Source organism: Priestia sp. TRM10 (genome assembly GCF_057808375.1).
Genome location: NZ_JBJZOT010000013.1, coordinates 691276 through 806618, shown reverse-complemented (window position 1 = coordinate 806618; position 115343 = coordinate 691276). Strand labels below are relative to the sequence as shown.

Sequence of the window (115343 nt, the reverse complement as noted above, 5' to 3'; positions counted from 1 at the left end):
AGGCTCCTGCTACCTCTTCAATCGGAACATCCGGATCCACTCGATGCTGATAATATAAATCAATAGCTTCTATTCTAAGGCGTTTTAACGAATCTTCTACCGCTTTCTTAATCTGTTCTGGCCGACTATTCATTCCAGCCTGTTTTCCATTTTGAATATGGAATCCAAACTTTGTAGCAATAGCAACTCTATTTCTAAAAGGCTGGAGAGCTTCTCCTACAAGCTCTTCGTTTGTATATGGTCCATATACTTCAGCAGTATCAAAGAAAGTAACACCTCGTTCAACAGCTTCTCGAATAACCGAAATCATTTCCTTTTTATCTGAAGGAGGTCCATATCCATAGCTCATCCCCATACAACCGAGTCCAATAGACGAAACTTCTAGACCACTATTTCCTAATGTACGCTTTCTCACGATTCATCTTCCTTTCTTCACTTATGGTTGTTACTTTGAACTTTCACACGATTTATTTGTTTTCGTATTCTTATTATGAAATAAACAAGGGAAAAACCGTTATCACATTTATCGCAAATATTTGCCTAATCCTCTCACAGCTATTTATACAATGAACAAATATACTTTATAATAAAGCTAGTAAGAATGAAGGAATAAGGAGAATGCTATGTTTGAACACGTATATAAACAAAATGATGAGCTTGCAAGAATTATTAAGCGTTATTCAAAGCAAGACGGTGTTTATCAGACCTCTATCCCATCACTATTTTTCATTAACGAATCCAATATTACTGAGCCGCTTCATGTTGTTTACAAGCCCTCTTTTTGCATTATTGTTCAAGGTGAAAAAGAAGTGCTTCTAGCACAAGAACGCTTTAAATACGGTCCTGCTGATTACCTTGTGTCATCTGTTGACTTACCTGTGACAGGGCAAGTTATAAAAGCTTCTTCACATGCTCCATATTTAGCTCTCAAACTTGAATTTACGCCAAATCAAATTTTAGATGTTTTGAACAGCTGCGAAAATCAAGTTCGACATAGGAAAGATCCAAAGCGAGCTTTATTTGTTAGTCAAACAGAACCATCTCTACTAGATGCGGTTACAAGGCTAGTTCGTCTATTAGACAGTCCAGAAGACATTCCAATGCTTGCCCCCCTATTCATGAAGGAAATTCTGTATAAGATCCTAAAAGGTGAGCATGGTACTACACTTGAACAAATCGCAATAGAAGGCAGTGACACTTACAAAATCAGAGATGTTATTGAACATATTATCCATCACTATGATGCCCCTCTGCGCATTCAAGATCTCGCTGAAAGAGCAAATATGAGCGTTTCGTCATTTCACCGTCATTTTAAAGAAGTCACAGCGATGAGTCCTATTCAGTTTCAAAAACAGTTGAGACTGCAAGAAGCCCGGCGCCTATTATTAGCAGAGTCATCAGATGCTGGTGAAGTAGCCTTCCGAGTCGGCTATGAAAGTCCCTCACAGTTCAGCCGGGAGTATTCTCGCATGTTTGGATTTCCACCAAGAGAAGATATGAAACGTATACGGGAAAGAAGTGCTCAAAAAATAAACGCATGAGTCTCCTATGCAATAAAGTCTTCCATCAAAGAACATTAGATCACTAAAAAAGCCTTACTTCCCGTTTTCATGGAAGTAAGGCTTTTCGTTTTCATGGAAGTAAGGCTTTTCGTTTTACATAGGAGAATACTATTTTCTATTATTTTATATCTCAGAATTATAGTTCTTAATATAGCTCAATATAGTTGTTCTCTTTCTAAAGAAGAAATGGAATTCTTTGTTTCTTAAATGATTTTCACTAGAAAAGTTAGCAATTTAAATATAAAACTCCATGTGTGTTTTATCTTCTTTATAATACTCTAAACGATCTTGTAAACTCCCTGTATGAAATTCAAATTTATGGCCATCAGGATCTGTAAAGTATATAGATTTTTTGTCTCTCTCGTCTCTTTCCCTCCCAGGTAAAATATTAACGTTATTTTTGATTAGTACCTTTTTAAAACCTTCAAATTCTTTGCCATTCACTGTAAACGCAATATGAGTATAAGAATGTTGAATTTCATTTCTTGGAATATCTTCCTCTGCATTTAAAGCTATCCATAAACCATTTAAATCGAAATAAGCTACCTTTCTTCCTTTAACAAGTAATTTAGCTTGAAGTACGTTTTTATAAAAGTTTATAGATGCTTCTAAATCTGAAACTGAAAAACAAATATGATTGATACTTAACACTTCTTATCCCCTCCCTTATAGTGGATATATTATACAATAGAAAACTAAAACATCTCCTCGCCCTACCCATGAATCTCACAAAGGTACGGATTGGCTGGTCAAAATATAAGCGTATAGTTTGGGGTACTTCTCTCTAGTTGTAGAAAGTTTTAAGTAGCACATTATTGGGCATGTTTATAAGGATAATGATATAGAAAAATAGATTATAACCATGAATATTAGATGACGTCTACTCCATTCAGAGAGTTAACCCTTCTCAACATTTACGTACTACAAATTCAGGATAAAATACCCTACATAAAAAAATCCCTCTTTCAATGTTTGAGAGAGGAAGTTTTTCATATATTACGCCTTCTAGTTTGATATAGTATATTCCCTTGGTAAGTAACTTCATACTAGCCCTATGACATTTTATACACTAATTAAGGTTCTTTTCCTTCCTAACAGTGTAATTTATCTTACAATTGTTACCTCCCCTTTATTAAAACCAATTTAAGATGATTAATGCATCATACGCCAATTCTTAGCCTTCATAAAGATAAAGAGAGAAAAAACCACTCCCATAGTAGAAAATCCAAATAATAAGTAGCGAACGGAAATACCTAATGTCATTAAAAAGGAAAACAACGTCTGAGAAATAGGGTTGAAGGCTGTTTGAGCTAAGAAAACAATCCCCATGACTCTTCCCATTATTTTTGAATCTGTGTGCTCTTGAATCATCACATCTGTTGGTATAAAGGTCATGAAGCCTAGGAAACCAATTAAACTTACCATTGGAATGAGGCCCCATATAGAAGGGATTTGACTGAACACACACATAAGAATGGCGCTTGTTATTAATGAATATAATGTTACCTTCCCACGATTTTTATGAAGGGTAACGATCAGTAAAATCACTGTAGCTACGAGAGAACCTATTGAAAAACCTGCCTCTAGAAAGCTTAAATGAAGAGCTGTCCCTCCCTCTTCTTTCGCTAATAGAGGTAAGCTTAGAAAAAGAGGTCCAAAAATGAAGAAATTAATGACAATGATAATTCCGATTCCTACTATATATAAGGGTGAAGCCCGAACGTAGTTATACCCTTCTTGAAGTTCTCTAAAAACTGTACTTTTTTCCCCAGTTGACAAAGGTTTTTCATCCTTAATTATAGAGGGAAAAACAAGTAATGAATAAATGAACATACTAATCATGCTTATGATAAAAGTAACAGAAAAGGAATAGTAGTTAATTAAAGCTCCCGCAAGAACTGGACCTATTAAAAAAACTAACTCTTGAGAACTATGGATCATTGTATTTGCGCCTTGAAGCTCCTTTTTCTCTACTAGCACTGGTATTAATGAAGACAAAGCAGGAAAAAATAGTCCATCCAAACAACCAAGTAGAAATGAAACAACTAAGAGGATAGAAAATGTAAGATTTCCATCAAGATAAGCATAAAGGAGAAACCCTATAAGAATGGTTTTGGCTATTCCTGTGCTAAAAAGAATTTTAGACTTTTGGATGCGATCAGCCATTACTCCTCCTACTATCATTGTGAACATACGTGGCAACGAGGCAACGGCTAAAAGAAGTCCCATATATTGCGGTTGTTTTAACTGATCAACTACATACCAAGATATAGTAAGGAGAAACATGGAATAACCTAATACTGAAAAAAGTTCAGCACCTAAAATAAACATAAATTTTTTATTTTTTGACAAAGTATACATTTAGAAATCTCCTTGTAGAAACACGTTATTTTCAGATTTTTTCACTTAAATAAAATAATTAAGTTAAGTTAACTAAACTATATTCATGTTATATTCCTTTTATTCTCCTGTCAATATTTAATTATTTAATCTATCATCCCTCTCTTATATGATTGTTCATGCTATATGTACTTACCGATTTTTTTAAGGTCAGCAAATTTTTTGATAGAATACCTTTCTCAATGCGTTCATGTTTAATTTTGATAAGTGGAAGCTAGTTCATGGTCCATTATAAAAAAAGCTAGACAATAACTGTCTAGCTCTTCTACTTTATCTTCTTTCAGCCGTCCGTCTGATTTCTCACATAACCTGACTATGTTGGTTATTGTAAAGGTTAGCATAAAATCCATCCTTCTCTAATAACTCTTCATGTGATCCCTGTTCCATAATCTTGCCGTCATTAATAACGAGAATAATATCTGCATCTTTAATTGTACTAAGTCGATGAGCAATTACAAAGCTTGTTCTTCCCTTCATTAGAGTTTTCATTGCTTCTTGAATATGAAGCTCTGTTCTTGTATCAACACTGCTTGTTGCCTCATCTAATATAAGGATAGAAGGATTCGCAAGCAGGGCTCGAGCAATTGTTAACAGCTGTCTTTGTCCTTGACTTAAATTACTTCCTTCCGCGCTTAGGGAGGTGTTATATCCATTAGGCAGCTTTCTTATAAAAGAATCTGCATTAGCAAGCCTTGCAGCGTCTTCTACTTCCTTGTCTGTTGCATCTAGACGACCATACCGAATATTTTCCAGGATCGTCCCAGAAAACACATAAGCATCTTGCAAGACAAGACCAATTTGTTTTCTTATCTCTTTCTTGTCTAATGTATACAGGTCTTTTCCATCGATTAAAATCTGTCCTGATTGAATATCATAAAAACGAGTTAATAGATTAATAATCGTTGTTTTCCCTGCCCCAGTTGGACCGACTAGAGCAATCTTTTGACCAGGTCTAGCGTGTAGCGACAGATTTTTTAATATGGCTACATCCTCATTGTAACTGAAATGCACATTGTTAAACTTAACGTCCCCTTTAAATTCTGAATGAGAGCCTGCATTACTTTCTTCCCCATCCTCAGACTTCATATCTAGTATTTCAAATACGCGTTCAGCTCCTGCAATAGCAGATTGAAGCATATTATATTGGTTAGCGAGCTGGTTAAGCGGCTGACTAAATTGATTGGAATAGTTAAGAAAACTAACAATAATACCAATTGTAATCATCTCGTGATAAGCAAAGATTCCACCGCTTACCGCAATAATTAAAAAACTGAAGTTGCGCATCGTATTCATAATAGGACCCATTGAGCCGGAAAGACTTTGAGCTTTAATTCCAACTGATCTTAGGTTCTCATTCATGTCTTGAAATTCTTCAATAAATCTATCTTCTCTTCCAAATCCTTTAACAACTCTTAATCCTGAAATACTCTCCTGCACAAACCCGTTCACTTCTCCTAAACTTTTTTGCTGCTCTGAAAAATAGCGACGCGTATATTTGGTAATTTTCTTTGTAATGAATACAATGATTGGCACAGTAAGCATTGTAACAAGTGTCATCGGGAGACTTAAACTAAGCATCATTACAATACTACCAACTAACATAAAGATGCTTGAAATAAGTTGAATGACCGTTTGATTCAGGGTATTCGACACATTTGTAATATCATTTGTTGTTCGGCTCATTAGTTCGCCATGTGTCTTCTGATCAAAAAATTTAACTGGCAATGCTTGATATTTCTCAAATAAATCTTGCCGCATTTCTCGTACTGTTTCTTGTGATAAACTTGCAGCCGTATATTGTTGAAGCCATGTAAATACTGCCCCAAGGACATAAATTCCTAATAAAACAAAACTCATTTTCACAAGTCCGTTCCATTGATGTGGAACAATATAGTTATCAATCATTTTCCCGATAAGATATGGACCGAGAAGCAGCAAAAGGGAAGTTATCGCAGTGTAGACGATAACTGACAACAAACTACGGCGTTGCTTTTTTAAATACTGCCATATTCTACGTAATGTTCCTTTTACATCCTTAGATTTTTCACCTTTAATTGTGCCTGGTCGCGGACCTTTACCAGACTGAAACCCCATTTGTGCTAGGTTAGTAACGTCTTTGGAACCCCCATGATTATTTGTGCTCATAAGACACCTCCCTTTCACCAAACTGAGAGCGATAAATATCTTGGTAAACCGTACAATTCTCTAATAGCTCTTGATGTGTACCGCTTCCTACAATCGTTCCCTCTTCCATTACGAGAATCTTTTCAGCATCTATACAAGATGAGATTCGCTGTGCAATGATGAATGTTATATTATCCTTTATTAATCCTTTTAAAGCATCGCGCAATTTTCTTTCTGTTTCAGAATCCAAAGCACTTGTACTATCATCCATAATTAAAATAGATGGCTTAATTAACAGTGTTCTAGCAATTGAAATACGCTGCTTTTGGCCTCCAGATAAATTAACACCTTTTTGGCCGACCTTTGTATCATAACCATGAGGTAGTTTGGAGATAAAATCATGTACTTGAGCGATTTTAGCAACCTCTATAATGTCTTCTTCTTTTGCATCTACTTTACCAAGTGAAATATTATCTCTTATAGATCCTGTGAATAAAAAGGAATCTTGAAGAACCATTCCAATATTGTGTCGAAGTTCTGCAAGCGGAATATTTCGAATATCTCTCCCATCGATAACAACAGAACCTGATGTCACATCATACAACCTTGGAATTAACTGCACAAGCGTTGATTTTCCAGCTCCTGTAGAGCCGATAATAGCCACAGTCTCTCCTCGAGAAGCCTCAAAGTTGATATCTCGTAATATTGAGTCCTCTCCTTTTTTGCTATTATTGTACGAAAAGTTTACATGTTTAAATGAGATATGTTCTCCTAGAAGTAAAGATCTTTTCTCACTTTTAGCGTCTACAATACTAGGTTCAGTAGACAAAACCTCCTGTATACGTTGAGCTGATACATTCGCACGAGACACGTCCATCAATCTACCGCTTACCATAATTAACGAAGAAAGAGCTTGGGCCACATAGTTAACAAAAGCAACTAAGTCTCCTACTTTAAAAGAGTCTCTCCAAACAAGAGGACCACTATATAAGAGAATGCCAACAAGACAAACGTTCATAATGAGCGTCATAATAGGAGAATTCAAGGCAATAAAACGTGAAGCTTTTATTGAGCTTTGCGTGTAATCTCTATTAACTTTTTGAAATCTATTTGTTTCATAACCTGAGCGTACAAAAGCTTTTACAACACGAATGCCTGCTAGGTTTTCTTGTATTCTCGTATTTACCATATCTAGTTTTTGTTGAACTTTTGAAAACAGCGGATAAGAAAAACGCATAAGGACAATCAGAACACCAATAAGAACAACAAGAGTCCCAAGCAAAATAAGACCAAGCCGAAGGTTCATCAATAACGCCATAATGACGCTACCAATGAGTAAACATGGTGCTCGAACAAGACCTTGAAGCGCAACTTGCACTAATGTTTGAACTTGCACAACATCATTTGTCATACGCGTAATTAAAGATCCTGATTTAAACTTATCTATATCCTGAAATGAGAAGGTTTGCACTTTCTTATACAAATCTGCTCGAATATCTCCCCCAATATTTTGCGACGCACGACTTGCAAAGATGTTACATCCGACCCCCATTATTAAGGAAAGCAATGCTACTAAAACCATGAGTATTCCTGTATGTTCGATAACATTGAAATCCCGCTCTACTACTCCATTGTTTACAATATAAGCGGCTAACTTTGGCTGTAGTAAATCAAAGAACACTTCAAACAACATAAAAAGAGGGCCGAGAATAACGAATTTCCAATAAGGTTTTATGTATCCTTTTAGTCCACTCATTTTCATTCGTCTCCTTGAGCTAGAATTTGTTTTTTCAATAAAATCATTATTTTTCTTCTTTCTCTGTTTTCTCTCTAGAGAGCTCTCTCTCCTCGGTTTCATGGAGCTCAAAATGTTTCATAAATTCATCAATAACTAACTCAATCGCTTTCAACTCACCAAGAATAACTTGCTTAATTTCTGCATATTCTGGTGAATCAAGCTGTTGTTTTAATGTTGTTCGTTTTATATGTAGTCTTTCTAAAAAATCTAATGCTCGACCTCTTCGAAATGTTTTAGCACCATGATGATGCCCTCTTTTATGACCTCCTCGATGCTTTTCACTTTTCATATGATCCTTAAAATCCTTCATTCATAAACACCCTTTCGTATACGTTTGTATACACTTTTTATATTTTCACTGTATACAAATGTATACGATTTGTCAAAAGAATTTTTTCTTATTTTCCAATCTGTTAACGCTCATTTGCTCATAGATTTTATGAACAAAAAGAACCCCACCTTGCATAAGGTAGGGATTGAATGACTACTTTCTTTATGTTAGATATTACAAAACTGCTGTCATTTCAATTTGCACTCTAAGTCCGTCTCTTAGTTTTTGAACAGTACTATGTCTTGCCGGACGATCATCTTCATTCGGAAACATCTTCAGCCACTCTACATTAACAATTTTCTTATATTCACGATCAGTTAATGAAACGCTTAGGTGAGCAATATCGTCGGTCGTTCCCCCAGCAAGCTCCATAATCTCTCTCATATAATGAAAAAGATTAGCTACCTCTTCTTCAATGCTTTCTGGCATTTTTCCTGTTTCTGGGTCAGAGCCAATGATTGCTGACGTATATACCATATTGCCTATCTTTACTGCCGTTGGTATTGGGTTTTGATGATTAGATCCTTTCACATGTAAAACTTGACGTTTTGCCATCTGTCCATTCGCCCCTTTTCAAAATTCACCAATTCTCTATCCATTTAATTCATTTGATTTTAGACATTTCTTTTTAAACTCATCTTCATCTTCATAATAAACAACCTGTTCTTTTTCAAGCGTTGGTCTAAGATTGTAGAAGTCTAAGCTTATTTCTCCCCGTGCAATTTTCTGCTTTGTTCCCTCTTCTTTTTGGAGACGTTGTTTTGATAACTCTAATGTAGACTGAAAATCTGCTTTTTTCACAACAACAACGCCATCCTCATCCGCCATGATCAAGTCGCCTGGATCAACAGAAGCTCCGGCACAAACAGTAGGTGCATTTACCCAACCACCTCTTGTCTTAGTCGTTCCTTGAGATAATACTGCTCTCGTCCAAACCGGAAAACCCAATTCACGAATTTGAGCTACATCTCGTATTCCTGAATCGATGATAACACCCTGAACCCCTCGTTTAATTAAGGCAGAAACAATTAATTCCCCAATCATACCTGCTACTCCCTCGCCTACAGTTGTAATAACGAGAACATCACCTGGTTTACAAACTTCAATTGCAGCATGAATCATTAAGTTATCTCCTGCATGACAAACAGCCGTTACTGCAGGGCCGCAGACTAGCGTTTTCTCTAAAATAGGCTTCAAACTATTATTCATAAGTCCAATCTTACCTTGTGCTTCATAAACAGTTGAAACATCAAGTTTCTTATATTTTTCAATAAGTGTTGCGTCAGGTCTTGTAATATTCTTTACAACGTATTTTTCCATTAGATGAATTCACCCCCAACATAAGGGAAGAAACGACTAAATGCTTCAGCATATTTATATTCATTATTTCCCGAACATCTGCGAGCATGATTCCCGCGTAGTTGTGCCTTTGCTCCATAATAATTAATTAAATGGTTCTGTGCTTTAAAGCAATTCATAGCTGCTTGCTTTTGCTCATACGTTTCAGTTATGTCAATAATCACTTCTGGTTTAAAATCACTAATTTCCGATTGGTGTGGTTCAAAACCAAAGATACTAGCTTGTTTTGTTCTTTCTGTTCCCTCTAATCTAACTCCATTCGAAGTTGATAAAACACTTGCATCAAATACAAATTTAGAGACTGTTTCATGATCAGGATTAAAGGCATCTCTAGGTCCGTGAGTTAATATATGATGAGGTTTTACTTCTCTAATTTTACGAACTAGGCGATCCATTCGCTCTGAATTGATTTCCATGTGATAGTCTTGATAATCCCAAATTTCAAAATTTTCAACCCCTAGGCATTTTGCGGCTGCTTCAATTTCTCCTTGTCGATGAGCTTTTACACCTTCCAACGTTTGTCCTTCAATATTCCAAAGATCGTTTGATTCTCCTCTTGCTCCATAACTTAAAATAACAAGCGATACGTTCGCTCCATGACTCACGTACTTAGCGATTGTACCGCCACCTCTCCACACAAAATCTGCAGCGTGTGCACTTACAACTAATAGATTCGTATTCTTATCAACCATTTTCCATCCCCCTAAATTCTTTGATTAAGTTCTAAAAAACGAATTTGATACTCAATATTGTTCAACAATTTTGTTTACACGTTTAGTATAGAATACGGTTTCATTCTTGTCAATATTCATTTTCAGTATAAGAAAAACGAAAGGGTTCGAAATAAGAGGACACTAGCCATCTATGTGATATTTGTGAGTAGTATAGGAGAGTTTTTTTATCCTTCTTTTAATGCTAGTAAAAACATAGAATTCGGAGTTTTACTATTATGGGATTAACATGAAGAATAACTAAAGAAAAAGTTGTGAGCGATCTTTCTAACGATTGTGAGGAATTAAGAATGACCCGTTCTTTATAAACGGCTATTCCTATAAAAACATACTAAATATTTTTTATAACGACTTCTGGATAATGGTTCTTATTCATCGCGTTATCCAAGGTGATAAATAGCTATTAATGATTTCAAAAGCAACTATTGTAATCATTATCATAAAAAAAAGTGAGGTTGCCCTCACTTTGAATTGAATTGAATCATAATAATAATGAAAAGTTCTCCTTGATTGTAGTACGAACATTTGCAATATGATCTGTTACTGCTTCTTGAGATAACTTTTCATCGCGAATTTTTAATGCTTCAAAAATTCTTTTGTGCTCTTGAAAAGAACTTTCATTTCTTCCTGGAATTAAAATTGTTCTAAAGTGATATCTTGATAATTGAGTTCTAATGACATTTAAAATTTTAACTGCTTGCGGATTTTTAGATGCCTGATATATAATTTGATGAAATTCTTTATTTAAATTAGAATACTCGTCAAACTGATTTTGTTTTAAGTATAAATACATCTGTTCCAATATTTCTTCCAGCTTCTCTAGTTCAATATCACTAATATTTTTTGTCGCTGTGCGGGTTACTAATCCCTCTAACACCTCACGAATTTCTAAATAATTTATCATCTCTTCCAAAGTAAATGACTTGATAAATGCCCCTTTGTTCTTTTCAATCTCTACTAAATTTTCTTGTTCTAGTTTTAATAAGGCTTTTTTAATTGTATTTCGGCTAACCCCAATGACTTCAGAAAGTTCAATTTCTGTTAATTTTTGGGATGGTCTATAACTCCCATCTAATATTTTTTCCTTTATAAATTGATAAGCGTTCTCCGTGGGTCTACTCATACATTAATCCCTCTTTACTTAATTTTATAATTGTATTATATCAACATTGTTGAACAATTCAAAACAATATTGTTGAACAATTAATCATAATATACTATTATTTTAACTTGATTAGTCCAATTGGTCGCAATGATAAAACATACTTTTGTCAGATCCACCATGATGAATAGTACTATTATCATCACAAGATGATGCTTTAGGCTTATCTTGTGAGTTCCTTTGCATCATCTAAAGACCACTGTTGCTTTTAATCACGTAATGAATAAAACACTATGTAAGTACTTTAGATACATTCTTATAAAAAAGAAAAGATGAAAAAACTTCGGCGATAACCCCCCTTCAGAAGAGACAGCTATTATAAAAAGAAGGATGATGATATAACATCATTTTACTGAGGAAGAAGGAGTCATTCTTCAAATAAATATTCACTATGAAGAGGAGAAAAATTTAAAACGGTTATAAGCGACTTTACTCTATCAAAAAATAAAATATTAGGAAATGACTATATAGCGAAACAAGTTGCGGGGGAATAGTCGTTATTCTTTTTATTGATATGTATTTCTTACAAAATCCCCAATACAATTGTTTAATAACTGTGTTGGGGATCATGACAGAATATTTTTGTATATTAAGTAAACATGAATCGTTATTTTGAATCATTAAAATTAACTTTTATATTCTCTTGATATGTCAAAGAGATACTAGTAGGTTTTTTCTTCACAAAGAACAGAAAGACACAAGCAAATACTCCAGGAAGGGCAAAAGTGATAAAGCATAAACTCGTAGAAATATTAAATGTGAGCAACATTCCACCTAAAGTAGGTCCAAGCATTCCACCTAATCTTCCAACACCGTTTGCTAAACCAATACCTGTAGAACGTACATCATTAGGATAATACTGTGATACAAAGGCGTTTAACAGGCTTTGAGCTCCCATTGTACAAAGCCCTGTAATACTTACTAAAGAATAAAGAAAAAAAGTGTTACCTTTTATGCCAAGCAATGCAAGACACAATGCTCCAAGCACGTACATCCCCATTAATAATTTCTTAGAACCTTTTCGGTCTGCAATGATACCTAATAAAATGGTTCCTACTAGTGCCCCACCGTTTAAGGTAATAGCAAAACTCAAACTCGACAAAAGAGGATAACCAGATTGTTCCATTAATTTAGGTAACCAAGTATTTAGTCCATAAATCATTAATAAACTCATAAAATATACCGCACAAAAAAGGAAAGTGCTTAGTGCAAGTTTATTCTTGAATAATTTTGAAATAAACATACCTGTACTTCCACTCTCTGCATCTCTCACATCATTGTATTCACTTTTAAGTTTTTCTTTATAGCTTTTATCTATTTTATGAAACGTCTTTTCAATCACATCTAACTTTTCATTTCGAGTAAGAAAATGAATCGATTCTGGTAGAACTTTGTTCATTAAAGGAATTACAAACAATGGAATAATGGAAAACCACAAAACAGAACGCCAGCCAATAGAAGGCATAAACAACACAGTAACAGCTGGTGCTAACATCCCTCCGACTTGATTTCCACAAAGCACTAGAGTAATAGCTTTATTTCGTTGCTCTTTAGGAATATATTCAGTCAAAATTGTTATAACTGTAGGTAAAGCCCCGCCAAATCCAATCCCAGCAAGAAATCTACACCATGAGAACCAGACAGGATCATTTGCAAATCCAGATAATGTTGTAAAGCCACTAAAAAAGATGACAGATACAATTAAAAGTTTTTTTCTTCCGAATCGATCTGCTAACATACTTAGGATGATAGAACCGAACATCATCCCAAACAAACCATAACTTCCAATGATACCTGCTTGTATAGTTGATAAGGACCATTCCTTGATTAAAACAGGTACGACAGATCCGTAAACAACTAAATCATAACCTTCAAATGAAATGATAAACAAACACCAAAATACCAAACAATAATGAAAGCGCTTAAATTTACTTTCATCAAGAAACCTTTGCAGAGCATGCACGTTCATAAATATTCTCCTCCGCTATTATATTTTGATAAATCTACGGGTTATCATATACCGTGTTTCGAACTCAAAATTTGACAACGCTTACAGATTTGAGTTCGAAACACTTCTAAATATTTATCTATTTACTACTGGTGTACCATACGTATGGAATGTAGAGACGGTTTTATTTCCCCATGCTTGTCCTTTTGCTCGATCTTCTTCTGTCCAAGTAATTGGTTCCCAATCTGGGGCTGTAATATAGTATCCACCTGTGCATATCTCGATTCTTGTTCCACCTGGTTCATATACATATGTGGCAAAGGTTTGTTGTATAGCATGCTTACTTGGAGCAAATTCTATAAACACCCCATTCTCTAAGAAAATATCAGCCGCTCTCAAAACCGCTTCACGACTTTCTAAATTAAACGTAAGATGATGTAATCTTCCTTTCTCTCCTGTACTATCTAGGGTGTAAGCAATTTCATATGCTTTGTTAGTAAGATGCAGCCAAGCTCCAGCCTGTTCCCCATTATTAAGAACAATTTGTTCACTTAATTTACAGCCTACTTCATTACGCATGAATGTACTATTTTTATCTATATTTGAAGCAAGCAAGTTAATATGATCAAGTTGCTTCACCCCTACCCCTCGAGCAGTATACTTTTGAGGTTGATTCTTTAATGATGGTTTTAAATGAGCGGGCGGAACATATTTTTCTGTTTCATAATATATTTCCATTACATGACCATCTGGGTCAGTGAAACGATAACTCTTGCCATGGCCAATATCACCTTCCGTCCAGCCAAGTCCATAACCCGTTCTTTCTATAGATCTTGCTCTTCTCTCTAGCGCTTCTGGACTATATGTTCTCATCGCCATATGCCCTAAGCCTGCCTTATTATCTTCTGTTAACTTTAAACTATACAATTCATAATCATTCCACGCTCTTAAGTATACGGATTGTTTTTCCCTCTTTACTTCTTCCATTCCTAGAATATTTGTAAAGAATTTTAGACTATCTTCTATTTTCGGCGTTAGTAATTCTACATGCCCTAAATGTGCTACATCCCTTACTTGTTCATTATTAAACATTTCAACATCCCCTTTTAACTGAACAATATTGTTTAACAATTTTGATTATAATTAAGTTTTTCCTCGCTGTCAATGGAAGTTTGAATAATCAGAAACCATTGATTTTTATAGACTTAGAAAGGAACACTAGGTTATCACACATTTTATCCTTTTAGGCGAGAAGACTCCCACTTTAATTTTGTGCAGGGAAACGCCAAAAAATAAGTGGGAGATGAATTGCCTTTTCACGCATGGGAACACTTGTTCACATGCTATAATATTCCTATATAAGTTGTTCTTTGAAAACTGAAGATATGAGGTTATAGTATATAAATTATTAAAATCATTAGAGACGTTCAAATTTCTCTTTAAAGAATTAAAACCTTTTTATATCCATTTATAATTGACAGAATAATCGAAGTAATTTACAATTTAAACACAATATTGTTTAACAATTTTGTGTTTTTTCAAGCGTTGGGCCTTTATGGATTTACATGTCCATCTTGAACTCAATATATGAAAATATAAAGTGAATAAATTAGAATACAGTATAGCAAACTTAAACATTTAATATTTAGATAAGGGTCGTTTACTTAAAAGGGATATTAAAACCTAGCAGAGGATGAGGAAGAAAAAACAGGATTAGGAGAAATCAATCCGTAATTCTTATAAAATAAAGCTCTTACTATAGACGAATAATGTCAATTACTATAGAGTGAAAAATAAAATGTTTTGGAAAAAGGATTAATATCGGGAATTTTATTTAGATAAATAATATTTTAAGAAACCAAGCATTATATAAAAGTCTTGGTTTCTTCTTTTATTCGTAAGGAGATTAGCTATATGATACTTTATATCATTGTACTTTTATTTCTCATCTTTCAAACAAGTGTACGAGGAAATACTGTGCTCGTCACTTTATATGCTGTAGATCTTCATGCTTCACCCACTTATTTAGGGATCATTGTAGCAGCAACTTCTCTCTTTCCTATGTTTTTTGCAAGTTATGCAGGGAGGTTATCAGATCAATGGGGCTATCGCTTCTTGTTTATTATGGGGACAATGGGAACAGGGATTTCCTTACTATTACCCTATTTCTATGAAAATCAGTTATTTGTTCTTTTACTGTCACAATCTTTATTTGGACTGTTTCAAATTTTCACTATTGTAACAGTTCAAAATTTAATCGGGGCTTTAAGTAATAAAAAAACTCGTTCACATCATTTCGCTGTATTTAGTTTAGGTGTTTCAATTTCTAATTTTTTAGGTCCTTTACTTACGGGTTTTTCTATTGATCATCTTAGTTTCTCTCAAACTTATTTACTACTAGCTATTTTTGCTATTGTGCCTGGAGTTTTTATTATGTTCAATATTATCCATTTACCAAGACCTTTAACTCCACCAATTGAAGAAAAGAATAATTTTAGAGAATTACTTTTTAATCGTTCACTTAGAAAAACTTATATTACTAGTGGCATCATTTTAACTGGGGTAGGAATGTATGAGTTTTATTTCCCTGTATATGCTAAAAGTATTCATCTTTCCGCCTCACTTATTGGAATTATTTTAAGCTGTAACGCTATAGCTTATATCCTCTCACGCTTATTAATGAAACCATTAGTAGATAGATTTAAAGAAGAGAGTATTTTAAGCGGCTGTCTATTTGTCTCTGCTATAGCCTTTCTTCTCATCCCTATATTCACCAATCCATTATTATTAATGATTTCTTCCTTTATTATGGGATTAGGACTAGGTTGCTGTCAGCCTTTATCAATTGTAATGGCCTATAATGCGTCTCCTCAAGGTCGTACAGGAGAAGTGTTAGGAATACGTCTTACAATTAATAAATCTGTTCAATTTCTTGTACCTATTATTTTAAGTCCATTGGGATCCTTATTTGGATTCTCCCCTGTTTTTTGGTCTAATTCAATTTTATTTTTGCTTAGCAGCTATTCACTTTCAGAGAAAAAGCATTTTTCAAAAGGAAATTTGTTTAATAAATAATGTCTGTAAAAGGATACTTTTACAGACATTTTTAAAACAGATATTGTTGCTAAAATAAAAGACAGTAAAAAGAACATGACAATAAGCCTGTTTCTTTTACTGTCTCTATTGAGAAAAGTAAATAAATGTCCTTTTAGTTATTTAAAGAAAACCTATTATAAATTAGTGAAGGAACATGAGATTAGTTTTAGCAAGGATAATATAATAAGAAGAAACTTGTCAAAAATGTATAGATTTATAAATTGAGGTAAATAACCCGATAAGACCACCTATCACAGAGAGATAAGAAACAAATGGAAGACTAGATATTGGTTCATTTATCAATAAACTTCTCCCTCCATGAAAACACAACATAATACCATATAAACTAAATTATTCTTCCTTATATAATCAATGTTCTATGCAACTTTAGTTTACATAATGAAGATTATAAGCATTAAAGAAGGTTAGGCATCTAGTTACCCAACCTCAATTGAATATAATAAAAGAGAAGTGAATTTTTCTGAATATACAATATAACCTTTTGTTTCTTTCAACATCTTTCCTCATTGGTTGAAATTCATTATCCCTTTTCAAAAAGTTATTTATCTTCTCACTTTATCAAATTCCAAGTGCTTTTTTTGTTGCAGGCCCCACAATTCCATCTACTGTTAAATGGCGTGCTTTTTGAAATTGACGAACAGCCTGATCGGTATTCGCACCAAAAATTCCGTCTACTCCTTTGGTGCTATATCCAAGAGACGTTAACTTACGCTGAAGAATTTGCACTTGGCTACCTCGACTGCCTTTCTTTAAAATAGTTCCGGTAGAAGGTCCTGGTGTTGATCCATTGTTATTATTGCTTGATCCTATAAGTCCATATGCTATTGCAATAGAATCGAATGATTTTCCGGAAGTTGTGATGATAACCGTTGTATTGGTTGGCACTTGGCTAAATAACCACTCTACATCATTATCATACATACGAATACATCCACTGCTTACATAATAACCAATTGAACTCGGATTACTATTACCATGAATCGCATAAGTTGTACCCCATGTTCCGCGTGCATTCAAACCAAGCCATCGGTTCCCAAGGGGATTTCTTGGATCGCCCCCTGGGATGTTTCCCGTATAGTAAGGTCTATTCACAATCTTGTTCACAATCTTAAATGTACCTTCCGGTGTTAAAGAGGGCGTTCTCCCTGTTCCCACTTTAAAGACTCTCTTCAAATGGCTATTTTCATAATAAGCAAGCTGATTGTTTGCCTTATTAACAATGATAAATTTACTGCTTGCTGCAGAACTAGTAATTCCCCCTGCACTAAAAAATACCAGGAAAACCAAAATAAAGAGTATAAACCCTTTTTTAAACAAATTCTTTCCCCCTTTCTAATCCTCACTACTCTCTCTCTTTTTATAATCTTTTCAATTTATTTAATGAACATTTTTCTTGTCCTATTACCAAATACAATATTTATGTAGATTAAAATTTTAGATGTTGAAAAAGCAGAAAAAAACCTACTGTCCCCGAAACAGTAGGTTTTTTCTATTTTATAGATTGTATATGATATATAAACATAGTTAATATAATCTTTGTTATCGGAAATTACTACTTGGGTTAGTACCAGCAAAGCTGACACTAGCCGCAATGTAGATGTAATTAAATTGGAAATTATTTATTGGTGACCTCGTTAGATCTCTCGATGATTGCAAGCTTTGAATAGACCTCATAGAACGTGCGGCCATGCCCCTGCCCGCTTCCACTTCATCCAACCAACTCCGCGTCGGGTCACGGTTCTTTCCCAATAAGATCGATGAAATTAACCGGCCTTTCTTTAAACGAACAACGAACCGCGAGCTCGGTATCAGTCTTCGATTGCCTGATAGACCAAGGTCCAGAAGTCATGGATAAGCCGCGATGAATCTGGAGTGGACGCTCCGACCTGGGTGAGCAGAATTCCGGTGAGCTGTTTTTCCGGGTCAGCGTACGTCGCGGTGCCGCTTCCGCCGTCCCAGCCGAACTGGCCGATGGACGCGTAGTCACCACGGTAGGTACGCACCGCCATCCCAAAGCCCCAGCCGCCGTGCTGCCCTTGGCCGAATGACACATGGACGTTGTTGCGGGCCATGGCGTTTCGGGCGGCTTGTTGCTCGGGCGTGAGGCGGTTGGTGGTCATCAACTGGACGGCGGGGCGGGATAGGATCCGTTCGGTCCCGTGCATCCCGTGATTCAGCAGCATCCGGAAGTAGGCGTGGTAGTCGTCGACGGTGGAGACCAGTCCGCCTCCGCCGCCCTGGAACGCTGGAGGCTGGCTGTAGCGTCCCTCCTTGGCTTCGTCCCAAACTATGAACTCTCCGGTCTGCGGGTCAGGGGCGTAGAGGGTTGGCAGCCGGTCAATCTTGTTGACAGGCACGTAGAAACCGGTGTCCTTCATGCCCAAGGGGTCGAAAATGCGTTCGCGCAGAAACGTCTCAAACGACTGGCCCGTGACCCTGGCGACAAGCACGCCGAGTAGATCATTGCTGATTTGGTACTGCCAGCGCTCTCCGGGATGGTGCATCAGCGGAAGCGTGCCAAGGCGGCGCATCCACTCATCCGGCTCGGGCATCGGCTCCGGTAGATTGGGCGTAAGCCCCTGCTCGAAGATCGCGTTCATGATCGGAGTGCCCAGCGACGTCATATCCATGCCGAGCCCGAACGTGGAGGTCAACAGGTCCCGTACAGTGATCGGCCGCCGCGCCGGCACGGTGTCTTCAAGCGGGCCGTCAGCCCGTTTCAGTACCCGCCGGTCGGCGAGTTCGGGCAGCCACGTCTCTACCAGATCGTCCAGCCGCAGCCTGCACTCGTCGAGCAGGATCATCACCGGCGCGACCGCGACCGGCTTTGAAGTGGACGCCATCCGGAAAATCGTGTCCCGGCGCATCGGTGTGCCACCGTCATGGCGCATCGTGCCGATCACTTCGACGTGCGTCTCACCGTACCGGCTGACCAGGGCGACGAGCCCAGGAATCTTCCCGGACTCGACATGCCTTGCAAGCACATCGCGCATTCTGCTCAGCCCTGTTTTGGAGAAGCCGCTATTGCTTTGTCCCATTGTAATCTTTTTCATTTGGTTTTCCTCTCTTTACTTTTATTATCAGCCCTATTTGTTCTACAAATTCTGTTTTGTTATTCATGCTTGAAAGCCCTTTGTCACTCTATCTAATCTATTTTCTTTTGGATATAAATATAACTGTTCATTGAATTCTATACCTAAAGGTACGCTATCCGATAAATAAGATTTAAAGTTTTATGCGAATGTAACTTTAAAACAAAATTAGGTAAAACCTACTTATAATTCCTAATCGGGTAAAGTAACTAAATTTTGCATAAACAAAAAAAGAAGGTGACCCAAAAGTATAACTTTTAGGAGCACCTCCTCTTTCTATATTAAAACATTTGTATAAGCTTCCTTGCTGAATCCCCTCCGTTTTTGATGCAGTCAGGGATGCCTACTCCGTAATAGGAACAACCCGCAAGAATGATTCCAGGATAGTCGGCTGCCATTTTGCTTTCCAGAGCTTCTACACTTTGTGGATGGATAATCAAATAATTTGGCATTTGATCTGTCCAATTTGTTACTTCACTGGCTATTGGCTCAGCGTCAATTCCCAAGCTTTTGTGAATATCGCCTAGGGCAATCTCAAGCAGTTCTTCTTTGTTCATGTTCTTTAATGAAGCGAATGAAGGATGACTACTTTTATAAAAAAGTCTGACTAGCAGATTGCCTGATTTTGAGGTATGGCCCCATTTTCGGCTTGTCCATGTACAAGCATTGCAGAACAATTCATTAGTATTCGCAGTGATGAAGCCCGTGCCATCCGCGGGCAGGATGCTGTCAGGCACGTCAAAGCCAAGATACACACTAACCAGTGAACTGCTTTTCAACCCAGCAAATTCGTTTTTAAGGTCCGGGTCATTGATTAAAGATTCAGCAACTGTATGTGGAATGCTAAGTATGATGTAGTCCGCTTCAATCCTTTCCTGATTGTTTAGATACACACGATAATGGCTGTTTTCTTTTTCAATTTTATGGACTTTGGTATTTTTCAAAATCTCAGCATCAACAAGATTTTCCTCAAACGCATCAATTAATGTATCTAAGCCATTTTGAAAAGAAAGAAACTTTCTTTCCCCGCCTTTAAATTTCTGTTTATTAGCTTCAAGCCCTTTTATAACACTTCCGTATTTTTCCTTATAATCTATTAAATACGGAAGTGTAGAAGCAATGGTTAAGTCACTAAGTTTTCCAGAATAAACACCGGAAAGAACAGGGGCAATTTGTTTTTCAACCAACTCTGTTCCAAGAAAATACTCCAGAAAGGAACCGATAGAATCGTTTTTCGTAAATATTTTATTAGTTGTATACAAATCCTTCATTGCCGCCACTTTTCCTTCGGCAGAAACGAGCGTGCTCTTCGCCAACGATTCTATGCTTGCAGGAATTCCGAAGACAGCATCATCCGGAATGGGCTTTAATTCTCCGTCAGTATATATATAAGAACGGCCTGTCGCATTGTAAACAACATCCTTTTCTAAACCAAGTTCTTCAATCACAGGCATTGTTTCTAATTTACGGGACACAATCGAATCTGCACCTGCTTCCATTAAAAAACCATTTCGTTTGACTGTTCGGATTTTCCCGCCAAGCTGATTGGACGCTTCAGCCAGAACTAGCCTGACATCTTTCCCATTCGCCTTTTTCCATTTTTGTAATTCATACATGGCCGATAACCCCGTTATACCGCCACCAATCACAACAACTGTTTTCACTTACTTCCACCTCTTATATCATTCCATCTCTTAGAAGGCGACAGGTGCCATCCAAGTATTTACAGGCACTATCCAAATTTCCTCACTGATATTAATAATAGTGTCGCTGATTTTCAAATCCTTTTGTTTTATTATAAAGGTGAATGTTTTAGGATGAAAGGAATTAGCTGATTGTTGACATTGAAAAGTGCGTTTGAATACGACCAACTTGTTAAAGTAAGTGGTGTCTAACAATTGGGATGCAGTTCAACAAAGAAAAAAATAGAGGAACAGTATATGTAATTCATCTCATTCAAAATCTTATAATTGCTGTTCTTCTTACTTGGGTTATATAGATGTTCCTCAACTAACGCAATTGTTAGTTAAGGAACAAAAAAAGATCGGCAATTAACTCTCCTGGTCTTCTGCAGTTTCAGATTTCATGAGTTTTAGACTATTTTCTTCAGGGACTTCCACAATATGTTTCAACATAGAAAGCTTGTTTTCCCAGAACTTCTCGTAAAAAGCAAGCCATTGCTTTAATTCTGTTAACGGCTCAGGATGCAGTCGATATATTTTTTCTCTGCCTACCTTACGTCCACTGACTAGTTCAGCTTCTGAAAGGATGCGTAGATGTTTGGCAATGGCCGTGCGACTAATTGGAAAATGGGATGTAATTTCTGAAATAGGTAATTCCTTTTCTGCAAGTAATCTTAGAACCTCTCTTCGAGTTGGGTCAGCAATTGCTTGAAATACATCGTGCTTTTGTTGAGATACAGACACTTAGCTCTCCACAGTCCTACGAAGATTTCCAAGGATTCCTACCCATCCGCCAGACATTCTACCGTGAATAACTGAAGCCTTTTCGTTCGCTTTGTTCATAAGCTCATCCCGCTGTTTCCAACCGCCGTGAATAAGGGTGAACTCAGTCTTTTCTTCCAACTCTTTTAAAATAAAGGAAACAAACCAACCTTCCGTATCCCATGTAAAAGAAAGACGGTTTGGCGGATCGAGTTCTGTTACTTTACAAGGTGAAGGACCAAAAGGTGATTGTAAATGGAATTCATGACCTACTTCTGCTAAAAAATCATTTGGCATGAACCATGCTGCAATGCCATCAGCAGTAGATACTTGTTCCCATACCTTTTGGATCGGCGCTTCAATGACAACTGTTTGTTTAATATCTTGTAATGTATATTCCATTCATTCTCCTACTTCCCTCTTTAAATACGAAACCTTTTGGTTTCACTTTTCCATATTATATAAAACCTTTTGGTTTCATGTCAATATTAATTTACCTTCGCCTATTTATACTTATTCATGATTTGACAACCATTTTTCATACATAAATACTAAAGATTTATTTAATAGTTACTTAAGATTCCATTGTGAATATGATGTTCCATATGCTCTAGATAATCTTTTATAAGCCACTCTAGTGTCTGCTGTTGATTATTACCTATATCACAAATGTTGGATAGCTTTTCATCAGATATATTCTTAATAATAGTAGCAACTTGCTTATTTAATGTCTGAAAAAGGTTTACTATTTCATCAAGGGATCGATCTTGATAGCCCTGAACCTCTACCCATTGGTCTTGATTATACAATTGAATTCTATATACTGGTTCTTCATATTGAATTTTTATAAATCTTTCAATGTTATTTATCGCAGAATCACATAGATGACCTAAAATCTCTTTTTTAGACCATTTATTTGGTAATGGTCGATTAGAAATTTCCTCTTCAGACATAGAGTTGTACTCCTCTGGTAATCTTTTTATCCAATGTTGGATGCTCTCCACTATGTTTTGCATATTTTTATCCCCCTAATTTTCTTATAAATCTCATCTTCAGCTTCCACCTCTAAAATCCCTTTACTAAATAATCTTCCCACGCATTGCTGCCTTGTTCTAAAAGCTTATTCAACAATGTGGATTAATTATGAAAATATGTTTCACTCATCCTTATTCACCTCTTGAGATTGACTAACCTCCATTAGTTCCTCCATTTCTTCTTCCTTCCATGGATTCTTATATTCTAAAAAGAGCTCATGCATCTCAGTATGGATCGGAACTAACCAATTCACCTGAATTTGTACATATTGATGAAGCTTTTTGGCGTCCTCCTTGCCAGCCTATATAATTGAATATATAATCGCTAATGCAATCACTCTAAAAAAAATCAGAATGTCTGTGAACTTAACGACTTCATAGGCTATGTTAGGAGGGAACGATGTCAGAAGGAAGTGCGGTAGAACAAAACCATGCAATCGCAGCACTCGAGTCCGTTATCCGAAAGTCTGAGCATGCGTTAGATAGTATGGCATCAGATGTTCCAGCCCGTAAAACATTGATAAAACGATTAAAAGCCGCAAAGGTTGGATTGGCGGTTTTGCGTTCTGTCTGGCAGGAAAAGTCTTTTGAATACGATATGACAGAAAGCAAGGAAGCACGAAATGTTTTAGCAGGAATGCTTCCGATGTTGGGTAAGTTTTATGATAAGGCAAAACCAGGCAGTTCACAGCATACATTAATACAGAGACGCATTGCTGCCTTTGAACTTGCAGTGAAATTTCTTGATGAGCGATCCTAAAAATTGAAGAGTGTAAGACAAAAAGCCGGAACGTCAATTCCCGGCTTTTGTCTACAGTCTGAGAGGAGTTTTAAACAAATAAGAAAATATGTAGGCGTATACATACATGAAAGTTAAATCTACTAATCGTACCCTTCAATATAGATTAAATTTCTTTATTTAAAAAAGCGCCTGTACGTTGATAAATATCTCTATATTCATCAAGGTGAGTGAATTTACCTAAGAAACCATGAACAACACCTTCATATCTTTTCGTTTCCACATGTACATCAGACTTCCTTAAGTTTTCTGCAAATAGTTCCCCTTCATCGCGAAGTGGATCATATTCTGCCGTAATCACAAGCGCCTGTGGAAGATTCGCTAAGTTTGTTTCTTTAACAGGCGAAACGAACGGATTATTAGGATTTGCATTTTCACCTAAATAGAAAGCATTATATTCGGCTAGTTGATCACTTTCTAAGCCATAACCTTTTGCATTTTCAATGAGGGATGGGTAACGAAACTCACTAGCGTCAAGATCTAGTGCTGGATAATATAATACTTGTTTCGTAATGGTGAATTCTTTTTTAACACGTGCCATAAGGGAGGTAGCAGCAGCTAGATTTCCTCCTGCACTATCCCCTGCAACAGCAAGATTCTTACCATCCCAATTTAATTCCTCTTTATGTTCTGTTGCCCATTTCGTTACATTATAGCAATCTTGTAAACCAGCGGGAAACGGATGTTCAGGAGCAAGACGGTAGCCAACAGAGATTACTTTGTAACCAGATTCGCTTGCAATTGGACGAACGATCTCGTCGTAACTTTCTAAATCTCCTGCAATAAATCCCCCACCATGAAAATACATAAGAAGAGGGTATGGGCCTTCTTCCTTTGGAGTATAGATTCGGACTGGTATATCCGCTTCAGAAACTGGAATAGTTTTTTCTTCAACTGAATAAACTTGTACACGTTTTCCAACAGGTAAGATAGGGATATAAGCTTTTCTTTGTTCTTCTGGAATGACTTCCTGTTTAGCCGGTAATTTTTGCATTAAATCAAACACTTTTTTTATTTGGGGATGTAATGGCATACTAAATAACCTCCTACATTTATTGTTTAGAATTTTTTTATTCGTAGTTTGCTATATTCAGATCTACGGATATTTTAGAAATAGTTTTTTTCAGGAAAAGCTGTTTCACTTTGTTCAGACGGAAATTGACGAGATAACCTTTGATATCTAGTTGTTATTGGTTTTCTCCATGACTCGTATTTTCGTAATGCCTCTGGAATTGAATCCGCTTCACGCAACGCAATAGCCAATGCTCCCGCATCTTGTATCGCCATGTTTGCCCCTTGACCTTGGTTATGAAGCATAGCATGTGCAGCATCGCCAAGAAGGGTTATACAATTAGAAGACCAACGCTCTAGTGGATCAATATCATAGAGGGCTCGACAATTGAACTCCTCTATACTTTCTACGATTTGTTGGATTTTAGGATCAAAGTTTCTTAAGTGTTTGATAATATCTTTTTTCTCTATATCCGGCCGCCATGATGGATCTTCGGATGGTACCGTAATATCAACCGAAATTTGCTTTCTATACTGTAATGGTAACAAATAGACCTGTACTTGCCCATCTACAAAAATTCTTAGTGTGTTATCAGAAGCAAGACCAAATGTAGCTTCTTCATTTATAATCGCTCGATAAGCATGATAACCAGAATAAACAGGAGTGACATTACAAAATATTGAACGAGCCTTTGAATGAATCCCATCCGCTGAAATAACTAAGTCAGCATCAACAGAGATACCGTTTGTAAAATGTACTTCTGCATAATCGTTATAGTTGATGACACGCTCACACTTATGATTCAAATGAACTGATTCAGGTGGTAATTGACTAATAAGAGTATTAATTAAATCTGCTCGATGAATTAATCTTGCCCATCTTCCATCTGAATTTTCAGTCAAAAGAGGCCACTCTTCTTTTATAAGAAGATCTCGATTACCGGTCAGTATCTCCATAAAATCGCTCTGCCAACTCTTACTCTCTATCTCCTTATAAATTCCCCAATCCTTGAACAACTCTACAGATGGCGGGCGCATACCAATACCTGCCCCAACCTCCTTTATAGATGATGCCTGTTCATAGATTTCAGCATGAATTCCTTCGTTCTGTAGAGCAACTGCGATTGCTGTACCACCAATTCCTCCTCCAATAATTATAACTCTTAAGTCGGCCTTTTTCTTATTTTTCAGTTTCATACCTAACTTCCTTTCACAAAAATAATTGGAAAATAAGTTTATGTACGATATTTTACCTATCCAAAAATATATTCTCTTTTTTAAGTTTTGGTAATGTTAATCACCCTTTCACTTTTATATTTGTCATTATATCGATAGGAAAAATGCTCTCGTAAGTGAACATTTTGTGACATCCTAATTTTCTACATTGACAGAGCGATATGAAAATTCATAATATATCCACCCCTTCACCTACTAAAAGGCAAATACAAAAATACTTTTTCAAACGAACATTATCATCCCTCTACAAAGCAACATCTTGTCTTTATAAATGAATGATGGGAATAAAAAAGATGTTCTCTTAATCGAGAACATCTTCTATTTAACAAGTTTGTTATCCAGTTTTCTTCTTCATCATTATCCTAGCGAATTCTCTTTTATATTTATCAAAATCCAAACGAAAAATTAGAGAAGTCTTTATGTTCATTTTCAATTTAAAAATAGGCTATCTCCCCTAGATTAAGAAAAAATGAATGATCAAAGTTCATGTGCTGCATTGTATTCCTAAATGTAGAAATCCTCTAAAACTTTAATTCTCCTGTACTTCTAGCGGAAATTCTTTAAGTCCAAACACAAATGCACTTTGAATAGGCAATAATTCAAAATCATGAGGGATACAGATTTTTGAGAATTCTTTTGTTAATTGTTCAAAAGCAATTTGTCCTTCCATTCTAGCTAAAGGGGCACCTAAACAGAAATGAATTCCCTTTCCAAATGATAGATGTGGATTAGGTTTTCGATTAATCATGAACTGATCGGCATTTTCAAACTTATTTTCGTCACGATTAGCGGATCCAATCCATAGTGTTACAGAGTCTCCTTTTCTTATGTGCTGCCCTTTTATTTCCTTATCTTCTTTCGCAATTCTATGAAGTGCTTGAACAGGTGAACGGTAACGTAATCCTTCTTCAATGGCTAATGTAATATGCTCAGGATTTTGCTGAAGCTCTTGGTAATGGCTCGGTTCTTCTAACAATCCATACATTGTATTTCCAATAAGATTTGTTGTTGTTTCATTACCTGCTGCTAACAGCAAGCGGCAAAATGAGACAATTTCACCGTCTGTTAGCTTTTGTCCTTCTATTTCAGCATCTACTAAAATAGAAATAATGTCTTCCTTAGGATGAGTTCTTTTGTATTTAATAATCTCTTTAAAATACGTATCCATTTCAGTAATACTTTGCGTACGAAGCTTTTGTAATCTTTGAAGTGCCTCTTCTGATGAATCTTCTGGTCCTGCAACTAATAAATCAGACCATCGTTTAAAGTCCCCCATATCCTCTTCGGGAACTCCAAGAATATCAGCAATAACCATAACAGGTAATGGATACGCTAAATCTTTAATTAAATCAAATGTTGTTTTACCTTTCATATCATCTATAAGGTTTTCAGTAATTTGTTCAATTCGAGGTTTCCATAAATTTAATTCTCTTGGGGTAAAAGCTTTGCTCACAAGTGAACGTAATTGAGTATGACGAGGAGGATCGAGACTAAGAATGTTTGGTTCTCCTTGTTGAACAGGTCGCTGTGAAGAGAATACTTCCTTATTTTTGATAATTGCTTCAATGTCTTCATATAAGAATATATCCCAGCACTTCTCCTCTTCATTGTATGTAATAGGTGAAGTCTTTCTCATTTTTTCATACCATTCAAACCGCCCGTTCCAATTTTCCTCTGGAGTAGAAAATGTATGTCTTGAAAAAAACCCTACTGTTTTTTGTTTCATTATACTCGCTCCTTTTTCATAAATAATCAAAAAACCTAGCTTTCTAAGACAGAAGGTCTTTTAACAATGAAATACGGTTATCTAAAACCATCAACCTTCATACGTATCTATCTTTTTCCCTTTCTCTTCTAATTTCTAAACAAACTCCCCTTTTTCCTCTATATATCATGTAAATATGACAGCAGACCTACTTTCAGGTTTCCTATAACAAACGTAAAGGAGTTAACTTTTAAGCTAACTCCTTTAGTAGATTGTTCATTATGAGCTCATTTGAAATGCATTTCACAGCGGTAATGAGAGCCGGGACAGTTTCGTTTGGCTCACAAGCAACCATCTGTTAAAAGGTACATCTTTCAAACTTTTATTACACTTCCACAAAACCGAACTACTAAAAACACTACGTACGATTTTTTAATAATAAGCTTGTATAATTTTTATGATTCCACTTAGCTTATCCTAATTCTACGTATCTTTTGTGATTGGCGCAAAAGTAACTCTGATTACTTTTTGCAGATCACTTGGTGACACTTGTACTTGATGTCCTACACGTCCACCAGAAAAATAAATGGTATTAAAGGTTTTCGCTGTGTCATCGATAAACGTTTTAAATTGTTTTTTCATTCCTATAGGGGAACAGCCTCCATGTACATATCCTGTAAGAGGTAAAAGGTCTTTTTGCAGTATCATTTCAATTGACTTCTCTCCTACTGCTTTCGCCCCTTTTTTTAAATCTAGCTCTTTTGCAATTGGAACCATAAAGACATAATGTTCTTTTGATTTCCCTACTGTAACAAGTGTTTTAAATACTTGTTCAGGATTTTCTTTAAGATAGGTGGCAACTTCAATTCCTTGAAGCTTCGTACTATCGAAAGAATAATCGCGATACGAAATCTTTTTCTGATCAAGAATTCGCATGACGTTTGTTTTGTCTACTTTTTTCCCCATTATTATCACCACTATTATCATAACAGATTTAATTTTCTTAAAGGTTAGGTTATACTGAAAATTCCCTTACTCTTCCAAAGCTATCTTCTTAATTATTAAGCCATTTCACATAGCTTCAGAACCTCACTGAACATTAGCTTGTAAGGGCTGATAGCTTGACTTCTCTTATTACTTTAGTTTTTCTAAAACCTTTACCCAGTTGTATTTATTTTACTAAAATGGTTTAGTCCATTACAATATACTCGTATTGAAGATTACCGTTAGTTACATTCTTTATTCATGGAATGATGTATGAAAAAGCTAAGAAAGGTGGATTTATGATGATTAATCATGCAACAAAAAAACAAGAGCTTATGGACGCCTTTAACTTTCGTCATGCGACAAAAGCATTTGATCCAGCAAAAAAAATTTCAGAAGACGACTTTAATTTCATTTTAGAAGCAGGCCGCTTATCACCAAGTTCAATTGGATATGAGCCATGGAGATTTTTAGTCGTTCAAAATCGTGAAATTCGCGAAAAATTACGTGAAGTAAGCTCCGGAGCTCAAGGCCAGTTTCCGACAGCTAGTCACTTCGTTATTATTCTTGCGCGCAAAAATGCCACACCTCAGTCAGATTATGGGCAACATATTTTAAAAAATGTGAAAAAAGTTCCTGATGATAAGATGGAGCAAATGGTGAAAGCTTATCAACACTTCCAAGGTGTTAACCTTAACCTATATGAAAGTGAACGAGCGTTGTTTGACTGGGCTAGCAAACAAACATACATTGCACTCGGTAATATGTTAACAGCCGCAGCATTAATTGGCATTGATTCTTGTCCAATTGAAGGCTTCCATATGGAAAAGGTAAATGAAGTCTTAGAGAATGAAGTTTTGCTAGATCGTGAAAACTTTAGCGTATCCGTTATGGCAGCATTCGGATACAGAGCTGAAGAACCATACCGCGAAAAATCTAGACAGAGCCAAGATGAAGTTGTTCAATGGGTTGATTAATATTTGACATGCATAAATAAAAAGCCGATTTCTCTATTACGGAATCGGCTTTTTCACTCCATATATGAATTCATAAGCGCACACATATAGGTTGTTCATCTACTGCTCTAGTTAAGAGTATATGTGTTGACAAAGAAAGATATATAGTGATAATTTATACTCCAACACATTAAGTATTTTTAAATATGGCACATATTAAAAAGTAAAATTAGACACTAAACATATTATTTGACAGGTTAACTAAAGGAATGATAATTTATATGCGTGCGCATGCAATAAATTATTTATGTACTAAACTGTAACATTGATTTTTTACCAACAAATGAATTTTTTCAAAAAATCAAACTTAAATTAACAAGTAAAGGAAGTAGAAAAATGATGAATTCACAAAAATCTATTGAACCTTTGTTTAAGCCATTTGAATTTGAAAACCTAAAACTTAAAAACCGTATCGTCATGGCACCTATGACTCGTAGTTTTTCACCAAATGGAATTCCAGGAGCTGATGTTGCCGCTTACTACCGTCGCAGAGCAGAAAATGAAGTTGGGTTAATTATTACTGAAGGAGTACTTATTGAACATCCTGCTGCAGGAGCGGAACACGATGTTCCTCATTTCTACGGAGAAGAAGCGTTAAACGGCTGGGCACGGGTCGTTCAAGAAGTGCATGAAGCTGGCGGAAAAATTGCTCCACAGATTTGGCACACAGGAATGGCTCGTCAAAAAGAACATTTCCCTGGTTCAAATGCTACTCCTGTTGGACCTTCAGGCATCAACTTTAGTGGTGAACAAGTATCTGAACCGCTTAGTGTGCAAGAAATTAAGGACATTGTGAATGCTTATGGGCAAGCTGCTGCTAATGCTAAAAAAATTGGTTTTGACGCAGTTGAAATTCACGGAGCTCATGGCTACCTAATTGACCAATTCTTCGCCGATTCCTTTAATAAACGCAATGATGAATATGGCGGAGATTTAGTTCAACGCACTCGCTTTGGAGTAGAAGTTATTAAAGCCGTACGCGAGGCTGTTGGTCCTGACTTCCCTATCATTTTTAGATTTTCTCAATGGAAAGCTAACGACTACAATTTCAAACTAGCAAAAAACCCTGACGAACTAAAACGTTTTCTCACACCACTTGTGGAAGCTGGCGTTGATATTTTCCACGCATCAACTCGTCGATTCTGGGAACCAGAATTTGAAGGCTCTGATCTTAACTTGGCAGGCTGGACTCGTAAACTAACAGGCAAACCTGCTATTACAGTTGGCTCTGTTGGATTAGATTCTGAATTTATGGATCTACTTACAAAAGGCCAAGGCAGTCAACCTGCAAGCATTGATGAATTAGTTCAACGTCTAGAAGACGAAGAGTTTGACCTTGTAGCAATTGGTCGAGCACTACTGAATGACCCTGCATGGGTAACTAAAATTCGTGACGGTAAAACGGAAGAGCTAACTGCCTTTACAAAAGAAGATTTAAAGACTTTAGTATAGGATATCAATCAATAAGAAAACTAAAATAGGCCCAGAAGAAGCTTCAATAGAAGTTCCCTCTGGGCTTTTTTCTTCTTTGTATCTAATGTCATTTAAACAAAGCAGGTTATTCAATCTATATTTAGGTGAAGGTCACTGCCCTTTTCCGATTAAAAGGATTCTCCATTAAAATCATCCACATGAAAAAAAGGACTAATTCACAGATTTTTGAATTAGTCCTAAAATATGTTGCAAGTTATTAATATTGCTCTCAATATGAAATTATATTTCTCTTATATTATTTTTTATTTGGATTGTGTTGGAGATAAACAACATGAGTTTGTAAAAATTCTTCTAAACCATGCTTACCATCCGCTCCACCAATTCCAGATTTCTTACGACCTGCATGGAAGCCCTGAATAGCTTCAAAGTTTTCGCGGTTGATATATGTTTCGCCAAATAGTAATTCATTTGCAGCGCGCATTGCTGTATCTAGGTTCTGTGTGAAAATAGAAGATGTTAAGCCATACTGGCAGTCATTTGCTAGTTCAATCGCTTCGTCTAGATCTTTAAATGTCATAATTGGAAGAACAGGTCCAAATACTTCTTCTTGTACGATTTGTGAATCTTGCTTTACGTTCACAAGAACAGTTGGTTCATAATAATAGCCGACTTTTGCATCCCCGCGTTTTCCACCTGTTAATACTTGAGCCCCTTCTTCCACTGCTTTTTTCACCATTGAGTCAACAGACTCTACTGCTTGTTTATTTGTAAGTGGCCCCATATCTAAGTCTTTATCTTCAAGTGGATTACCGTATTTCACATTTTTCATTGCGTCAACAATTTTCCCAATAAATGTATCCGCGATATTTTCATGAACATATACACGTTCCGCACAGTTACACACTTGCCCTGTATTAATAATACGTGAGTCCACAATCGCCTTAACTGCTAAATCGATGTCTGCATCCTCTGCTACAATAGCTGGTGCTTTTCCACCAAGCTCTAGACTTACTTTTGTTACGTTTTTAGCAGCTGCTTCCATAACGCTTACACCCGCATTTACGCTACCTGTTAAGCTTACTAAACCAATTTTTTCATTTGAAGCAAGTTCATTACCAACTGTGCCACCGCGTCCTGTTACAAGGTTAAATACACCTTTTGGAATGCCTACTTTTTCCACTAGTTTTGCAAATTCAATTGCATTATTTGGTGTATCACTGCTAGGTTTAATTACAATTGTATTACCTGTCACTAATGCAGGAGCAGCTTTTCTAGCTACAAGAAAGAATGGGAAATTCCATGGTAAAAATCCAGCTACAACACCAATCGGTTCCTTAAAAATCATAATGTTTTCATTTGGTCTGTCACTTTGAAGAATTTCTCCTTCGTAAGTTCTCGCTGATCCTGCCATGTAATCAATATAGTCAGCTGTAAATTCAACTTCTGTAGTAGAGAGAGCAAGTACTTTTCCTTGTTCTGCTGAAATAACACGTGCTAGATAATCTTTATTCTTTCGAATTTCTTCCGCTAAACGAGTTAAATACTTGGCTCTTTCAGCAGCAGGTTTTTTCTTCCACTCTTTTTGTGCCTCTTCTGCAAAATTGATAGCTTCTTTAACTTCTTCGATTGTGCAGCTTGGTACTTCTGAAATAATTTCTTCCGTTGCTGGATTTATTACTTGGATGAATTCATTGGAACTAGAATTCGTGAACTCTCCATTGATATACATTTGATATTGTTTAACATCTGTTTGTGTGCTCATTTCCCAAGTCCCCCTATTAATTGTGAATTTTATCTACGTTTATTTTTATAAGTTTAAAATTCCCTGTTTTGGCACAACATTAAATGCATCTGCTAGGTCTTGAAGCTGTTGATCTGTAATTGTTTGTTTAACTCCGCCTTGTGCACATACAATTGTATATACCTCTGCAGCTTTTTCAGCTGTTTCAATTAAACCAAATGTTTCATCCATCGTAGTTCCAGCTCCAAATACCCCGTGATGAGGCCAGATAACAGAACGAACATCTTTCATTTTTTCTGCAGTTGCTTCCCCGATTGAATCAGTTCCTGGAACCATCCATGGAATAATACCAATTCCTTCTGGAAATACAACAATACATTCTGTGCACATTTGCCATAATGTTTTTGTAAACGCATTCTCATCTAAGCTATGAGTGAAAGTCATTCCAATAAGGTTAGTTGCATGGCAATGCATAATAACACGATGATCTGGATCCACTTTTAATCGTTCAATATGGCTCATTAAATGAGAAGGAAGTTCACTTGTTGGTACTCCTCCGTCTTCTAATCCCCATAAAATATCAAGAGATCTACCATCCTCAGTTATACGAATGATACCAAGATTTTCAGCTGGGTTATCGATTACATTTTTGAAGTATTTACCTGAACCAGTTACAATAAAATACTTTCCAGCTAAAGCAGAACCATCAAAAATCATTGGTACTGTACGCTTAATATCATTAATGTTTAAATACGTAGCTACTTCCTCTTCTTCTAATAGATAGCTAATATTTCCCCCATTACGTTCATCCCACCCTAATCGGTAAAGATTTGCGGTCGTTTTCGTCATTTCTTGGAGGAAAGGAGCTTTTAATATGTCTTTCTTTGTCATAACCTCTTTCACTTCATCATCTCTCCCTTTATTCTCTTTAAGAGATATTATAAATAGCTTTTTAATTCTGGAGTTTATATATAATAACTACTACTTTAAATATTTGAATCAAAGTATTTACAAAACCATGATATGTTTTCCAAGGGAAAAAGTCAACACAAATAAACAATATTTTTTTGTTTTGTTTTGTTTTTTGTTTTTTTAACCATTATTTCATCTTTGTTTTTTATCTACTAACCATTCGGTTATAGAGGATTCCAACTTATGATATTAGATTAGTTAATCATAATAGTAATTAATTTGTTTATATAAGAAAAAACACTTTTAATTTTCTTTTTATTATAGGGAATCCCTCTCTATTTAAGAAATATGATATGATTAAACAAAAATAAACAAAAAGTGACTAATATATTTATTTTTGGATTTACTATTCATAATTTTTTAAAACTGTAAAAAAGAAGGGAAGTTAGAAATGCTAGTAGCTGAAAGACAAAAAAAAATAGTGGACTTAGTAAACTTACGAACGACCATCCGTGTTTCTGAACTAAGTGAAATATTTTCTGTAACAGAAGAAACAATTCGGCGTGATCTTGAGAAGCTTGAAAGAGAAAATAAATTGCGCCGAAGTCATGGAGGAGCTCTCAGCATTCAGGAGAAAAATCTAGAAGTGGATTTTTCTGAACGAGAAATCATAAATGTAATAGAAAAGAAAATAATTGCTCGTGAAGCTGTTAATCAAGTAAAAAGTGGAGATCGGATTATCCTTGATGCTAGCACTACTGCATGGTATATGGCACGATCCCTTCCTGATTTTCCACTTACCGTTATTACAAATTCGATTAAAGTAGCAATGGAACTTAGTAAAAAAGAAAAAATTGAAGTTATATCAACAGGAGGCATACTGCTTCCTAAATCGTTATCTTACGTTGGGCCTTTAGCAGAACGTTCCCTTGATAATTATCACGTTGACAAAACTTTTCTTTCTTGTAAGGGACTTGATTTAACGAATGGATTAAGCGATTCAAATGAATGGCAAGCATTATTAAAAAGGAAAATGATTGAAAGATCAGCCCAAACTATTTTGATGGTTGATTCAAGTAAGTTTGGACACCGAGATTTTTCTCATATTACTTCCTTACACAATATTGATCAAATTATTGTAGATTTCAAATTAGACAACACTTCAAAAGAAATACTTAAGGAGAAAAATATAACGGTAACAGCTGTGAATTGGGGTAATGAGCCTGCTTCTTATTTTTTTAAAGAAGCTACTGCACACAGTTAAGTAAAATTCTATACGCTATCTCATTCGGCAAACTCCTCTATAGGTAAGTTTGCCTTTTTTATAAACAAACACTTTTAAAACACAAACAAAAATAAAACAAAAATAATTGTTGTTTTATTTTGTTTTTATGATAATATGTATACTATAAACAAGATATTTCAAGATTCTTCTTAAAGAGAGTGACATTTTACACTTTATGTCCAGTTATTTTTGTTAGGTAGAAAACTATTTTTAAACGAGTAAAAGCTAACAAGCCGGCAATTAGACATTTCTAGATTTGTAAACGAATCCAAAGCACTATCCCTAGTTCAATTTAATAAGCACCATGTCACAATACACACATTGTAAGCGCTATCTTAATATCGCTATAAACTATTTGAGGTGAAAGTAATGATTAGAAAAGCAAGTATTATGTTTGTTTATAAAGATCAATTTGACGAATACAAACGTCGACATGATGAGATATGGCCAGAGATGGTAGAAGCATTAAAAGAACATGGCGCTCATAATTATTCAATTTTCTTAGAAAAAGAAACTGGAAAATTGTTTGCTTATTTGGAGATTGAAGATGAAGATAAATGGAGCAAGATGGCTGAAAGCGCCATTTGTAAAAAGTGGTGGGATTATATGGAGCCTTTAATGGAAACGAATTCAGATAATAGTCCCCGTTCTGTGGACTTAGATGAATTGTTTTACTTAGCATAACTCTTTAAGAAGATACAGTCAGCAAGAAAATCACAGAAATCCAAACATTTTTATCATTGTTTGGGTGAACTTGAGAGGAGTTTTGAATATGGCCAGTAATACTAAAGGTGGATTAAAGTCTACTCTTACTGTAGCGATGTCAAACTATTTAGAAGCAGGATCCATTGTAGCGGCTGCTGGTGGGCTAACGCTTTGGATGGAATATTTAAATCTAGATGACTTTAAACTAGGGTTATTAGGAGCACTGAGTGCCAACGGTTTCGCTTCAGCAGCAGGAGCCTTATTAGGAGGCATTCTAGTTGATAAGTATGGTCGTAAGTTAATTTATAAATATGATTTACTTGTATATATGTTTGGTGTCTTACTAACTATTCTATCTTTTAACTTTCCAATGTTATTAATCGGCTATGTTATTACGGGATTAGCTGTAGGAGCTGCCATTCCTGCTGCTTGGACGTATATAGCAGAAGAAGCGCCTGAAAATGAACGTGCAGCTCGTGTAGGATGGGGACAGTTAGCATGGTCTATTGGTCCCGCTATCTCGTTACTTCTTTCTGTAGCATTAGCTCCATTAGGTCTATTAGGAAGTCGAATTATTTTTGGTCAATTATTTGTAATCGCTTTAATTACGTGGATTATGCAACAGCAAATTAATGAATCAAAAATTTGGGAAGAAGAAAAACAAAAAGAAGAAAGCCAAAAAGCAAAAGGTAAAAAGCTAGAAAGCCCAATTAAAGAATTATTCACAGTCAAAGCAAATCGTCATGCCATTGTTTTATTGCTTGGTATCTATTGCTTCTGGAATCTAGTTGCTGGGGTAATGGGATACTTTATGCCTTATATTTATGAAACTGTTGGAGGACTTTCCTCAACACAAGCCAATTTATTACAAGCCTTTTTATGGGTATTAACCGTTCTAGGATCGTACTTTGTTTTTATTAAATTAGGTGATAAGGTAAACAGACGTATATTATATGGAATAGGAGCTGCTATGGGAATCGTTGCTTGGGCTGTTCTCACATATGGCGGAATGGGAATGACTGAACTGCTTATATTTGTCATACTATGGGGAACTGCAGCAGGATTTGGTGCTCAAGCCTTCTACGGTCTATGGTCAAGTGAGTTATTTCATACAAAATATCGTGCAAAAGCACAAGGATTCCTTTTCTGTACATCACGTGTAGCTGTTGGCCTTATTTCACTTGCAATTCCAACTATGATTTCAACATTAGGATTTAAAGTATCAGGTTCTATTATGATTGGATTCTTGCTAATTGCAGCAGTCATTGGCTTAGTAATGGCTCCAGAAACAAGAGGAAAATCATTAAAAGAAATTGAAAAGGAACGATACAGCGCTTAAAAGAATACATTAAATAAGGAATAGAATCCAAAATAGCCAAGCTCCTAAAATGGGGCTTGGCTATTTTATTCTAGGCTATTGATTTACTCCTCCTCTAAAAAAGGCTTACAGAGCTTTTTATCATCTACTTCATTTACATAGAAAGTTCCTTCTTCACCTTCTTGAATTCCTATATATGTATGCATCGTACTTTTGGCTTCTATCATTTTTATAATTTGAACAGCTTTGCAAGCCTGTCCCCTTTCCTTAAACTAGCCATTATTTTTTCTACCCTAACCTTTCGTTCCTTTATTCATTACATTGATTCTACTTGCTCGTTTATTCTTCCTTTATCTATCGCCTTATAAATACAAATAGAGATTCTAACTAGAATCCCTATTTGTATTTACCCTATTATCACACAATTACATAAAAAGCTTTTAAGGGGCCATGCACACCCACAACCAAATTCATTTCGATATCTGCAGAATTACTTGGTCCAGAGATAAAGTTAATACAAGAAGCAACGTCTTCTCCCTTTTCCACCTGTTGATTTAGATCATGAACTGCTTGTGTAATTCGTGGCACAATCGTCTCGCGTGGAATAATAGCCACGTAAATAGTTGGTAAAAAGTGTAGGGCTCGCCCTTGTCCCGGATGAGTTTTTACAACAATTGTTCCTGATTCTGCAAGTGCATAATCACTGAATACAATGCCGAAGTTAGCTTTTTCAGCTAAGGCGTGGTTCTCTTCGCGTCCGTTGCCTGAATTCCACACGCTTACTTCTATCTCTTCATTTGGCCATTGTTCCTCAAGTAAATTTGCTAACCCATATTCTTCGAAACGTGAATCATCAGCAGTCATTATAGGACCGCCTCCATGCTCAGAAACAATTTGTTTTAATGTTTGTGATAAGTTAGCTTTTGTTGTTTCTAGAACAACAGTATGAATTTTACTGCAATGCTCTGTAAACGTAGCTATTAATTCTTTTTCTGTATATCCTTTCATTACTTCCCAATTCACGTTATTCTTCCAGTCTGGCCGTGTAACCCCACTCTTTCGTCTTTCACGCCCGAGTTGTTCAGCAATATGATTTAAAAAAACTTCTTGGTTTTGAGATGTTCCCTTCATTATTTTTCACCGCCTTTTTTATGATCATCAAACCAGTCCCGGAAACGTTCTTTACTTGGAGCTGGAAATTCACGAATCTCTGTCCAATTTTTTAAAGGTCCAATTCCTTTAGACACTCGGTCTCCTGATACAATAGGTCTCATAGCTGTAGGTGCCATCTTTGTTCCTAATTTGTACAAAGCAGCAGATGAAGCACCCATGCCAAACATTTTCATCGCAAGTTTCTCAGCGAGAGGGGCCCGACCTTCTTTTTCAACGATGACTTGACGATGTTTTACAAGCAGATCATGCAATGGGATTTTAACTGGACAAGCATCTGTACATGCTCCGCAAAGGCTCGATGCATATGGAAGCTCTTTATAGTCATCATAACCACCTAATAATGGACTTAATACTGCACCAATCGGACCTGGATAAATAGAGCCATAAGAATGTCCTCCAACATGACGATATACTGGACATACGTTAATACAGGCTGCACAACGGATACATTGTAAAACTTGGCGGAACTCAGATCCTAAAATTTCAGAACGGCCATTATCGACTACAACAAGGTGAAATTCTTCTGGACCGTCTGCTTCTTCTTCGTATTTAGGTCCCACTGTCGTAATATAGCTTGTTAGCTTTTGACCGACTGCACTTCGACATAGCAATCCAACAAGCACATCTAGTTCTTCCATTGTTGGTACTAGACGTTCCATTCCCATTACAGCAATTTGCGTTTTAGGAATAGCTGTGACAAGATCTGCATTTCCTTCATTGGTTACTAGACAGATGGAACCTGTATTTGCAACTGCAAAGTTACAGCCTGTTACCCCAATTTCTGCTTCAAGAAATTTTTCACGAAGAATTTTACGAACAAACTTTGTCATTTCGTAAGGATCTTCTGATTGCTCATAACCTAATTTTTCTTGAAATACATCACGAATTTGTTCTTTTTTCATATGAAGAGCTGGAGCTACAATATGAGAAGGTGGCTCATGATCATCCACTTGCAAGATGTATTCGCCAAGGTCACTCTCTACTACTTCACATCCGATATCTTCGAGTGTTTTATTCATTTCAATTTCTTCTGTTACCATTGATTTAGACTTAACGACTTTTTTAGCTTGCTTTTTTTCTGCTACTTCCTTAATATATTGAGCTGCTTCTTCTTTTGTTTTGGCAAAAAATACGTGACCCCCGCGTTTTGTAACATTTTCACTTAATTGCATTAAGTAATAGTCTAGATTTTCCAATGTGTGTTGACGAATTTGCTCTCCTAGCTCTCGCCAGTCTTCCCAGTTCCCAAGCTCATCACTAGCTGCCAAACGACGTGTATACAAGCGCTCTTGAGCTGTAGATACGGCTTCGCGCATTGTAGAATCTTGAATACCTTTATCAACGCGTTCATTAAACTTTTTATCGCTAATTTTCATGCTCATTTTTTATTCCCCCTTAATTCAACGGCTATTTAATACCTCCGCAATATGCAATACCTTTGCTGATTCTCCTAAACGCTCCATTCTTCCCCCAATATTCATTAAGCACCCACAATCTGCACTAATTAAATAGTCCGCTCCTGTTTTCCTAACACTCGCTACTTTTTCGTCTACCATTTGTTCGGATATTGACATCATTTTGACAGAGAAAGTTCCACCAAACCCACAGCAGTTTTGGGAATTCGGAAGTTGCTCGACTTCTAACTCTTTTACATTAGAAAGCAACGTAAAAGGTGCTTCTTTAACGCCTAACAAACGTGTCATATGACAAGATGTATGATAAGTTGCTTTTCCTTTTAAACGCGCCCCCACATCTGTAACATTTAAAACGTCTACAATAAATTGAGTTAGTTCATATGTTTTTTCGGCAAGGCGCTTTGCTCGTTCCTCCCATTCACCCTCTCCTGCAAACATATGCGCATATTCATGGAACATCGTTGCACAAGATCCAGAAGGCGTCACTACATACTCCGCATCTTCAAAAGTTTGAATCATATTTTTCGCGGCTTTCTTAGCTTCGGCAACATAGCCGCTATTGTAAGCAGGTTGACCGCAACAAACCTGCGAGGTAGGGAATGAAACTTCACATCCAAGACGCTCAAGTAACTCAACTGTTGCTTTACCAACATTTGATTGGAAAGTATCGACTAAGCATGTGATAAATAGACTCACTTTCATTTTTAAATCTCCTCTCAACATATCCTTAAATTTATCTGGTCATCTGACTATTAAAAGATAAAAAGTAATGATGAAAATGATATATGCAATCTAGCAAAGTTCTTCAAATCGCGCTATATTCATCTTTATGATGTCTTAAAACAGACTGTAGTTTTTCACTTTCTATTAAATGATTCATCATTGCCTTGCTTGCGCTCTCAACATCCTGTTTTTTAATAGCTTCATAAATAGCTAGATGTCCATAGAATAAATTTTTGGTTATTTGTTCTTTATATAAAATGGAATGATAGGTTTCATGAATCGTTTTTTCAATCATTTTTGAGATATGGCTCATAAGTTCTAATAGAATCGGATTATGAGAAGCCTTAACAATTGTCAGATGAAAGTGAAAATCAATAAAACTTCCATCTTCTTTATCAACCGCCACATCTTTTCCTTTGTCAATCCAGTGTTCCATTTCCTTTAAATTTTCTTTAGTACGCTTTATAGCTGCGGCTTGTACAGCTCCCACTTCAACGATTTTTCGAACTTCAAATAAGTGAACAAGATCTTCTTGTTGCAATAAAAGGTGAGAATGTAGAGGTATTAGTAAATGAGAAGGATCAAATTTTTTTACATAGGTCCCTTCTCCTTGTCTCATCTCAATTAATCCCATCGCACGAACAGCACTTAATGCTTCACGCACAGCAGACCTTCCAACTCCAAATTGTTCTGCAAGCTGATGAACAGAAAGCAGCTTATCCCCGGGTTTTAACGTCCCTTCTCGTATCATAGAAAGAATAAGGTCTGATATTTCTTCATATATCTTTTTTGGGCGAATTGATTTATACTCCACATGCCATCATCCTAACACCTTTAAAATTGTTCTTATTCTATTAATATAAAAAAGCTTAGTCTTGCTCTTTATTTATATAAGAAAGAATTGTTAAAATATAAAACAGGGGAATTGATCTATTAGATCCTCCCCCTGGCTATACCTATTTATAAATTTACTATATCGTCTTTAATCAATATTTCAGGCTAAAACAGAGTCTCTTTTTACTAATACATCTTGCTCGTATTGCTTCACGTCTTCTAACCATGTTTCTTTTACTGGAACTCCCATTTTTTCGCAGTAATAATCCCAGATTGCACCAAAAGGATATGTTTTAAATTCTTCCATTAATGCTAATCTTTCCGTAAAGTTTCCATCTTCCTGTAACTGTTTTAAATGTTCATTTGGCACTAACATTGCATATAGTAATGCTTTAATCATATTTCTTGTGCCGATTGTCCATGCTGCTACACGGTTAATACTAGCATCAAAGAAATCCAGACCAATCATGACTTTATCTAATGCACCATTTCGAACAATCTCAAGAGCAATCTCACGTAATTCATCATCTAATGTCACAACATGATCACTATCCCAACGAACAGGTCGTGATACATGTAGAGCAAGTTTATCACTGTAAAGTAACATAGACGAAATTTTGTTTGATACTGTTTCAGTTGGATGGAAATGTCCTGTATCTAATAAACATAACTTATTATTTTTCAATGCATATCCAAAGTAAAATTCATGTGACCCTACCACATAAGACTCAGAGCCAATTCCAAATAATTTACTTTCAACAGCATCTAGGTTATACGCTTCATTTATTTCTTCGCTAAAAATCGTATCTAGTGAATTTTTTAGTCTTTGACGAGGCGTTAGGCGATCACTTGGAACATCTTTATAGCCATCTGGAATCCAAACGTTTGTTAAAGATGGTGTACCTAATTCTTTACCAAAATACTCCCCAATTTTACGGCTAGCGATACAATGGTTAATCCAGAATTCTCTAATTTTCTCGTCTGGATGTGATAATGTTAAACCATCTGCTGCTTTTTCATGTGAAAATAATGTTGGATTGAAATCTAAGCCTAAACCATGTTCTTTCGCCCATTTCACCCAGTTTTCAAAGTGTTTCGGCTCTAGTTGATCTCTTTCTACTGCTTCTCCATTTGTTTCCGCATAAATGGCATGTAAGTTCACACGGTGCTTTCCAGGAATTAGAGATAGCGCTTTCTCAAGGTCTGCTCGTAATTCCTCAGGTGTTCTTGCTTTACCTGGATAATTTCCTGTTACATCAATACCACCTGATAACTCTCCTTTATTTACTTCAAACCCAGCAACGTCATCTCCTTGCCAACAATGAATTGAAATAGGTACATTTTTTAACTGTTCCAATACATTATCAACATCGATTCCCCATTTTTCATATTCCTTTTTCGCAATCTCATACTTTTCATTAAGTGTCATTTGATATTCTTCCTTTCTTATGCTGTAATAATTGAAGGTGAAAACTTTTTCACTTCAAAAGAATGCTTAATAATTGTTCTTGCTTCATTTATATCTTCAATTTCACCGACTGCCATTAATTGTGAGACAATATTTCCAATGGCTGTTGCCTCTACTGGACCTGCGTATACTACTTTTTTTGTTGTATCAGCAATTAGTTGATTTAACATTTCATTTTGACAACCGCCACCAATGACATTAATCTTTTCAAATTTTCTTTCAAATATCTCTTCAATTTGATTAATAGCTTGTTGGTAGCTGCATACCAAACTATCATATACACACTTGGCTACTTCGCCAGGTGTAGTTGGTATTGCTTGATTTGTCTCTTGACAATAGCGTTGAATTTCCTCAATCATATTTTCTGGCTTTAAAAACCTTGAATCATCTACATTAACAGTAGAGGTGAAATCTTGAACTTGGCGAGCTAAATCAACTAACTCGGCAAACGAATATTGATCCTGATAATTTCTTTTTACTTCCTGTATCATCCAAAGTCCCATAATGTTCTTTAGGAATCGATAGCGATAATCGATACCGCCTTCATTCGTAAAATTGTAATCTAGAGCCTTTGTAACACAAATCGGAAAATAGTTTTCGACTCCAATTAAAGACCATGTCCCTGAACTTATATAGATGGTCTCGTCTAGCTCTGGAACTGAGATGACAGCTGAGCCTGTATCATGTGTTGCGGGTAAAATAACTTTCATATCAAAACCAAATTCCTCTACGAGATCCTCTTTCAGCGTTCCTAACACTGTTTTAGGATTGTGAATCTCCTGAAAGATCTCCTTTTTAATGCCTAATTGATCCAGAATTTCGTCATCCCACTTCTTTGTAAATGCATTAACTAATTGAGTTGACGTAGCATTTGTATATTCATTTGCCTTTTTTCCTGTTAGTAGATAATTAAAATAGTCAGGAATCATAAGAAAAGATGCTGCCTTATCTAAAATCTCTGGATTGTTTTGTTTAATAGAATAAAGTTGATAAATCGTATTAAATTTTTGAAACTGAATGCCTGTTTCTAAATATAGACGTTCTTTCATTATAGTTTTAAAGACTTCATCCATCATTCCATCTGTTCGTGGATCCCGATAAGCAACGGAATTAGTCAAAGGTTTTTCATTCTCATCTAGGAGTATAAAGTCAACTGCCCATGTATCAATTCCTATACTTTCAGGCTTTAGACCTTTACCTTGACATTTTTTAATCCCTTTTTTGATTTCTAAAAATAATCGATCAAGTTCCCAGCAAAATTGGTCATATTTTCGGACAATTTTATTTTCAAAACGATGAATTTCATTTAGTTTTAATTGTCCATTTTCAAGGTGACTGGCAATCAATCGACCACTAGATGCACCAATATCAACAGCTAAACAACATTTCTTCATTACTATCACCCTTTATCTGAAAGCGTTTGCTTATGTTCTTATCTTAAAACAGATTGAAAGAGTAAATAATGACTAAAATTATTTATTTATTGTCCTTATTTGCAAAAATACACTACATTTGATTTTTAATTGCTATAGACCTCTTCTGTTATCCTAAATAGATTTATGGGACAAGTTCTTTTAGAGTCAAAGGATATAATATAAAAGTTCCAGGTTTAGGATGATAGTGTTTATTTGGATAAAAACTCCATAAAAAGAACATTTAGCTCTTTATTTCTTTGCTAAATGTTCTCTAAATTGTTTTGGTGTCTGATTATATTTATTTTTAAAAATTCGATAGAAATAACTAACATTATCGTACCCAACTTGCTCTATTATTGTTGCAATTGGCATATCTGTACTTTCTAATAACTCTCTTGATTTGCTTAAACGTTTTTCTTGAAGCAACTCTTTAAAGGTATAATTTGTAGCCCTTTTAATTTCTTTACTTAAAGCATAGTGAGGTTGATTTAATTGGGAAGATAACTCATACAACGAAGCTTTTTGAAAATTTTCATCGATGTACTTTAAAGACTCAACGATTAAATAATGCTGCACAGGATAATCTTCTGTATGCTCCGCCTTATCAGCATGTTTAATTAACTCAACGATTAAAAGTCCCATATATAATTTAACTGTTGAGTCAGACATAAAGGCAGAAGACCTAATTTCCATAATAATTTTTTTAATTAATTCTTGAATACTTTCCACTTCTGAAACTTTAAAGTAGAGAAATTGGCCGTTTTGAGTGCTATTATATAAGCTGTTGATTAAAAAATTACTAATTCTATTTTCCGTTGTTAAGAAAGAGAAGATAAAATCAAAAAATTGCGGTTGAATAATGAAATTAATAATGACGTCTTCTGTTGCACATGCGGCAATTTCATGTTCAATATGCTGATTTAAAAATAACAGTTCTCCTTGTTTTAAATTTATTTTTTGATTACCTACCTTTTGATTTAATTCTCCATTATAAACATAATTGATTTCAATATAATTGTGTTTATGTTTAGGAAAATCAACAAAGCGTGTATGTTGGCGAACCATAATCATCTTATCTTTACTGAGAAATTTTTCACTTTCAATAATAAAATTGGACTGATTTGTGTAAAGCTCTTTTTTAATCTCTCTTCTGTTTTGTAAGATTATTTCCTCTTCTTCTGTTATCTTTAATAACTCATTTAAAAGCTCATCCTGCATAGAAGTTCTCCTTTTTTATCATCTTTCTTAATTTTGTATACCCATTTTAAAGTATGGTTTCTAACTATTCTAGCGTTTACATTGGCGTTTTGATTACCTATTATTAACAATTAAAATGATAATGTAAAAAATATTTTTGATTAAGTTCCTTATATTAATACAAATATACTTCAAATTGTTGATAAAAGTAATCTAGATTTTAACAATAAAAAAAGTCCTTTGCCAAAACAAAGGACCTTTGATAAGTTCATTTTTCTTCTAACGTTTTATTTAACCTTTTAAAAACTACCTAGAAATACAAAACTAAACATGTCCATTAAGCAAAGACGATCCAATAATTGATAAATACTATATCAGATCACAAAATGCTTTACAATATCGTTCCTTAACCTTGCTTATACTTCTCTCTTAAGAAAACAGCACTTTCATCTATAAAAGGTTCTTGTGTATCTTCCATTAAGATATTTATAAAAGGTTTTTTCTCCTTTATTAATTTCATTACTAGGTCATAATTTAATAATCCTTTACCAACAGCAGCTGGTTTTAACATTTGATTCTCTACAATAAAATCTTTGGCATGCAGGATAACCATTCTATCTCCAAATAAGTTAAATGCTTCTTCAAAAATCTCGTCCTGTTCTTTATAATTATCTATTGTCAGTAAATTTACTGGATCAAAAATCACTTGCAGATTATTGGAATTTACACAATCTAAAAGTCTTTTCATGACGTTTGATGAATAAATAGGATGATTCACTCCTGCTTCAATTCCTACGATTACGCCAAATTTCTCAGCTTCTTCTACAAGTTCACGGACACTTTCGACTACTTCTTGGAATGGTTCTTCTTTGAAGTTTTCTGTAGTATAAAAAATTTCAGCATTTACATTACCAGTTTCCGTCCCTACAATACTGCATCCAAAATCCCTTGCATATCTTATATGTTCTTTAAATCTTTCTAAGCCTTTTCGTCTTTCCACTTTATCAGGATGAATCATATTAATATAACAGCCTAATACAGCGATTTGAATACCGCGCTTCTGAAAGGTACTTCCTACATAATGAGCAAGACCTGGGCTCAAACTTCCTAAATCTGTATTTACATAATTTAAAGATTTGCTTAAAGCTAACTGTACAGATGTAAGCCCCTTTTTTTCAATTTCTTCTACTAATTCCTCTAAACCATTTTTTTCAATATCATGACCTCTTATGCCTAGATTCATTTATATCATCCTTTTTTATTTTTAGTGTCGAGCCATACTAAACGCAATATAATAAAGCTGTATCACTATAAATGCGATACAGCTCATACAATTTTTAATAGTCTACTCTTATCGAGCTAACCAACCGCCATCAACAGCTAAAATGTGGCCGTTCATATAGTCAGAAGCTTGACTTGCCAAGAATACGGCTGTTCCCATTAAATCTACTGGAGTTGCCCAACGTCCAGCAGGGATACGGCTTAAAATTTCTTTGTTACGCTGTTCATCAGCACGGATAGGGGCTGTATTCGCTGTTTCTACATATCCAGGCGCAATAGCGTTCACTTGGATGTTATGTTCAGCAAGCTCATTAGCAAATGATTTTGTAAGCCCTGTGACAGCATGTTTGCTTGCTGTGTAAGAAGGGACAAATTTTCCACCTTGGAAAGAAAGCATGGAAGCGATATTAATGATTTTACCGCTTTGTTGTTCAGCCATTACTTTTGCGACTTCTTGACTTAAGAAATAAACTGCATCTTGATTAATCGCCATCACTGCATCCCAATCTTCTTCTTTATATTGAAGGATAGGGGCACGACGAATTGTTCCTGCATTATTAATTAAAATATCAATCTTTTTATATACGTTAAGACACTCTGAAACTACTTGTTTAATAGAGGAGCGATCTGATAAATCTGCTTGATGGAAGTGAACATTTCCTCCAGCTTCCTCTATAAGAGCTCGTGTCTCATCCCACTCTTTTCCATGTGTTACAATGAACACGTCCGCGCCTGCTTTAGCAAGGGCCACAGCACATCCTTGACCTAGCCCTTTGTTCCCACCAGTAATGATTGCCACTTTCCCGTCAAGACGGAAGAAGTCCATTGAAAATGAATTCAAATTATTCGCCATTGTTTAACTCCCCCATTTTTATGTATTCTTGATGTTTCAATCTCATGTTTTTGGCTTCGCGAACCACAAAACTTACATTTTACATTAAAGAGAAACAAATAGTATCGCAGATGTTAGGATACTATTTGTTTTCTCTTAGCTAGGTGTTAACTAACTTATCTCAGTTCTTCCATTTCCACATGATCCATATCATCATAAGTAATATTCTCTCCACACATGCCCCAAATAAATGTATAGTTACTTGTAGCTGTTCCAGTATGAATAGACCAACTTGGTGAAATGGTTGCTTGTTCATTTTTCATAACTAAATGTCTTGTTTCATCTGGTTTACCCATAAAATGGAATACGCGCGTATCTGGTTCCATATCAAAATATAAGTAGACTTCCATACGTCGCTCATGAGTATGGCAAGGCATTGTATTCCATACACTTCCTGGTGAAAGCATCGTTAATCCCATTTGAAGTTGGCAACTTTCACAAACGTTTGGATGGATATATTGATAAATATTGCGCTCGTTTAATGTTGCTTGTTCACCTTTATGAAGCGGATCAATTTCTTTTATATCAATTTTCACTGTTGGATAAGTATGGTGTGCTGGTGTTGAGTTGATATAAAATTTAGCTGGTTTGTTAGCATCTTTTGAACGGAATCGAACATCTTTTGTACCGCGTCCAACATATAAACCGTCACGACCTTTCATTTCATATTCCACTCCGTCAAGAATAACAGTACCTTCGTCTCCAATATTAATAATGCCAAGCTCTCGACGTTCTAAAAAGTAATTTACGCCAAGTTCCTTATCTAATTGAATTGTTAGTTCCTCTGTTCCAGGAGTAACCCCGCCAAAAATCATTCGATCATTGTGTGTGTATGTTAAGTGAACACGATCTTTCTCAAAAAGAGTTTCAACTAAAAAGTTCTTTCTTAATTCCTCTGTTGTTTGATGTTTTACATCTTCGGGATGATGAGCGTAACGAGTTTCCATTATTCATTCTCCTTTATCATTTAATATCGTTTTTTAGTCATAAAACTTTCAATTCTCTTCTTATCGAACAATCTTTCCTCTTTCATTAGCTACAAATTCTAAAATCTCTTCTTCAGAAAAAGCATTACAGTCACCATGAACCGTATGCTTCAACGCCGAAGCAGCTGTTGCAAATGAAATGATTTGGTGTAAAGGTAATTGATTGATTATTCCATGAAGTACACCTGCTGCAAATGCATCTCCCCCACCAACTCGATCAACAATTTGGTCGATATGATGGACCCTGCTTTGATGTAACTTTCCATCCTCATACAAATTCCCTTGCAATGTATTTACTGAAGCGGAAATAACATGACGGAAAGTTGAACTCATATACTGAATATTCGGATACATTTCTTTGATTCTATCGTAATAGTAATTAAGTCTTTCTGTTTCTGATAAAGAATCTTCTGCTTTCTCTATTGAAAGTAAATGAATCGCATCCAATTCCCCGCAAAAACAAATGTCTATATAAGGTAAGAGAGACTGAATTGATTCAGACGCTTCTTTATGGCTCCAAAGAGTTGCACGATAATTATAATCAAAGCTTGTTTTTATCCCTTTTTCTTTCGCCTTCTTTAAAGCTAGAAGAGTTAATTCTCGTAAACTAGGAGACAGAGCTAAAGTGATTCCTGAAACATGAAATAGTGTTGCTTCATGAAAAATTTCTTCTAAATCCAGCTCCGCTATTGTTAAAGTAGAAAAACTAGAGTATTTCCGATCGTACATCACCTTCGGACTCCGTTCTCCTATACCACGCTCTAGATAATAAGTGCCTAACCTTTCTCCTCCTGTTAGAACATAATCCGTATAAACTCCATGAGATTGGAGATGACGATTAACTCCACGGCCAAGCGCATTATCTGGTACTTTACTAACGAAGTAAACATCGTGTCCAAAATGGGAAAGTGAAATTCCCACATTTGCTTCTCCGCCTCCATAGTGCATTGTCAACTTATCTGACTGCCAAAGACGCTCTCCAGTATTAGTAGAAAGACGAAGCATAATCTCACCAAGTGTTACCACTTTTTTCATCATTACCCCACCCTTGCCTCTTGCACTTTTTCTACATACTGACGAGCAAGTAAGGTAATTTGTTCAAAGTCCCCTGTTTTCGCTGGAGCAATCAAATTGCCTCCTACTCCTACAGCCGTACAACCATTTTGAATCCATTCTTTAATATTTTCTAAGTTTACACCTCCTGTTGGCATAATATTGACTTGAGGAAGTGGTGCCTTTACTGCTTTAACAAAATCAGGACCAAAGGCGCTTCCTGGGAATAATTTCACAATGTCTGCACCATATTCTAATGCAGTTTTCATTTCCGTAATTGTCATGCAACCAGGCATGTAAGGAACTTTATATAAGTTGCATAGTTTTGCCGTTTCTTTATCAAAGCTTGGACTTACAATAAACTCAGCCCCAGCCAAAATTGCAATACGTGCCGTTTGGGCATCAAGCACTGTTCCCGCACCGATAATGACATTGTCATTGTTATCATAGATAGAGACCAGCTCTTTGATCACGGTATCTGCATCTTGAACAGTAAATGTAACTTCGATACCCTTTATGCCTCCTTTTATACATGCTTCAGAAATACGGATAGCTTCTTCTGTTGAATCACCTCTTACAACTGCAACTACTCCACAATCAGAAAGTTTAGATAATATATTCATTTTTGAGTCATCCTCCAGAGAAATAGGATATCAATATTTCCAAATAAGAAATATAATTTCTTATTTGGAAATTAACGATTCTAATTATATATGAAACTATTTGAAATTTCAATCATTAATGAGACTATTTAAAACTTCTATAATGGAATTTCACATTAAAAACGGTTGTTTAACTTGTTTTTGACTTCTTTTTATCTTGAAGATTTTTATAAGCAATCCTATTTTTATATCCAACTGGATTGTTTCCCCAAAGCTTTTCATACTGCCACCCTGATAATTGTTCAACCACTTTACGCGTAGTAGCATCAACGTGACTCATAGAACCCCCACTTTTCAACCTGCCAATCTCATTTAATAAAATCGTATGATTCTCTTTTGTTAACTTGTATCTGTACGAGATTAAAAAACCTCCAACAAGAAAAATTAAAGTTCCTATTGTTAAAATTGCCACGATAGCATTAAGTGCTGAAGCTGATTGAACATCTTTTCCTGAAACAAAACCAGCTTCTTGTAGAATAAAACTAACAAGGAACACAGCAAGTGCTTGAGAAGCTTTGCGTATAAATGTCATCATACCTGCAAATACGCCTTCTCTTCTTTGCCCTGTAAGAACTTCATCTACATCTGGAATAAAAGGATAGTTGTTCCAAGGAATAAAGTTCAATCCACCTCTTCCAAGGCCCGCTATACCTATCAAAATGAATAACATTACCATCAAATTGGACGGATTAGCATAATAAACAACTAAGTATCCAATGACACCTATCATAAACAGAGAAATTGCGACTCTATATGCTGGAGCTGGATTTAATTTTAAAGTTATAGTCATAGCCATCCATACCCCTAAGATTTGCAGCAGATACATAACTGTCATTAAATTGGAAGCTGCAACTGCATCTTGTGAAAGTGAAAAAACAATGAAATACGTAAAGACTGCATTAAAGATATCTTGGCTTAGATAAGCCCCTAAATACATCCCTAAATGTTGCCTGAACACTCTGACTCTTAAAGTTGAGATTAAATCTATATATACCTTTTTTACATTTTCAAAAAATGGAATTTTTTCTTCTTGTACTTCTTCATTTAATATATCTTCTAAAGGTCTTTCCCATGTGAATTTGTAAACAAATGTTAATACACAAACAAAAATGACTGTAAAGATGGTTCCTGCATAAAGAAAAGTCATAGGATCATCTTTTCCTAAAGCTTCAACTAGCCTTCCTGGAATAAATGCAGCAAATACGGCTGATAGCTGAGCGGTAAACATTCTGGCACCAGTGAACTTTGCACGCTTTTTAAAATCTGTCGTCATTTCTGATGCTAATGTTTCATAAGGAATTAACACCATTGTATACACAATTTCAAAGGCGATATATGTAAGTAAGTAGTACCAATAACTCATTCCACTGACCCAAATTAAGGAATAACAAAGCACTAAAGGAATGGAAATTAATAGAAAGAATCTTCTTCTTCCAAATTTCTTTCCTAGTTTAGTTTTATGAAAGTTGTCTGTTATATAGCCCATTACCGGGGCTGCTATAGCATCGACAAAACGAGCAATTGCAAAAATAGATCCAGCTTGAACTGGGGTTAGCCCACAAAATGTTGTGTAGAAATACAATAGCCAAGCTGCTGTTAAAGCGAAAGCACCTGCACCTAAAAAATCGGTGGATCCATACGCTAAATAATTAACAAGTTTTATCTGTCTCTTCTCCATCCCCATTTTCTCTCCCGTCATATATTAGAAGCGCTTTCATATAGATGTGAACTGAATATCTACTTTCAATTTAATAATAAAATTGACTTTCTATAGTTAAATTACGAATACTCATGAAGTGGTACACTTCTAATGAGTATTCGTAATGCCCCCCTTGTAATTAACTATAGGAATGTAAAAATTCAGCTAAGCAGAGAACTGCTAATGACTGTCCATACGGCATTGTTGTTATTTTAATTTCCTTATAAAAATCTAAGCTATCTCCCATACCTGTTCCAACTGAAACTTTTTGTAAAGCTCCATCTTCATTTACTTCTTTCAGCATCCCTTGAATAGCTTTATAAGCAACTCCCTTATATTCTTGGCTTATATAGCCTTTATGAACAGATTTTAAAATTCCATATGCAAATCCTGCTGTGGCTGAAGCTTCAAGATAAGATGTTTTATCATTAATTAATGTATGCCATAAACCGCTTTCATCTTGATAATGAGCCAATGTTTCTACTTGTCTCTTTAATGTATCAATCAAGAATTCTCTAAAGAAATCTCCTTCTTTTAACTCTAATATTTCTATAATTTCCGGAATTGCAATGGTAATCCAACAATTCCCTCTTCCCCATAGGGCTTCTGCATAGTTGTGATTTCCTTCAAACGTCCATCCATGGAACCATAATCCTGTTTTTCGATCACTTAAATATTTAATGTGTATTAAGAATTGTTTTTTAGCTTCTTCTATATACTCTTGTTTATTGAAAAGCATACCTATCTTTGCTAATGGTAATACAGTCATCATTAACGTATCATCCCATAACTGGTTTTTATTTTCCGGACCATATGTCATATGTTGCAGTCCATTTTCTTTTGTACGTGGCATATCATGCATTACCCATTCTGCCCACTCTTCAAGATGAGGAATAAGTGATTTATCCTTTGTTTCCTCATATAGAAAGGCCAATGTTAAAAGCGGAGCCATTGTATTTACATTTTTAGGTGGAACTCCTTCTTCAAATCTATCTTTAAACCAATCTGTTACAATCTTTAAAGCTTTTTGATCGCCTGATAGTCTCGAATATTTATGTATTCCATATAATCCTACACCTTGCGGCCAATTCCACACTGCCCAACTCTTGTCATCTACGACTACGTCATCAAAATGCAGCAAAAATTCCCCAGTATTATCTTTAATCTGTGAAAGATTATTCATTAGTAAATTGATATAGCTTATTACTTCTTCTTTTTCAATAAATGCTTTATTTTGAATCATGCTATTCCCTCCAAGCAAAAATAAATTATACCTCTCATACTTTTCATAGTTTGACCTATCTCTTTACTCGTTTTGTTCTCTACAAAAAGTATCGGGATTCACAATTATGAAATAAATAAGAATATTTGTCTAAAATATTGAACACGCTTTCAATTATAATACTCCATGCTTATCTTTTACTCTAGATTACTATAATTTATTAATCAACTTTTTGTTTCGTATTGTGAATTCTTATTTCATTATACGAAAAGAATTATTAAATATCAATATGTTTTTCATATTTTCAAAAGATTATACACAAAAAACAAAGATATAAACACATATAACAATTAAAAACAAATCAAAACAGACAATTTTATCACTTTATTTTTTTGCATTAAACCATCGTAATGTGGATATCTTTTGGATTTTATAATTAGGAATTCATTAATCATTTGACTTTTTTATATGGAGATCTGATTTTTTGAAATAAATACTCCCTTTTCCCATTGTATAATGAGTAATAGATTTTTAAGTAGGAAACCTCTATAATTAATAATAACGTTAAACAAATTATCTATTATGGGATGTGGCAATATTGATTAAGAGTGACACCGTTCAATCTGTTGATAGAGCGTTAGCGATTTTAGGAATCGTGTCTCAACACAATCAAATTGGTATTACTGATATATGTAAATCTTTAAATTTAAATAAAACAACAGTGTATCGATTAGTATCAACGCTTGTGAGTAACGGATATATTGAACAAGTAAAAGATTCAAATAAATACAGATGTACCTTCAAATTATTCGAAATGGGTAATAAAAGAATACAAGACCTTGATTTATTAGAGGAAGCAAAACCTGATCTTGAAAAATTGGCTCAATTAACAAAGGAAACAATTCATCTTGTTGTTGAAGAAGGAACTGAAATCGTCTATATACATAAAGTTGAATCTACTAATACAATAAGAATGCATACATGGATAGGAAAGAAGAATCCGATGTATCGTACAGCTGTAGGGAAAGCCATTCTTGCATTTTCTAATAAGGAAAAAGTAATAGATGTATGGAATAAAAGTGAGATTGTGCAAAATACCCCTTACACGATTACAAAAATTGATGATTTTCTAGAGCAATTAGTATCAATAAGGGAAAATGGATACGCGATTGATAATGAAGAAACTGAAATTGGAATACGATGTGTGGCAGCTCCCATTTTTGACTTTTCTAAGAATGTAGTTGGTGCCCTCAGTATTTCTGTGCCAACACTTCGCTTTCCAGAAGAAGAAATCAACATCTACGGAAAATATGCCAAAGAATGCAGTGAGCACATCTCCAAGAAACTAGGTTATATAAACTAAGTTTTCTTATGTTATAATAAAGAATTTAAAAGCATATAAAAGCCAAGGATTTCTGTAAGGAAGTCCTTGGCTAAATTTAACTCTAATTCAAATTCTCTGTTAATGAAGATCGTTTAAGATATTATTTTTACAAATTTGTATTGCTTCAATAATTTGTTTTTGAAACTCTTCCGTCAGTCTATATTTAGGAATACTAACACTAAATGCCCCATACTTTTTGTTATTCAAAGTAATAGAGGCTCCAATACAAAATACATCTTCTTCATGTTCAGCATTATCATAAGCATAACCCATTTCTCTAACCTTCAAAATCTCTTCCATAAATTCAGACTTATTTGTAATGGTGTTGTTCGTTAATTTATTTAATGGCTGACGATCTAAATAATTTTGAATTTCTTCATCTGATGAATAGGCCAAAATAGCTTTTCCCATTGCTGAACAATACATAGGAATACTATTGCCAACTTTTGAATAGAGACATATAGGATTTTTACTCTCTATTTTTGTGATATAAATAATACTATCTTTATCTTGAATACCTAAGTGAACTGTTTCATTCGTTACGCTTTGTAACTCTTCTAAATGCGGTTGTGCGATTTTTTTAATATCTAAATTATTTATTGATTTATTAGCATATTTAATAATTGATAAACCGAGACTAAACTTCTTTAACTCGGCGTTTTTTTGGACATAGCCTATCATGAGTAAAGTGTCTAGTATTTTTAAAGCTGTAGAATTCGTTAGACCAGTTTCTTTGGCAATCATATTCAAAGACTGTGGTTCATCGCAACTCGATAAAAAATCTAAGATATGGGAGGCTTTAATAAGAACCGTTCCATAAGGCTGCTTTGTTTTCTCCATTTGTATCACTTCCTATTGTTGATTAAGAGAGGATGAAATCATTTATATACTATAAAAGAGTTCTTTTTTTAGGTATTTTGTAAGTGTAAAAAAATTCACAAGTCAAACAGACTCGTGAAAATCATATCATTAACCGTACAAAAAGAAAACATAATGCAATTAAGGTTAAACTTTGATTCTAGGAGAAAGATAATGTAAGAAAGGAGAAAAAATTCTGGCGTAAAAACTTCAAATCACCCTTCCAACACTTAGATATACTAATATTAGTATTCAATACGAATTATCCGTTTCATCATTTGGTGCTACTCCCCATTGACTTTTTCTCCGCTTTGTTTGCCGATGAAAATGTCTTGAGAATAAACTCCTTATCCATAAATTGATGCTGACACCCCTCATTTTAATCTCTCCCCCCTATATACATATATCTAGATTTTCTATTTTTATATTCTTTTTGTGTTTCACTTTCTATTATATGAATAAGAACGTTCGTAATTTAATTTCAAAATTAAACGAACTTAAAAATGCTAGATTGGTTATAAAATTAAATTATCCATAAACGTATACTTTTACGGACTATTAAAGGGCAGGATAACTGAACAACAAGATTTAATAAATAAACCTTAGAAAGAGACACTATGCACTGAGGTGGTCATATGATAAAACAAACATTATTTTTGATAGTTTTACTTTTTATATTAACTGTCCTACAAAATAGTCGAATTCCTCTGATTTACCCGAAGATGTGTGAGAAGAAGAATTAATCAAGCTATTACATTTAACCGATATTATAGTGACTACCTAATTAAAAAATCCTTCCATCATTCGTAATGGAAAGATTTTTATGTTTATTTACTCTTGCCTCATTGCTTTTTGGCGGCATGCTTCAATGGCATCAATCATTAAACGCTCCAAATGGTTTGTGTCTAGTACCTCTAAACCAGCAGCTGTTGAACCGCCAGGAGTGGCTACCTCATCTGCAAGTTCAGCAGGGGCCGCATTTGTTTTTAGCATTTCTGCAGAACCAGCAATCATGTTGGCTACTAGCTTTCTTGCTTGATCTTTATTGACACCTGATGCTAATGTTATTTTTTCAAGTGCTTCTGCTACTCGATAAATAAATGCTGGAGCACTTCCAGTTACAGCAGTTAGCTCATGAATTTGCTGCTCTGTCACTTTTTCAAATTCACCAATATCGTAAATTAATGCCTCAATCCATCCCTGTTGTTCTTGATTCACATTTTGACCGAGTGCATATAAAGTCATTGACTTACATAATTTAGCAGCTGTATTAGGCATAACCCAAGTTACAGGTGTCCCTTTAGGAAGTCTGGACTCGAGGTAAGTTGGACCTATTCCGGCGGCTACCGTAATGACTAATTGTCCACTAATGTCTTTAGATAATTTTGCGAGAATGTCGTCATGAGACTCAGGCGGCATGGCAAGAATAATGATATCCATCTTGTGTATCTCTTGTGACCAGTGATTAGTGGTTTCAACCTCAAAGGTTTCTTTTACCTCACGTAGCCGATCTTCATTTCCATTGTTGCCGACAAGAATGGCGAATTCATTTTTGTTTATTCCTCTAATTAAGGCTTGGGCCATGCGCCCTGCCCCTATAAATAATACATGTTTTTTATTGTTACTCATTGTTATTCACCTTTTTCTGTGTTGTATTTGCTGCCTTTATTAGGATAGTTTCCCCAATTAGTGGATAGGTCACTCTAAATCTGTAGTCCTTCGGAATCTTGTTTCACTAACAAAGATGGATCCTAATAACAGTAAACCATCAATTACTTGTAACAGGATGAATTGCTCTTGTAAAAGCAATCCTGATATTAAGATATATAGTTATTGTACTGAAGAGTTTTCAGTGCAAAAGAGAAAGAGCAAACTTACTTAGTTTGTTCTTTTTCACTTTAAAATTTATCACAATTAATTATAAGAAAATACGCCAAATAAAAAAGAAAGTAATAAAAGAAAGTTACTAATTATAGAGGCGACTCAAAAACTATAACTTTTGAGTCGTCTTTTTCCTAAAGGTAAATCATGATAAGTCAGTCAACATAACACCAATTATCAGCACTCATAAAAGGTAGACATTAAGCATAATTGATAACATAAAGGATTCTACTACTAAAGAAGACACTGATAGAAAATTTATCAATGTCTTTTTTGTCTATATGATTTTTATCGATAATCATAACAGACATAACAGATGTTATACCTTAAGGCAATTACATTTATTTGATAATTTTTTACTAAAAAGTAATTTGCACATCCACATTTCACTTCATACTTACTTATATAAAAAGATATTTATTTTGTCATTGTTATCAATTGTCGCTAGTAAAATATTTTTTATTTCTACATTATGTACCATTCTAATTTTATCTTTTAACCAATCTTTATCTTTACCAGTTTGTTTTAATTCTTCAAAATCAATTTTTCCATCTTTGATAATCGTTATAGGAAAAGAGAATGGCTTTGTCATTAGCTTCATATCTTTAGGAGTTAATGCTTGATACTTTGGATCTAAAACAAAAGAAATCGTACCATCTGATTCCCACAATGCTAGAGCAACCTTTTGAATATCCTGTATTTGTTCTTTTCTTAATTCTGATAATAAAATTTCAAGAGGTATTCTCGCTTTGGTTAAACCCTTATAAATTATTTCCCCATTTTTTATGAGAGGAAAAGGAGAAGGATCAACAAATTTTGTGAATTTCGACCACTTAAGGCTTAAAAATATGAAAATAAGATACAAAATAACTAATACACCTATCGTTATCATGGATCCTTTCATTCCTAAGTGTTGATCAGACAAAGGATGGGCAATAATATTTCCAATTGATAAAGCCATTATAAAATCAAGTAACCTTAACTGAGATATTGATCGTTGCCCCATTATCTTAGCAACAAAGAGTAAAAAGAAAAAAGAAATAATTGCTCTGAGAGTCCATTGAATTTCAGTAAGTGATTCTTGACTTTGAAAAAAATCCATATACATTCACACCCTACGTTTTAGATGAAAAGTCAATAATTAGTATCACCTACTAACAATTAATTATAAATTTTATATAAAGCAGATATCTTTATATAAATGAAAAATATCCAATGTTTTGAGCAAACTACTTATGATGCAAAAGCATCTATCACTTTTTTTATTTAAATTTTGCACAGAAAAACTCCCTACTGTACAAGGGAGTTTTTCTGTTTTTAGGCTGTATACGATATACAAAGTTAGTTGACATAATGTTGATTCTAAAAAACAAGAAAGCGTAGAAAAGGCAGGGGTTCCTCTCAACTCGGAAGACGCCTTATGGCACCTTTTGTTAATTCACATTACTTTTAATTATCCATTCTACTTCCGTTAATTTTTGTTCTTGAACATTTTTGGTGTGGAGTTTGGTGAAATGGACATTAACAGCTTCTTCGTTTTCCCAAATCTCCCAAAGCATTATTTTTCGTTCTGATGGTTCAAGAGGATAAGCATGAAATTTAATACATCCTTCTTCTTTATTAGTTTCTTCCTCTAGTTTTTTGAACGCTTCTATTATTTCATTAAAATTCTTATCACTAATAATATTCAAGCATGCAGTTATGTAGTGCATCAGATTCCCCTCTTTCATAATTTCTTTTAGTTTATCATTATAACGTTTCTCAGAAATATTTTAAGGAAAATATTCCATTTTATCAAGGGACTAACTTTAGATATCATGTATTCTATATATATTTTTAGTTCACATAATGAGTGGAGGAAGTAGTAAAAGTGTAAACCCGCTTAGTAACTTGTCTTGAAAGACTTTATCTATTCATTTGATACAGATTTAGAAAGAGAAGAGGATTTGAGGAGTGACTGTCGTTTCATTACTGTCTATCCAATCTTCTATTTCAAATGGTTGAAATATTTCTAAACAATAAAAATAGCCACATAAATGATCTTTCTTTAAACTTTCTTTATTACTACTACAAAAATAATGTGCAGCTTTTAGATTCTTTTGCATGTTATTCTCCTCTAATCCATATGATGGACTTTGTTAAATAAGAATAATTTTACCCCTAACGTTAAGTGACTTTACGTGAGTAATATAGTAACACTGGTGATCAAAAAGGAGCTTAATCAGAGAAGTGCAAATGGTAAGCCCTTCCCCATGCGGTACTCGATAATTGAAGAGGAGGCTTAAATAAACCCTCCGTTAACACGTAGTGTTTGACCAGTAACCCACTGTGATTTTTCGCTTACTAGGAATTCGATGACATTCGAAATATCCTCTGGTTCACCGAGACGGCCAAAGGCATTCATTTTTTTCATCCCTTCTATTTGTTGCTTTGTTTTTCCTACGGAGAAAAGCTCTGTGTCTACCGGCCCGGGTGCTACCGCATTGATCGTTATTTTTTTTTGGCCGAACTCTTTTGCAAGTTGCCGCGTGAATTGTTCAATCGCCCCTTTTGTGCCGGAATAGACACTGTATGTGGGAAACATTTGTCCGTTTACAGAGGTTGAGATATTCACAATATGGCCTTCTTCCTCCATATATTTCATTGCCTGCTGGCAAGCAAAAAAGGTTCCTTTTACGTTCACGGAAAATTGTTTATCGTAGTCAGCTTCAGTGACTTCTGACAGGGGCTTATTGATCATGATTCCTGCATTATTAATCAAAATGTCAACTTTTCCAAAAGCAGAAATGGTTTCTGAAAAAAGCCTTTCTATATCACCTATATGGCTGATATCCGCTTGAATGGCAATCGCTTCCCCACCTTTATCTTGAATTTCTTTTACAACTTCTTCTGCTTTATCAGGGCTACTTGAATAATTAATGGTCACCTTTGCACCGAGATCGGCTAATTGTTCGGCTACTTTGCGTCCGATTCCTCTAGAAGCACCAGTAATGATTGCGACTTTTCCTTCTAAAAATTTCATTTTATGATTTTCCTCCTCATTTTTTATTTAAAAATCCCTTTTCTAACAGTTCCCATAAATCTAGAAATTCTTGATCAATGGTTGGGCTGTCCCATTCGTAAGCGTGGGATGGATGATGAAATCGTGTGGTTGCAAAAAAAATGGAATGAGCTAAACGATCAGGAGCGCTTGCCTGAAAGTCAGAACGTTTGATGATCTCGCTCATTTGATTCGTCATACGATTGACGTGTTGTTCAATGAGATCTCCAGCTTCTTCAGTCACCTTGGCATACATCTCAAACAATTCTTTCTCGTGATAAGCAGAGCTTCTTTTTAATTCAATTAATGTTTGAATATATGTTTTTAAGGAGTCTGAGCCTTTCAGTGAATGGTCTTCATAAATAGCAGTCAAAGGAGCAATGATTGTTTCATTCAACCATTTTTCTGTAGCCCCCTCCAAAAGTTCTGCTTTACTCTTAAAATGGCGATAAATGGTTCCGTGACTGACATTCAAAGTCTTAGCCACATCGGTTACAGATGTTTTAGCTATCCCAAATCGTCTAAGGGTTTCTTCTGTGGCAGTAAGTATTTGTTCTTTTGATAAGGTTTCTATATTCTTCTTCATAAGCATATGGCTAATGAGCCATGAACACCTCCTTAAAAAGAAGCATAACATAACAAATATCAAGTGACAAATATTAATATTTGTCACTTGATATTTGTTACCTAATGGATTGACTTTTTATTTGAGCTTTATGTCTAGAACTTATTCAACAAAAAAGCGCTTTAATGGCGCAATGAAAAAAGCCTAATTTCTCTTTTAATGCTGAGAAATTAGGCTTTTTAATTTTAAAATTCCCTTAATGTTGTAAATCTGCATTTTTTGACGCTACCCCTTTAGGTATACTTTTGCGAACTGATATAGAACTGACTATCAATCTAAAAGAAAATAAAATAATAAAAATAGACCTAAAAAGTCAATTTTATGACACCTTTAGGTCTATTTCTCATTTCCTGTTAAATGTCTAATAAGAGGTTTTTGCTTGTTGTGAACCCTTTGTAACTCTTTCATTTGATTTAAAGAACAAACCAATGTTTATTAAACCAGTAATTGCCACTAAAACATAAACAATTAGAGATAGGACTGTGTCACTTCCACCAAAAAGTGTAGCTACTAAATCAAATTGGAATAATCCTACTAATCCCCAATTGATAGCGCCAATAACGGTTAAGACAAGAGCTACCTTTTGTAATACTGTCATCTATATACCTCCTATTTTTATTATCTATAACCTCATTTAATGTATATATTTCCTTTTAAATTAAATATCAACATTTAATTTAAATTATATTTCTAAGCAAGGTAGGAAGTAATAGATTTGTTTCCACGAATGGAGTTAACATAACGCAAATTATAGGCACAAAATAAGTCAATCCGGAAAGGTTGATTTATTTTGTTACTCCATATGTGAACTTTTCTACTTAAGTGCAAATGTCTCTGCTGCCATACAAAGATAATAAGAAAGCCCAGTTTGTTGGGCTTCAAGCATGTTTCTATGAAAATCATCATTCAAAAAGAAGCGTGCTTGTATTGCAAAATCTTCTGCTCTAGTATTATGTCCATGACTATTTAAGAAATCAATATGCTGCTTTATTAAAACCTGTACCTTCTCATCATTAAACTTTACCCCTTCCTTAAGCGCATTAGCTATATTATCCATAAAATGTTTTGCCTCTAAAGCTTGCTCATTCATTGACTGAACTTCAATTGAATTTTCTTTAAGTAAATCATAATCATATTTTTCTTTTAGATACTGATTTTGATCGGTCATTGCTTCCACCCACTCTTTTTCACTCTCAAATCCTTTGAACATTTCTGATTTATCCATGGTATCTCCTTTCATGGTGAAGTGAATCGATTCATCAATTGTCTGAACCAAACGCTTTATTCTTCGCATTCTTGCAAGAAGAAGTTTTCTTTGATCGGACAATATAGATAATCGTTCTCGCTCACCATCTAACAGTTCATGTATTTTTTTGAGGGGAAAATCTAACTCTCGATAAAATAAGATTTGTTGCAAACGCTCCAGTTCTTTTACTCCATAGAAACGATAACCTGCTTCACTTGTTTTGTAAGGCAATAAAAGACCAATTTTATGATAATAGTAAAGAGTTTTTATCGTCACATTTGTTAATTCTGATACTTGTTTTACTGTATACAACATATTTATCCACCTCGTTTGTAATTCTAAAGTCTACCTTAAGGTCAGGGTCAATATTAATTCTATATTTTAAATGAATTTTTTTTGTAAGAAATTCTCACTTGAATTACGAAGAGAGGTTACCATAATGTTGCTTATCAGAAATAAAAAAGCGAAAACTCGTTCAGTAACAATGAGTTTGCGCTTTTTCTTTTCGTTTATATATACTTTTACGGACATTTCATTTTACAAACAATTACTTAAGATATATAAATTTTAAGATTATATGGAGAGAAAATTAAAAGGAGAACCATTACTTCTCTTTTTAACTATTTCAATTTATTTAAAACTTGCCTAGGCAATGGGATAACTGCGTAAAGATGAAAATGAGTGTGCCATCTTTTTGGCAAAACTTAATGGGGGCTCAATAGATTGAATGTGAATATACATAATCATAGGATTAGTAAATAACCAGTGATTATGTAGGGCACTCACAATCAAACCCTGTTGTACAATTGAATACATAAAACGAGGAATCTCTTCCTGTAAAACAGCGATTTCAGCCAAGTTTAATGCATTACCGCTTTGATCTAATGATTCAAATAAGACTTCCGCTGGCGCAACAGAACTGCTTTGGCGCCCTTGAACCAACACATTAAAATTGCGGTGTAATGATACAGAACAACTACCTTGAGTTACTTTACTTTTCCCTTTAAGTATTGTAGCAAATTGTTCACAAATTGAATCAAAATCATTCATATCGCAGGCCTCCCTTTACTAATAAAATTATGTTATTTAATACTATTTTATGTTCAAAGGAAGGTAGTTTTAAGGCACCACAGAATATATCATCCCTTGGTATGAAGGCATAGTAAATACAAAAGAGGGTTCACGAATAGACGCTCCCATTTTTTTAATAAAGCTATCCATTAAATCTTATCTGTTCACACCAACTAATTCAGCTGTTTCCTTAGTGTTGTTATAAGCACAAAAGGGGATAGGTGCCCTTTAGGTACCCACCCCCTTTTAAATATAACAAGATTTTGTTACATTCACAAAAATTAAAAAAACTTAAAATTACTCCTCATACAATAGCTTTTTAAAGAGAAATCTCGAATGTCTCTATCTATCATTTTAGGAACGAATACAACTATAAGTTGAGATTGTTTTATTTAGCTTTTATTATGAGTATGTTGTTTGATTAGATCAAGGGTATAAAAGAGTAGGCTCTTATCTCCCCAGTTCCCATGGCCAGGTACAACTGTTTTGACATAAGGATATTTTTCAATCACTTTTTGAACAGAGTTCCCCCACTCCTCTACATTGGCATCAGAAAGATTTCCAAGATCTTTTGCATTTACTGATTTGATGAAGCATCCACCGAATAATAATTTATATTGGGGAAGCCAAACAGTAATGTTATCTTGTGAATGACCTTCTCCAGGATAAAATGTTTCAATTACTGTATCTCCTATTTTTATCACTGGGTTTACATCAAGTGTCGGTTTGGGCGAAGGATATCCATATTCTTTAGCTAGTTTTGCTGTCAAAAGTGTACTACGCACCTCAATTCCCTGATCTAGCAATGCTTGAATGCCTCCAATGCTATCATCATGCGCATGAGTAACAAGGGCCAGAACGACTTTTTTCTTCAACTTCTTTTTGATCATCTTTAATAACTCTTCAGTTTTTTGATGATTCCCCCCTGTATCCCATGCTGTATCAATCAGGACTATTCCTTTGGAAGTAGAAACGATTAACCCATTGTGATCATAGGTTGCGCCCTTCCAATCATTATATGACGTATGAGTCCATACTTTGTCATTCAATTTCGTTAATATAATCGTCTTATCTGGATTGGTAATCTGAGTAGGAGATGATTTTTTAATTTGAGCAATCGTTTGATAATTAAACGATGTCATAACGATGGATAATACTAATAACAAACTAAACACAACTTTTCCTATCCATTCTTTGCTAATCTTCAAATGAATTTCACCTTCCTAAATTTAGTTTCAATATATATATCTTGTTAATAACAACGCTATTTTACCAGATATAGTAAGGGATAAATATAAAACATTCATAAAATTAATGTAATAATAGTTTTAATATTTATAATTTTTTAATAGTCTTTGTTCTAAAATACTATTTCATCTATCTAAGAAACATAAAAAATGTTGGCAGAAGTAAAAAAGCGAAAACCGTTCAATAACAACGCGTTCTCGCTTTTTCTTTATTCTGAGGTATCCTTTTAAGGGTGGTCCTTTCTTAACATCAAGAAAGAATATAGTTCAGAAAGTACTCTAGATGTAAAATCTATACTTGGCTCTCTTATAGCAAAACAAATCCATAAAAATCAAGTTTAAGAAATAGATAAAAAGCATTTTAACTTACCTTCCGATAACGTAACTATACTTACTAAAGGAAAAGGAGAGATTACTTAGTATAGTCATCTCTTTTTATTCTAAGAATTACTTATTATAATGTAGGATCTTTTGTGGTTGGAGTTACTGACATACGAACCTGTTGTCCTGGCTTTACAAATATCATAGATACCATCCCAACTATCACAGCAAAAGCAGCAGCAGTAAACATAGCATTATATCCGTAAGATGCAACGAGACTGCCTGTTAACGTCGGTGCAATAATAGTAGCTAAATTTGCAATAAAGTGAGTTACCCCACCAAAAGTTCCTGCTTTATTTGGCTCTGTATCAAGAATAACTGTCCAATATATAGAGTTTGGTAGGTAATTAAATGCGTTACCTATACACATTAATGAAAGTACTGCTGTAGCACTTTCAACTGTTGGAATTAACATAAAACAAATGGCTGTACAAAACAAGCAAACTACTGTAAACCAAGATCTAGCTATACGCAAATTTCCAGTTTTTTCACGTAACTTATCTGAAATTTTACCACCTAACAGCCCCGTAATAATAGCTCCTACCCATGGAATCATACCTATATATGAAAGAGATGCTAAGGAATAATTAAATTCATCTTGTAAATATTTTGGTGTCCAAGTAAGTAATAAAATATTAACATATAAAAATGCAAAATATCCGATAGCATTCATTGTTAAGGTAGAATTTTTAAAAAAATAGTACCATGGTACATTGTTTGATATTGTTTCTTCTAATTTTGTTTCACCTTTTATTAAATCATTTGTACTTCGAATTTTCTGAAGTTCAATTTTCGAGACCTTTGGATGGTCTTCAGGTAAATTTGTAAATACTTTTCTCCATATTAATACCCAAATAAAACCTAGTAAGCCAAGAATAACAAATGTTACTTTCCAATTAGTGAATGTTAAAAGACCCACTACGACCGGAGCGGTAATTAATGCTCCAATGGGAGTACCAACTAAACCAAGTGCTACTGAGAAACCTTTTTCCTTTGGGGACACCCAGTTTGCCATTGTTCGGTTCATTGTAGATAATGTAGGACCTTCAGCTAACCCAAATAAAACACGAAATACCGCAAAACCTGCCAACGCAGAACCACCAAAAAATGTTGCGCCTAAGTGCCCAGCGAATATCGTTCCTATTTCGAAAATAGACCATGTGGTTCCCGCAAGAATCCACATAAATTTAGGTCCTTTCTTATCTGCTAAAGCACCACCAAATAGTGCTCCAAAAATATAGCCATATCCAAAATAACCTAGAATTGCTCCCCAGCTTATTGGATCTAAATTGAATTCTTGTATAATCTCAGCTTGTGCATATGATAGGGCACCTCTATCTATGTAGTTTATAACTGTTATAATAACAATCATGAAGATAATAAAGTAACGATAATTATTTTTCATTAATTATCTCTCTCCTCGCTCTCATAATCTGATTTTTCCTGCTGAGGTAGAAATCTTATAATAAACTACTACGTGTTTTTTACTTTCAAAAGGATAGGAAAAAGTAGATGATTACCATTTTATTTTCTTTCTACAAGGCTAACGGAAAGTTTCGAGATTACATGAACTCCTGATTTAACAATGATACTAGATCTATTTCGTAAAGAATCTAAACATACAATATCTATTGCCTGTACTAAAGAATATGAATCTGTAATGTATACGCATTCAAATAATTCATCTGTTCTTATTAATCCTGTGTTTTTTGCTGGAACTTTAGGTACATAAGCACTATCAAGAGCATCCATATCTATATCTACTGTCAGATAGATAACGTCTACTTTTTTAGCTAAATCATCCAAGGTTCTTTCAACTGTAGTAGAAATTCCTTCTTCTCTTGAAATAAGGTCATATAATTAACTTTGCATCGGAGTCGGGAATTTTTCATTTTATACCCATCCTCGGAAATGCGAGGCTTCAGCCGATTTTCTGATTCCGACCATATATGCAGCTAAACGCATATCAACTTCATGGGTCTGTGACATTTGATAAATAGTTTCAAAAGAATTGATCATTACTTTTCGCAATTTTTTAGCTACTTCTTCTTCTGACCAATAATATCCTTGATTGTTTTGGACCCATTCAAAGTACGAAACAGTCACACCACCTGCACTGGCCAGTATATCTGGCACAAGGAGGATACCTCTTTCATCTAAAATTTTGGTAGCCTCTAGGGTTGTAGGTCCATTTGCTGCTTCTACCACAATGGATGCACGAATACGATCGGCATTTTCTAACGTAATTTGATTAGAAATGGCGGCTGGAACAAGAATTTCACATTCTTGCTCAAGTAATTCTTGATTGGTCATAACATTAGTAAATAAATTGGTTACAGTCCCAAAACTATCTCGTCGATCAAGTAAATAATCAATATCAAGCCCTGTTGGATCATAAAGAGCACCATGTGCATCTGAAATCCCAATCACTTTGGCTCCTGCCTCATGCATAAATTTAGCCAGAAAGCTTCCGGCATTCCCAAAGCCCTGAATCACAATGCGTGCCCCCTGTAATTCAATACCTTTTTTCTTGACGGCTTCTTCAATGCAAATTGTTACACCGCGCGCCGTTGCCGTTTCGCGACCTTGTGATCCCCCTAATACAATCGGTTTTCCTGTAATAAATCCAGGAGAATCAAATTCACGAAGACGGCTGTACTCATCCATCATCCACGCCATAATTTGAGAGTTCGTATAAACATCAGGGGCTGGAATATCTTTTGTCGGACCAACGATTTGGCTAATGGCCCGAACATATCCGCGACTTAATCTCTCTAATTCCCCAAGTGACATGTTCCTTGGATCGCAAACAATTCCTCCTTTTCCTCCTCCGTAAGGAAGATTAGCAATTCCACACTTTAAACTCATCCAAATAGACAAGGCTTTGACCTCTTCTTCATTTACTTCAGGATGGAATCGGACACCTCCCTTTGTAGGACCCACAGCATCATTATGTTGAGAACGATAGCCGGTAAAAATTTCAATAGAGCCGTTATCCATTCGAACTGGAATACGTACCGTTAAGGTTCTAATTGGTTCTTTTAATAATTCATACATCTTATTGTTATAACCTAACTTCCGAACCGCTTCTTTTATAATAAGTTGAGTTGAATTTAATAAATCTAACGTTCCACTTTGCTTATGATCCAGCTCTTGAATTTGATCACTTTTAACGGGGGCTCCCACTTTCATTTGTTACACCTCTTATGTTATAAGTTGTTTAAATTGATTGTTCTGAAGCGTTATTTTTATAAAAAAAGGCAATTGCTGTAACAATTGCTCTAATTTCTTATTATCAATCGATTTTATTTTCCAATCCATTACTTTGGATCAGGCAAGAAGAGAATGAGATATTTCTTCTTGCCTAACATATACTTTCAGATTAATCTGGATTTATAGTCACCTTAGTCTTTTTTTCTTCCCTTACTAAATTGTCTATCACTTTATCTAGACCGTAAAACATAGCCAGTTATAAACTGCAGCCATGCGTATACCCCGATCTTGACTGTTTCAGCAACTGGTGAATCTTTGCTGGGGTCTAGACAAACAAAATCAATATGCTGAACAATTGGGTGCTTACCAATTTCTAATAATGCATCAAACAGCTCAGTTGATGTCATGCCGCTGGGGGTGGAAGCTGGGACCCCTGGTGCAACGGAAATATCGAGTACATCCATGTCGACTGTGACATAAACAAGATCGACTTTTGCTGACAGACGTTCGAGCGCTTCTTGAATGGTATTGATAAGGCCCTTTCTGCGTGCTTGTTTTAATGTTACCACCTGAATATTGTGTTTCTTGGCATAATCGACAAGTGGCTTCGCATTAAAATAACCATGCAAACCGATATTGATGACATCCTCGCCTTTAACAATATTGCCATCAATTAATTGGCGAATTGGAGTTCCATTTGCGGGTCCTAATTCCTCCGGATCTCGCACATCAAGATGCGTGTCAAGTTGTAAAATCCCAATCGTTTTTTGCTTACAAACTTCTTTGATTCCTCGAACAGCACAAGCCGTTGTAGAATGATCACCGCCAATCATGCATGTGATAGTATGAGGATAGCGTTCCACAAGATATGCTGATGTCTCTTGAATACGTTGATGTGATAAAGGGATATCTGTCGTATGCATTACAATATCCCCTGCATCCGCTACTTGTAGCGCTGTTAAATCGATATTTTCATCCAAGTTGTAGGTGGCAAAGCTTTTCCACATTCTCCGAAATTCCGTTGGATACAGGGAAGCCCCAGACACACTAATTGATGATCTCGAAATTGGCGCTCCGTAAATAATCAGGTCAGGCAGACTTCTTAGTTCATTAAGTGGCTGAATCCACTGATGAACGTAAGCTGTTTCTTCTTTCGATGTATTCCAAGACCATTCAGGTGCTTGAAGCCATTTTTCACTCACCCTATCCCACCACCTTTACACCTTTTTTCCATACAGCCTTGACATGATTAACTCCGAATAAATATTGTAATTCTTGATAGTTTTTAACATCCCATAAGACAATATCTGCTTGCTTTCCTACCTCCAGTGACCCTACTTTTTCTTGACGATTAATGGCGCAGGCTGCATTATATGTTGCTGCCGTCAAGGCTTCTGCTGGAGTAAGTCTCATCGAAATACAAGCTAGGTTCATAACAAGAGGCATAGAAGTCGTCGGTGATGACCCAGGATTGCAGTCGGTGGAAATAGCTACAGGTACACCTGCATCAATCATCTTTCTTCCTGCCGCAGCTTCTTCACGTAGATATAATGCTGTAGCTGGTAATAAGCAAGCAATGGTCCCGGCTTTTGCCATAGCATGTATACCTTCATCTGATGCTTTTAATAAATGCTCAGCTGAGACCGCTCCTACTTTGGCAGCCAACTCAGCTCCCCCATAAGGTTCAATTTCATCGGCGTGTATTTTAGGCACTAACCCATATTCTTTTCCGGCTTCTAGTATCCGTTTCGACTGCTCAGGGGTAAAAACACCTTTCTCACAAAAAACATCGTTAAACTCAGCCAAGTTTTCCTCAGCTACTATTGGCAGCATCTTATCAATTAAATAATCAACAAATTCATTTTCTTTTCCTTTAAATTCTGGAGGTACAGCATGAGCTCCCATAAAAGTAGGTACAAGATCAATTGCATGTTTTTGTTGCAATTCTTTCATTACACGCAATTGTTTAAGCTCAGTTTCCAGGTTCATGCCATAGCCGCTTTTACTTTCTACCATCGTAACTCCATGAGCAAGAAATGAATCGAGACGACTCATTGTTTGTTCTAGTAATTCTTCTTCTATTGCCTCTCGTGTCATACGGGCTGTTGCATGAATCCCTCCACCCGCGTTCATAATATCCATATATGTCGCACCTTCAAGGCGCATTTCAAACTCATGTTCACGACTTCCCCCATACACAACATGTGTATGAGGATCCACAAGCCCAGGCGTAACTAAATGATTAGAAGCCTCCACAACGTCCGCTGTATGCAATTTCTCTGCATAGCGTTTTTCCAGGTCATTTGTTGTACCGACAGCCTGAATGATTCCATCCTCTATCCATAAACTACCATCTTCGATGAGTCCAAGCTCTGACATAGCTTCTTGGGAGCGCGGACCTTTTCCTTTACCTGCAAGCGTAGCAAGCTGAGTCGCATGTTTAATCCAAATTGGTTTTGTCATTACTGATCAGTCCCTTTATCAAGCATTGGAATGTTAATTCCTTTTTCACGAGCTGTTTTCTTTGCTAACTCATATCCCGCATCAGCGTGACGTACTACCCCCATACCTGGATCAGTTGTCAGCACTCTCTCAATACGTGCTTCCGCTTCCTTCGTACCATCTGCCACAATAACTACTCCTGCATGTAAAGAGTAGCCCATTCCGACGCCGCCTCCATGGTGTACAGATACCCAAGTAGCACCGCCCACTGCGTTTATCATCGCATTTAAAATTGGCCAGTCTGAAACCACATCTGATCCATCTTTCATAGCTTCTGTTTCACGGTTTGGTGAAGCAACAGAGCCAGAATCCAAGTGGTCACGTCCAATCACAACTGGTGCTTTTAACTCACCACTAGCCACCATATCATTTAGAATTTTTCCAAAACGAGCACGCTCTCCATAGCCCAACCAACAAATACGAGAAGGGAGACCCTGGAATTGAATTTTTTCCCGTGCCATACGAATCCAGTTACATAAATGTTCATTATCACTAAATTCACGTAAGATAGCCTGATCCGTTTTATAAATATCTTCAGAATCCCCTGACAACGCTACCCAACGAAAAGGACCTTTTCCTTCACAGAATTGTGGACGGATATAGGCTGGAACGAATCCAGGAAAGTCAAAGGCATTGTCTACACCCTCATCTTTTGCAACCTGACGAATATTGTTACCATAATCGAACGTCACGGCACCTTTTTCCATCATCTCAAGCATTGCTTTCACATGTGTTGCCATTGAAGCTTTTGAACGTTTCACGTACTCTTCAGAGTTAGATTTTCGTAATTCTGCTGCTTCTTCGAGCGACATTCCTGAAGGGATGTATCCATTCAATGGATCGTGCGCTGATGTTTGATCTGTTAATGCATCTGGGATAAAATTGCGTACAATCATTTCCGGTAAAAGTTCAGAGGCATTGCCTAATAGACCGATTGATAAAGCTCTTCCTTCTTTTTTTGCTTCTTTAGCCAAACGGATTGCTTCATCTAGCGAGTCCGTTTTCACATCTGTATAACGAGTCTCAATTCGTCGGTCAATCCTTGTCTCATCAACATCAATACCAATGCAGACACCACCATTCATCGTGACAGCAAGAGGTTGAGCTCCACCCATACCGCCAAGACCCGCGGTTACAGTGATAGTACCTTTGAGTGTATTATTGAAATGTTGTTTCGCAAGCTCTGCAAATGTTTCATACGTTCCTTGTACAATTCCTTGAGAACCAATATAAATCCAGCTACCTGCTGTCATTTGTCCATACATCATTAACCCTTTTTTATCAAGCTCATGAAATGTATCCCAATTTGCGTAAGCTGGTACAATATTGGAATTTGCAATCAGTACGCGTGGTGCATCTGAATGGGTTTTAAAGATAACTACCGGTTTTCCTGACTGAACAAGCAGGGTTTCATCTTCTTCTAGCTTTTTCAAAGATTGAACAATCGCATCAAATGATTCCCAGTTTCGGGCTGCCTTTCCAATTCCTCCGTATACAACAAGTTCCTCTGGGTGCTCAGCTACATCAGGATCTAAATTGTTCATTAACATCCGAAGTACGGCCTCTTGTTGCCATCCTTTTGTATGTAATTCAGTACCTTCATAACGTATCACTTTGTTCTTTGTAAACGTATTCATTTTTCTTACCTCCTTATTTGCTTATATTCAGTTTATAATAAAAATTCTAATAATTTATTATAATTTAATGATTTTTTTATAAAATATTTCTAAATAATTCTTTTTAACCGTCATTTTTATAAATGGTTTCAAAATAAATTTACTTATAATTCAATTAAAAACGATTCAGTATATACTGAATCGTTTTTTTATAATCCAGATCGGTACGCTGATGGGATGCATTCCTCGATCTGTTTGAATTTAGTATTAAAATAAGTTTGGTGAGAATAGCCCGTTAATCGTGCAACTTCCTCCAATGATAAATCCGTTTCCCGCAATAGACGTTTAGCCTCCCGAATCCGTACTTGATGTAACGTCTTGCGAAAGGACTGGCCGGATTCGGCTGCAAAGCGACGGCTGAGAGTACTCTTATTGATACGGAGTGCATCAGCACATGCCGCTAAGTTCCACTGAGCATCCCAATAGTTAGACTCTATCAATTCTTTTGCTTTCTCAACCAGTGTTCGTAATCCTTCCTGTGCTTGCTCATGATTCTGCTGAAGTAAACGAGTTATAAACGTAAGCAGTCCTTGGACAATTTGATAAATGACGGGCTTATGGACAATTTGCTGAAAAACTTCATGATAGAGTGTTTCCCAGTCTGCACTCTGGAGGTTGTGTGACTTCATATATCGGCGAATCTGCGCGAGCACACTCGTAAGACGAACACGAACGTTTTCTGGATCGGGATATGGCTGCTGAAAGGTCAAAAATTCACGCTCCACCCAATCCCGAATGGCTTTTATATCTCTTTTTTCAAGCATTTCAATCCACTGCCTTTGTTCCAAAGGAGTAAGGAAGGGGTCCATTTCCCGAGGGAGCATTTGTTCATTTTCCACCAAAACAATATCATAGCCTTCGAAAAAAACTAGCCTTGTTAACTGACGTATTTGCTGATAGGCTTTTTTTAACGAATCGCCTGAGGAAGTTTCCTTAATTACAATAGTAAGGGGCTCACTCATAAGGTCTTTCCAATATGCAAGAAAAGCATGGTATTCCTCCTTGAATACTTCAATCCCTTGAGTTTCCCGCACACATACAATAAAATCAGATAGAGTAAATATGCGATGCTTTCCGATAAAAGAATAACGTTGCAATGCATCATATACTAATGGAAGTGTTTCTGGATGGGGAGTTAAAAGTGCGACCATTGTTATCGGACTAACGTGCTTTCGCTCTGTCAGGAAAAGGTCAGGATAATCGATGGGAAGTGAATTTCCTTCTTCTGTTGCTCTATTCTCAAAGTAACGACGATCATTACGCAATTGGTAGCGCAGTTGTTGAATACGCTTGATTAAATCTGACGGAGAAAACGGGCGGAATAAAACATCTTCTGCACGAAAACGGAGCGCACGATAAGCAGTTTGGAAAATTCGCTCAGATGAAATCCCTAACCAGCGAATTCTATTTTGTTGCATCGCCTTACCAAATCGTTCACTTTCATGCTTCCATCCGTCCATATCCAGAATAACAAGCTCAGGTTTCTGCTTTTTTATATCACTTTCAAATTCCTCCATTGTATTCCACAGAACCAATCGAACTCCAGTAAAATGTGACTCTACCAACCACCGAATCCCTTGAGCTTCTAACTCATCTTTTGCTATTAAATGAATTTCCATGCTGTTACACCTTCTTTTTTGTCCTTTTCTTTCATCATAGCAAATGTACATGTATATTGAACTCATTTTATATTTTTAGAGAATAATTAATATATGTCCTTTCCGTTTTTATAAATAAGAATACAGAAGATATGATATATTTACATGAATGAACACAAGGTTTGATACTGAATCGGTAATAACTAATTAATGTATCTATGAAATACAAGATTATACTTTTTGATGTTAATGACCCATTGTTTGACTTTAGTATCTTAAAAAAAGGAACTATATAAAACTTTTAAGAAATTCAGGTTTTCCATGGGATTAATGGATTATGAAGTCAGCTATCAAGAAATCAGTAAGGTTTTATGGGAAAAATCAAATGGTAGAATTATCACTTTATCAAAACTAGGAATAGAGAAGTTTAAAACGGGCTCCCTTAAAAAATACGTTTTTTTAAGGAAGCCCGTTTTCTATGAAACTCCTATTCAAAGTAAAAGAGATATTCATCTTTTTTAATTATTATAGTATTGATAACAAAACAGACAGATTTGTTTTGAAGTACGAGTTTGTTTTGGTTAAAGCACCATTGCAGCAATAATACCGAAAATCATCAAAGGGATGCCAAAATGTAAAAAGGTTGGCACACATGTGTCCCATATATGATGGTGCTTTCCATCTGCGTTCAGTCCTATTGTTGGGCCAAGAGTACTGTCTGACACTGGTGAACCTGCATCCCCAAGTGAACTAGCAGTACCGATTAATGCGGCAGTCGCCAATGGAGAAAAGCCCACTGTTATGCAGATTGGAACAAATAAGGCAGCGATAAGGGGAATTGTTCCAAACGAAGAACCAATGCCCATCGTAATTAACAGACCAACAGTAATCATTGCGATGGCAACGATTATTTTATTATCTCCTAGTATTCCTATTGTGGACTGCACCAGGTCCTCAACAGCGCCAGTCTCTTTTAAAATCGTCGCATATCCTGAAGCAATTAACAATACGAATGAAATCATCCCCATCATCATAATCCCTTCATTTACAATTCTTTCTCCTTCTTTAAATGGGACAATAGTAAACAAAAACATAAGAATAATGCCTGTCAGTGCTCCTAGAACAAGTGAGCCTGACACAAGTTGCACGATAAAGGCACCTATAATCGCAATAATAGTAAGGAAATGACCCAATGTAAATGACAATTTCGTCTCTTCTGTTGCGGCTACCTCGCTAATAGCATTCTGTTTGTCATCAAGTAGCTCACGATCTTTGCGATAAGAAATAAAAATTGCAATGAACAACCCTGCAATCATTCCAAGACTTGGTATTAACATTGCATATGTAACAGATGGAAGAGCAATGTCTACGCCGCTCGCTTTCATTTCATCCGTAATAATTCCATGGTAGATCAAACCAAACCCCGCTGGAATCATCATATACGGTGCCTTTAATCCAAATGTTAATGCCACAGCGATGCCTCTACGATCGACCTTCATTTTATCAAATAAGTGGAGCAAAGGTGGAATTAAAATCGGAATAAATGCAATGTGTATCGGAACAGCATTTTGAGATAAACAAGCGATTCCGGCAATCGTCAGCAACATAATTGAACGTTTTCTTTTTAAAACGCTTACAATTTGTTTTACAAGAAATCCTGTAATTCCCGAATAACTAACCATAACGGCAAATATCCCAAGCAGAACATAACTTAATGCCGTGTTTGCTTGTCCTCCCATTCCGGATATAAGCATATTCATCGTTTCAGTTAGAGTCAAACCTTCCATCAAACCAGCAACACCAGCAGCTATTAGAAGGGCCAGCATCACATTGATACGAAGAAGACTTAATATCGTCATAACAATAACTGAAATTACTACCGCATTGAACATCAAATCACCCTTTCTATTTTCGAGATGCTTATTTAAGTTGAAAGTATAAAAATTGAATTTTCTAATTATTTTAAGAGACCTAAAGAACAGGAACCGCATGCCCTCCGCGTATCAAACATATACACCGAGCGATGCTGTTCCCTTAATATCTTACTTTCCCAAATTGTTAGCTCTCGTTACAATCGGTTTGTTTAACTTGATGTTTAGATATCTGTTTTTTTATGTTAACCTCTTTCCTTAACGACTGTTCCCTTTTCAAACTTTTTAATCTCATTAGTAGAAAAGGCATCCCTCAACCAATTTTCAGCCTCCATGATGTCATTTGAAAATACTCGGTCTTTCTCGATGAACGGAATTCGCTTACGCCCTTCCTCTAGCACGCTTTTCGTTGCTGATGCCATATCATCTGTGCCTCTAATTTCGACTGCCTGCATCGCACAAATAGATTCAATTGCGAGTACCCGTCTCGTATTAGACACAATTTGATAAGCATGCCTTGAACCAATAGTTCCCATGCTGACATGATCTTCTTGGTTTGCTGAAGATGGAATTGAATCGACGCTTGCCGGATGGGCGAGTGTTTTATTTTCTGATACGAGTGAAGCAGCACAATATTGCATAATCATCGCTCCAGACTGAAGTCCCGGGGCAGGGCTTAAAAACGGCGGCAAATCATTCAATTGTGGGTTTACAAGTCGCTCAATTCGACGCTCAGAAATGTTGGCCAATTCAGCAACCGCGATACCGAGAAAGTCCATCGCCAAGGCAATTGGCTGACCGTGGAAGTTCCCTCCAGAGATTACCTTTTTCCCTCCATCAAAAATCAATGGATTATCTGTTGCAGCATTCATTTCGATTTCTAGTTTTTCTTTTACATAATTCAATGTTTGCCACGTTGCTCCATGAACTTGTGGAATGCAGCGAAGCGAATAGGCATCTTGTACGCGCATTTCCCCTTGTTTCGTTGTTAATTTGCTGTCTTCCAAAAGCCCCCGTATCCGTTTCGCGACTGTAACTTGTTCCGGGTAACCACGTGCAATATGAACATCCTCATCAAACGCATCAATAATTCCTCTTAATCCTTCGATTGTCATTGCCGCAATCGCTTCCGATTGATAGGCTAGCTTTTCCGCCTCTAAATACGTTACCACACCCATTGCTGTCATCGCTTGTGTCCCATTGATTAATGCAAGACCTTCTTTTGCAGACAGAGTAATCGGAAAAATACCCTCTTTCGTCAGCGCTTTGAGAGCATTCGTCCGCTCCCCTTTATAAAATACTTCTCCTTCCCCAAGAAGAGGGAGAACGAGGTGAGATAATGGCGCCAAATCACCACTAGCTCCGAGAGAACCCTGTTGTGGAATGACAGGATGAATCCCAGCATTTACAAACTGAAGCAAGCGCTCTATCACTATCCTTCTTATCCCTGAAAACCCCTTCAATAATGCGTTCGCTCTTAATACTAACATTGCTCTTGAGACAAGTTCCGGAAATGGATCTCCAACCCCGCAGGCATGTGAGTGAATCAAATTCAATTGCAACGCTTCGACATCTTTTGGATTAATTAATACATCACTGAACTTTCCAAATCCAGTTGTTATCCCATAAACAACACGGTTTTCTTTAACAATTTGTTCCACCGCTTTACGGCTTTCTTCAACTCGCTTCCAACTATCGTCCGAAGCAGTTACTTCTTCACAGTCAAAAAGAATGTTGTTCATTTCTTCTAATTTAAGAGAATTCCCTGTCAATACTACCATAACGACACCTTCCTTCTTTGTACTTTACTTTACTGAAGCAAAAAGAAAATAGGGAGCCATACTAAAGAAATCATATGATTTCTTCAGTACAGCCCCCTATTCACTAAATGCTCTGGGCTAAAAAACTAATAAGCTATTTAAATGTGATTAATACCAAGACCTAACGTCTCGTGTTCCAATCCTTTAACTGGTGCCCCAATCGTTCCATAGATTGCGACAGCCAACCATTCTCCCTCTGTTTCATCCTCATAAGGATTACCACGTACAACGGCAAAGCGTAATCCCACAGTCCGCATAACCGAACCTAATTGCATTTGCCCTCGAGTAATGCCATAAAGCGCTTCCATAATTGCGTGGTATAGGGAATGGGTTTCTCGGTAAACATTATCTTTGATAATCCCATTCTGCTTGGCAGCAGTTTCTATAGCTGCAACGACTTTTTGCGATTCCATTGAACCTACTCTCCCGCTACAGCTCTTCCAGTTCAGTTGATTTGTAATCTCTTGCTGTTCGCTCCTATCGTCCATCAATACAAGCAATGTGGCATGACGTCCGATACGGTGTTCTTTATTTAATGCCATAAGCTACAACTCACTATTCCTAATTATCTGTCTACTTAACTAATGACTAATCTCTATTTGCATAATAGAGCAAATTCTTGAGGTTGTCAATGAATAGTTTTTTTGGATTATCTATTCGCTTCTTTAATTTCAAGTCATCCCTCTTACTTTATAGAAATGGAATTAGTATAGTTTCATGGACACATAATTATAAACAAGATTAACTTTACTTACATAAAGTATTTTGCATAAGGGCAAAATTAGAAAAATGAATCTTATTGGAGAGAAACAATATGATAATATTTTCACTTTTATTAATGTTGGGTGGGTTAATCATTATTAATGCTATTTATGCGTATCAAACTAAACACATTGACTCTAATTTTTTCTCCACCTTATGGTACTATATTAAGCTTATCCCTTTCTTCTTGTCTGCAATTATGATGATTGGGTACGGAGTAAAATTTTTAACTAAAAGCGTAAATCATTTAACTTTCTCACTTATTGTATGTAAAGGTATGGAAATCTTCGTTAGTGTAGTCATTGGATATATGTTTTTAAAAGAAATTCCCACATGGCGCACAGGAGTTGGTATCACGGTTATTTTAATTGGTTTCTGGTTATTGAAAGGAAAGTAAAAAAGAACTTAACCCATTCGGCTCTTTATTCACGATAAAATATCAACATAAAGGAATATTAAGACTCTTCTCACTTTGATTGCTTCTAGTTCCAAAATGTTAATTCATTTACAAGCAATCTCTAAAAATTAGACATAAGAATAATAGGACTCTATAAAAAGGATGTCATTAGAAAAAAAGCAAAGTAACCTTCAGGAATACAACAGGTCATGTAGGTCCTGGACTTGCCAATATTTATTGGACACTAAGTTAGTTCTCATAATGTGCATTATAAGAAGTAAAAAAGACCGTCTTATATACTGGACGGTCTTTTCCCCTCTAAGAAAGAAATGTGTTACATAAGGTTTATTTTTTCATGTTATTAATTCATAAAGCAACTTAGTCAGCTTGTGTGGTTATTAGTTTGTTTCCTAGAAGATAGGTCTTTTATACCATCTGGAATCGCATATGAAAGTAAAGTGGTACCAAAAAATACGGCGAATAAGTTAAACTCTGGTTTGTTATAGAGAGTGAACCATTCTGTAAAGAATTTAGAACTAGAAAGCCCAGCAAAAAATGTTCCTCCACCCTTACCTTTAACATTTAATGATTATTATTTGTAAATAAAGGCTGATTTCAAGAAGTACTGATAGATATACTTGCCTTATAACACTCTTTAGTTACATTAGAGAGAATTTCTATGCCTCTCATGATCTCATCATCTGTAGCTGTAAGACTTATTCTAATACACTCCCTAGCATGTGTAGAAACATCATAACTATCATGAAAAAAAGAACTACCAGGTACAACAATTAAGTTCTGTTCCTTTAATTTATTATAAAATTCCTTGTCCTCCAATGGAAGATTTTCTAACCATAGCCAACTAAAAAGTGAGCCCTCTGCACAATGTAGAAACCAAGGTATATTATCAGGCATAAATATAGTTAAAGCTTTTTTCAGAGTTAAATACTTTTGTATATAGTGTTCCCGTATATACTTAACAGAGATAACAGGGAGTTGACCATTTTGAAGTGAATCAGCAACCATTTTTTGTCCTAATCTGGAGGAATGAATGGATATATTTGATTGAAATGCTTCCATCACCTTTATATATTGTGATTTTCCTATAGCAATCCCAATTCTTTCCCCTGGTAAACCTGCTTTTGAAACACTCATACAATGGATAATATTGTCCGTTAGTATAGGGTTCATATCCACAAAATTAATCGCTGGGAAAGGAGGAGCATATGCAGAATCAATCAATAATGGAATATTTAATTCACTGCATACATTTGAAATAAATAAAATATCTTCCTCTGATAGAACATTTCCACATGGATTGTTAGGGCGCGATAATACCATAGCTCCAATGTCTCTATTATTCATGATCCTTTCTAAGAAACTTTCTTTATTTAACTCGTAACGAAATGTATGATTATCTATTTTTGAAATAAGAGGAGGAATCCCCTCAATAATACTTTTTTCTAATGCAACACCACTATAGCCAGCATAATCGGGTAACATAGGTATTAGAGCACGTTTTAAATCATTCTTATTATTAGTGCCACAAAATGAGTTTAGAGCTAAGAAGAATAAATTTTGACTACCAGAGGTTATGAGAATATTTTCACGTTCCAATTTAACGTCATAGTTATTATAAAAATATTCTCTAATACAATCTATCAGTTCATAAGTCCCATAACTAGAACCATATTTACTAACCATATTCTCTAATTCGCCTCTATTGAGAATACTTCTTAAAGAATCCTCCCACATCTTATAAACTTCAGGTAAAAGTGTTGGATTTCCAGCACTTAGATTGATATATTTACTAGGATCTGAGTTAAGAACTTCTTGAATATCATGCATAATTGCCCTAACCCCTACTTTATCCATCATTTTCTGTCCAATTTTACTAAGTTTTAAATCTGACAAGTCTACACCAGCTTTCTAGATTGTTTCTGCACTAAATTTTAAATAAGGTACATTCACATTTTGGTTTTCTTGATAAATAAAGTAGTTTTCAGGAATAATGAATTTATCATTATTATTGGTAGGAAGTAGATATTTTCTCACGTATTGTTCAGCTTGCTCTTTGTACTCTACATCATTTTGAATAGTTTCGAGCTCTTCAATTTCTGACACTAAAATTTTTAACTCTTCAATACATTTTGATAAATCTAAATGGGTATGTTCATGATCTCTATAAATCGATTGACCGTTTTCTATTAGCCAACTGAATAAGAAAAAGCCTGTTCCCGAATCAAAGTTTCTAGGAGCATTATGTTGACTTGGATACCTCAAGAGACGTTCAAATAAGACAAACTCAGTAATCTCCTCCCAATAAGGATATTTACGTTCATTAAGAGTAATGATTGTTTGGCAATCAACTTTAATCTCCTCAAGAATTCCAGCAAAAAAGTTCATTTTAGCTTGGATGTTTTGATCAAATGGTTTATTTCCACAATGATGGTAGTAATCATGTAGATAACCCCATATAACTCTTGCCTCATAAGTTATCTCTCTATCCATATCTTTAGATTTAAATTTGAATTTCGGAAATATAATATTTGCTCTCTTTAATGTATCGTCATTATAAATGTCATGGAATTTATTAAAGAAAAATATAGCAAAATTCTGGCTAGTTACTTTTTCTTTAGTTTTTACGTTTTCAGGAAAGAAAACGATACACTTTTCTTCCATAAATCCTTGTGTGCCTGCTAAAATCTTTAGAGATTCACACCCGTTTTTAGGATGAGGTAGTTCCTTTTCAATAGGTTTCATTATCTCTGGTTCATCACGAAGGGCTAGAAATGCCTCAAAATAAAACCCCCTCTTATTCGGTCCATTTGGTGTAACAATAGGGCCTAAAAAAAATGTAACCTCGCCATTAACAGGTGGACGATATGCAATAAGTGTGTTATCAAAATATGGGGCTTCATCTAGCCCTCTCTTTATCCAATTTAATACGTCTTCTTTAAATGCAAATCCAACTTCTTTTAAGTTGAGGGAATTATAAATCTCCTCGGTATTTTTAATTAAATTCATTAAAATTTCTTTTGCTCTTTGTTTATTCTCTACAATTTGCCCTTGCGTACCTTGATATTTTCTTAGTTCATCTATCTCAGGTAAAATTTTATCTCGTAAAATAGTTAATAGCTGATCGGTATCGGTTTTAGTTAACATAAAGGAAATCCTCCTAAAATTTTTTATAAGGGAACATATAGCATTCTCTTAAACTTTTCTAGATTAAACGTCATTATTATAAAAAGGTCACTCTTACACAAGGAGTTTACTCTCTTTGGAAAATAAAAGGAACATGCTTATTTTGGTAAAGAACTGCTAGATGTCTCTTTAATTTCTTTGGTGGAGTGATCCACCTCTTTCCTTTTTAAATTAATAAATATAACTCCTATAAGAACAAAAATGGTTCCTAGGTAGATTTGGTTGTTTAAAGTTTCGTCTAGAAAAATAAAACCTACGTATAAAGCAATAATGGGCGAAATAAATAAATGGGCAGTTGCCTTTGATATATGCCACTGCTTTAGTAAATAGATATTAATCCAGAAGCCTAATACTGAGCCGACAATGGCCAGGTATAGTAAGGAAAAAAGACTGGAGCCAGAAAAAGTACGATTACCATCCTCTAGAATTAGACTCAATATTAGTAAGATTGTGCCTCCACTAAACATAGATAGAGAATTAAAGGTCATAATTGGTAAGGATTTAATTCTCATTTGTACTTGAATAGTAATTAAAGCAGAACCAAACATTGCTATTAGGATGACTGCCATGGCAATGAGCTCAATTAAATCTCCTTTAATCAGTAATTGATTTCCAAATACAAAAATAATTCCAAATAAAGCTAGTATTACACCCATTTTTTGTCTTTTAGAGGCGGGGGTACCTTTAAATAAACGATTAATTAAAAGGGCGAAAACAGAAATACTAGCAGCTAACACAGAAACTAGTCCACTTGGTAAATAAAGTGAAGCCCAATAAACTGAGCCGAATGGTATAGCAAAATACATAAGACCATTAAGAAGTGAAATAATTAGAACCTCTTTTGAAACAGAAAGCTTTCTATTTAAAAATAAATAACCTGCAATTAATATACTTGCAATTAAAAACCTCATACCAGCCGACCAAAAGGGAAGGCTACCTTCTAGCCCGGTTTTTTGGAAGGCCCATGTAGTCCCTCCTATCAAACATAAAAGTCCAAATAGGAGGGAAACATGGATACGAAATAATTTGGAACTCATAATACGTCACCTTGTTTCCTTTGTGTCTATTAGCAGAACAATTCCACTTAAAGTCTTATTTTCTAGCATGCACGGTAAAACACATAGGCACCTCACCGAAGTCTTTAACAATAAATAAATTGTGCTGTTCAGCAGCTTTAATTGTAGTAATACAGGAATCTACTATCCCCAATGAACAATCCAGTGCTGCTTGAGCATTACTGTCCACTAGCCTTATATTACTGCTAAATGCTTGAGCAAGATTAGCTGGAGCTGGATGAGAAGCAATTATGGTATCCTTAGAAAAATCAACCTCTTCTTTTGCTGCAAGAACCATATTGTATGTTGGCATGATAAAGCTATCTATAAGCTCTAAATTAGATAAATTCTTAAATACTATGTCATGAAGATAAGGATAAACAGCGCAACCTATAAGTATAGAATTTTCAGTCTCTTTAACATAGGGTAATGCTTCTTCGAGCGTTTTATGTAGAACAACTTCCCCTTTTATTTTTTGTTTCTCAAGCCATAATAAACCAGCCTTCTCACAATTTGTTCCTGCTGGACCTAATGTGTGAACAACTTTCACCTTTTGATTTAATTCCTGAACATTTTGCGTAATAGTCGCCATAATTTGAGCCCCCTAAATTGTTATATTATTTTTATAAGTAATTTTAATCTTTTCATCTAAATTCTTGTAATAGTTTTCACAATCATCATAAGACTGATGACTTGTCAAAATAAAACCAGGGTACCCCGAAAAATACGGGTAAGGTAAGATTTCAGTCCCTTTGTCAATAAATTGGAGAATCCTTTTTACTCGTGAATCTTTTTGTAAAGATTCAATTCCTTGAATTTCTTCAACAACACCAGATCCTTGAACTGGAATAATATAGTTACCTGCTACATTTTCAGCAACAATATGATGTGAAATACGATTGGAATCTAAAACTCCAACTGCATTTTGAATAGCTAACTGCATATAGTTAATACCTGTACTTTCTTTTACGATATAATGGGAGACACCTGAACCTCCAATTCGAGCTCCCACTTCAATTACATAAGGTACTCCATCCTGATTTAATCGTAATTCAGTATGAGCAGGACCATTTTCAATTCCTAATGCCTTTACAGCATGGGATGCTTCATTAGCTATGGTACTTTTTAATTTTTCATCTAACTGGGCTGGGGCTATATAAACTCCTTCCTCAAAGAATGGGCCTTTACAATCTCCCTTATATCCAATTGATAAAACATAAACTTCTCCTTTTATCGAGAAGGTTTCAATAGCGAATTCCGGTCCATCTATAAACTGTTCAATAACAATTCCACTCTTGTTTTGCGTAAATTTACCGAGTTCGTCTTCGTTAATCTTTTTTACCTTATTTATACTTTCCACTAACTCTTCTCTATTATTTACTCGAGTGACACCTTGACTCGAAAATCCATTAGTAGGTTTTACAACCAAAGGAAATTCAAATAATAATTCATCTAGAATTTCATCTGATGCTAATTCATAGAAAGTAGGTGTATTAAGATTGTTTTCCTTCAAAATTCTTCTCATTTCATTTTTATTCCGACAATTTTCTATTACTGAAATAGGGTGGTATGGAAGCTTTAACTCTTCTGCTACTTTTGCTACAAAGTCTAATGCTGGTTCAAATAGTGTCATTACTCCATCAAAAGGAATTTCTTGATATGCCTGTTTAACAATATTAAGTGCCTCTTCCTGCTGATCAAATAAACGGATAGGAATATATCTGTTAATACCAGAAAGGTTCTTAGGTCTAGTATCATTGGCATTATAAAAGAAAGTTACTTCTACACCTAAATCTTGTGCCTCCTCAAAAACAAAAGGTAAATGTTTATTTTGGCAAATAATTGCCAAGTGTTTGTTTGATATCTTCAATAGTCTCACTTCCTTCATTTTCAAATTAAGAGATCCAGAGCAAAAAATACGAACTTTGTATGCTAAATAATCGCTAAGAACACCTATTATCAGAAATAGTAGTGCTTTGTTAACAATGAGTTTTGGAATCAAATTAGATGAATTTTAGATGTTTTTGCATCTTAGCATACATTTTTTGTTTTTTAGGCTTGCTGTCCCTTTATAAAATTATTTAAATAACCTTAGTAATATACTAATCTGTCACTACTGAATGTTATTAATATTCAATTAATATTTTATTACTAAATTTTAGTAAAATTCAATTAATTACATTACTACTAAATTTTAGTAAAACTCAACTAGTTATGTCAATGTAATTATTAATAAATCTTTGTAAAATATTTGTAAAATAGATTCTTGAAAATGCTTTAAATCTGTATTTTGTTCAGCTCCCCTTATTATCAGCAATTTAAAAAATGTATACTCTATACAAACCTAGTTAACCTAAATGAATTATTGAACATAAAATACTCAGTCAAATTTTTTAAATTACATATGTATATGAATCTATAAAACTGGACAACCTATTGATGTATTTCCCTATCCACATAAATGAGTTTACATAAAATAGAATATATACTTCCTATTCTATTTAATTACCTGTTTCGCTATTGCCTCTTTAGGCATATGAGCATGCACAAAAGTACAGTTTTGCAAAAAATTCTTTTGCTTTAAAATAAAGTAAGATGAATTAGCGAAAAAGTGGGAATTAAAATTGAGACTTCTCAGTCTTAACAATTATTCTTTTGATACTACATCTGAAAATTTTTTTATAAATAAACTGCCCATTCTCCTTATAGATTACAGCTGTATATGTGGGTGTAAAATATTACTTATTAAAGGATACATGGAGAGAATATAATCTGTTTTAGAAAGTATAAAACAAACTATAGAATCGCCATTTTGGATACGTGTATAAGGGATTTATTTTGCATCAATAGTTATCATTTTGTAATTAACTCCCTTAACACCTACATTATCTACGTTTAGTATTTAATTAAACATTAAACTTAGGAAGAAACAATGTATACCGTATCCCAACCTAGTTAACATAAAACATGTTTGAGGAAATAAAAAAGCGCAAACCCGTTCAGTAACAACGAGTTTGCACTTTTCTTTTCGTTCATATATACTTTTATGGCCATTTCAACTTATCTATATTTTCTCTACGTACTAAAAGAAGCCCTATAAATTTTATAAGGCTTCTTAATCTTACTTTTTTTGTTATATCTAGTCTTTCACATAATTAAGTTCGAGACATCTACCTATTATTTAACAGCGTTTCCATCTAAAGTCTGGTTTCTGTCCTTATGTTAAAGGGTATTAAACTCAAAAAGTCAACCTCAAAAGGAGACAATTATGGTTACCATTGAATCGATCGTAATAGGTATTATATTCATCATCATTCAACTATACGCATTAACAATTGTCGACCGCTCTCCAATAGGCGAGCAAAAGCTGCTCTCCTTATCAGGCGGTGTAGCTATTGCTTATGTGTTTATTTATATCTTACCGACGCTTCACGGGAAACAAGAAAAACTCGGAGGATCGCTGGCCCTTGATACTGAACTTTATTTTCTTGGTCTTCTCGGCTTACTAGTCTATTTTTCGGTTTATTCATTCGCTGAGACAAATGCAGCAACACAGCTAAAGGAACAGACTGTTTATATGGTACAGGTGAGTTTCTTTATGGTTTATTCTTTTATCATTTCTTATGTCGTGTTTTCATCTGATGTCCAGCGAGTCGAATCACTATTCTACGGATTGGCTATTAGCCTTCACTTTATTGGGTTGTCCTATCATCTAGGAAAAGAACACCATCGCTTGCATCAAAACAGAGGTCGCTATATGCTTGCCGGAGCAACTTTGTTTGGAGCAATCGCAGGCAGCTTCGGTCCCTCATCAGGCCTATTTGTTGAGTCGATGATTGCTTTTAGTTCAGGTGCAATGTTATTTAATGTTATCAGCAAAGAACTCCCTTTCGAAAAGAACGCGCACTTGCCAACCTTTTTAATCTCAGCTCTTGTCTACGCCGCCACAATGATTGCGTTAAAAGCTTTTTTCAATTGGTAGGTAAGTGGGGAGTTTTTCTGCTTTTAACCTATATACGGTATATAAAGTTAGTTAACATAGGGTTGATTCAAGGAAGTAATAAAATCGCAAACCTGTTCAGTACAGCGAGTTTGCGATTTTTCTTTATGAATATTTTCAATTTGGAGACCATTTTTAAAAAATATGGACTTCTCTTATACGAAAAAGCCTATATATAGATAAAGTTTTTTTCCTTTAGATCAACGCTCAATTTTGCAAGATTTCTCATAATTTGTACTTATATAACTATTTTACTGAATAACCACCATCCACAAAAATATGAGTTCCAGTAATGAAGGACGATTCGTCTGAAGCTAGAAAAACAGCTGGACCTACAATATCTTCCGTCTCACCCACTCGGTTAAGCATGGTTAACCCACTTTCACGTTCCATTACCTCTCGATCTGAGAGTCGTGCTCCAGTCAGATTCGTACGAATGGTTCCTGGTGCAATTGCGTTTACGCGGATTTTCATACTTCCAAGATCTGACGCCATATGACGAGTCATAGAAGCAACGGCTCCTTTGGAAGCACCGTATTGTACTCCATTTGATTCTGCAATCACAGAAGTAGTAGAAGAAATATGAATAATAGAACCACCTCCTTGTCCGGCCATAACGCGAGCAGCTTCTTGGCTACACAGGAATACCCCTTTCGCATTGACCTGCATCACACGGTCGTAATCTTCTTCGGTTAAGTCGAGAAATGGCTTCCGTATGGTAATTCCCGCATTGGCCACGAGAATATCTAACCGTCCAAATTTCTGAACTGTATGTTCTATGCACTCCTTTACATTAGCGTGGTTACCAACATCGATATATGTAGCCAGCCACATATCCTCTGATATTCCTGAATCTTGAGCCACCTTTTGTGCTGCTCCAACATTAATATCCGCAAAGACAACTCGTGCCCCTTCTTTAAGATATCCTTGGGCAATCGCGGCACCCATGCCCGATCCAGCTCCTGTCACTAATGCTACTTTATCTTTAAGTCTCATTTCTATCTCTCCTGAATTATTGATAGGGATTTACTTTTAATAAATTAGACCTTACACTCACACATATTTTTTTGATTCTCACAAAATAGAATGAATATTCCAAATTTTTTATTGGTAGTTTCTCTATTAATGCTTATTTTTATCATTCTTAATCACAACTTCTTCAACCAATATGTTTTTTCGCGGTTTGATATTTTCCATGATAATATCGGCAACATCGTCCGGTTCCATAAAAGTTTCTTCTGTACTAGCTCCTCCCCATAATTCAGTTTTCATATTCCCCATATAAGCTCCAAATATCCTAATAGCCGTCGGCTCAAGTTCTAGTGCTAAGCTTTCAGTAAATCCTCTTACACCAAATTTACTTGCGCTATAAACCGATTCTGTGACTTTTCCTCTCTTCCCTGAAAGAGAGATAATGTTGACAATATAACCTTGATTTCTCTTTTTCATGTCATCTAATAATTCTTGTGTACAAAAGATTGTTCCTTTTAAGTTAATATCAATCATTTGGTGAATAGATTCTTCGCTTAAATTCTCCGTCAAATCAAAGGTTCCAACCCCTGCATTATTGATTAATACATCTATTTCCCCAATCTCGTCTTTAATTAAGCGCATAACTTTTGCTACATCCTGTTTAGACGAAACGTCTACTTCATAAATAGAATGATTGTTTGTTAATGTTTTAGCTGTTCGAATCAGTTTTGTTGAAGTTCGTCCGAGTAAACATACATGACAACCTAAATCAGAATACTTTTTTGCTAAAGAAGCTCCTAATCCACTTCCAGCCCCTGTAATTACAACATTCATATCCATGTAACTTTCCCCTTTCTCTTAATATAAGATTGACCCCTTGATGAACAAACAAGGATTAAGTCAAATAGAATTTAAAATAATTTATACAAAATTACATTCCTACTTAAAAATCTCCGTAAAGGTCAAGAACCATGCCTGGTGTTGCCTTTCATTTAGGAAGAAATAAATGTTTTTTTATGCTCCTCCTGAGCCTCAATATCCTTATAATGTGTTGAATTTCTATATTCTTTCTCCCAATAATCAGCTCCTGTAATACCTAACATAGCAGGATCAAATACAGGATCTTTCCCTTCCTTTTTCTGTCTCTCATAATCTTTTAATACTTTAAACGCTTGTTTGGACAAGAATAAAATAGAAAAGATATTCAACCAAGCCATACTTCCAATTCCTAGGTCTCCTAATCCCCAGGCAAGTGCGGCTGCTTTAATACTACCATAGAAAACAATAGCCAATATGATAACCTTTAGGACATGTTCTATCCAAACTCGCTTCACTTTTCCCAATGCATAATTAAGACACGTTTCTGCACTGTAATAATAGGCAACTAATGTAGTGAAGGAAAAGAGTAAAATGGCAATGGCCACAAAAGGAGCACCAAATCCTGTTAGCACCGACTCAACTGCTTTTTGTGTATAAATTGTTCCCGGCTCAACATTTCCTAAATTATTCATAAGTGGTTTCATCCCATTCGGCGTCACATTATACATACCTGTAGAAAGAATCATAAACCCAGTGGCAGAACAAATAAGTAGCGTATCGACATAGACGGCAAAAGACTGAACTAACCCTTGTTTAGCAGGATGAGAAACTTCTACTGCCGCAGCTCCATAAATTTCACTTCCTACTCCGGCTGCATTTGAATAAATACCTCTTCGAACTCCCCAGGCAATTGCCGATCCTATAATCCCTCCAAATGTTGCATCGGTTCCTATAGCACTTGTAATAATAAGTGAAAACATATGAGGAATTTCGGAAAAGTTTACACCTAGGATAATAAAACAAATCAAAATGTATCCAATAGCCATAAATGGCACAAGTATCTCTGCAAACTTTGCAATTCGTTTCACTCCGCCAAAAATAATGGCTGCAAGAGCTACAACCATTAGCCCTCCAGTTACTGAAGGCTTTATTTCAAAAGCTGTTTCCATACCAACTGCAACCGTGTTTGCTTGTAGAGCTGGTAACAGCATTCCCTGTGCAACTACTGTGACAATGGCGTATAATACAGCAAGCCACTTCATTTTTAACCCTTTTTCCATGTAGAAGGATGGACCTCCACGTAATTGCCCATTCTCTTTCACCTTATAGACTTGAGCGAGCGTTGTTTCAACAAATGAAGTTGCAGCTCCTAAGAATGCCATAACCCACATCCAAAAGAGAGCACCTGGCCCACCATATGCGATAGCAGTAGCCACACCTGCAACATTTCCAATCCCTACCCTACTGGAAAGTGTCATGGCTAATCCTTGAAAAGAAGATACTCCCGTCGCAGAACCTCCCCCATCAAAAATTAACTTTCTCATGTCCTTAAGATGCCGAATTTGAAGAAAACGTGTAGCAAGAGAATAAAACACCCCTACTCCCAGGAAAACGTACACTAAGGCTGAACTCCAAACAATTCCATTGAGCCAATTTATAAATGTCTCCATAAAAGTCCCCTATCCAAAAGCTATATTTTTTTCTATGAAACTCTCGCTATTTTATAGTTTTAAATGGGCTAATGATGAGATTCATACGTAGATTTGCTATTTCCTCATATACTCAAACTTTAGGACAAATCAGCATGAAAATTATCCTCCAGTCCGCAAGTGACTGCTGAAATGATGAATAGCTATTTAATCTTCCCTATACCTTGCTAATCCATTTATATAGTTCCCTTCATCTCCTTCCTGACAGATACCTCAATAGAAGTTGATCGTATTTACCCTCTTTTTTTAATTTCTCATGTATTTCTTCATTTAATCACTACTTTCATTCTTTTGAAAACTTGATTTCCAGTTTCAGTCTATAAATTTTTGAATATTCTATCTTCTCTAAAATATAATTTATATTCAGAATCCCCTCATCAGACATAGTGTAAAGAATTGATAGCTAATAATTTTACACTAGATATGTAAAAAACCTTTGCTAATGCTGAGCAAAGGTTTTCTTCTTCCTATGTTAATTAATTGGTTTAAAATATAATTTCTCGTGATTCTTTTAACGTGACAAATCTGCTACCTAATATATTATTATGATGTTCTATTATTTTATCAGCTGAAAGAACATCCGTATCAAATGTGCTATGAGCATCTTTTACTAAGATATTCTCTTTGTAACCTAAGCTATATGCTCTTCTACAAGTAGTGTCTAAGCAAAATTCAGTTTGCATATCTGCAATGACTAAATTACTAATTCTAAGTTCTTGAAGTTTATTATGTAGAATTGTTTGATAGAAGGCGTCCCAAGAAGACTTTCGAACAACAATTTCTGTTGGTAATGGGCGAACATCACGATGGATTTCCCATGTGAATTTACCTTCACTAAGCATACTATCGGAACGAGGATCAGTATGCTGTATATGAATAATTGTTGTGTTTGATTGACGAGCTTTTGTCAGTAGAGAAGAAATATTGTGGAGCACTTGTTGTTCATTCCATAAAGCTCCACCTTCATAAGAAAACATAATATTTTGGACATCTACAAGCAGCAAAGCTGTTTTTTTACTCATTTCGTTGTATCCTCCTATTGAGTCATATGGTAGAAAATTCAAAACAACATTATATCAAATTAAAATTTCATATTATATAGCTTATACTTACAAAACATACTCTTATTCAAGTTGTATATGATATACAAAGTTAGTTTACAGAAAATAAGTTCGAATAGATAAGAAAAGAGATCTTCTTTATATACAAAGAAGATCTTTTTAAGTATGTGAACAATTAAAAGAGTTTAAGTATAAAATGCCTCTCTTTTATAGATTCTAAAACGGAAATCAATTATAAAGAGATGAAGGGAACATGAGAGTAAAAATGATATTAAAAACACTTGGAGCTCTTTTGCTTTTATACCTTATATACACGATCATAACGGCTATTGTCCTTTTTTATCTACCGGTGAAGAAAGAGAAAATCGGCCCAACAAATATTAACCATTTCTTAGGAACAAAGAAATCAACAGACCGAGTTCTCTTGCTTGAAGATGGCTATAACTCAGGAGTTGCTCGTGTAAAAATGATTCAGGAAGCGAGACATTCTATTGATATTGCGTACTATGCTTTAGGAAAGGGAGAATCGACAGAATTAATTTTAGGAGCGCTTATTGAAGCAGCGGACAGAGGAGTTCATGTTCGTGTTCTCTTAGACGGAATCTCTCATAATCTAAGAGGCAAAAGAAGCAATGTTCGTTATGCTTTAGCATCCCACCCAAACATTGAATTTAAATATTATGAACCCTTTACTCTTCTTAAACCATGGACATGGAACAATCGACTTCATGACAAGATTATGATTGCTGATACAAATATTTCTATTAGTGGTGGAAGAAATATTGCAGATAAGTATTTAGCACGTACTCCTTCTAAAGATTTTGTTTATGATCGAGATGTTGTTGTTTTTAATGAAAAACAGCAGAAGGATAGTATTATTTTTACGATGAAAGACTACATCGATATGTTATGGAATCATCAATATACAGCTACTGTATTCAAAAATCTTTCAAAGAGCGAAAGAGAAAAAGGTGAAAGAGTAAGAGAAGAGTTAAAAAGAAAATATAAGAAGGCGAAACATTTAGAAAAAGATTTTGTTAACCCTATTTTCCAATGGAAAACGTCTACTGTTCCTACTAATCAAGTGACTTTTATTCATAACCCAATTGAACGTTTGCGAAAAAAACCTATTGTTTGGCAGAAGCTTCTTGCACTTGGCGAACAAGCAAAAGAGTCTATTTTCATTCAAAGTCCTTATGTTATCCCAACAAAGAATATGGAAAAATATATACCAAATAAAGAACAGGAAGGAGTTATTTCGACGATTCTTACCAATTCATTAACATCTACTCCTAATCCTCTTGCTTTTGCTGGATATATAAAATCAAGAGATGAAATTGTTCAGTCAGGTGTACGTCTTTATGAATATGAGGGACCCCATTCCATTCATGGTAAATCCATTATTTATGATAAAAGGTTAAGTGCCGTAGGTTCATTTAATATTGATTCACGTTCTACTTTTCTGAACACTGAATCCATGCTTTTAATTGATAGTGAAGAATTTTCAGCTATTCTAATGGAAGCAATAGATGATAAACTTTCAAAAAGTACACTTATTGCTAAAGATAAAGAGTATGTTCAATATCCTGAAGATCAAAAGCCACATGAACCAGCCTTAAAATCATTTCTATTGCAAGCGGTTTCTAAAATAACAGTGTTGTGGAGAGAGTTAATTTAACGAATATAATATTGATCTTGAGATCCCATAACTTACATTAAAAGAAGTAATAAAAGCGCATCCCCCTCAGTAACACCAGTTTGCGCTTTTTATTTTCTTTTATATACTTTTACGGACGTGTGTTAAAACATGTCTCCCTTTTTTCACGTGTTCAAATAGAAAATAACGATTATTTAAAATCGGATACTAAAACAACATGTAGCAAATACACTACATGTTGTTTAGATATTTAAAAGGCTTCTACGTTCATCTTCTATCCAATTTGTCCTCCGCGTACTTATAAACGTCCGGTCTCAGGTTTTTGAATATTGGGATATTTTCTTGTTGTTCTGCTACTTTCTGTATATCGATTTCTGCTGTTATGATTTCTTCTTGGTTACCCGCTTCTTCTACTATGTTTCCATTTGGATCGATGACAATTGAATGTCCTGCGTATGTGTTGCCGACATGATTTTTATTATTCACGTCCCCCACGCTATTACAAGCAATGACATAGACGCCATTTTCTATGGCTCTTGCTTTCAATAGTGTTCTCCAATGATTTACGTTTTTTGTAGTCCACTGTGCAACATAGAAAATGATTTTGGCACCTTGAGACGCTGGGTAGCGTGTAAGTTCTGGAAAACGCAAGTCGTAACATATAATTTGGCTCGCTTTGATACCGTTAATTTCAAATACTTCTGGAACTTCCTCTCCACCTCTTAAATACTGATGTTCATCTAACATCGGCACGAGATGTATTTTATCTTTTTGATAGAGCAGCTCACCCGTTTTTGATACCGCAAAAGCTGTATTATAAATGTGGTCATCGCGTTTATTTGAAACTGAACCTGCAATAATATCCACATGATGTTTGGTTGCTAAACTTCGGATAAAAAGAAGACTTCTTGTTAAATCGATATCTGCTTTTTCCGCTAAATGTGGTAAATCATAACCGTTATTCCACATTTCAGGTATCACAACAACCTCAGTATCTGCTGCGAGCTTTTCTTCAAACAAGGCTTTAATACGGCTTTCGTTTTGCTCAACTTCTCCTTCTATAATCTCAATTTGAAATAATTGTATTTTCATTTTTCTCCCTCCTATTCATATCTAAATTTATAAATGGCATATAACTCATCATTGTATTTAACATCTTCGCCATGTGATGAAGATATAATAGAAGGTTTAATTTCATCTATAACTCGCCCGCTATTAATATTTTCATCCATATCACCTGTGAATTTTTGAATCGGTGGGTGTAAAGTTTCATCATGAGAAATGAATAAGTCTCCAGTTAACAACACATTGTCATCTTTATGATGATATATCACATGTCCCGGTGTATGACCGGGTGTTAAATATACGTCTAGGGGTAATGTTTTAATGATATTGTCACTTAAACCTTCAACTTGATATTCAACACCTGTTGTTTCCTCTTCTGCTTTGTTTGGATAGGGCTTTTCACCATTAATAAACGGAATTTCAATTTCGTGCGAGTAAATAGGAATATTTAATTTCTCTCGTAGATACTTGGCACCATTAATGTGATCGAGATGACCATGTGTCAGTAAGATACTTTTAGGAACACCTAAAGATTTTGCTGCATTCAGCTGATTATGTGCATAATCTTCCATTCCAGTATCAATGATATAAACATCTTCACCATCCACCACGTACCATGTACTGATTTTGACTGGAATGCCGACAACGATTTTATAAGTGAGTCTATAAACATGTTCAGAAATTTGAACAAATTCCAATTCATACACCTTCTTTTCATTTATTTGATATCATAAGTTTAATAAGAAAAAAAAGGTGTAACAAGAAGGCACAATTTTGTTACTACCCGTTGAGGTGAGAAAATGTCAGGCTTTAAAAGCGATCAATATGGTACTTGTACGTTAACTGTGAAGCATGCTTGTCCAATTGAATTAACGATGCATATTATTGGTGGTAAATGGAAAGGCATCATTTTATCCCTATTGTCGCAATCACCAATGTATTACAATGCAATGCGCCGTGAAATACCAGGTATTACCCAACGCATCCTTACCCTACAACTTAGAGACCTCGAAAAAGATGGTATCATTGAAAGAGAAGAAACAAACGATAATCCTAAGAAAGTTTTATATTATTTAACAGCTCTTGGAGAAGAACTTGTCCCAATACTAAAATCCCTAGAGAAATGGGGCAATGCTTATATGAGTAAGCAATAAGAGGGGTTAATTATTCGTTTCCCCCTTTGTTTTTGGCGCTTATTTTGTGACGGTAGGATTGATTTATTCATCGAAATTAAAGCTGTTTGATATGCTATTCAGTTCTATATAGTTATGTTATTTGTAATTCCATGTGTATTAATTGGACTAGTAATTCAAAAAATCATGATTTACCCTTCATAAAAAAGAATGCTGTTTTCAGAAGAAAACAGCATTCTTTTTTAGTTGGTAAATAATCAAGCCTTTATTGTACTAAATTCTAAATTAAACAACTTTGGAGACATGAATTGAAACAAATTTCACTCTCTTCGATATGAGCGAGTTTGTATTTTTTATTTCTATGTAGCCGGCGTCATTGTTTTCACACTACTATATATTAAGAAACAGGTGATGGAATACATTCACGACTTTAACAACGTTAAGCTTTTTAACCAAATTAACTCTTTGAAAAAGCTTGTTCCCCTTTAACTAACTCATCCAATGTTATTTCATATAACTCACTCATCTTAACCAAGTTATCAAGAGTAGGATAGGCTTTGTTTTTTTCCCATTTAAAAACAGTTTGTCTAGATACAATCATTTTTTGAGCTAGTTTTTCTCGACTCATATTGTGTTGTTCCCTTAAATCTTTTAACTGTTCACCTAAATTCATTTTTTCACTCCTTACTTCAGTTAATGAATTTACTTTATTATAATAAAAACATAAATACACTAAGTTATATTGCTTATAAACTTAACAGTATTGCTGTAAAAGGGAACGTTTTCAAAATCATCTATTTATAAAAAACGTATATACTCTTCGTAACATTGATTTTCAGGCACTTATTCATAAAAAAGAAGAACATCTAATCTTAGGAGGCTATACCTTCACATATAATCTATTTAGTAAAGAAAAAAAGTACCTCCATTAACAGAGGTACCTTTAGCAATCTAACCTATTTTGAAGCTGGAGCTAGCGTAACTTCAGGTGAAGTTACTTTGTCATAAAAATCTACAAATTTGTCACGATCGGCGCTATCACGGTAAGCCATAGCAACACGTGGATGTTCATTAAGTACACCAGAAATCATATAAGGAATGATATAGCCCCACTCCCACTTTTGACGCATTTCTAGCATGTGCTTTTCAATGATGCCAAGAACTGGCTTAAGCTCATAGCTTGGTTTTGGTATGTAGCTAACGAGTAGCTCCGTGTTGCAGTTACCCGCTGCACGACCCATACCATAGACAGATGAATCAAGAAATGCAACCCCATTTCGCATCGCAGTTAATGTATTAGCAAATGCTAATTGCATGTTGTTATGTGTATGAATCCCAAGCTGTTTGTTAGGAATCATCGCCTGGAATTTTTTCACTTGATGCTCAATATCCGCGGGATCTAAGCTTCCAAAAGAGTCAACGATATATACAACATCTACAGGACTTTCCTTCACCATCTCGAACGCTTCAATAAGCTGTTTTTCCGGTACACTAGATAGAGCCATGATATTAAGTGAAGTCTCATAGCCCAAATCGTGAAACATTTGCACAAGCTCTAAGCCTTTATCTACTTCGCGAATATAGCATGCCACTCGAATCATATCTAAAACACTTTGCTCACGTGGTAGAATGTCATTTGGATCTACACGTCCAATATCTACTAAAGCAGATAACTTCGTGAACTTTTTTTCAGGGATAATTTCTTTTAAGAAATTATCGTCAAGAAATCTCCATGGATTGGGCTCAGTCGCTTGAAGAAGCTTTGCGGAATTTTTATAGCCGATCTCCATGTATTCAACCCCCGCTGCACTTAAACCATTATATAAGTCTTGAACAAATTCGATGCTGAAATCCCAATTGTTAACTAATCCTCCATCACGAATGGTACAGTCTATAATTTTGCTATTATGTTCCATGATAATAATTTCCTCCTGTTTATCCTGCTTTTATTAATATTATTTTTAACTTTTACGCTTTTATGTACTAAAGTTTCCTATTGTGTTTATACCACGACTCATTTGAAGGTGTCAATCTATTTTCTAAACACACTGATTTCTACTGTACACATATAATCCACCCTTTTTTCTTTATAATTACATTCCAACATAAAATTCAAGCTAAATATGACATTCATATTTAGCTACCATAATGTAAGTTATAGGAAGAAAAAAGCCTTTACTTCACAGACACAAAGCTTTATCATTCTCACCAATTTCCAAGAATTTATATAAATTCATTTTCAAACTGTGCTAGTGTTTAAATTCGCAAGGAAAACATGATAATTCAAGTTTAAAACGCCCTCATTGAGATAATATAATAAGTAAGCTAGGCTTAATTATAACCTGGTGTATTTTTTATATTCTAGGAGGCAATATTATGGAACAAGGTACAGTGAAATGGTTTAATGCAGACAAAGGATTCGGTTTTATCGAAGTTGAAGGCGGAGACGATGTATTCGTACATTTCAGCGCAATTCAAGGCGAAGGCTTTAAATCGTTAGACGAAGGCCAAAAAGTAACGTTTGATATTGAACAAGGTCAACGTGGCCCACAAGCGACAAACGTCCGTAAAGTATAAAGGAACATAATAAAAACAGACTCTATTTTCAGAGTCTGTTTTTACTTAAAAAGATTTTTATATCAAAACTTACTCATTATTTTTCATGCTTACTTAATTCTTCTTCAAAGAAAAAAGTACTGGGATATTTATTGACCACATAAGAGTATCTTTTCATATTTTCCACATAATGACTTTTTAAAATTGTTACTAATTCATTTGTCCCTCTTATATTTACTATTTCTCCATCATGAAATATTTTCTCCCTCATAGTCCTCATCCTCTCGAGTATCAAACATAATAAAATTTTTAATTTTATTTATCGTGAGAGCTAGTTTAAATCTCACACAGTACTTTATTTTATCTCGTTCTTTCGCCTGATATTTTTTAGTTCTCCTTAATTATAAGGGTTAACCATTAGAGTTGCCGTATTATTCTTATAATAGAGTTGAGAAAGGTTTACATCACTCCGTGTAGGTTTTCTTCCGATAGACGTGTACAAAAAGTAAGCAACCTTTCTTCAATAGTTGATTCAGCAAAGGTTAGCTGTTTTTAACACTTTACAGGGCGATAAAGCTCGATACCTACTAGGAAAGTATACAGTCAGAAAACAATAAGGGCTTATTTTCTATAAGTTTTTTTACGACCTGTTGTTTTTTTACGGCCTGTTGTTTCTTTTCTACCTCTACTTCTCTTGCGTTCTGTTTTTGCCTTTTTATTACGAAGCGGGGCCACTTCAGTTAATCGGACAGGAGTCGTATTCGATTCTTTTGTTAAGAGCTTTAAAGTGGCTGACAATAAGGTAACAGAATCCACTTCTTCTAATAACTTTTCCGCCATAGGTTTATATTCCCCTAACTCTGTTTTGTCAATGGCGGTCAAAACACGGTGAATCACTGCTTCCTGATTTCCTGCCATTACTTCACTAGAAGTAGGAGGCGATTGTCTAGACATGCTTGTTTTCGTGACATCTTCAATTACTTTTAAGTGATGACGTTCTCTCGTAGTTATAAATGTAACCGCCAATCCCTTAGTACCTGCTCGCCCTGTTCGACCAATACGATGAACATAGCTTTCAGGATCCTGAGGAATATCAAAATTATAGACATGGCTAACACCCGTAATATCAAGGCCTCTTGCTGCAACGTCGGTTGCAACCATAACCTCAATAGTATGCTCCTTGAATTGACGAATCACATCGGCCCGTTTTGATTGTGTAAGATCTCCATGAATACCTTCTGCTGCATACCCACGTTTTTTCAACCCTTCGGCAAGTTCATCCACACGTCTTTTTGTACGCCCAAATACAATAGCAAGGTCTGGTGCTTGAAGATCTAAAAGATTACAAAGAACATCAAATTTTTGATTTTCTGGAATTTCTACATACTGTTGCTCAATGTTCTTTACTGTTAACCCCTTCGCTTTTACTTTCACGAGTTCAGGAGTGTTCATAAACTTCTGTGCTAAACTTTGTACCTGCTTGGACATGGTTGCTGAGAATAATAAGGTTTGATGTGGAGAAGAAATGCTACCAAGAATCGTTTGGATATCTTCAATAAAGCCCATGTTTAACATCTCATCTGCTTCATCTAGAACAGCTGTACGAATATGATCTAAACGAATGGTTCTTCTTTTCATATGATCCATAAGACGTCCTGGCGTTGCCGAGATAATATGCGGTCTTTTCTTAAGCGCCTTGATTTGGCGATTAATATCCTGTCCCCCATAAATAGGTAACGTGTGAACACCTTTTACCTGTCCAATTCGATTTAATTCCTCAGCTACTTGAATAGCCAGTTCACGTGTTGGTGCTAGAACGATTCCCTGAATCGTTTCTTCACCAAGCTCAACCCGCTCTATAAGGGGTATACCAAAAGCTGTTGTCTTTCCAGTACCTGTTTGAGCTTGTCCAATTAGATCTTTACCCGTCATAGCTATCGGAATAGCTTCAGCTTGAATCGGCGTAGCCTCTTCAAAACCCAAGTTATGAACGGCCTTTTCAATGTCCTTACTTAAATGAAAATCAGAAAATTTTTTCAAGTGTTTCGTACTCCTTCTTTTACTTAAATTCAGAAATGAGAAAAGTACTCTTCAAACAGAGGTGTTGCTTATTCATTCCTGCGTATTGTAAACCAATGTTACTATCAACTAATATCTTGTTTTAAGGTATCTGTACAAGACAAATTCAAGCCTTATTTTATCCACGCTTACATGTATTTATAAATTCTTATAGGATCTATAAAGAGTATTTTAATTTAGAAAGATATGGTTCTTAATATTTCCTTTTTAAAAGGTATACTATTTAGGAGGAAGGATGATGTAGTTATGTATTATAACCATAGGAAGAAAAATACAGAACCCTTACCTAGAGAACGCACAGAGATTTGGGAATGCGAATTATAAGAGTGGAATGATTAGATGAGAAAAAATTTCTCTTATCAAAATCATCAAAAGTGTCCTTTGTGTGACTATAAAATGCGAGTTGGAGAACGGCTTTTAGACGCGTTTCCTAATCCCCATCAAAAATAATTCATGCTCGCCTTTTGTATAAATTCCTAAAAAACTTCTAGCATTTTTTTAACTAAAATTAAATTTCTCACCAAACAAACATGCCATATTTGCTTTATATTTCTAATGTATGATATAACTAGTCCATACCTTGTTCTATTGGTTTTACCCAAAAACCAGATTTAAAACTCTGGTTTTTTCATTATACCGAGATTTTAAAAGTAGATATAATATGTTTTTTGCTAGCTAGTGAAATCAAAAGTAAAAAAGACTCCCAGTGGAGTCTTTTTTACTTTTGATTATGCTACTTTATGAACGTTAGCAGCTTGTGCTCCACGTTGCCCTTGCTCGATATCAAACGTTACTTTTTGACCTTCGTCTAACGATTTAAAACCTTCGCCTTGAATTGCGCTGAAATGTACGAATACATCGTCTCCGCCTTCAACTTCGATAAAACCGAATCCTTTGTCTGCATTAAACCATTTCACTGTACCTTGTTCCATAATATTGCCTCCTGTTGTGGGTTGCCCCACACTTGTATTACTACCCTTGTTCAACCATACTATCTCAAGATGAAAATTTCTATTGAAGAGACTTCTCTTCCCGCAATCTTACACCGAACAAAAATAATTAAGTTAATCGTAACATATAGAACTGAACATAGCAAATACAGGAAAGTAGATGAATCTTTAAAAGGGAGCCACATGGTTTCCTTTTTATTCAATATGATTATATTTAGTTGATTCTATTTTTTGTAAAGTGTATTTCTTGTTATGTATATTCTATGTCTTCCTAGTTAACCTAAGACATGTTCTAAATAGAACAATAAGACAAGGGATTCTAACTATACGCTCTCCCTTGTCTCACCCTATCTATACCTTTTCATTTATAATTTTGTTTACTATGTAACTATTAACGTTTAATTAGAGTATCGTTCTGAAAGTTTAGCCTTATGTGTTTTAAAAATTTCTTCTAGTGGGATATCATATTTATTAGCAATGACAATGAGGTTACCAAGTACATCTCCTAATTCCTCCGTTAATTCTTTTTTATGTTCCTCCCATGTTTCATCTCCTTCATCCGGTCTATCTCTTCCAATTTCTAAAGAGCGGATGGCTCGGGCTACTTCTCCCGTTTCCTCAGCTAAGAAGCCAATTCTAATAAAGATATCTAAATCTGACCATCCTCTCATTTGGTAGTACTCTTTTACCCATTCCTGAAACTCTGTCACATTCATTGAATCATTCCCCTCCCATTTTATGACTTCATCTAAGTTTAACAAATGATTCCTTATTATGTATAATCAATAACAGTGACTTACATAGGAGGAGATACTTTTGAAACGAATAGCTGTATTCTGCGGATCTAGTAATGGAGCAACCGATCTTTATATCAAAGAAGCCAAAAAATTAGGAGAAGAACTTGCTAGGCGGAACATTTCTCTTGTATACGGAGGAGCAAGTGTTGGGGTGATGGGAGCTATTGCAGATTCTGTATTAGAATCAGGTGGCCATGTTATTGGAGTCATGCCTGCTTTTCTTGAAGAACGAGAAATTGCTCATAAAAACGTATCAGAGCTTATTGTGGTAGAGTCGATGCATGAAAGAAAAGCAAAGATGGCCGAACTTGCAGATGGATTTATTGCATTACCAGGTGGACCAGGGACATTAGAAGAGTTTTTTGAGATTTTTACATGGGCTCAATTAGGATTACATCAAAAGCCATGTGGACTCTTAAACATTAATGAGTATTACACCCCTCTTGTCTCCTTATTTAATCACATGACAGAAGAACAATTCTTGCAAGAAAAATATCGGGCTATGGCTCTTGTAGATACGGAACCACAAGGTTTGCTCGATCAATTTAATACATATCAACCACCATCTGTTAAGACATACATTACAGAAGCTCAGAGTTAACTAGAAAACAGGATTAGACCATAACTAATCCTGTTCTAGATTCTTTACAATTAAACTTAACATCCTCTACATTATAAGAATAAAAAAACCTTATAATTCCTTCATAAACATTTATTTCTAATGTAAAATTATCTTTGTGATTTAAATATTGGATATAGAAAGGGAATTTTATGAAATCTTTTTTAAAAGCAACATGCACGGCATTTATACTTACAAGCTTAATGACAGCCTGTAGTGAAGAAAAAGAAACTGCTCAAGTTGAACCTTCAAAAGAAGTTGAACGTACTCTATCTCCTGAAGAGAAGCAACAGCAGTTAGAGATAGAGAGAGTAGAAAAGGGAATTCTTTTCTATGGAGAAGGTGCAAAAGGCGGAGATTATGGTGTTTCTGTTTTAGATGGAACATATGAAAAATCTAATGAAGGTTCAGGTATCATTAGGGCTCAAGTTGAAGTGAAGAATGTTCATGACGATGGTACAGCTGTTACTCTTTTACCCTTAGAATTTTGGGTAGAAAATGAGAAAACAAACCAAAAAGTTATAGGAAAAGCCAGTCCTAACGATACTGAGGAATTTACAAATCTCCCTCAAGGACAATCTATAGTTTTTGATGTTTCCTTTTCAATTAAAGATACAGAGGAATTAGAAAACTTCTATTTATACATAGATAGTAAAAATGATCCGTTTGCAAATGCTCATTGGAAACTCGATAATTTAGATTCCTCACAATCATAAATCGATGAATATGATCTGCGAATGCTAGTTAATATAAAATCTATTAAAGGAAGTAATAAAAGCGCCAACCTGCTCAGTAACATCAAGTCTGCGCTTTTATTTTCGTTTATATATACTTTTACGGACCAATTTTAAATTATACAAAGATCATCTTAAGTTGCTGCTGTTCCTTACTGATCACCCATCTTTTGTAGATGACTAGAATTAGTATATCGGATTTTTAGAGATTGCTTACAAGTGAATGGATGTTTTTGCACCAAAACCATTCGATTAAAAACCCCTCCTAAGTGACAGGAGAGGTTTTTAAAAATCACTCTTTAGTTATTTCCCCAAACATCTTGAGCAATTTTAATGACATGACTGATTTTATTCCATTGCTCTTCTTCTGTTAACTCGTTTCCTTCTTCAGTACTTGCAAATCCACATTGAGGACTTAATGATAAGTTTTCTAGAGGTATGTATTGGCTTGCCTCTTGAATTCTTTCTTTAATTGTTTCAGGATCTTCTAGTTTAGCAAATTTAGATGTTATTAATCCTAGTACAACAGTTTGGTCATTACGAGTAAAGTTTTTTAATGGTTCAAAATCACCTGAACGGTTGTCATCATATTCAAGGAAAAGTCCGTCTACCTTTAAGTTAGCAAAGATTGCATCCGAAATGTTATCGTAGCCGCCACTTGTTATATAAGTAGATCTGAAATTCCCACGGCAAATATGCATTGTGATTAGCATATCCTCAGGCTTCTTAGAAATAGCATCATTTAAACAGCTTACTCTTGTATCAATAATATCCTGTACATCCATGCCAAGCTTTTCAACAACTGCGTTTATGCGTTCCTCCGAAACAAAATCAATCCAGGAAGTATCATCTAATTGTAGATAACGGCATCCCGCATCATAAAAAGCTTGAATGGCTTTTTGATAAGCAGCTACTGTATCATTATAAAACTGCTCACGGTTCCCCCCATAATATGAATCCTCTTGAATTCTAGTGAATAACATGTTAGGGCTTGGAATGGAGAATTTAGCAACTTGGCTTCCATCACCATATTGTTCGACAGCTTCTTTTAAAAACGTGAAGTGTTCTAGCATATAATGATGATTGAAATTCACTTTACCAACTACTCTAATAGCCTTATTCTTTGTTTTTGCCCCTTTAAATTGACTGATATATTCCGTTTCAAACTCCTCTACACCTTCTAAACCTGATAAAAAGTCTAAATGCCACCAAGAGCGTCTAAATTCACCATCTGTAATGGATTTAAGGCCTGTCTCAATTTGTTTTTGGACAAGCTTTTCAATTTCTTTATCTTCTACAGCTTTTAAGGCATCCTTATCGATCTCTCCATTTGCGTAAGCTGTTCTTGCTTCTTTAAGAGGTGCTGTTCTTAAAAAACTGCCTACGTGATCTGCTTTAAATGGCGCTTTTACTAATGTCTTTGTCATAATTTCAATTCCTTCTTTCTTCCAAAATTAAAAAACCTCTTCTTAAAAATAAGAAGAGGGTAATTGTCATAATGTATGCTCTTCTTATCTTCAAGCAAATCGCTACTGGAATTGGCACAGTACTTTAATAGTCCGCTGCCGAGGTTTCCTAGGGCCAGTCCCTCCACCTCTCGAGATAAGAATATTCAATTTATTTAACTTAAAAATAGGTTACACCTGTTTTATTGCCTTGTCAAATAAAAATTTATTTCTCATTGATTTTAAGGTTGACTTTCATCTTATATTTAAATTCCTTTTATTCCCTGATAAATTCAATCATACTCTTCATTTGCCAAGATTAAATACAAGTACCAAAACTGTTTGAAGATATGAATAACAGATTAAAAATCTTTGCTTATTATGTATTCTACCCTCGGTGTAGTGTCCCTATCGTAGCAATTGAAAAAGATGGGTAGTTTTGAATAGATGAAGTATTCATTTAAAGTTAACATAACACGAATTATAAGTAGTTTGCTTTATTAAACCTAGAGATTACTTTTGTCAATGATAAATCCCCAAGTTTTAATTCATATAATCTTTATAATATTAAATGTTAGTTTACCAAAGGACGATTTATAACAACTGTAGAATAATACAAATTTAATTTATATAATGTTCGTTAACAGAAGCAATAAAAGCGCCAACCTGCTTAGTAACAACAAGTTTGCGCTTTTTATTTTCGTTTATATACCTTTCCAGTCAATCTGTTCTCCACACAGTTATTTAGGATATATAGCTTTATAAATTAGCTGATTAACTGTGAACACTTTGCTTCCATTTATCACAAGGTATAATGTCATGCCTACTCATTTACACTATTTCGACTGTATTTTTTGATACCACTGGCTTGCAGCTTCTACCTCTTCAATTGTTAGTTGGTGACCTTTATTCTCCCAATGAAGTTCTACATGTGCATTAGCCTTTTCTAATAAAGATTGAAGCTCATTCGATTCCATTGGCGAGCAAATCGGATCATTTGTCCCAGCAGCAATAAACACAAACTTACCTGATAAGTCCGGAAGATCAATCCCTTTTCTCGGTACCATAGGGTGATGAAGAATAGCACCCTTTAAAGCATTTTGGTAGTGAAATAATAAACTAGCTGCTATATTCGCTCCATTTGAGTAGCCAATGGCGATAATATTATCGCGATCAAAACTATATTTTTCTGCTGCCTCATCAAGAAATTCATTTAATTCTTTTGTTCGGAAAATAAGGTCTTCTTCATCAAATACCCCTTCAGCCAATCTTCTGAAGAATCGAGGCATTCCATTTTCTAATACATTTCCTCGAACACTTAAGACAGAAGCCTCATCATCAATTCTTCCTGCAATAGGCAACAAATCTAATTCATTTCCACCAGTACCATGTAGTAATAATAATGTTGGTTTTGTTGAATCTTTCCCTTTATTGAAAATATGCTTCATTATTTATCCCCCTCCAGAACACGAACCTCTACTTGTGGTAAGGTTTCTTCTAATTCTTCTCTTTTTGACTCTAACCAAGATGGCAACATCAGTTTTTTTCCAAGTTCATGGATAGGTTCATCCACTGAAAAACCTGGTGGATCAGTTGCTATTTCGAAGAGGATTCCTCCTTCTTCATGAAAATAAAGAGCTTTGAAGTAGTTTCGATCGAGAATTTCAGTTGGATAATATCCGTTTTCTAGAAGAAGTGATCTCCACCTTTGATGATCTTCCCCGTCAATAGCTCGCCATGCTATATGATGAACCGTTCCTGCTCCCATCAACCCTCGAACTGAAGGATTTAACCGGATGTCAATCGTATTCCCTATAGAACCTTCAGATTTAAATCTAAGAAATTCTTTTTCTTGTCCCATGCATTCTAATCCTAAAATATTTTCTAGTGCGTGAGTTGTTTTATGCGGCTGTGAAGAATACAAAACAGCACCACCAAACCCTTTAATCGCATAATCAGCTTGAACTCCTCCAAAGTTCCAAGTATTCGCCGGTCCCCCGTCTCGTTCTGTTAATTCAAGTTGGAGTCCATCAGGATCATTAAATTGTAGATATTTTTCACCAAAGCGAATAGAAGAAGTAAATTCGACTCTGAACTTCCGTAATCTATTCTCCCAAAATGAAAGCGAACCCTTTGGTATAACATAGTTAGTCACACCAACTTGACCCGTCCCAATTCGACCTTTTAGCTGTTTACCCCATGGAAAAAAAGTAATAACACTACCTGGTTGACCCGTTTCATTCCCAAAATACAGATGGTATACTTCCGGTCGATCAAAATTAATGGTTTTTTTAACAAGTCGTAACCCAAGGACGCCTGCATAAAAGTCGATATTTCGTTGAGCATCGTTTACCATTGCTGAGATATGATGGATACCTGCTGTTTTTTGCATTCTATCCTCTCCGTTTCATCCATGGGATTTTATAAAGACTTATTTAGGTCTTTTGACTTCAAAGATTCCACCAATTTTCGCATAATCATTTCCAGCTAACCGACTTACTGCAGCCAATCCATGAGGATCGATTCTTCCATTTTTATAGATATCCTGTTCAATATGAAATTGAACGACTTTTCCTATAATCAGATCGCATCCAGGGGAATCTGAACCTCCTAATTCTAAAGAATGCTCTAATGAACACTCCATTCGAATTTTCGCTTCCTTTACACCGGGTACCGGAATCTTTACACTCTCTATGGGAGTTAAATTTGCTAACTCAATCTCACTTTGATTAGCAGGAAGACTTGCAGCTGTTTTATTTATTTTCTCAACATTTTGTTCGTCAACAATATGCACAACAAATTGCTTAGACTCGATGATATTTCTCGCTGTATCCTTTTGTTTCCCCGCAGAGCGTTGAATAGATAGAGAAATCATAGGAGGGTTCGATGATACAATATTAAAGTAACTAAATGGGGCACCATTCAAAATACCGTCTTTTGAAATCGTAGTGACGAAAGCAATAGGTCTAGGTATAATGCTCCCTATTAGAAATTTATAAATTTCTCTTTCAGACATAGAACCTGGCTCAATTGAAAGCAAAGAAATCATCCCTTTCGTAACATTAGTCTAGTTCTCTTACGTCAAACGGCAGTAACACTTGTTCAATTTTCTCTCTCTGAGGCTCATATTGTAATGGAAGCATCAAATTTTCGCCCATTGTCTCTTGTGATTCATCATGAGCAAATCCTGGAGGATCCGTTGCAATTTCAAATAGGATTTCGCCATGTTCTTTAAAGTAAATCGCATTAAAATAATTTCTGTCTCGTACAGGTGTTACACCATATCCATTTGTTGCAATATATTCTTGCCAATCTAGTTGATCTTTATCGTCAATAGCTCGCCATGCAATATGGTGTACAGTACCGACACCCATTTGTCCACGTCCAATAGTAGTCGATTTAAGATCAATAATATTTCCTAGATCAGCTGTAGAACGGTAACGAGCGAAATCTCCTTCTTTACCGACTAATTCAAGACCCATTACCTTTTCTAATAATTCTGCTGTTTTATTAGGCTGAGTTGATAGTAAAGTTGCTCCCCCAAACCCTTTAATAGCGACTTCAGGTGTTACATCGCCAAAACTCCATGTATTGAGTTCGCCTTCTTCTCTTTCAACAATCTCCAAGTGAAGACCATGAGGGTCATCAAATTCTAAATATTGTTCTCCAAAGCGTTCCATTCTAGTAAACGCAACATTAAACTTTTCTAGTCTTTTTTCCCAGAATTCCATAGCACCTTTAGGAACTACATAAGAAGTGACGCCTACTTGACCCGCTCCTATCGTACCTTGGCGAGCACCTGCCCATGGAAAGAAAGTGATAATGGTTCCCGGCTTACCACCTTCATCTCCAAAATAAAGATGATACGTACCTGGGTCATCAAAATTGACGGTTTGCTTAACTAAACGTAAACCTAAAACACCTGCATAGAAATCGACATTCTCCTGTGGATGCCCTACGATTGCTGTAATGTGGTGAATACCCATTGTTTTTTTACTCATTTTTAACACTCCTTTGTTATATAAAATCTAGTTATTAAAACAACTTGATACTTTATTTTATACCGGCTTATAGGCTAAGAATCTAATAATGTTCATTTCAAACTCAAAAATCTCTACTTCCATATAATTTAGAATAAAAATACATCAAGAGCATATTGACCAGGACCTGTTAAAGCTACGCCTATCGCAACAACAAGTAAAGTTAGATTATATTCATACCCATTATCTGTTGCCCACAATCCATTTGGACCATGCACCTTTACAATAGCCATTACCATTGTGCCTGCAATGATAATTCCTGCAAGTGGAGTTAAAAGTCCTAATACAAACAAAATTCCTCCAATAAGTTCTGCTAATCCTGCAAAAAGAGCTATTTTTACTCCTGGCTTCATCCCAATGGATTCAAACCAACCTCCTGTACCTTTCAAACCATGACCGCCGAACCAACCAAATAATTTTTGAGCACCGTGGCCAACAAACAGTAAACCAATTACCAAACGAATGATCAGTAAACCAACATTTATCATGTCAAACCCTCCTAAATAATTTTTATCTCGAGTTCGAGATAATATACTAAAAAAATAATGCCTAAACTTTATCTTTTACTTTTTTCAAAAGATGGACCAGCGTTTCTGCTTCGTCAGGATTTAATGAAGCAAACATATCGTCAACTACCTTATGATGTTTCAGCATGGTTTCTTGCATTAATTCATTTCCATCATGTGTTAATGAAACATGTGTTACACGACGATCCTCTTGACAGGCGTTTCGACTTAATAAACCTTTTTGTTCTAGTTTATCGATAACATAGGTCATCGAACTACTTGAAACTAATATATAATCTCCAATTTGACGAATCGTTTGTTTCCCTTTTTGGTAAAGCACCTCCAAAACAGAGAACTCCATTATATTTAGCTTATTTTTCGACATCTCTTCCTTCATTCTCTCATGAACTGCTTTAGAGGTTTGCATTAATACCAAAAAGGGCAAATTCGTGCATCTCCGCTGCATTTGGCTCCCTCCTTTCAAAATAACTTTAATTAAATTATCTCAAATTAAAATATCTTGAATATGAGATAATTGTAATACTTATATTTTTTTCTGTCAACGTTTTTTGATAATAAATTTTTGATAAAAGTTCTGGCCGATTTTTATTGTTGTTTCTGATTAACAACTTGCTTATATCTATTCTTTTTCATGATGTAAAACCATCCCATAATCCTACATCTTGGATATTTTAAACTTACGATTTTATAGAAAAGGAGAGAACTAAATATGCTATACAAAGCGGGTTCACCTAATGCAGCTTATAGAAAAAAGACCTTGGTACTGTTTGACCAAGATCTTTTGTTATTGTGAATTAAAGCTTTTTTTGAAGCCTATAATTATGTGAAATATATGCTTCTTCAATTTTTTTGGAAAACAGACAATTAGAGTTCCTAAAATATTTAAAATTACAAAAAAGATAGATAAACCAAAGAGTAAATCAAGGAAAAAACCAAAAAATATGATTGCCATTCCTATATAAAACAAAATATTCGAAATATTTTCTCCTCTTTTATCAATCGTTTCCTCCATTTGCGAGGTTAAGAAATTAACCTTAATTAGTTTAACAACTGTTGTTTCATATATCTCACTTAACCTTAAAAGGTTTTGACTATTAGGATAACATTCGCTATTTTCCCACTTATAAACTGTTTCTTTAGATACATTCATTTTTTTAGCGAGATCCTCTCGAGACATATTTTTTGATTCTCTTAAATCCTGTAATCGCTCACCTAAATCCAATTCCATCATTCCTCCTGTAATACCACTTTATAACATCCATGCAAAATAATCTATAAGCAATTTAGGAGATGGGAACTTATGATTAACAGGATTAATAGGGTACATTTTATTTTTAGAAAGACATTGACTATATTTTAATGTTCTTATAAACCATACTTTTCCGGATAGATAAGGCGATAATCATTGTAGCCAAATACTCTATCAATAAATGCAAAGGCAGCTCTATTACATACTCTTAAACCTTCTTTTTTATTCAATCCGTTATACTCGTTTAGTACAATGAAAGAGGAGTTGCTGCAGCAACTCCTCTTTTTAAACTCTTGCCACTCATTCTTAAAAAAGAACTCAAATTAGCTTCTATGAATTTGCAACGATGTTTGAATCTTCAACATTAATCCACTGTTTTTCTTCTGAAGTCAATTGAATGTCTAGAGCTTGGATACTCGAGTTTAACTCCTCTATGTTTTGTGATCCTATCACAGCACAAGAAGGAAACGACTGATTTAGTACAAATGCCAAAGCAATATGATTGGCATTATATTTAGGTCCTTTTTGTTTAGCTAACTCGTTGGCTCTTCGTAAACGTTCCCAATTAGTGTCATTGTAGTAGACTCGAACGATATCTTTGTTTGATTTGTCCTCAGGTGAAAAGCGTCCTGTAAAAAATCCGCTTGCTTGAGAAGCCCATGAAAAAAGTGGGAAATTCCTTTTCTTATGCCATTTAAGATCAGTCTCGTCCACATATACAGTTCCTGGCCAACGAGGTTCGTTGATTTGGGCTAAACTAAACGATGGGCTATTTACAAGTAAACGATTATACCCTTTTTTATCAGCATATTTATTCGCTTCTTCGATACGTGCAGTTGACCAATTGGATACCCCAAATGATTTTATATGACCCCTATTTTTAAAATCTTGTAGCATATCCATAAGGATCTCCACTGGTACGGATGGATCATCACGATGAAGCAAGTACAAATCTATATAATCCGTTTTAAGTCTCTCAAGACTTATCATCAAATCATGCGTAATATCTTTAGGATTTACTCTTTTTTTTCGTCCATCATGAAGGCCATTTTCATTTACAAAATGATGACCACCTTTGCTAATAATGATTATATCTTTACGGTTCTGTCTTTCTTCTAGCCACATACCTAACGTAAGCTCAGCATTACCCTGGCCATAAAGATATGCTGTATCTATCGTGTTTCCTCCTTGTCCTACAAATGCGTCTAACATCTTAAACGAAAGAGTCCTACGGTCCGGTGAAAAGCTCGAAGTCCCTAAAATAAGTTGTGAGCACCCACGATCCATTCCTCCGATTTCTATATATTTCATTTTTGTTCACTCCTATTTTATCATTCGTTGGAGCATGAAAGTTTTACTTAACTAATTGATTGTAAAATCACAATAAGGTATGGATGCATCCTGAATTTTTAGCCATCTTTCGCTCATCTGATAAATTCAAATCACACTTGTCTTCTGACACGTCAATGATTCAAAAGATTGTCCTTTAAGACATTTTATCTATTATTTTTTCATCACCCTTGTTGAACGCTATTTCCCTATGTCCCTCAACTAACTTTCTATAACGGTAAAAAACAAATAACGCACACACTAAACCAATGACTGACAAAAATGCATCAAAAATAAAAATGAATTTAATATTACCACTTTTCGACATAAATCCTGTCACAAGTGGCATAACAACAGAGGCAAGTCCTCCTGCTGTAGCAAGAATTCCTGTCGCGGTTCCTTTCTTTTTCCAGAATAGTTCATTAATCGTTGCTATTGACAATTGGAAAATACCAGCAGTTGAAAACCCGACAAAAAAGGAAGCTACCGATACGATTTCAGGTGACCTAATTGTTAAAATAGTTACAATTGAAGTAAATGTAATGATGGGATAAATCACAAGGACTGTGACAGGACGCAGGAATTTTTTCAATAATACAGCTAGTGATAAAACAGATACGAACATCCCGACACTGTAATAGCTGAGTAATTTAATGGATTGAACTTCTGTCATTCCTAATACTTGCTGACCAAAAGACGGCAGCCAAATTTGAGCCACAGTAAATAGCCCGGTAGAAGTGAAGCCAATAACCACAAGGGCAAGCCCCTCTTTCTTAAAATTTGGTTCAGAGAGAAACTTGGTGCTTCCATTAGACTGGTCCATTTCAGGAGTTTGCACTGTACGATGATTTGGAAAAGGAACCGTAATCAAAAACAACATATTTAGCAAGTAAACAGCAGCGGGTATAAAAAAAGCATAGCCATAAAACATTCCCTTACTTGCAATGAACGAAATCATTAATGGCAAAAGTCCTGTGCCAACTGCCATAAAAGCTTTGACCATTACACTGGCAGATCCGGCCGACTTTGGAAAAATCTCAACTAAACCTGGATACGCGCCTGCATCAAGGGCTGAATTGGCGCATCCAGCCAATAGTGCAAGAGCAAATGCAATTTGATAGCTTGGAGCCAAGGGAATGCCTGCCAGAAAAATTCCTAATCCAAAAGCTCCAAAAATAACCAATGGCTTTCTGCCAAACTTATCTGATAGACGCCCTGATAACGCATAAGTAAGCAACTTTCCAATTCCAATTGCAGAAATAATATAACTAATCCCAGCGCTGTCCGTACTCCACTGACCCGTTAACGAAGTCATATTTGAAATCAGTATGATATTCACCATACCTAGTAAAAGATAACTTGTATACATGCTTAGTGCTGTCTTTATATACATTTCCAACAACCCCTATCTACCGGAAAAAGTTTTCGAAAAGACCGGTTAATTTAGATCATACAGGTATTTATACAATTGGAATCGTTAATACTTACAGGCTGAAACACGAATTACTTAAATCGACCTCATTGAAGTTAAAAAATAAAAGTGTTTTAGCGTCCTATCTTCTTAGGACTTTGTATAGGAAGTAATTCCTAAAAAACTAAGTGATTTTTGTAACCGCTATCAATTTGTTGATCTATTGTATTTATTTTTATAACATTTTCATTCTCTTATCCGTCGCTTTTCTTTCCTAGACTACCATTATTATACTAAATATTCAGATTTTTAATTAGATTGAATATCGTATACAAATTTCACCAGTTCCCAAACAAAGGAGGAACATGCCGATACTGATAGGCCGCCCCTCTATGATTAGACTACTTTATCGCTGCTACAGCTGCCCTTAAACCAAGAAGATAGCTTTCCACCCCAAATCCGCAAATTTGACCTTTTGCAATTTCAGCAAAAACCGAATGATGCCGAAACTCTTCTCTTGCGTGAATATTGGACATATGAATCTCAATAATTGGTGCAGTAAGAATTGCAAGCGCATCACGCAGCCCATAACTATAATGAGTCCATGCACCGGCATTGATGATAATGGCATCCTTATTCTCTAGAAAGGCTTGATGAATTCTTTCACACATCTCTCCTTCATGATTAGTCTGAAAACATTCTATTTCAACATCTAACTCATTCGCTAGTTCGTTTAGTTGCTCGTTGATCTGCTCAAGGGTGATTGTACCATATTGAACAGGGTCCCTTTTTCCAAACATATCATGATTAATTCCATGTAACATCAGAATTTTTTTCATATTATCTCCCCCTTTTTTTTTTATAGAATGGGCATTCCCATCCTTCTATAACAATAAGCAAATATCTTGCAAATACAAATAAACGTTATCTCCCCATTCAATATCATTTTTAGTTGATTTCACGTAATATTGTTCAATAGATTAAATTAATATTATATTTATAGAAACAATTTTCATCTTCAGCCTCATCACGTTTTTGTGAGGTGAGACCACGTTTTCAAAATTCATGTACATTTACTCGACCTGCGTTTACTAACGCTTCTGAAAAGAGTAAGCTTCGAAATACGCCTTTGCAGTCTGCAAGCAACGCCGCGCATGTTCCTCATATCCTAACTCTTGAGCGCGTTTATTATGCGGCAGCTCAATTGAGTAAGGAATCTCAGGAATACGCTCCACGATACTCGCGATATCAATACACCCCTCTCCTATGTACAAACGTTCCTCACGAAGAATCTTGATCATCTCTTCTTTTGATGCCGGAATTTTCGCAGGTGCATCGCAAAGATGGAGAAAACGGAACCATTCACGTGGTACTGCGTCCAAATCCTCAATCTTATCCCCTGCACGATGGAAATGATGGATATCGATCATAAGACCAGCATTTTCCTGATTTGCTGCACGTAGAACGTCAAGAGTTTCCGCAAGATTTGTCACACTTGCAATAGGAACATACTCTAATTCTATAGTTAGTCCGAACGGTTTAGCCAGCTCGCAAAGTTCAATAAAACGCTCCATATATAAATCGCGATCATTCGTCCAGATACTACTAAGAACATGGCGCCCGCCAAGTTCAGCCGCAACTTCCATAGCAGGTACATACTTCTTTGGATCAACGTCATCACAGATACGTGCTAGCTCAATGTCTAGAAGCTGTATGCCTGTTTCAGCAAGTGCCTCTTTCGTTTCCCGCATCATCTGTTTATTTTCAGCTAACGCATAGTTAGGCTCGCCAGGTAGACCCATATAAATGGGTCTAAGGCTGACGAAATCATAACCGGCTCTCGCGGCAAGGTAAGTCATCTCTGGTGGTGTGCAACCAAGTGTTGTAAGGTGGGCTAAGGAAAATCGATTTGTCATCTTCTTTTATCCCTCCAAGTGTAGAGTGTTTTTTAGATTTATACAGATACGTGATGAACCTTCTTATCCGGAGAATAAATATCCATTATATTCCAGTGTCCAGAGGTTGGAACAGGATTGTTTAACATAGCGACATCGATGACAACTGGTTTATTTGACTCAATGGCCCGTTGTAA

106 protein-coding genes, 1 pseudogene and 1 riboswitch (2 of these 108 only partly in view) are annotated in these 115343 nt (G+C 35.4%); of the genes and pseudogenes, 17 read left to right on the top strand and 90 right to left on the bottom strand.

The window, feature by feature from the left end:
* On the bottom strand, positions 1 to 415 hold the beginning of the coding sequence (locus ACK3CR_RS15255; protein ID WP_488975690.1) for an aldo/keto reductase. 572 nt of this gene lie to the left of the window's left edge; the window shows 415 of its 987 coding nt (coding positions 1-415); it begins with the start codon at positions 413 to 415; its stop codon lies beyond the left edge, outside the window.
* Between the two features lie 208 nt (positions 416 to 623).
* On the opposite strand from ACK3CR_RS15255, the gene ACK3CR_RS15250 reads away from it, so the two are divergent.
* A complete protein-coding gene (locus ACK3CR_RS15250; protein WP_243511835.1) occupies positions 624 to 1541 on the top strand; it encodes an AraC family transcriptional regulator in 918 nt (305 codons plus the stop codon).
* A gap of 255 nt (positions 1542 to 1796) precedes the next feature.
* Here the strand turns inward: ACK3CR_RS15250 and fosB are convergent, their stop codons facing one another.
* The 11 genes from fosB to ACK3CR_RS15195 form a co-directional block, all read right to left on the bottom strand.
* Complete coding sequence (gene fosB / locus ACK3CR_RS15245) at positions 1797 to 2213, bottom strand: FosB/FosD family fosfomycin resistance bacillithiol transferase (protein ID WP_243511851.1); 417 nt, start codon at positions 2211 to 2213, stop codon at positions 1797 to 1799.
* A 501-nt stretch (positions 2214 to 2714) separates the two neighbouring features.
* A complete protein-coding gene (locus tag ACK3CR_RS15240) occupies positions 2715 to 3923 on the bottom strand; it encodes an MFS transporter (RefSeq protein WP_488975689.1) in 1209 nt (402 codons plus the stop codon).
* A 339-nt stretch (positions 3924 to 4262) separates the two neighbouring features.
* Complete coding sequence (locus ACK3CR_RS15235) at positions 4263 to 6107, bottom strand: ABC transporter ATP-binding protein (RefSeq protein ID WP_243511894.1); 1845 nt, start codon at positions 6105 to 6107, stop codon at positions 4263 to 4265.
* Positions 6094 to 7842 (bottom strand): ABC transporter ATP-binding protein, encoded by a 1749-nt coding sequence (locus tag ACK3CR_RS15230; protein WP_243511899.1) that lies wholly within the window; start codon positions 7840 to 7842, stop codon positions 6094 to 6096. The genes ACK3CR_RS15235 and ACK3CR_RS15230 overlap by 14 nt, the downstream gene beginning before the upstream one ends.
* 46 nt (positions 7843 to 7888) lie before the next feature.
* Entirely contained in the window at positions 7889 to 8194 is a 306-nt protein-coding gene (locus ACK3CR_RS15225) for a hypothetical protein (RefSeq protein ID WP_243511902.1), read from the bottom strand.
* Positions 8195 to 8389: 195 nt separating this feature from the next.
* Positions 8390 to 8770 (bottom strand): RidA family protein, encoded by a 381-nt coding sequence (locus ACK3CR_RS15220; protein WP_480380779.1) that lies wholly within the window; start codon positions 8768 to 8770, stop codon positions 8390 to 8392.
* A gap of 36 nt (positions 8771 to 8806) precedes the next feature.
* Positions 8807 to 9535 carry a 4-carboxy-4-hydroxy-2-oxoadipate aldolase/oxaloacetate decarboxylase gene (locus tag ACK3CR_RS15215; protein WP_488975688.1) on the bottom strand — a complete coding sequence of 243 codons (729 nt, stop codon included), beginning with the start codon at positions 9533 to 9535 and terminating at the stop codon, positions 8807 to 8809.
* Positions 9535 to 10266, bottom strand: coding sequence for a PIG-L deacetylase family protein (locus ACK3CR_RS15210; RefSeq protein ID WP_488975687.1), 732 nt, complete (start codon positions 10264 to 10266; stop codon positions 9535 to 9537). The genes ACK3CR_RS15215 and ACK3CR_RS15210 overlap by 1 nt, the downstream gene beginning before the upstream one ends.
* A gap of 520 nt (positions 10267 to 10786) precedes the next feature.
* The gene (locus tag ACK3CR_RS15205; RefSeq protein WP_488975686.1) at positions 10787 to 11428 is read right to left on the bottom strand and encodes a GntR family transcriptional regulator; all 642 of its coding nucleotides are present in this window, start codon (positions 11426 to 11428) and stop codon (positions 10787 to 10789) included.
* Between the two features lie 646 nt (positions 11429 to 12074).
* Positions 12075 to 13436 carry an MFS transporter gene (locus tag ACK3CR_RS15200; RefSeq protein ID WP_488975685.1) on the bottom strand — a complete coding sequence of 454 codons (1362 nt, stop codon included), beginning with the start codon at positions 13434 to 13436 and terminating at the stop codon, positions 12075 to 12077.
* A gap of 114 nt (positions 13437 to 13550) precedes the next feature.
* Positions 13551 to 14507, bottom strand: a complete 957-nt coding sequence (locus ACK3CR_RS15195; protein ID WP_488975684.1) for a catechol 2,3-dioxygenase — start codon at positions 14505 to 14507, stop codon at positions 13551 to 13553.
* An 822-nt stretch (positions 14508 to 15329) separates the two neighbouring features.
* Between ACK3CR_RS15195 and ACK3CR_RS15190 the strand changes: the two genes are divergently transcribed.
* Positions 15330 to 16490, top strand: a complete 1161-nt coding sequence (locus tag ACK3CR_RS15190) for an MFS transporter (protein WP_488975683.1) — start codon at positions 15330 to 15332, stop codon at positions 16488 to 16490.
* 600 nt (positions 16491 to 17090) lie between these two features.
* On the opposite strand, the gene ACK3CR_RS15185 is transcribed toward ACK3CR_RS15190, so the two are convergent.
* From ACK3CR_RS15185 to ACK3CR_RS15160, 6 genes are all read right to left on the bottom strand, one after another.
* Positions 17091 to 17849 (bottom strand): L,D-transpeptidase family protein, encoded by a 759-nt coding sequence (locus tag ACK3CR_RS15185; protein ID WP_488975682.1) that lies wholly within the window; start codon positions 17847 to 17849, stop codon positions 17091 to 17093.
* Positions 17850 to 18340: 491 nt separating this feature from the next.
* Positions 18341 to 19585 (bottom strand): serine hydrolase domain-containing protein, encoded by a 1245-nt coding sequence (locus ACK3CR_RS15180; RefSeq protein WP_488975681.1) that lies wholly within the window; start codon positions 19583 to 19585, stop codon positions 18341 to 18343.
* Between the two features lie 320 nt (positions 19586 to 19905).
* Entirely contained in the window at positions 19906 to 21288 is a 1383-nt protein-coding gene (gene hemG, locus ACK3CR_RS15175; protein WP_430239029.1) for a protoporphyrinogen oxidase, read from the bottom strand.
* Positions 21289 to 21675: 387 nt separating this feature from the next.
* Positions 21676 to 22050 (bottom strand): ArsR/SmtB family transcription factor, encoded by a 375-nt coding sequence (locus ACK3CR_RS15170; protein WP_243511931.1) that lies wholly within the window; start codon positions 22048 to 22050, stop codon positions 21676 to 21678.
* Positions 22051 to 22470, bottom strand: coding sequence for an SRPBCC family protein (locus ACK3CR_RS15165; protein ID WP_243511934.1), 420 nt, complete (start codon positions 22468 to 22470; stop codon positions 22051 to 22053). It abuts the gene before it with no gap.
* A gap of 161 nt (positions 22471 to 22631) precedes the next feature.
* Entirely contained in the window at positions 22632 to 23084 is a 453-nt protein-coding gene (locus tag ACK3CR_RS15160; protein WP_243511945.1) for a DinB family protein, read from the bottom strand.
* A gap of 418 nt (positions 23085 to 23502) precedes the next feature.
* On the opposite strand from ACK3CR_RS15160, the gene ACK3CR_RS15155 reads away from it, so the two are divergent.
* Entirely contained in the window at positions 23503 to 23862 is a 360-nt protein-coding gene (locus ACK3CR_RS15155) for a hypothetical protein (protein WP_243511948.1), read from the top strand.
* 145 nt (positions 23863 to 24007) lie between these two features.
* On the opposite strand, the gene ACK3CR_RS15150 is transcribed toward ACK3CR_RS15155, so the two are convergent.
* From ACK3CR_RS15150 to ybaK, 4 genes are all read right to left on the bottom strand, one after another.
* Positions 24008 to 24934 carry an alpha/beta hydrolase gene (locus ACK3CR_RS15150; protein WP_488975680.1) on the bottom strand — a complete coding sequence of 309 codons (927 nt, stop codon included), beginning with the start codon at positions 24932 to 24934 and terminating at the stop codon, positions 24008 to 24010.
* Between the two features lie 74 nt (positions 24935 to 25008).
* Complete coding sequence (locus tag ACK3CR_RS15145; RefSeq protein ID WP_488975679.1) at positions 25009 to 26109, bottom strand: FAD-dependent monooxygenase; 1101 nt, start codon at positions 26107 to 26109, stop codon at positions 25009 to 25011.
* A 568-nt stretch (positions 26110 to 26677) separates the two neighbouring features.
* Complete coding sequence (locus ACK3CR_RS15140; protein WP_243511957.1) at positions 26678 to 27874, bottom strand: cytochrome P450; 1197 nt, start codon at positions 27872 to 27874, stop codon at positions 26678 to 26680.
* A 462-nt stretch (positions 27875 to 28336) separates the two neighbouring features.
* On the bottom strand, positions 28337 to 28819 hold the full coding sequence (gene ybaK, locus ACK3CR_RS15135) for a Cys-tRNA(Pro) deacylase (RefSeq protein ID WP_243511961.1): 483 nt from the start codon (positions 28817 to 28819) through the stop codon (positions 28337 to 28339).
* A gap of 320 nt (positions 28820 to 29139) precedes the next feature.
* On the opposite strand from ybaK, the gene ACK3CR_RS15130 reads away from it, so the two are divergent.
* Together ACK3CR_RS15130 and ACK3CR_RS15125 are read left to right on the top strand one after the other, a co-directional pair.
* Positions 29140 to 29814 (top strand): NAD(P)H-dependent oxidoreductase, encoded by a 675-nt coding sequence (locus tag ACK3CR_RS15130; RefSeq protein ID WP_488975797.1) that lies wholly within the window; start codon positions 29140 to 29142, stop codon positions 29812 to 29814.
* A gap of 375 nt (positions 29815 to 30189) precedes the next feature.
* Positions 30190 to 31305 carry an NADH:flavin oxidoreductase gene (locus ACK3CR_RS15125; RefSeq protein ID WP_328124908.1) on the top strand — a complete coding sequence of 372 codons (1116 nt, stop codon included), beginning with the start codon at positions 30190 to 30192 and terminating at the stop codon, positions 31303 to 31305.
* A 277-nt stretch (positions 31306 to 31582) separates the two neighbouring features.
* On the opposite strand, the gene aldA is transcribed toward ACK3CR_RS15125, so the two are convergent.
* Together aldA and rhaD are read right to left on the bottom strand one after the other, a co-directional pair.
* On the bottom strand, positions 31583 to 33049 hold the full coding sequence (gene aldA, locus ACK3CR_RS15120; RefSeq protein ID WP_328124910.1) for an aldehyde dehydrogenase: 1467 nt from the start codon (positions 33047 to 33049) through the stop codon (positions 31583 to 31585).
* Positions 33050 to 33094: 45 nt separating this feature from the next.
* Positions 33095 to 33919 (bottom strand): rhamnulose-1-phosphate aldolase, encoded by an 825-nt coding sequence (gene rhaD / locus ACK3CR_RS15115; RefSeq protein ID WP_243520898.1) that lies wholly within the window; start codon positions 33917 to 33919, stop codon positions 33095 to 33097.
* Between the two features lie 472 nt (positions 33920 to 34391).
* Between rhaD and ACK3CR_RS15110 the strand changes: the two genes are divergently transcribed.
* The 3 genes from ACK3CR_RS15110 (at position 34392) to ACK3CR_RS15100 (ending at position 37269) form a co-directional block, all read left to right on the top strand.
* Complete coding sequence (locus ACK3CR_RS15110; RefSeq protein WP_243512018.1) at positions 34392 to 35204, top strand: DeoR/GlpR family DNA-binding transcription regulator; 813 nt, start codon at positions 34392 to 34394, stop codon at positions 35202 to 35204.
* 390 nt (positions 35205 to 35594) lie between these two features.
* Positions 35595 to 35909 (top strand): L-rhamnose mutarotase, encoded by a 315-nt coding sequence (gene rhaM, locus ACK3CR_RS15105; RefSeq protein ID WP_243512021.1) that lies wholly within the window; start codon positions 35595 to 35597, stop codon positions 35907 to 35909.
* An 88-nt stretch (positions 35910 to 35997) separates the two neighbouring features.
* The gene (locus ACK3CR_RS15100; protein WP_243512031.1) at positions 35998 to 37269 is read left to right on the top strand and encodes an MFS transporter; all 1272 of its coding nucleotides are present in this window, start codon (positions 35998 to 36000) and stop codon (positions 37267 to 37269) included.
* 396 nt (positions 37270 to 37665) lie between these two features.
* Here the strand turns inward: ACK3CR_RS15100 and ACK3CR_RS15095 are convergent, their stop codons facing one another.
* From ACK3CR_RS15095 to bglB, 14 genes are all read right to left on the bottom strand, one after another.
* Positions 37666 to 38379: a LutC/YkgG family protein gene (locus tag ACK3CR_RS15095; protein WP_243512034.1), complete on the bottom strand. Its 714-nt coding sequence runs from the start codon at positions 38377 to 38379 to the stop codon at positions 37666 to 37668.
* Positions 38379 to 39803: a LutB/LldF family L-lactate oxidation iron-sulfur protein gene (locus ACK3CR_RS15090; RefSeq protein WP_243512036.1), complete on the bottom strand. Its 1425-nt coding sequence runs from the start codon at positions 39801 to 39803 to the stop codon at positions 38379 to 38381. The genes ACK3CR_RS15095 and ACK3CR_RS15090 overlap by 1 nt, the downstream gene beginning before the upstream one ends.
* A gap of 18 nt (positions 39804 to 39821) precedes the next feature.
* Positions 39822 to 40538, bottom strand: a complete 717-nt coding sequence (locus ACK3CR_RS15085) for a (Fe-S)-binding protein (RefSeq protein WP_488975678.1) — start codon at positions 40536 to 40538, stop codon at positions 39822 to 39824.
* Positions 40539 to 40641: 103 nt separating this feature from the next.
* Entirely contained in the window at positions 40642 to 41331 is a 690-nt protein-coding gene (locus ACK3CR_RS15080; protein ID WP_328124983.1) for a FadR/GntR family transcriptional regulator, read from the bottom strand.
* Between the two features lie 222 nt (positions 41332 to 41553).
* Positions 41554 to 42822, bottom strand: a complete 1269-nt coding sequence (gene rhaA, locus ACK3CR_RS15075) for an L-rhamnose isomerase (RefSeq protein ID WP_328124916.1) — start codon at positions 42820 to 42822, stop codon at positions 41554 to 41556.
* A gap of 17 nt (positions 42823 to 42839) precedes the next feature.
* Positions 42840 to 44255 (bottom strand): rhamnulokinase, encoded by a 1416-nt coding sequence (gene rhaB, locus ACK3CR_RS15070; protein WP_488975677.1) that lies wholly within the window; start codon positions 44253 to 44255, stop codon positions 42840 to 42842.
* Positions 44256 to 44525: 270 nt separating this feature from the next.
* Positions 44526 to 45494 carry an AraC family transcriptional regulator gene (locus tag ACK3CR_RS15065; protein WP_488975676.1) on the bottom strand — a complete coding sequence of 323 codons (969 nt, stop codon included), beginning with the start codon at positions 45492 to 45494 and terminating at the stop codon, positions 44526 to 44528.
* Positions 45495 to 45879: 385 nt separating this feature from the next.
* Positions 45880 to 46716: a sugar phosphate isomerase/epimerase family protein gene (locus ACK3CR_RS15060; protein ID WP_488975675.1), complete on the bottom strand. Its 837-nt coding sequence runs from the start codon at positions 46714 to 46716 to the stop codon at positions 45880 to 45882.
* 108 nt (positions 46717 to 46824) lie between these two features.
* Positions 46825 to 47607, bottom strand: a complete 783-nt coding sequence (kduD, locus tag ACK3CR_RS15055; RefSeq protein ID WP_243512086.1) for a 2-dehydro-3-deoxy-D-gluconate 5-dehydrogenase KduD — start codon at positions 47605 to 47607, stop codon at positions 46825 to 46827.
* A 155-nt stretch (positions 47608 to 47762) separates the two neighbouring features.
* Positions 47763 to 48593, bottom strand: coding sequence for a 5-dehydro-4-deoxy-D-glucuronate isomerase (gene kduI, locus ACK3CR_RS15050; protein WP_019395252.1), 831 nt, complete (start codon positions 48591 to 48593; stop codon positions 47763 to 47765).
* Between the two features lie 60 nt (positions 48594 to 48653).
* Positions 48654 to 49667: a sugar kinase gene (locus ACK3CR_RS15045; RefSeq protein WP_488975796.1), complete on the bottom strand. Its 1014-nt coding sequence runs from the start codon at positions 49665 to 49667 to the stop codon at positions 48654 to 48656.
* A 2-nt stretch (positions 49668 to 49669) separates the two neighbouring features.
* Positions 49670 to 50308, bottom strand: coding sequence for a bifunctional 4-hydroxy-2-oxoglutarate aldolase/2-dehydro-3-deoxy-phosphogluconate aldolase (locus ACK3CR_RS15040; protein WP_113752517.1), 639 nt, complete (start codon positions 50306 to 50308; stop codon positions 49670 to 49672).
* Positions 50309 to 50477: 169 nt separating this feature from the next.
* The gene (locus ACK3CR_RS15035; protein ID WP_243512104.1) at positions 50478 to 52025 is read right to left on the bottom strand and encodes an MFS transporter; all 1548 of its coding nucleotides are present in this window, start codon (positions 52023 to 52025) and stop codon (positions 50478 to 50480) included.
* A 160-nt stretch (positions 52026 to 52185) separates the two neighbouring features.
* A complete protein-coding gene (gene bglB / locus ACK3CR_RS15030) occupies positions 52186 to 53289 on the bottom strand; it encodes a beta-galactosidase BglB (RefSeq protein ID WP_243512107.1) in 1104 nt (367 codons plus the stop codon).
* A 577-nt stretch (positions 53290 to 53866) separates the two neighbouring features.
* Between bglB and ACK3CR_RS15025 the strand changes: the two genes are divergently transcribed.
* The gene (locus ACK3CR_RS15025) at positions 53867 to 54631 is read left to right on the top strand and encodes an IclR family transcriptional regulator (RefSeq protein WP_488975674.1); all 765 of its coding nucleotides are present in this window, start codon (positions 53867 to 53869) and stop codon (positions 54629 to 54631) included.
* A 99-nt stretch (positions 54632 to 54730) separates the two neighbouring features.
* Here ACK3CR_RS15025 and ACK3CR_RS15020 read toward each other — a convergent pair whose 3' ends face one another.
* The 21 genes from ACK3CR_RS15020 to hutP form a co-directional block, all read right to left on the bottom strand.
* Positions 54731 to 55492 carry an IclR family transcriptional regulator gene (locus ACK3CR_RS15020; protein ID WP_328124918.1) on the bottom strand — a complete coding sequence of 254 codons (762 nt, stop codon included), beginning with the start codon at positions 55490 to 55492 and terminating at the stop codon, positions 54731 to 54733.
* 849 nt (positions 55493 to 56341) lie between these two features.
* Positions 56342 to 57139, bottom strand: a complete 798-nt coding sequence (gene proC / locus ACK3CR_RS15015; RefSeq protein ID WP_480380793.1) for a pyrroline-5-carboxylate reductase — start codon at positions 57137 to 57139, stop codon at positions 56342 to 56344.
* Between the two features lie 649 nt (positions 57140 to 57788).
* Entirely contained in the window at positions 57789 to 58493 is a 705-nt protein-coding gene (locus ACK3CR_RS15010) for a DUF421 domain-containing protein (protein ID WP_243512116.1), read from the bottom strand.
* Between the two features lie 331 nt (positions 58494 to 58824).
* The gene (locus ACK3CR_RS15005) at positions 58825 to 59121 is read right to left on the bottom strand and encodes a putative quinol monooxygenase (RefSeq protein ID WP_419182648.1); all 297 of its coding nucleotides are present in this window, start codon (positions 59119 to 59121) and stop codon (positions 58825 to 58827) included.
* A 198-nt stretch (positions 59122 to 59319) separates the two neighbouring features.
* On the bottom strand, positions 59320 to 59496 hold the full coding sequence (locus tag ACK3CR_RS15000) for a hypothetical protein (RefSeq protein WP_243512121.1): 177 nt from the start codon (positions 59494 to 59496) through the stop codon (positions 59320 to 59322).
* Positions 59497 to 59672: 176 nt separating this feature from the next.
* Positions 59673 to 60413 carry an SDR family oxidoreductase gene (locus ACK3CR_RS14995; protein WP_243512135.1) on the bottom strand — a complete coding sequence of 247 codons (741 nt, stop codon included), beginning with the start codon at positions 60411 to 60413 and terminating at the stop codon, positions 59673 to 59675.
* 16 nt (positions 60414 to 60429) lie between these two features.
* Positions 60430 to 61017 (bottom strand): TetR/AcrR family transcriptional regulator, encoded by a 588-nt coding sequence (locus ACK3CR_RS14990; protein WP_243512138.1) that lies wholly within the window; start codon positions 61015 to 61017, stop codon positions 60430 to 60432.
* A gap of 400 nt (positions 61018 to 61417) precedes the next feature.
* The gene (locus ACK3CR_RS14985; RefSeq protein WP_430239065.1) at positions 61418 to 61654 is read right to left on the bottom strand and encodes a DUF378 domain-containing protein; all 237 of its coding nucleotides are present in this window, start codon (positions 61652 to 61654) and stop codon (positions 61418 to 61420) included.
* Positions 61655 to 61870: 216 nt separating this feature from the next.
* Positions 61871 to 62617, bottom strand: coding sequence for a MerR family transcriptional regulator (locus ACK3CR_RS14980; protein WP_243512141.1), 747 nt, complete (start codon positions 62615 to 62617; stop codon positions 61871 to 61873).
* Between the two features lie 330 nt (positions 62618 to 62947).
* A complete protein-coding gene (locus ACK3CR_RS14975; protein ID WP_243512155.1) occupies positions 62948 to 63352 on the bottom strand; it encodes a DUF1259 domain-containing protein in 405 nt (134 codons plus the stop codon).
* A 413-nt stretch (positions 63353 to 63765) separates the two neighbouring features.
* Positions 63766 to 64581: a subclass B1 metallo-beta-lactamase gene (bla, locus tag ACK3CR_RS14970; RefSeq protein ID WP_243512167.1), complete on the bottom strand. Its 816-nt coding sequence runs from the start codon at positions 64579 to 64581 to the stop codon at positions 63766 to 63768.
* A 493-nt stretch (positions 64582 to 65074) separates the two neighbouring features.
* Complete coding sequence (locus ACK3CR_RS14965) at positions 65075 to 66406, bottom strand: MFS transporter (RefSeq protein ID WP_328124931.1); 1332 nt, start codon at positions 66404 to 66406, stop codon at positions 65075 to 65077.
* A gap of 119 nt (positions 66407 to 66525) precedes the next feature.
* The gene (locus ACK3CR_RS14960; RefSeq protein WP_488975795.1) at positions 66526 to 66831 is read right to left on the bottom strand and encodes an arginase family protein; all 306 of its coding nucleotides are present in this window, start codon (positions 66829 to 66831) and stop codon (positions 66526 to 66528) included.
* A gap of 63 nt (positions 66832 to 66894) precedes the next feature.
* Entirely contained in the window at positions 66895 to 68193 is a 1299-nt protein-coding gene (locus ACK3CR_RS14955) for a Glu/Leu/Phe/Val family dehydrogenase (protein WP_488975673.1), read from the bottom strand.
* Positions 68194 to 68444: 251 nt separating this feature from the next.
* Positions 68445 to 69416 carry an agmatinase family protein gene (locus ACK3CR_RS14950; RefSeq protein WP_488975672.1) on the bottom strand — a complete coding sequence of 324 codons (972 nt, stop codon included), beginning with the start codon at positions 69414 to 69416 and terminating at the stop codon, positions 68445 to 68447.
* Between the two features lies 1 nt (position 69417).
* Positions 69418 to 70677 carry an imidazolonepropionase gene (hutI, locus tag ACK3CR_RS14945; protein ID WP_328124938.1) on the bottom strand — a complete coding sequence of 420 codons (1260 nt, stop codon included), beginning with the start codon at positions 70675 to 70677 and terminating at the stop codon, positions 69418 to 69420.
* Positions 70677 to 72353, bottom strand: a complete 1677-nt coding sequence (gene hutU / locus ACK3CR_RS14940; protein ID WP_488975671.1) for a urocanate hydratase — start codon at positions 72351 to 72353, stop codon at positions 70677 to 70679. Before hutU ends, hutI begins: the two co-directional genes overlap by 1 nt.
* 188 nt (positions 72354 to 72541) lie before the next feature.
* Positions 72542 to 74062: a response regulator transcription factor gene (locus ACK3CR_RS14935; RefSeq protein ID WP_488975670.1), complete on the bottom strand. Its 1521-nt coding sequence runs from the start codon at positions 74060 to 74062 to the stop codon at positions 72542 to 72544.
* A 509-nt stretch (positions 74063 to 74571) separates the two neighbouring features.
* Positions 74572 to 75882 (bottom strand): Na+/H+ antiporter family protein, encoded by a 1311-nt coding sequence (locus tag ACK3CR_RS14930; protein WP_328124942.1) that lies wholly within the window; start codon positions 75880 to 75882, stop codon positions 74572 to 74574.
* A gap of 224 nt (positions 75883 to 76106) precedes the next feature.
* Entirely contained in the window at positions 76107 to 77642 is a 1536-nt protein-coding gene (gene hutH / locus ACK3CR_RS14925) for a histidine ammonia-lyase (RefSeq protein WP_243512278.1), read from the bottom strand.
* A gap of 137 nt (positions 77643 to 77779) precedes the next feature.
* Entirely contained in the window at positions 77780 to 78223 is a 444-nt protein-coding gene (hutP, locus tag ACK3CR_RS14920) for a histidine utilization transcription antiterminator HutP (protein WP_243512279.1), read from the bottom strand.
* A 272-nt stretch (positions 78224 to 78495) separates the two neighbouring features.
* Here hutP and ACK3CR_RS14915 point away from each other — a divergent pair, with 272 nt between their 5' ends.
* A complete protein-coding gene (locus tag ACK3CR_RS14915) occupies positions 78496 to 78840 on the top strand; it encodes a hypothetical protein (RefSeq protein ID WP_243512288.1) in 345 nt (114 codons plus the stop codon).
* Between the two features lie 382 nt (positions 78841 to 79222).
* Here ACK3CR_RS14915 and ACK3CR_RS14910 read toward each other — a convergent pair.
* The 6 genes and pseudogenes from ACK3CR_RS14910 to ACK3CR_RS14885 form a co-directional block, all read right to left on the bottom strand.
* Positions 79223 to 79399: pseudogene (locus tag ACK3CR_RS14910) on the bottom strand (YfzA family protein); the annotation flags it as partial.
* 56 nt (positions 79400 to 79455) lie between these two features.
* The gene (locus tag ACK3CR_RS14905) at positions 79456 to 80754 is read right to left on the bottom strand and encodes a valine--pyruvate transaminase (RefSeq protein WP_488975669.1); all 1299 of its coding nucleotides are present in this window, start codon (positions 80752 to 80754) and stop codon (positions 79456 to 79458) included.
* Between the two features lie 15 nt (positions 80755 to 80769).
* Positions 80770 to 82005 (bottom strand): DUF6421 family protein, encoded by a 1236-nt coding sequence (locus ACK3CR_RS14900; protein WP_488975668.1) that lies wholly within the window; start codon positions 82003 to 82005, stop codon positions 80770 to 80772.
* A 137-nt stretch (positions 82006 to 82142) separates the two neighbouring features.
* Positions 82143 to 83081: a DMT family transporter gene (locus ACK3CR_RS14895; RefSeq protein WP_430239079.1), complete on the bottom strand. Its 939-nt coding sequence runs from the start codon at positions 83079 to 83081 to the stop codon at positions 82143 to 82145.
* A gap of 55 nt (positions 83082 to 83136) precedes the next feature.
* Complete coding sequence (locus ACK3CR_RS14890; protein WP_328124947.1) at positions 83137 to 83691, bottom strand: type 2 periplasmic-binding domain-containing protein; 555 nt, start codon at positions 83689 to 83691, stop codon at positions 83137 to 83139.
* A 12-nt stretch (positions 83692 to 83703) separates the two neighbouring features.
* On the bottom strand, positions 83704 to 84969 hold the full coding sequence (locus tag ACK3CR_RS14885; protein WP_488975667.1) for an ATP-grasp domain-containing protein: 1266 nt from the start codon (positions 84967 to 84969) through the stop codon (positions 83704 to 83706).
* Between the two features lie 1398 nt (positions 84970 to 86367).
* Between ACK3CR_RS14885 and ACK3CR_RS14880 the strand changes: the two genes are divergently transcribed.
* Entirely contained in the window at positions 86368 to 87081 is a 714-nt protein-coding gene (locus ACK3CR_RS14880) for a hypothetical protein (RefSeq protein WP_243512302.1), read from the top strand.
* A 264-nt stretch (positions 87082 to 87345) separates the two neighbouring features.
* Here the strand turns inward: ACK3CR_RS14880 and ACK3CR_RS14875 are convergent, their stop codons facing one another.
* From ACK3CR_RS14875 to ACK3CR_RS14860, 4 genes are all read right to left on the bottom strand, one after another.
* Positions 87346 to 88095, bottom strand: a complete 750-nt coding sequence (locus ACK3CR_RS14875) for an SDR family NAD(P)-dependent oxidoreductase (RefSeq protein WP_276517188.1) — start codon at positions 88093 to 88095, stop codon at positions 87346 to 87348.
* Between the two features lie 126 nt (positions 88096 to 88221).
* A complete protein-coding gene (locus ACK3CR_RS14870; RefSeq protein WP_488975666.1) occupies positions 88222 to 88911 on the bottom strand; it encodes an SDR family oxidoreductase in 690 nt (229 codons plus the stop codon).
* A 152-nt stretch (positions 88912 to 89063) separates the two neighbouring features.
* The gene (locus ACK3CR_RS14865; RefSeq protein ID WP_243512308.1) at positions 89064 to 90560 is read right to left on the bottom strand and encodes an alanine/glycine:cation symporter family protein; all 1497 of its coding nucleotides are present in this window, start codon (positions 90558 to 90560) and stop codon (positions 89064 to 89066) included.
* A 524-nt stretch (positions 90561 to 91084) separates the two neighbouring features.
* On the bottom strand, positions 91085 to 91621 hold the full coding sequence (locus ACK3CR_RS14860) for a cysteine hydrolase family protein (protein ID WP_488975665.1): 537 nt from the start codon (positions 91619 to 91621) through the stop codon (positions 91085 to 91087).
* A gap of 292 nt (positions 91622 to 91913) precedes the next feature.
* On the opposite strand from ACK3CR_RS14860, the gene ACK3CR_RS14855 reads away from it, so the two are divergent.
* Positions 91914 to 93338 (top strand): phospholipase D-like domain-containing protein, encoded by a 1425-nt coding sequence (locus tag ACK3CR_RS14855; protein WP_243512313.1) that lies wholly within the window; start codon positions 91914 to 91916, stop codon positions 93336 to 93338.
* A gap of 246 nt (positions 93339 to 93584) precedes the next feature.
* Here the strand turns inward: ACK3CR_RS14855 and ACK3CR_RS14850 are convergent, their stop codons facing one another.
* Complete coding sequence (locus ACK3CR_RS14850; protein ID WP_488975664.1) at positions 93585 to 94409, bottom strand: carbon-nitrogen family hydrolase; 825 nt, start codon at positions 94407 to 94409, stop codon at positions 93585 to 93587.
* A gap of 11 nt (positions 94410 to 94420) precedes the next feature.
* Positions 94421 to 95080 carry an MBL fold metallo-hydrolase gene (locus ACK3CR_RS14845; protein ID WP_488975663.1) on the bottom strand — a complete coding sequence of 220 codons (660 nt, stop codon included), beginning with the start codon at positions 95078 to 95080 and terminating at the stop codon, positions 94421 to 94423.
* Positions 95081 to 95182: 102 nt separating this feature from the next.
* Between ACK3CR_RS14845 and ACK3CR_RS14840 the strand changes: the two genes are divergently transcribed.
* The gene (locus tag ACK3CR_RS14840) at positions 95183 to 95536 is read left to right on the top strand and encodes a winged helix-turn-helix transcriptional regulator (RefSeq protein WP_243512359.1); all 354 of its coding nucleotides are present in this window, start codon (positions 95183 to 95185) and stop codon (positions 95534 to 95536) included.
* A 436-nt stretch (positions 95537 to 95972) separates the two neighbouring features.
* On the opposite strand, the gene ACK3CR_RS14835 is transcribed toward ACK3CR_RS14840, so the two are convergent.
* Positions 95973 to 96188: a helix-turn-helix transcriptional regulator gene (locus ACK3CR_RS14835; protein WP_243512363.1), complete on the bottom strand. Its 216-nt coding sequence runs from the start codon at positions 96186 to 96188 to the stop codon at positions 95973 to 95975.
* 283 nt (positions 96189 to 96471) lie between these two features.
* Positions 96472 to 97431, bottom strand: coding sequence for an aldolase catalytic domain-containing protein (locus ACK3CR_RS14830; protein WP_243512366.1), 960 nt, complete (start codon positions 97429 to 97431; stop codon positions 96472 to 96474).
* A gap of 460 nt (positions 97432 to 97891) precedes the next feature.
* Between ACK3CR_RS14830 and ACK3CR_RS14825 the strand changes: the two genes are divergently transcribed.
* Positions 97892 to 98092, top strand: a complete 201-nt coding sequence (locus tag ACK3CR_RS14825; RefSeq protein ID WP_243512368.1) for a cold-shock protein — start codon at positions 97892 to 97894, stop codon at positions 98090 to 98092.
* Positions 98093 to 98168: 76 nt separating this feature from the next.
* Here the strand turns inward: ACK3CR_RS14825 and ACK3CR_RS14820 are convergent, their stop codons facing one another.
* Together ACK3CR_RS14820 and cshA are read right to left on the bottom strand one after the other, a co-directional pair.
* The gene (locus ACK3CR_RS14820; protein WP_268585748.1) at positions 98169 to 98342 is read right to left on the bottom strand and encodes a hypothetical protein; all 174 of its coding nucleotides are present in this window, start codon (positions 98340 to 98342) and stop codon (positions 98169 to 98171) included.
* A gap of 350 nt (positions 98343 to 98692) precedes the next feature.
* Positions 98693 to 100111 (bottom strand): degradosome RNA helicase CshA, encoded by a 1419-nt coding sequence (cshA, locus tag ACK3CR_RS14815; RefSeq protein ID WP_480380800.1) that lies wholly within the window; start codon positions 100109 to 100111, stop codon positions 98693 to 98695.
* A gap of 378 nt (positions 100112 to 100489) precedes the next feature.
* On the opposite strand from cshA, the gene ACK3CR_RS14810 reads away from it, so the two are divergent.
* The gene (locus ACK3CR_RS14810) at positions 100490 to 100600 is read left to right on the top strand and encodes a cold-inducible protein YdjO-related protein (RefSeq protein ID WP_243512377.1); all 111 of its coding nucleotides are present in this window, start codon (positions 100490 to 100492) and stop codon (positions 100598 to 100600) included.
* 278 nt (positions 100601 to 100878) lie between these two features.
* On the opposite strand, the gene ACK3CR_RS14805 is transcribed toward ACK3CR_RS14810, so the two are convergent.
* Both ACK3CR_RS14805 and ACK3CR_RS14800 read right to left on the bottom strand, forming a co-directional pair.
* Positions 100879 to 101082, bottom strand: a complete 204-nt coding sequence (locus tag ACK3CR_RS14805; protein ID WP_243512382.1) for a cold-shock protein — start codon at positions 101080 to 101082, stop codon at positions 100879 to 100881.
* 416 nt (positions 101083 to 101498) lie between these two features.
* Positions 101499 to 101816 carry a MazG-like family protein gene (locus tag ACK3CR_RS14800; protein WP_243512385.1) on the bottom strand — a complete coding sequence of 106 codons (318 nt, stop codon included), beginning with the start codon at positions 101814 to 101816 and terminating at the stop codon, positions 101499 to 101501.
* A gap of 100 nt (positions 101817 to 101916) precedes the next feature.
* Here ACK3CR_RS14800 and ACK3CR_RS14795 point away from each other — a divergent pair, with 100 nt between their 5' ends.
* A complete protein-coding gene (locus tag ACK3CR_RS14795; protein WP_268585744.1) occupies positions 101917 to 102498 on the top strand; it encodes an LOG family protein in 582 nt (193 codons plus the stop codon).
* Between the two features lie 170 nt (positions 102499 to 102668).
* Positions 102669 to 103232 (top strand): hypothetical protein, encoded by a 564-nt coding sequence (locus ACK3CR_RS14790; protein ID WP_488975662.1) that lies wholly within the window; start codon positions 102669 to 102671, stop codon positions 103230 to 103232.
* 317 nt (positions 103233 to 103549) lie between these two features.
* Here ACK3CR_RS14790 and ACK3CR_RS14785 read toward each other — a convergent pair whose 3' ends face one another.
* From ACK3CR_RS14785 to ACK3CR_RS14725, 13 genes are all read right to left on the bottom strand, one after another.
* Positions 103550 to 104677, bottom strand: a complete 1128-nt coding sequence (locus ACK3CR_RS14785; protein WP_328122940.1) for a 5-methyltetrahydropteroyltriglutamate--homocysteine S-methyltransferase — start codon at positions 104675 to 104677, stop codon at positions 103550 to 103552.
* A gap of 81 nt (positions 104678 to 104758) precedes the next feature.
* A riboswitch (SAM riboswitch) is annotated at positions 104759 to 104859 on the bottom strand.
* A gap of 672 nt (positions 104860 to 105531) precedes the next feature.
* On the bottom strand, positions 105532 to 106143 hold the full coding sequence (locus ACK3CR_RS14780; protein ID WP_243512399.1) for an alpha/beta hydrolase: 612 nt from the start codon (positions 106141 to 106143) through the stop codon (positions 105532 to 105534).
* Complete coding sequence (locus tag ACK3CR_RS14775) at positions 106143 to 107087, bottom strand: ring-cleaving dioxygenase (RefSeq protein WP_480380801.1); 945 nt, start codon at positions 107085 to 107087, stop codon at positions 106143 to 106145. Before ACK3CR_RS14775 ends, ACK3CR_RS14780 begins: the two co-directional genes overlap by 1 nt.
* A gap of 39 nt (positions 107088 to 107126) precedes the next feature.
* Positions 107127 to 107735, bottom strand: coding sequence for a flavin reductase family protein (locus tag ACK3CR_RS14770; protein ID WP_243512405.1), 609 nt, complete (start codon positions 107733 to 107735; stop codon positions 107127 to 107129).
* Positions 107736 to 107757: 22 nt separating this feature from the next.
* Positions 107758 to 108696 carry a ring-cleaving dioxygenase gene (locus ACK3CR_RS14765; protein ID WP_328122933.1) on the bottom strand — a complete coding sequence of 313 codons (939 nt, stop codon included), beginning with the start codon at positions 108694 to 108696 and terminating at the stop codon, positions 107758 to 107760.
* A gap of 128 nt (positions 108697 to 108824) precedes the next feature.
* The gene (locus ACK3CR_RS14760) at positions 108825 to 109223 is read right to left on the bottom strand and encodes a DoxX family protein (RefSeq protein ID WP_243512411.1); all 399 of its coding nucleotides are present in this window, start codon (positions 109221 to 109223) and stop codon (positions 108825 to 108827) included.
* Between the two features lie 61 nt (positions 109224 to 109284).
* Positions 109285 to 109707 carry a MarR family winged helix-turn-helix transcriptional regulator gene (locus ACK3CR_RS14755; protein WP_243512414.1) on the bottom strand — a complete coding sequence of 141 codons (423 nt, stop codon included), beginning with the start codon at positions 109705 to 109707 and terminating at the stop codon, positions 109285 to 109287.
* Positions 109708 to 110046: 339 nt separating this feature from the next.
* Positions 110047 to 110493, bottom strand: a complete 447-nt coding sequence (locus tag ACK3CR_RS14750; RefSeq protein WP_328122932.1) for a helix-turn-helix domain-containing protein — start codon at positions 110491 to 110493, stop codon at positions 110047 to 110049.
* 348 nt (positions 110494 to 110841) lie between these two features.
* The gene (locus tag ACK3CR_RS14745) at positions 110842 to 111822 is read right to left on the bottom strand and encodes an aldo/keto reductase (RefSeq protein ID WP_243512421.1); all 981 of its coding nucleotides are present in this window, start codon (positions 111820 to 111822) and stop codon (positions 110842 to 110844) included.
* A gap of 175 nt (positions 111823 to 111997) precedes the next feature.
* On the bottom strand, positions 111998 to 113233 hold the full coding sequence (locus tag ACK3CR_RS14740; RefSeq protein WP_243512437.1) for an MFS transporter: 1236 nt from the start codon (positions 113231 to 113233) through the stop codon (positions 111998 to 112000).
* Positions 113234 to 113652: 419 nt separating this feature from the next.
* Positions 113653 to 114090: a type II 3-dehydroquinate dehydratase gene (aroQ, locus tag ACK3CR_RS14735; RefSeq protein ID WP_328122928.1), complete on the bottom strand. Its 438-nt coding sequence runs from the start codon at positions 114088 to 114090 to the stop codon at positions 113653 to 113655.
* A 252-nt stretch (positions 114091 to 114342) separates the two neighbouring features.
* Complete coding sequence (locus tag ACK3CR_RS14730) at positions 114343 to 115167, bottom strand: sugar phosphate isomerase/epimerase family protein (protein WP_268585728.1); 825 nt, start codon at positions 115165 to 115167, stop codon at positions 114343 to 114345.
* Between the two features lie 38 nt (positions 115168 to 115205).
* Positions 115206 to 115343, bottom strand: the end of a protein-coding gene (locus ACK3CR_RS14725; protein WP_328122925.1) for a thiamine pyrophosphate-binding protein. Its footprint extends 1620 nt past the window's final position; 138 of the gene's 1758 nt are visible here — the last part of the coding sequence; its start codon lies beyond the right edge, outside the window; it ends in the stop codon at positions 115206 to 115208.

Bases quoted from the DNA above. Each gene is read 5' to 3' on its own strand.
- ACK3CR_RS15250 (WP_243511835.1), top strand. From the start codon at position 624: ATGTTTGAACACGTATATAAACAAAATGATGAGCTTGCAAGAATTATT.
- ACK3CR_RS15240 (WP_488975689.1), bottom strand. From the start codon at position 3,923: ATGTATACTTTGTCAAAAAATAAAAAATTTATGTTTATTTTAGGTGCT.
- ACK3CR_RS15235 (WP_243511894.1), bottom strand. From the start codon at position 6,107: ATGAGCACAAATAATCATGGGGGTTCCAAAGACGTTACTAACCTAGCA.
- ACK3CR_RS15230 (WP_243511899.1), bottom strand. From the start codon at position 7,842: ATGAGTGGACTAAAAGGATACATAAAACCTTATTGGAAATTCGTTATT.
- ACK3CR_RS15225 (WP_243511902.1), bottom strand. From the start codon at position 8,194: ATGAAGGATTTTAAGGATCATATGAAAAGTGAAAAGCATCGAGGAGGT.
- ACK3CR_RS15220 (WP_480380779.1), bottom strand. From the start codon at position 8,770: ATGGCAAAACGTCAAGTTTTACATGTGAAAGGATCTAATCATCAAAAC.
- ACK3CR_RS15215 (WP_488975688.1), bottom strand. From the start codon at position 9,535: ATGGAAAAATACGTTGTAAAGAATATTACAAGACCTGACGCAACACTT.
- ACK3CR_RS15210 (WP_488975687.1), bottom strand. From the start codon at position 10,266: ATGGTTGATAAGAATACGAATCTATTAGTTGTAAGTGCACACGCTGCA.
- ACK3CR_RS15205 (WP_488975686.1), bottom strand. From the start codon at position 11,428: ATGAGTAGACCCACGGAGAACGCTTATCAATTTATAAAGGAAAAAATA.
- ACK3CR_RS15200 (WP_488975685.1), bottom strand. From the start codon at position 13,436: ATGAACGTGCATGCTCTGCAAAGGTTTCTTGATGAAAGTAAATTTAAG.
- ACK3CR_RS15195 (WP_488975684.1), bottom strand. From the start codon at position 14,507: ATGTTTAATAATGAACAAGTAAGGGATGTAGCACATTTAGGGCATGTA.
- ACK3CR_RS15190 (WP_488975683.1), top strand. From the start codon at position 15,330: ATGATACTTTATATCATTGTACTTTTATTTCTCATCTTTCAAACAAGT.
- ACK3CR_RS15180 (WP_488975681.1), bottom strand. From the start codon at position 19,585: ATGAAAAAGATTACAATGGGACAAAGCAATAGCGGCTTCTCCAAAACA.
- ACK3CR_RS15165 (WP_243511934.1), bottom strand. From the start codon at position 22,470: ATGGAATATACATTACAAGATATTAAACAAACAGTTGTCATTGAAGCG.
- ACK3CR_RS15160 (WP_243511945.1), bottom strand. From the start codon at position 23,084: ATGCAAAACATAGTGGAGAGCATCCAACATTGGATAAAAAGATTACCA.
- ACK3CR_RS15155 (WP_243511948.1), top strand. From the start codon at position 23,503: ATGTCAGAAGGAAGTGCGGTAGAACAAAACCATGCAATCGCAGCACTC.
- ACK3CR_RS15150 (WP_488975680.1), bottom strand. From the start codon at position 24,934: ATGCCATTACATCCCCAAATAAAAAAAGTGTTTGATTTAATGCAAAAA.
- ACK3CR_RS15145 (WP_488975679.1), bottom strand. From the start codon at position 26,109: ATGAAACTGAAAAATAAGAAAAAGGCCGACTTAAGAGTTATAATTATT.
- ACK3CR_RS15140 (WP_243511957.1), bottom strand. From the start codon at position 27,874: ATGAAACAAAAAACAGTAGGGTTTTTTTCAAGACATACATTTTCTACT.
- ybaK (WP_243511961.1), bottom strand. From the start codon at position 28,819: ATGGGGAAAAAAGTAGACAAAACAAACGTCATGCGAATTCTTGATCAG.
- ACK3CR_RS15130 (WP_488975797.1), top strand. From the start codon at position 29,140: ATGATTAATCATGCAACAAAAAAACAAGAGCTTATGGACGCCTTTAAC.
- ACK3CR_RS15125 (WP_328124908.1), top strand. From the start codon at position 30,190: ATGATGAATTCACAAAAATCTATTGAACCTTTGTTTAAGCCATTTGAA.
- aldA (WP_328124910.1), bottom strand. From the start codon at position 33,049: ATGAGCACACAAACAGATGTTAAACAATATCAAATGTATATCAATGGA.
- rhaD (WP_243520898.1), bottom strand. From the start codon at position 33,919: ATGACAAAGAAAGACATATTAAAAGCTCCTTTCCTCCAAGAAATGACG.
- ACK3CR_RS15110 (WP_243512018.1), top strand. From the start codon at position 34,392: ATGCTAGTAGCTGAAAGACAAAAAAAAATAGTGGACTTAGTAAACTTA.
- rhaM (WP_243512021.1), top strand. From the start codon at position 35,595: ATGATTAGAAAAGCAAGTATTATGTTTGTTTATAAAGATCAATTTGAC.
- ACK3CR_RS15100 (WP_243512031.1), top strand. From the start codon at position 35,998: ATGGCCAGTAATACTAAAGGTGGATTAAAGTCTACTCTTACTGTAGCG.
- ACK3CR_RS15095 (WP_243512034.1), bottom strand. From the start codon at position 38,379: ATGAAGGGAACATCTCAAAACCAAGAAGTTTTTTTAAATCATATTGCT.
- ACK3CR_RS15090 (WP_243512036.1), bottom strand. From the start codon at position 39,803: ATGAGCATGAAAATTAGCGATAAAAAGTTTAATGAACGCGTTGATAAA.
- ACK3CR_RS15085 (WP_488975678.1), bottom strand. From the start codon at position 40,538: ATGAAAGTGAGTCTATTTATCACATGCTTAGTCGATACTTTCCAATCA.
- rhaA (WP_328124916.1), bottom strand. From the start codon at position 42,822: ATGACACTTAATGAAAAGTATGAGATTGCGAAAAAGGAATATGAAAAA.
- rhaB (WP_488975677.1), bottom strand. From the start codon at position 44,255: ATGAAGAAATGTTGTTTAGCTGTTGATATTGGTGCATCTAGTGGTCGA.
- ACK3CR_RS15065 (WP_488975676.1), bottom strand. From the start codon at position 45,494: ATGCAGGATGAGCTTTTAAATGAGTTATTAAAGATAACAGAAGAAGAG.
- ACK3CR_RS15060 (WP_488975675.1), bottom strand. From the start codon at position 46,716: ATGAATCTAGGCATAAGAGGTCATGATATTGAAAAAAATGGTTTAGAG.
- kduD (WP_243512086.1), bottom strand. From the start codon at position 47,607: ATGGCGAATAATTTGAATTCATTTTCAATGGACTTCTTCCGTCTTGAC.
- kduI (WP_019395252.1), bottom strand. From the start codon at position 48,593: ATGGAAACTCGTTACGCTCATCATCCCGAAGATGTAAAACATCAAACA.
- ACK3CR_RS15045 (WP_488975796.1), bottom strand. From the start codon at position 49,667: ATGAAAAAAGTGGTAACACTTGGTGAGATTATGCTTCGTCTTTCTACT.
- ACK3CR_RS15040 (WP_113752517.1), bottom strand. From the start codon at position 50,308: ATGAATATATTATCTAAACTTTCTGATTGTGGAGTAGTTGCAGTTGTA.
- ACK3CR_RS15035 (WP_243512104.1), bottom strand. From the start codon at position 52,025: ATGGAGAAGAGACAGATAAAACTTGTTAATTATTTAGCGTATGGATCC.
- bglB (WP_243512107.1), bottom strand. From the start codon at position 53,289: ATGATTCAAAATAAAGCATTTATTGAAAAAGAAGAAGTAATAAGCTAT.
- ACK3CR_RS15020 (WP_328124918.1), bottom strand. From the start codon at position 55,492: ATGGAGAAAACAAAGCAGCCTTATGGAACGGTTCTTATTAAAGCCTCC.
- proC (WP_480380793.1), bottom strand. From the start codon at position 57,139: ATGAGTAACAATAAAAAACATGTATTATTTATAGGGGCAGGGCGCATG.
- ACK3CR_RS15010 (WP_243512116.1), bottom strand. From the start codon at position 58,493: ATGGATTTTTTTCAAAGTCAAGAATCACTTACTGAAATTCAATGGACT.
- ACK3CR_RS15005 (WP_419182648.1), bottom strand. From the start codon at position 59,121: ATGAAAGAGGGGAATCTGATGCACTACATAACTGCATGCTTGAATATT.
- ACK3CR_RS15000 (WP_243512121.1), bottom strand. From the start codon at position 59,496: ATGCAAAAGAATCTAAAAGCTGCACATTATTTTTGTAGTAGTAATAAA.
- ACK3CR_RS14995 (WP_243512135.1), bottom strand. From the start codon at position 60,413: ATGAAATTTTTAGAAGGAAAAGTCGCAATCATTACTGGTGCTTCTAGA.
- ACK3CR_RS14990 (WP_243512138.1), bottom strand. From the start codon at position 61,017: ATGAAGAAGAATATAGAAACCTTATCAAAAGAACAAATACTTACTGCC.
- ACK3CR_RS14985 (WP_430239065.1), bottom strand. From the start codon at position 61,654: ATGACAGTATTACAAAAGGTAGCTCTTGTCTTAACCGTTATTGGCGCT.
- ACK3CR_RS14980 (WP_243512141.1), bottom strand. From the start codon at position 62,617: ATGTTGTATACAGTAAAACAAGTATCAGAATTAACAAATGTGACGATA.
- ACK3CR_RS14975 (WP_243512155.1), bottom strand. From the start codon at position 63,352: ATGAATGATTTTGATTCAATTTGTGAACAATTTGCTACAATACTTAAA.
- ACK3CR_RS14965 (WP_328124931.1), bottom strand. From the start codon at position 66,406: ATGAAAAATAATTATCGTTACTTTATTATCTTCATGATTGTTATTATA.
- ACK3CR_RS14955 (WP_488975673.1), bottom strand. From the start codon at position 68,193: ATGAAAGTGGGAGCCCCCGTTAAAAGTGATCAAATTCAAGAGCTGGAT.
- hutI (WP_328124938.1), bottom strand. From the start codon at position 70,677: ATGACAAAACCAATTTGGATTAAACATGCGACTCAGCTTGCTACGCTT.
- hutU (WP_488975671.1), bottom strand. From the start codon at position 72,353: ATGAATACGTTTACAAAGAACAAAGTGATACGTTATGAAGGTACTGAA.
- ACK3CR_RS14935 (WP_488975670.1), bottom strand. From the start codon at position 74,062: ATGTACATTTGCTATGATGAAAGAAAAGGACAAAAAAGAAGGTGTAAC.
- ACK3CR_RS14930 (WP_328124942.1), bottom strand. From the start codon at position 75,882: ATGTTCAATGCGGTAGTAATTTCAGTTATTGTTATGACGATATTAAGT.
- hutH (WP_243512278.1), bottom strand. From the start codon at position 77,642: ATGGTAGTATTGACAGGGAATTCTCTTAAATTAGAAGAAATGAACAAC.
- hutP (WP_243512279.1), bottom strand. From the start codon at position 78,223: ATGGCATTAAATAAAGAACACCGTATCGGACGTCATGCCACATTGCTT.
- ACK3CR_RS14915 (WP_243512288.1), top strand. From the start codon at position 78,496: ATGATAATATTTTCACTTTTATTAATGTTGGGTGGGTTAATCATTATT.
- ACK3CR_RS14900 (WP_488975668.1), bottom strand. From the start codon at position 82,005: ATGTTAACTAAAACCGATACCGATCAGCTATTAACTATTTTACGAGAT.
- ACK3CR_RS14895 (WP_430239079.1), bottom strand. From the start codon at position 83,081: ATGAGTTCCAAATTATTTCGTATCCATGTTTCCCTCCTATTTGGACTT.
- ACK3CR_RS14890 (WP_328124947.1), bottom strand. From the start codon at position 83,691: ATGGCGACTATTACGCAAAATGTTCAGGAATTAAATCAAAAGGTGAAA.
- ACK3CR_RS14880 (WP_243512302.1), top strand. From the start codon at position 86,368: ATGGTTACCATTGAATCGATCGTAATAGGTATTATATTCATCATCATT.
- ACK3CR_RS14875 (WP_276517188.1), bottom strand. From the start codon at position 88,095: ATGAGACTTAAAGATAAAGTAGCATTAGTGACAGGAGCTGGATCGGGC.
- ACK3CR_RS14870 (WP_488975666.1), bottom strand. From the start codon at position 88,911: ATGGATATGAATGTTGTAATTACAGGGGCTGGAAGTGGATTAGGAGCT.
- ACK3CR_RS14865 (WP_243512308.1), bottom strand. From the start codon at position 90,560: ATGGAGACATTTATAAATTGGCTCAATGGAATTGTTTGGAGTTCAGCC.
- ACK3CR_RS14860 (WP_488975665.1), bottom strand. From the start codon at position 91,621: ATGAGTAAAAAAACAGCTTTGCTGCTTGTAGATGTCCAAAATATTATG.
- ACK3CR_RS14855 (WP_243512313.1), top strand. From the start codon at position 91,914: ATGAGAGTAAAAATGATATTAAAAACACTTGGAGCTCTTTTGCTTTTA.
- ACK3CR_RS14850 (WP_488975664.1), bottom strand. From the start codon at position 94,409: ATGAAAATACAATTATTTCAAATTGAGATTATAGAAGGAGAAGTTGAG.
- ACK3CR_RS14840 (WP_243512359.1), top strand. From the start codon at position 95,183: ATGTCAGGCTTTAAAAGCGATCAATATGGTACTTGTACGTTAACTGTG.
- ACK3CR_RS14835 (WP_243512363.1), bottom strand. From the start codon at position 96,188: ATGAATTTAGGTGAACAGTTAAAAGATTTAAGGGAACAACACAATATG.
- ACK3CR_RS14830 (WP_243512366.1), bottom strand. From the start codon at position 97,431: ATGGAACATAATAGCAAAATTATAGACTGTACCATTCGTGATGGAGGA.
- ACK3CR_RS14825 (WP_243512368.1), top strand. From the start codon at position 97,892: ATGGAACAAGGTACAGTGAAATGGTTTAATGCAGACAAAGGATTCGGT.
- ACK3CR_RS14820 (WP_268585748.1), bottom strand. From the start codon at position 98,342: ATGAGGGAGAAAATATTTCATGATGGAGAAATAGTAAATATAAGAGGG.
- ACK3CR_RS14810 (WP_243512377.1), top strand. From the start codon at position 100,490: ATGAGAAAAAATTTCTCTTATCAAAATCATCAAAAGTGTCCTTTGTGT.
- ACK3CR_RS14805 (WP_243512382.1), bottom strand. From the start codon at position 101,082: ATGGAACAAGGTACAGTGAAATGGTTTAATGCAGACAAAGGATTCGGT.
- ACK3CR_RS14800 (WP_243512385.1), bottom strand. From the start codon at position 101,816: ATGAATGTGACAGAGTTTCAGGAATGGGTAAAAGAGTACTACCAAATG.
- ACK3CR_RS14790 (WP_488975662.1), top strand. From the start codon at position 102,669: ATGAAATCTTTTTTAAAAGCAACATGCACGGCATTTATACTTACAAGC.
- ACK3CR_RS14785 (WP_328122940.1), bottom strand. From the start codon at position 104,677: ATGACAAAGACATTAGTAAAAGCGCCATTTAAAGCAGATCACGTAGGC.
- ACK3CR_RS14780 (WP_243512399.1), bottom strand. From the start codon at position 106,143: ATGAAGCATATTTTCAATAAAGGGAAAGATTCAACAAAACCAACATTA.
- ACK3CR_RS14775 (WP_480380801.1), bottom strand. From the start codon at position 107,087: ATGCAAAAAACAGCAGGTATCCATCATATCTCAGCAATGGTAAACGAT.
- ACK3CR_RS14765 (WP_328122933.1), bottom strand. From the start codon at position 108,696: ATGAGTAAAAAAACAATGGGTATTCACCACATTACAGCAATCGTAGGG.
- ACK3CR_RS14760 (WP_243512411.1), bottom strand. From the start codon at position 109,223: ATGATAAATGTTGGTTTACTGATCATTCGTTTGGTAATTGGTTTACTG.
- ACK3CR_RS14755 (WP_243512414.1), bottom strand. From the start codon at position 109,707: ATGCAGCGGAGATGCACGAATTTGCCCTTTTTGGTATTAATGCAAACC.
- ACK3CR_RS14750 (WP_328122932.1), bottom strand. From the start codon at position 110,493: ATGATGGAATTGGATTTAGGTGAGCGATTACAGGATTTAAGAGAATCA.
- ACK3CR_RS14745 (WP_243512421.1), bottom strand. From the start codon at position 111,822: ATGAAATATATAGAAATCGGAGGAATGGATCGTGGGTGCTCACAACTT.
- ACK3CR_RS14740 (WP_243512437.1), bottom strand. From the start codon at position 113,233: ATGTATATAAAGACAGCACTAAGCATGTATACAAGTTATCTTTTACTA.
- aroQ (WP_328122928.1), bottom strand. From the start codon at position 114,090: ATGAAAAAAATTCTGATGTTACATGGAATTAATCATGATATGTTTGGA.
- ACK3CR_RS14730 (WP_268585728.1), bottom strand. From the start codon at position 115,167: ATGACAAATCGATTTTCCTTAGCCCACCTTACAACACTTGGTTGCACA.